The organism is Variovorax sp. RO1 (genome assembly GCF_002849325.1).
Classification (GTDB): Bacteria; Pseudomonadota; Gammaproteobacteria; order Burkholderiales; family Burkholderiaceae_C; genus Variovorax.
Genome location: NZ_PKMT01000001.1, coordinates 679334 through 792618, shown reverse-complemented (window position 1 = coordinate 792618; position 113285 = coordinate 679334). Strand labels below are relative to the sequence as shown.

Sequence of the window (113285 nt, the reverse complement as noted above, 5' to 3'; positions counted from 1 at the left end):
TAGGTGCGGCCGCTGGCGTCCACCGAGATCACGACGGTCTCGGGCTTGCTCTCGCGCACCTCGTTGCGCTCTTTCGGCACCGCGACGGGCACCGAGTAATTGACCACCGGAATGGTGATGAGGAAGATGATCAGCAGCACCAGCATCACGTCGACCAGCGGCGTGGTGTTGATGGCCGCAATGGCCTGTTCCTCGTCTCCCCCGGAAGCCGGGATGTTCATCGCCATGGCGCCGTCCGCTTGTGTGCGCGGGGCGTCAGGCAGCGGCGCTGCCGGCCAGGATCACGGAGTGCAGCTCGCCGCTGAACTCGCGCACGTCGTCCATCACGGTGATGTTGCGGCGCAGGAGCCAGTTGTAGCCCAGCACCGCGGGCACGGCCACGGCCAGGCCGATGGCGGTCATGATGAGCGCCTCGCCCACCGGGCCGGCCACCTTGTCGATCGACGCCTGCCCCGCCACGCCGATGGCGGTGAGCGCGTGGTAGATGCCCCAGACCGTGCCGAACAGGCCGACGAACGGCGCCGTCGAACCCACGGTGGCCAGCAGCGACATGCCGTTGCTCAGGCGACGCTGCACGCGCTCGGTGGCGCGGTGGATGCACAGGTCGACGAAGTCGGCGAAGTCAACCTTGCCGCGCAGGCCGTCGTGCTTCTGCGTGGCCTGCATGCCGGCGTCGGCAATGAAGCGGAACGGGCTGCCCTCGGCCAGCCGCGAGGTGCCGGCCTGTACGGTGCCCGCGTTCCAGAACTCGTTGTCGACCGCGCGCGCCTGGCGGCCCATGCGCATCTGCTCGAGCAGCTTGGTGACGATCACGTACCAGCTGCCCATCGACATGATCGCCAGGATGGCGAGCACGGCCTTGGCGACCGCATCGCTCTGCGACCAGAGCGCGCCCACGCCGTAGGGGTTGTCGACCTTGGCGGTGGCGGCATGTGCGGCAGCAGGTGCGGCGGGCTTCTCGGGCACCGCCACCGGCGCCGGTGCGGCGGCAGCACTCGCTGCAGCCTGCGGTGCGGCTGGGGTCTGGGCGCCCGCCAGTTGCGGCGCGCTGCCCAGGCCGAAGGCCAGAACGAAAGGCGCGGCCACCGCCGCCAGCCGTGCAAGGAATGTCTTCGTCATCGTTGTCTTCTCCGAAAAAAATAGGTTCTCTTCAGGCTGCGGCAAGCCAGCCGCGCGCCTTGTCCCAGACCGCCTGCACGCCGCTGCCGGCGCCTTCCACCACGTGGTAGCGGTCGTAGGGCGCGGCCGTCATGCAGGCGTGGTGCGGCAGCACGCGCACGCGGGCGCCGATGGGCAGCGCGCGGAACATGGCTTCTGCGTCGGCATCACCCTCGCAGGCGATGAGGCCGTGCTCCTGGTGCAGCTCGGCCACGCACAGGCCGGGCAGCGGCACGGTGCCGTCGGCCTGGCACACCAGCCCGAAGCCCAGGCCGCTGCGGAACTCGGCCGCCGACTGGTCTTTCGACAGCGCGAGCGCGCCGGCGTCGACGAGCACGCGGCGCGAGCGCGGGTTGTGGCCGATCACGGTGGCCAGCACCGACAGCGCGATGTCTTCCACGCCGCAGATGCCGCGCGCCACCTGGTCGAGGTCGCAGAAGGTGTAGACGCCGGGGCGCATCTCGGTGACGCCTTCGAGCGTCTGCGCGCACACGGCCGTGGGCGTGGACCCCACGCTCACCACCTCGACCGGGATGCCGACCGCGCGCAGCCGCTCGGCCGCATGCACGGCGCCGGCGCGCTCGGCCTCGGCGATGGCGCGGATCGCCGTGCCGCCCTGCACGTGGTAGCTGTGGCCCGCATGCGTGAGCACGCCGGCGAGCAGCAGCGATTCGCTGCGCTGCACTTCGCGCGCGAGCGAGAGCAGTTCGTCGTCGTGCGGACCGATGCCGCCGCGGCCGCCGCCCGTGTCGATCTCAAGCAGCACGCGAAAGCTGGCGCCCAGCGTTCGTGCGCGCGCACCGGCCGCCTGCACCGCTTCGATGGAATCGGCCAGCAGCGTCACGCGCGCGCCGTGCGTGCGCTGGATGTCGTGCAGCGCCTCGATCTTGTTGGCGTCGATGCCGACGGCGTAGGTCAGGTCGGTGAAACCGTGGCGCGCGAAGTAGGCGACCTCGGCCACGGTCGACACCGTGAGCCCGCCGGCCTGCCCGCGCGTGGCGCGCCGCGCCACTTCGACCGACTTGGCGGTTTTCAGGTGCGGGCGCAGCGCCACGCCGTGGCGCGCCGCGCGCTGCGCCATCGCGTCGCAGTTGCGTTCGAGCACGCCGACGTCGAGCAGCAGCGCGGGCGTGGTGAGTTCGGCCAGGGGCGTCATCGGCCGGTTCCGGACGCGACCCGCGCCATCACGCCGTCGATTTCCTCGGCCACGCGCTGCACCAGCGGCGGCAGCAGCACCAGCGTCATGTGCGCCGCGCCTTCGATGCACGCCAGGCGGCGTTGCGTCGACAGCGCCGCATGCGCCTCCTGGAACGCGGGCCAGCGCGCCTGCACCGCGGCGATCGCCGGGTCGGCGCCGGCCGGCAGCGGCTGCTGCTGGGCCCACAGCACGGCGAGCGGACGCGAACCGAAATCAGGCGAGGCAGCCGCCTGGCGCGCGACGTGCGGCAGGCCGCGCACCTCGGCCAGCATGGCGTCGAGCGCTTCGGGCGTGTAGGTTGCCTTCATCTGGCGCAGCACCTGCGGCATGTCGGCGAACAGGGCCTCGACGGGCGCCTGCTCCGGCGGCGGCGGGCCGCCGGCCTGGAAGTTCGCGCGCTTGTCGCGCTCGGCCGCGAACTGCGATTCGGGCGGGTGCTCGTACATCGCGAACTGGTCAGGGTGGCTCGCATCGAGCATCACCACACCGGCCACCTGCTGCGGATACAGGCCCGCGTAGACCCGGTTCAGCAGGCCGCCGAGCGAATGGCCGACGAGCACGATCGGGCCCGTCACGCCGGCCGCTGCCAGCAGCGCATGCAGGCGGTGCGCAGTGCGCTCGCCGTCGAAGGGCGCGTCGTCGGCCTCGCTCCAGCCCATGCCGGCGCGGTCGTAGCTGATCACCGGGTGCTTCGCGGCCAGTGCCTGCTGCAGCCGCGCGTAGGTCGGCGAGGCACAGCCGCCGCCGGCCTCGATCACGAGCGTGGGTTGTGCGGCGCTAGCGGGCACGGGGCCGCTGCGCTGCAGGTGCATCGCACGGCCGTCGATGGTGTAGAGCTCGCCGGGCGCGGCCATGTGGTACGGGCGACCGGGCTGTTCCACGCGCGGCCAGTAGTCGAGGTCGCGCACGCGGTACGGCAGGTTGGCGAAGTCGGTGCTCAGCGAGGCCGGTGTCGACACGTACAGCACCGACTTGGCGATCGGGCCGAACTCCGCATGGAAGTGCTGCGCCGACTTCACGATGACCAGCTTCTTGGCCGCAAGGTCGATGCCCAGGCCCGTGAAGAGATCGGCGCCGATGACCTGGTTGCGCTTGCTGATGAGGACGATGTCCACGCCGTCCGCGGCCTGCACCCACACGCACGGGCCCATGGGCGTGCGCACGCCCGAGAGGCCGCCCTGCGAATGCGCCTCCACCACGCGCTTGACGGTCACGTGCAGGTCGATCGGATCGCCCGAGGCCGGGCCGCACTTGCCGCCCAGGCGCAGCTCGAAGCTCGCGCCCTCGCCCGCGTCGCGGCACAGCTGCACCGCGCCCAGGTCCCACACGCCGCCGAAGGCCACGTCGCCGATGCCGCGCTCGACCACCGCGCGCAGCATGAAGGTGCTGTCGCTGGTGGCGCCGCCGCCGGGGTTGTCGGCGGTGTCGGCAATGACGACGGGGCCGTCGGGCGTGGCCATGGCGCGGGCGAGCGTTTCTTCGATCGAGAGCGAGGGCACGCCGGTTTCATGGCGCAGGTCCCAGAAGCCGCGGCCCAGTTCTTCGGCGAGCTTGGCGGCCAGCGCGGGGTCGTTGTCCGTCACCACCCACATCTTGGCGCCCGACTCGGGCACGTCAGCCCACGGGAAGCCATGGCCCAGCGACACCGAGAGCACGCCCGGCTGCTTTTCGGCCTCTTGCATGCGGCGCACGAAGCCGGCCATCGGCTCGCGCGTGGTGTGCCACTTGCCAACCATGCGGCAGTCGTGCACGGCCGTCACGGGCCGCACGCGGCCCTGCGCGGTGTCGACCACGATGCGGATCAGCTCGGTCAGGCGATCGAAGGCGTCGGTGTGCGGATATTCCTTGTAGCAAATGATCGCGTCGGCCGCGTTCAGCATCTTCTGCGTGAAGTGGCAGTGCAGGTCGAGCGAGACGCCGATGGGCACGTTCGGCCCGACGATCTCGCGCACGCGCGAGATCACGTCGCCTTCGCAGTCGTCGTAGCCGTCGGCCACCATCGCGCCGTGCAGCACGAGGATCACGCCGTCGACCGGGCCGGCCTTGCGCAGGTCGTCCAGAATTTCGTCGCGCAGGCGCTCATACACGCTGCGCACGGTGCGGCCCAGCGGCTGCGCAAAGGCCAGCAGGCTCTCGACCGTTTCATGGCCTTCGGCGGCGAGCTGCCGGCGCACTTCCACCGCGTACAGGCCGTAGCCGGCCGCATCGCGCGTGCTGGCATCGCCGCGGAAGATGCCGTATTCCTCGTAGCTGCCCAGACCGGTGGGGGCCGAGACGAAGGTGTTGGTCTCGGTGGCGAACAGGGTGGTGAAGAACTTCATGCGCGGGGCTCCTGGCGGGCAAGGTGAATGTTTCGCGAGCGCGTCGTGGCGAACAGCAGTCCCACGACCCGGCCGCCCTTGCGCTCCACGTTGAGAACCGATTTGCCCATCTGGGACAGCACCGGGTCGACCGAGACGAGCGTCATCACGTCGGCCGACAGCGGCGTCAGCACGCACACGTGCTGGCCGTGGCGGCCCTGCACGGTGAGCCGCAGCTTGCCGTCCACCAGCGCCATCTGCGCGGTCGCATCGAGGTCGGGGCTGGTGTAGTCGCCGCACAGTTCGTCGGCGAGCGACACGGCATCGGGCGCGGTCTCGGGCAGGCGCTCGAAGCGGCGCGGCTGGCCGCCTTCGTGCAGCACGAAGGCATCGGGAGCGCGTTGCGGGTCGATGTCGGCGGTGTCGAGCACGAGGTCGTTCGTCGGCAGGTCCTGCAGGCTCAGCCACAGCTTGCCGTCGCCCTGGTTCAGGGGCCTGGCCTCGCCGGCCTGCCACGACATCGCCAGCTTGCCGCCCACGTCCGCAAAGGCCAGCAAGCCGCCCGTGGAGGGTGCGTGGTAGCGCTGGCCGGGCAGCGCGGGGAAGGCGCTGGCCAGCGGGCGCACGTCGGGCGGCGCGAGCGCGTCGCCCAGCAGCAGCTCGATCACCTTGAGGGTCAGCGACCCCGGCGACACGGGCGCGCCGTTCACCATGGCGATGATGTCCAGCCCGTGGCTGGGCACGCTGATCATCTGCGACTGCGCGCCAAGCACGGCGCCCGCGTGGTGGACGATCTCGACGCCGCGGTACGGGTGGCGCGCCAGCCCGAAGCCGTAGTTCACCTGGGAGCCCGACGACAGCGTGGTGGGCGCCGACAGCAGCGCCCAGCTCTTCGCGCTGCCCACGATCTTTTCGCTGCCGTGCATGTGCGCGAGCCAGCGCAGCATGTCGTCCGCCGTCGACACCAGCGAGCCGCCGCCGTCGAGTTCGCACGGGTACAGGCCGCGGCGCCAGCCACCGCCGGGCGCGGGCATGTACAGGCCGGCCATGTGCGGCACCACGTCGAGGTCGGTCTGCACCGACGAGGTGTCGGGCATGCCCAGCGGGCCGAAGAGGCGCGCCTTCAGGAAGTCGTTGAAGCTCTGGCCGCTCACGCGCTCGACGATCTTCGCCAGCAGGAAGTAGCCGCCGTTGCTGTAGACCATGTGCGTGCCGGGCTCGAAGTTCAGCTCGCTCTGGCGCGCCATGGCCGGCAGGCCCGGGCCGGGCAAGGTGAACGTGAGGCCGTGCGCAATGGCCCACAGCTCGTCGTGGCCGCGCCAGCCGCTGGTGTGCGTGAGCAGGTGGCGCAGCGTGGGGCCGTTGGCGCTCAGTTGCGGCAGCTCGGGCAGGTATTTCTGCACCGGGTCTTCCACGTCGAGCAGGCCGTCTTCGGCCAGCAGCAGCACGGCCATGGCCGTGAAGTGCTTGCTGGTGGAGGCGATGCGCATGCGCGTGGTCGGCGTGAGGGCCACGCCCATCTCCAGGCTGGCCATGCCGACGGCGCGGCGGTACAGCAGGCGGCCGTGCTGCGCGATGGCCAGCACCAGGCCGGGCGCGTCGCTGCGGTTCAGGGGCGCCACCAGCGCGTCGATGGCGGCCAGTGCGGAAGCAGTGTCAGGAAGAGAGGCTGAAGGGTGTGGTTGTGACATGGAGGAACAACGAACGATGAAAGGGAGGAGCGGAATCGCGAAGCAGCAGGCTCGGTTCAGTTCGGCTTCGCTTCGCGCATCAGGCGAACGAAGGGGCCTTCGGTGGCGCGCAGCACCATGGCGCCCAGGCTGCCGCCGACCAGCGTGGTCGCGACGATGGACACCGCCAACCCGTTGGGCATCGACTTGAGGGCGTCCGACAACATGCCGACCATCAACGGACCCACCACGCCGAAGGGCAGGCTGGCCATCGTGAGCAGCGCGATGGTGCGCGAGCGCAGGTGCGGCGGCGCCGCGTCCTGCAGCACGTTGGGCAGCAGCACGGCACTGCCGATGAGCGGCACCACCAGCAGCCCCAGCAGCGCGAAGTTGTGGTTGGCCGAACTCGTGAACAGCAGCAGCGTCGACATCAACGCCGCCGAGAGATTGCCCAGCATGATCAGGCGCAGTGCCGCGGCCGGCCCCATGCGCGGCTGCACGTAGCGCATCGACAGCACGCCCAGCAGGCCGCCGGCCACCGTGCCGCACAGGAAGGCCAGGCCCATGCCCTGCCCCATCTGCACCGGCGTGACGCCGTAGGTGCGCGCCGTGACGATCGGCAGCCAGGTGCCCAGCGAGCTCAGGCCCACGCTGGTCAGGCCCACGCCGACCACCAGGCCCGCGAAAGTGCGCCAGTGCCGGCGCAGGTGCTCGTGAAGGGTCGTGGCACCGGGCGCATCGGCGCTCGCAGCGGCCGGCGCACCGGGCTTGGCTTCCTGCACGCCGCCGCGCGGCGTGCGCCGGATCGACAGCACCAGCAGCGTCACCGGAATGCCGGCGGAGGCCAGCACGAAGAAGGTCAGGCGCCAGGCTTCGAGCTGCTGCATCGCGACCGGCAGCCAGGGCCGCAGGTCGTCGGTGAGGTGCACGATGGTGCCGCCCAGCAGCGCGCCCAGCGCACTGCCAAAGATGGCCGACAGCGCGAACACCGCATTCGCCAGCACCCGCTGCGCGCGCGGGAACAGGTCGGGGATCATGCTGTTGGTGATGGGCGTGAGGCCCGCCTCGCCCACGCCCAGGCCGACGGAGGCGACAAACAGCACGCCGTAGTCCATGGCCGTGCCGCGCATGGCGGTGGCCGCGCTCCACAGCACCACGCAGGCGGCCAGCACCACGCGCCGGTCGTAGCGGTCGCTGAGCCAGCCCAGCGGCAAGGTGGCGATGCCGGTGAACAGCACGATGCCCGCGCCCTGCAGCAGCCCGAGCTGCGTGTCGGACAGCGACAGCGTCTGGCGGATCGGCTCCGTCAGCAGCGTGAGGATGACCTTGTCGATCGAGCCCAGCACCGTCGCGATGATGAGCACCACCAGCGCATACCAGGCGCTGGTGGGCGCCTTGCGGGTCGTTTCCAGGGCCGCAGGGGCGGCCGCATCCAGCGGCATCGGTGCCGCGAACGGTGGGAGGCCCGACATGTCAGAACGGAACGTTGACGTTCACGCCGATGGTGCGCGCCGGCACGAGCGCCGCAGTCACCAGGTTCGGGTTCGCGTTGAGTCCGGTTTCGATCGACACGATGCCGCGCTTGTTCGTCAGGTTGCGCACGTAGGCCGAGACGCTGAAGGTCTTGAAGTCGATGCCCGCCTGCAGGTCGACCAGCGTGTAGGCCGGCATGGTGATGCTCGGCAGGGCCGTGCTGCCGCGGTAGCCCGCATCGCGCTTGCCGGTGTAGCGCGCGCTGATGCCGACATAGGCCGGGTGGTCGGCCAGGCTGAAGTTGCGCGTCACGCCCAGCGTGGTGGCAAAGCGCGGCGTGTGCGGCAGGCGCGTGCCGGCCTTGGCGCCAATGCCCTTGGCGTCTTCGGTCAGGCGCGCGTCGATGGCGGCGGCGTTAGCGGTGAAGCGCCATTCCTTGCTGGGCTTCCAGTTGAGCGTGAGCTCGCTGCCCTTGATGCGGGCCGCCCCCGCGTTGGTGATGAAATTGAAGGCGCCGCTGCGCGTGGGCTGCTGCACGCCGCTCCATTCGATGTCGTACAGCGCCGCTTCCAGCGACAGCGTGCGGTCCAGCAGGTCGGCTTTGTAGCCCAGCTCGTAGCTCCACAGCGAGTCGGAGTTGTACGCCGGCTGCACGACGCGGCGGTCGGTGTCGGGCTTCAGCACGTTGGGACCGCCGGGGCGATAGCCGCTGGCCGCGCGGAAATACACGGTGCTCGTGTCCGACAGCGTGTACTTGGCGGCGGCGAGGTAGGTGGTCGGGCTTTCCGACGAGGTGCCGGCGGCATTGGCGGCGACCGACCCGACGAGCTGCCCGCTCTGGCGGCTGGCGTACGCCTGGTTGTTGCGCGCCAGGCGCAGGCCACCGGTGAGCGAAAACTTGGGCGTCACGTTCCAGGTGACGTCGCCATAGAGCGCCTCTTCGCGGTAGCGCGAGGACTGCGTCGACGTCAACAGGCCGAGGCTGCGACCCCCGATCAGGTTGGCGTCCATGCCGCCGTTGTTGCTGCCGCGCTCGCGGTTCAGGTACAGGCCCGCCAGCCACTCGATGGTGGTGCCCGAGCGCGAGGTCAGGCGGAACTCCTGGCTGACGCGGTGCTGCTCCACGGCACTGTTGACCGGCACCGAGGCCACCGGCACGCGCAGCGCACTCAACAGCGGCCCGTACAGGCCGGTGACGTCGGCGGTGGTGTTGATCTTCACGTCCTGCGCGGAGGTGATCGAGTTCAGGCGGGCCCAGCCGAAGTCGTACTCCACGTCCAGCCCGAACAGCTGCGTGAGGTTGCGGACCGATTCGTTGGCCGACAGCTGGCGCGTGCGCTCCCGCGTCCAGGGGCGCAGCGTGCGCTTGTCCATCTCTTCAAAGCCCAGGCCCTTGCGATGCACGTCCTGCACCGTGCCCGTGAGGCGCACCGTGAGTTCGCGCGTGGGCGTGAGCAGCAGCGAGACGCGGCCGCCGTCGGTGTGGCCGCGGTCGACATTGCGCCCGCGCGCCAGGCCCGTGGCGTCGTAGCTGCCGCCGACCTGGTCGGTGAAGGCGGCGAAGCGGATGGCCGCCACGTCTTCCTTGATCGGCACGTTGAGCACGGCGCCGGTCGTGAAGCCGGGGCCGCCGCCCTGCGTCCACGAGGTGCCGAGACGCACCGAACCCGCGAACTCCATGGTGTCGGGCTGGTTGGTCACGTACTTGAGCACGCCGCTCATGGCGCCAGCGCCGTACAGCGTGCCCTGCGGGCCGCGCAGCACCTCGATGTGGCTCAGGTCGAGCATGCCCATGTCCAGCGGCGTGTTGCCGCCGTTCGCGCCCGCCGAGCTCAGGCCGGTGGCCACGTCGTCCACGTACACGCCCACGGTCGCGATGCCCTGCACCGGGCCCATGGTCAGCCCGCGCATGGTGAGCGTGCCGCCCACGCTGCCGCTGCTGGTGAGGTTCACGCCCGGCTGCTCGGCCACGTAGTCGGCCAGGTTCTTGGCGCCCGCGCGTTCCAGCGCCTGTGCCTTCATCACGTTGACCTGCATCGGGATCTCGCGCACCGGCTCGCGGCGGCGCGTGGCGGTGATGGTGACGCTGTCGAGCGACTGCGGTGCTTCGTCGGCCATCGGCTTCACTGCCGCGGCGGCCGTGTAGATCACGATGGCGCCGTCGTCACCGCGGCGCGTGCGCAGCGGCGTGCCTTCGAGCAGCTGCGCCAGCGCGTCCTGCGGCGAGAGCGCACCCTTCACGCCGCGTGTCGCCACGCCCTTCACGTCGTCGACCTTGTAGAGCAGCTGCACGCCGCCCTGCGCGATGTAGGCGTCGAGTGCGGTCTTGAGATCGCCGCCGCTCACATCGAAACCTTGCGTCGGAGCCTGCGTCTGCGCGTGCGCGGCCATGCCGCTCGCCAGCGCCCATGCGCCGCCGATGACCCATGGGCGCAGCGCCCCATACGTTCGCTTCTTCTTGGACGGCAGACCGGTGCGGGGCGCGATGCGATTCATGGGTGTCTCTCCAGCGTGGTTATTTGTTTGGGTACCCACTGAGACGAATGCCCCGTCACATTCCGGTAATTTTCTAATTCGAAATTCTGATTTCGTTGCCGTTCTCTTGCGCAGCAAGGCCGAAGCCCTGCTTGAGAAGGGCCACGAAGCCGCTCATGTTGTTCGCATCGAAGCTGCCGCCGATGCGCACCTGTGCGACGACCGGGTCGGCGATCACGAGCTTGCGCAGGTTGTAGCGGTTGAACTGCGCCGCCGCGTCGCCCAGCGTGGTCTGGTCGAACACGAGCTTGCCTTCGCGCCAGCGCAGTTCGTCGTCGACCTGCTTGGGTGCCTTCGACATCACGAGCACGTTGTCGGCATGCGTGACGGCCGCCTGGTTGCGCGTGAGCACGGTGGGCTCGGTGCTCTTGGCATCAGGCTTGGCGGCGGCGATCTGCACGCGCCCTTCTTCCACCGTCACGTTCACCTGGTCGCCCTGCCGCCGCACGAGAAAGCGCGTGCCCAGCACGGTGATGCGCCGGTCGCCGGCCATGACGACAAAGGGATGGTTCTTGTCGTGCGCGATGTCGAAGTAGGCCTCGCCCGCGTCGAGCCACACCTTGCGCCCGCTGTCGTTCACCGCCGTGCGCAGCTGCGTGGCGGTGTTCAGCGTGAGCTTCGATCCGTCGGACAGCGCCACCGACTGGCGCGCGCCCACGGCCGTGGCGTAGTGCTGGCCGCGTTCTTCCTGCGTGTACTGCCAGCCGAGCCAGGCGGTGCCCGCGGCGGCCACGAGCACGCCGGCGGCGATGCGTTGCAGCGAGAAGCGCGACAGGCGTTGAGGCGGACGTGCGGCCTGCGGTGCGGGTGCGGGCGCCGGTGCGGGAATCGGAATAGGGATCTCCGGCGTGCGCAGCGCGCCCAGCCGGTCGCCGCGCTCCCACGCGCTGGACAGCCGAAGCCAGGCCACACGGTGGGCGATCGACGCGGCGATCCAGGCGTCCAGCTGCTGCTGGTCGGTGTCGGTCCAGGCGCCGCTGTCGCGGCGGGCCAGCCAGTCGGCGGCCACGGATTCAATGCGCTGGGCGTCGCTCATGTGGAAAGCCTCCGCTCGTTCTGCGCTCGCCCGAAGGCCTTGGTGTCCAGCTGCACACCGCCCGACAGCAGGGCGTCGGCCAGGGCGCGCACGCCGCGCGACACCTGCCGCTCCACCGTGTCCTCGGTGATGCCCAGCTGCGTGGCGACCTCGCGCTGCGAGAGGCCGTCGATCTTGCGCATCTCGATCACGCGGCGGCACTTGGACGGCAGCGCGTCGAGGGCGGTCTGCAGCAACCGCAGCTCGCCGCGGCCGGCGGCATGGCGTTCGGGCGTGAGCTCGTCGGCGGAGAAATCGAGCGCGTCGAGGTCGGCAATGATCTCGATGGAAACGATCTGCGCGCGCCGGGCGCGGTCGATCAGCAGGTTGCGCGCGGTGGCAAAAACGAAGGGCTTGACCTGGTCGGGCATGGATTTGGAGGCGGACTCATAAATGCGCACGTAGACGTCCTGCCGCAGGTCGGGCACTTCGGCGTCGTCGCGCCAGTTGCGGCGAAGGAAACGCGTGAGCGCGGCTTCCATCGGCAGCACCTCGCTGACGAACCAGGCATCCAAGTCACTGAGAACCACGAAGCGCTCCTGGAAATTGAAGGGCCGAAAGGAGAACGGCAGGCCGCCGGGATTGGCGACAGACAGTGAGACGAACGGCCCGAAGATTTCCGGTAACGCGCACAGGCCCGCCGGCGAAATTTCTTCCAATTTCCGTGCCCGGCGGTGGTTCCCCAAATTCTAGAAGGCCGGGTCCAAGGGCTTTTCCCCCTTGCCCCGTTACCGGAAAGTGCCCGCGAACTCGTCTCACCGGGGGCAGAAGAAAAACCAATACGCGGAAAACAGACCGACATGATTCGAATCCGGAGGCAGACCCCCACCCTCCTTGCCCTCTTCATCAGACGCCCTCGCCTTGCCCTCGTTGCCGCCGCCGGCCTGCTGGCGACGGGGCTGGCCTTCGCCCACGCGCGCGAGTTCGACGTGAAGGGCGGCGAGCTGCGGCCCGCGCTCGACGCCTACATCGCGCAGTCGGGCGTGCAGCTCATCTACAAGATGGAAGACGTCAAGGACCTCTCGACCCGGGGCATCAAGGGAAAGATCGCCGCCGACGCGGCCCTGGACCGCCTGCTCGACGGCACGCGCCTGCGCGTGCGGCGCGGACAGGACGGCGCGATGGTGCTCATTGCGCCGACCCGCTCGCCCGCGGCCGCGCGTTCGGAGACGCCGCCGCGCACGGTCGAGTAATACGATCGGCCTCACCCGTCGCGCGCGGGACAACACCGGCGCCGTTCGGCCCTGCGAGACGCACCGGAATGGCGCGCATTTCTCGCACTTTCTGACACACTACCTGCGCAACAAGCGAGCGGTGTGAGCTGTGCCTCGACGGCCGGCCGGTGGTCCCTCCGCTTCGCCGCGCTGCCTGCACGACGCCCATGAAATTTTTCGCGACCGGGAAACCCCGCATCAGCCTGAACACGCGCCTCAGCGTCGGCGTCGCAGCCGTCGTGCTGGCCACCACCTTCATCATCGCCACGGTGGCGCTGCACCTGGTCAAGGACCGCATGCAGGCCTCGATCGCCAACGAGGAGTTCGCGCGGCTGTCGGCCATCGCGAGCGCGGTCGACCAGAAGTTCGCCAGCCGGCGCATCCTGCTGAAATCGATCGCCGAGAGCGTGGGGTCGCATGGCTTCACCACCGCCGCACCGCTGCAGGTCTTTCTCGAAAAGCACCAGTCCTTGCGCGGGGCGTTCGACAACGTCGCCTTCCTCGACATGGACGGCGACCTGGTCGCCAACCTGAACGGCGCGCAGCAGATCGGCAAGGTGAACATCAAGGACCGCGCGTATTTCAAGGACACGGTCGCCTCGCGCACGGGCGTGATCTCCGAGCCCTATCGCAACCGGCTCAACGGCCTGGCGCAGGTCGCCATCACCGAGCCCGTGCTCGATGCAGCCGGCCGGGTGCTGTTCGTGATCTCGGGTTCCATCAACCTGAAGGAGCGCAACATCCTGGGCGAGCTGGCCGACGTGCGCTTCGGCCAGACCGGCTATGTGTTCATCACCACCGCCGACGGCATCGTGATCGACCACCCGCTGGCCGACCGCGTGCTCAAGCAGGCCAACGCGTCCATGGCCGACGACGCGCCCGACATCCACCGCGCGCTCGCCGGCTTCGAAGGCACCATCGAAGGCGTCAACCACGCAGGCGTGCGCGGCCTGTACGCCTTCAAGCGCATCCGCCAGGCCGACTGGATCATGGGTTCCATGTACCCGCGCCACGAGGCCTTCGCCCGCATCGACACCATCGAGCGCACCGCCTGGATCGGCGCCTTCGTGCTGGCGCTGCTGGCCGGCGCGCTGGCGCTGGCCGTGGCGCAGCGGCTGCTGCGCCCGCTCACCGGGCTGCACCGCCGCATGCTCGACGCCCAGGCAGCGCCCGAGCGGGCGGCGGTGGCGCGCACCTACCCGCACGACGAGATCGGCGACCTCTCGCGCACCTTCGACCGGCTCATGCAGCAGCACCAGGCCAGCGAGAAGTTCCTGCGCGACATCACCGACAACCTGCCGGCCATGATCTCGCACGCCGACGCGCAGGGCCGCTACACCTTCGTGAATGCGCGGCTGTGCGAAGAGCTGGGCTACAGCGCCGAAGAACTGGTGGGCCAGCCCGTGCAGAGCATGAGCGGCCTGCACGACGATCCGACGCTCGAGCACAACCTGCGGCGCGTGCGGGCCGGCGAGGCCGTGTCCTTCGAGCGCCGCGGCGCCGCGCACCGCGACGAGGAAGAGCACTTCTTCCAGACCGACTTCATCCCCGAGCTCGACCCGCAGGGGCAGGTGTGCGGCTACTACGCGATGACCTTCGACATCACGCAGCGCAAACACATCGAGCTCGAGCTGGCGCACAGCGAGGCGCAGATCCGCACCATTGCCGACAACATCCCCGCGCTGGTCTCGCACGTCGATGCCGGGCTGTACTACACCTTCGTCAACGCCAAGGTGCAGGCGCTGCACCGCGACACCGCGCTGGTCGGCCGCTGGATGCCGGCCGTGCGGGGCGAGGCCGATTTCGCGGTGGTGCGCCCCCACATCGAGCGCGCGTTGGCAGGCGAGACGGTGATCATCGAGAAGGCCGGCGACGCGGCACTGGGCATCGGCGAGCGCACCTTCAAGGCCCACTACATCCCCGACCAGGACGCCGAGGGCATGGTGCACGGCGTGTTCGCGATGACCTTCGACATCACCGACGAAGTGAACATCCGCCGCGCGCTCACGCAGCAGGAAAAGCGCCTGCGCGACGTGACCGACAACATCCCCGCGCTGGTGGCCTACTTCGACCGCGACCAGAACTGCCTGTACGGCAACAGCCGCGCGCGGCGCATGGCCGGCCTGGACGAACGCGCGCCACTCGACGGCGTGACGCTGCGCTCGGCCGTCGGCGAGATGGTGTATGCGCAGCACACGCCCCACCTGCCCGTGGTGCTCACCGGCAAGGCGACGCAGTACCCGGTGCAGGTGCCGGTCCAGGACGGGGAGGCGCACTTCCAGGTGAACCTGATCCCCGACCGCGACCTGGCGGGCGGCGTGCTGGGCTTCTACCTCATGACCTTCAACGTCACGGCGCTGAAGGAGGCCGAGCGCAAGCTCATCGAGCTGGCGCGCATGGACGTGCTGACCGGCCTGCCGAACCGGCTGGCCTTCAACGAACAACTGCCCGCGGCGATGTCGCGCGCGCGCCGCACCGACGGCGGCATGGCGCTGATGTTCCTGGACATCGACCACTTCAAATCGATCAACGACACGCTCGGCCACGCCATCGGCGACGGCGTGCTGACCGAATATGCCCGGCGCCTGCGCACCAGCGTGCGCGAGACCGACACCGTGGTGCGCCTGGCGGGCGACGAGTTCGTGATCGTGCTCGAGAACGTGTACTCGAAGGACGCGGTGGCGGGCGTGGCGCAGAAGATCGTCGCGCACATCGAGGCGCCGGTGTTCCATGTGGACGGCCGGCGGCTGGACGTCACGACCAGCATCGGCGTCGTGTTCCTCGAGACGGTCGATGCCAGCGTCGGCGCCGGCGAATTGCTCGCGCGGGCCGACACGGCGCTCTACGATGCCAAGTCGCAGGGCCGCAACCGTTTCGCGTTTTTCCGTTAGCGTCGCCCCACCCGCCGCGCCCCCACAACCATCAGGAGATCGATCCATGGCAGCCACTGAAGTCGTCATGCCCGAACAGCTCGTGCAGGAGCTCGAACTGCAAAGCCGCATGCCGATCGCGCGCATCGGCCAGGCGCTGATGTCGCTGGGCATGGTCACGCAGGCGCAGCTCGATGCGGCGCTCCAGCAGCAGCAGCGCGAGCCCACCGTGCCGCTGGGCGAAACGCTGGTGCGCATGGGCGTCGTGAGCCGCGGCCAATTGCAGACCGCGCTGGTGCGCAAGATGGGCTACCCGCTCGTGAACCTGCATGTGTTTCCGGCCGCGGCCGATGCGCTGCGCAAGGTGGGCCACGAGGCCGCGCGGCGCCTGCAGGTGATGCCGCTCATGCTGCACGGCGGGCGCCTGGTGCTGGCGCTCGACGACCCCGTCAACCAGCACACGGTGATCGACGAGGTGGAGTTCATCGCGCAGATGAAGGTGCTCCCCGTGCTGGGCCAGTGCCTGGACCTGGACGGCGTGCTGCACAAGGCCTACGAGAAACTCGGCCAGGTGGCGGCCGAACGCCCGGTGATCGACATGAACGACCCGGCGCGTCCGCTCGAGTTCGACATGACGGGCACCAGCACGCTGCTGAAGACGCTCGAGAAGGAAGAATCGGCCGCCGCACCCGCCGCCGGCGAGGCGCCCGTCGAGCAGTCGGACAACTCGCTGGTGCGCATGATCAACAGCATGATCCTCGAGGCCCACCGCGAGGGCGCCTCCGACATCCACATCGAGAGCGACCCGGGGCAGGAAAAAACGCGCATCCGCTTTCGCCGCGACGGCCGGCTCTACACCTACCTGGAGCTGCCGCCCAGCTATCGCAACGCGGTGGTCGCGCGCGTGAAGATCATGTGCGACCTGGACATCAGCGAAAAGCGCAAGCCGCAGGACGGGAAGATCAACTTCTCGAAGTACTCGCCGCAGCACCGCATCGAGCTGCGCGTGGCCACCATCCCGACCAACAACGGCCTGGAAGACGTGGTGATGCGCATCCTGGCCTCGGCCAAGCCCATTGCGCTCGATGCGCTGGGCCTGTCGGAGCGCAACCTGGCGCAGCTGTCGCAGGCGGTCGACCGGCCCTACGGCATGGTGCTGTGCGTGGGCCCCACCGGCTCGGGCAAGACCACCACCTTGCACTCGGCGCTCATGCGCATCAACACGCCCGAGCGCAAGATCTGGACGGCCGAAGACCCGATCGAAATCACGCAGCCGGGCCTGCGCCAGGTGCAGGTCAACCCGCGCATCGACTGGACCTTTGCCAAGGCGCTGCGCGCCTTCGTGCGCGCCGACCCCGACGTGATCATGGTCGGCGAGATCCGCGACGCCGAAACCGCGAAGACCGCCATCGAGGCCTCGCTCACCGGCCACCTCGTGCTGTCGACGCTGCACACCAACAGCGCGCCCGAAACCGTGACGCGCCTGCTCGACATGGGCATGGACCCGTTCAACTTCGCCGACTCGCTGCTGGCCGTGCTGGCGCAGCGGCTGGTGCGCTGCCTGTGCCCGCAGTGCGTGCAGAGCCGCCCCGCGACCAGCGAGGCGGTCGAGGAGCTGCTGGCCGACTACATGCACGCCTTCGGCGCGCAGGACACGCCGGCCGCGCGCGACGCCGTGCGCGCCGAGTGGGTGCAGCGCTACGGGCGCGATGGGCAGCTACAGACCTACAGCAGCACCGGCTGCAAGCACTGCAACGACACGGGCTTCAAGGGCCGCGTGGGCATCCACGAACTCATGGTGATGTCGAAGGGGCTGCGCCGGCTGGTGCAGGGCGGCGCGCGCGCCGAGGAACTGCAGGACGCGGCCATGCGCGAAGGCATGCGCACGCTGCGTCAGGACGGCATCGAAAAGGTGCTGGCGGGCCGGACCACGCTCGAGGAAGTGCGCGCGACCAGCAACGTCTGACGCGGGAGGCGGCTCAGCTCAGGCGGCGGCGTCCCACGCCACCGCCGGCAGCGTGGCAATGGCCGGGCGTGCGAACAGGTAGCCCTGGAACAGCTCCACGCCGATCTCGCGCAAGGCGCGCACCTCTTCGGCCGCCTCGACGCCTTCGGCGATCACGCGGATCTGCAGCTCGTCGCAGGTGGCGACAAAGCCCCGCACGATCGTGAGCCGCACCGGGTCGGCATGGATGCCGCGGATCAGGCTCAGGTCGATCTTCACCACGTCGGGCTGGAACGCGGCCAGCAGCTCGAAGCCCGCGTAGGCGGCGCCAAAGTCGTCGATGGCCGAGGTGAAACCGTGGCGCTTGAAGGCGCGGAAGGTCTCGGCCAGGCCGTGCAGGTCGCGCACGCGCTCGCCCTCGGTGATCTCGAACATCAGCTGGCGCACCGGAAACTTGCAGCGCTTGGCCGCGGCCATGGCGGTGCGGAAGCACTCGGCCTGCCCCGCGACATCGTTGGGCATGACGTTGAGGCTGAGGCGGGATTTCATGCCCAGGCGCGAGGCGATCTCGATGGCCTTCACGCGGCAGGCTTCGTGGAAGGCGAAGCGGTCGACCGGATCGACGCGCCCGAGCACCTCGGCGGCGCCTTCGCCCGACAGGCCGCGCACCAGCGCCTCGTGGGCATAGATCTCGCGGCGGCCCAGATCCACGATGGGCTGGAACGCCATGGTGAACCCCGAGGCGAGGCTCGCAGGCGCGGCGTCAGCATGTGTTTCGGCGATCACGGTTCGTGGACCTCGCGGGCAAGGTTGCAATGGCGACGGCGGGCGCCTTCCAGGGCGTAAATGTAAACCCTTCTATACACAGCGCGCACAACCGCACGCAGACAACAAATCGCAGACAACAGATGGCGTCGCGTGCCGGCACGCGGTCTGTAGGCCGAAATCATTCGTGGGTTTTCCCGGTATCAGAAAAATCTGTAGCCACTTTGGGACGCTGATGTATGTCCCCTGTCCCACCGGGGGGAGATTGGTTAGAAAGGGATTGCCCGCTACCGAAACCGGTGGGTGGATTTTCGTTGTCGCTCCTGGGTTTCCAGTCCACCGATGAAAGGTCCCGTCCGATGCGCCACCTGTCTCGCCCTCTCCTTCGCGCCTTGGCCCGCACCGTGCTGCCCGTCGGCGCCTTGCTCGCACTGGCACCGTCCGCGCAAGCAGCCAGCGCAACCACGAGCTTCCAGGTCACGGCCACCGTGCTCAAGGCCTGCCTGATGAGCACGCCGGCCACGCTGGCGTTCGGACCGTACGACCCGGCCTCGGCCACCGCGCTGGCCGGCACCACCAGCCTCAATGTCACCTGCACCTTCGGCACGCCCTACTCGATCGGCCTGAGCGCGGGCGGCGGGACGGTGACGAACCGCCTGATGACCAGCACCTTGGCGGCCGCCGGCAACAACACGCTGAACTATGGCCTGTTCAAGGACAGCGCACACCTGAACAACTGGGACAACAGCGTCGCCGGCACCGGCTACGTCGGCAACGGGGTGATCCAGCCGCAGACGATCTACGGTTTGATTCCCACGGCGCAGTACACCGCGGCGCCGGCCACCGACTACAGCGACACGATCACGGTCACGCTGACCTACTGACCGGCTTGACTCCCAGCCTCCACGGCATGCGCCGTACCTTCCTGCTGGGGTCCGCCCTGTGGGCGGGCCTGCTGCTGGCGCCTCTCCCCGCTGCCGCGACCAGCCTCAGCGTGGCGCCGCTGCGCATCGTGCTCACGCCGCAGCGGCCCGTCGCCTCGCTCACCATGGGCAACGCCGAAGACACCGAGGTCGCTGTGCAGGCCGAGGTGGTGGCGTGGTCGCAGCAGGACGGACGCGATGCCTACGAACCCACGCGCGATGTGCTGGTCAACCCGGCCATCTTCCGCCTCCCCCCGGGCGGGCGCCAGATCGTGCGCCTCGGGCTGCGGGTGCCGGCCGACGCCACCGAGCGCAGCTACCGCGTCTTTTTGCGCCAGCTGCCGCGCGACCAAGCCTTGCCGGCGGACGGCGCCGAGGGCGCGAAGGTGCAGACCCTGCTGCGCATCGGCGTGCCGGTGTTCGTGCCGCCGCTGCAGCCGCGCCGCGCGCTGCAATGGTCGCTGCAGGCCGACCGCGGCGGACGCTACAAGCTGGTGTTCGACAACCAGGGCAGCGAGCACATCCAGGTCACGCAGCTCGTGGTGCGCCGCGAGGACGGCACCGAGCTGTTGCGCAAGAGCCTGTCGCAGTATGCGCTGGCGGGGCAGTCGGCCGCCATCGACATCGAGCTGCCCGCCCTGCCCCCCGACACCCGTCTGCAGATCGAGGCCGCCACCGATGCACCCGAGGCGTCGTCCAGTGCCACCGTGCGCGTGCCCCGTGCGCCTGCCACGCCGCGCTAGCCTCTGGGTCTGCTGCGGCTGGCTGGGCCTGCGCGTGGCCTGCGCACAGACCGGGGCCCCCGATGCGGCGGGCGAGGTGCAGCCCGCCATCCTCGACGTGCGCATCAACGGCCTGACCCAGCCCGCGCCGCGCCCGCTGCTGCGGCGCGGCACGCAGTTGCTGGCCGCCGAGCCCGACTTCGCGGCCTGGCGCCTCGTGCGGCCCGCCACCCCGGCGCTGCGGCGCGAGGGCACCGACTACTACGACCTGCGCGCACTGCCCGGCGCCCAGTTGCAGCTCGACGAAGGCGCGCAGAGCGTCGACCTGAGCGTGCCCGCCGAGGCGTTCACGATCGGCACCGTGCATGCGCATGCGGGCGACCGCCCGCCGCTGTCGCCCTCGGCCTTCGGGGCTTTTCTCAACTACGACCTGGCCTTGCAGCACGACCGCGAAGGCACGCGCGCCTCGGGCTATTTCGATGCGGCGGCGTCGGCCGACTGGGGCATGGTGGGCACGAGCGTCGTCGCCGGCCAGTCGGCGTTCGGCGGGCGCGGCACGACGCGGCTCGACAGCTACTTCCGCCGCGACGACCCCGCGCGGCTCACGCGCCTCACCGTGGGCGACGCGGTCACGCAGGCCGCCGCGTGGTCCACGCCGTTCCGCTTCGGCGGCGTGCAGTTCGGCACCCGCTTCGGGCTGCAGCCCGGCTTCATCAGCTACCCCATGCCCAGCCTGCGCGGCGGCGCGGCCGTGCCGTCGGCGGTGGAGGTCTACGTGAACGACACGCTGCGCTACCAGCGCCGCGTCGATGCCGGCCCGTTCGCGATCAGCGACGTGCCCGTGCTCACCGGCGCGGGCGAGATGCGCTTTGCCGTCACCGACGCGCTGGGCGTGCAACGCATGGTGACCACGCCCTACTACGTGAGCTCGAACCTGCTGCGCGCCGGGCTGTCCGACTATTCATTGGAGGCCGGCTGGACGCGCCTGCGCTACGGCGAGCGCAGCTTCGACTACGGCCCGCCCTTCGTCGCCGGCACCTGGCGCCACGGCGTGAACGACAGCGTCACCGTCGAAGCGCGCGGCGAAGCCAGCGCACGCAGCCAGACCGCGGGCGCCGGTGTGACCTGGGTCTGGGGCACGCTGGGCGAGCTGTCGCTGCACGGCGCCGCCAGCCGCAGCAAGGACGGCGACAGCGGCCGGCTCTGGCGCGCGGCCTACACGCGCACCAGCGACGAATGGAACTTCTCGGTGAGCCGGCAGGTGGCGAGCCGCGGCTTCACGCAGATCGCCTGGCACGACAGCCCGGTGCACACCGACGCACAGACCCAACTGTTCGCGGGCCGCTCGCTGGGCCGCTACGGCACGCTCGGCGCGAGCCACACGCGGCTGCGCTACAACACCGGCGAGCACATCGGCGTGACCACCGCCAGCTGGTCGATCGGGATCGGCGGCAATGCGTGGCTCGGCACCTCGGTGGCCCACACGCGCCAGGACGGCAAACCTTCCATCACCTCGGTGAGCGTGAGCCTCACCTTCACGCCCGGCGAGCGCCAGCACGCCACGCTCTCGGTGCAGCAGCAGAAACCGGGCGGCCACTCGGCCGTGGCCGAGTGGGTGCAGCAGCCGCCCGGCGACACGGGCTGGGGCTACCGGCTGCGCGCCGCCGACGGCGAGAACGCGCGCAGCGAAGCCGGTGTCGACCTGCGCGGGCGCTACGGCCTGCTCGCGGCCGAGGTGGCGCGCGCCCAGGGCCAGACCGCAGCGCGCGTGCGCGCCAGCGGCGCGGTCGGCCTCGCGGGCGGCGTGCCCTTTGCCACGCGCCCCTCGGACGACGCCTTTGCGCTCGTGACCGTGCCCGGCGCGGCCGGCGTGAAGGTCTACCGCGAGAACCAGCCCTGGACCACCACCAACAGCGAAGGCCGCGCCGTCGTCTCGGGCCTGCGCGCCTACGAACCGAACCACATCAGCATCGACAACGGCGACCTGCCGATCGAGGCCCAGGTGCGCAGCGACGTGCTGCGCGTGGTGCCGCGCTACAAGGGCGTGGCGCAGGCGAGCTTCGACATCGCACGCGACGTGGTGGCGAACGTGACGGTGCTGCTGCCCGACGGCACGCTGCTGCCGCCGGGCATCGACGTGATGCGGCCGGCGCGCGGCACGTCGTTGCTGTCGGGCTTCAACGGGCTGGTGTCGGTGGACGACCCGCAGCCGAACGAGCGCTTGGAGGCGCGATGGAAGAGCGGGCATTGCCGCTTCACGCTGGGCGCGCCCGACCGCGCTGCCGGTGCACTGCCTTCAATGGGACCGTACCGATGCGAACCCGTGTCGTCGTCTCCGCGCTGACGGCCGCGTTAGCGCTGGCCCCGGGCGCGTCGCTGGCCGGATGCACGGGCGTGGGCGCGTTCACCTGCTCCGCCACCGTCAGCGTGGCAGCGCCGCTGGCATTCGGCAACTACGACCCCGCCGTCGCAACGCCCAAGGACAACACCACGACCATCACCGTCGTCGGCAAGGTCACCGCCCTGGTCGCTCTGTTGGTGACCCTGTCCTACACGGTCAGCCTCGACGCGGGCCCGACCGGCTCCATCGCCAACCGGCAGATGACGGGCCCGGTCGGCGGCACGCTGGGCTACAACCTCTACACCGACAACGCGCGAACCACCGTCTGGGGACTCAACAGCGTCTCGGACAGCTACAACATCACCGCCTCCGTGATAGGCACGACGGTGACGCGCAACTACACCGCCTACGGCCGCATTCCCGCGGCTCAGTACGTGGCGCCGGGCGGCTACGCCAGCACGATCACGGTGACGGTGACCTACTGAAGCAACAGCACGTTCAGATCGACCGCCCGCCGTCCACCGGCATCTCGACCCCGGTCAGGAAGTGCGCCTGCGGGCTCCCCAGGAACACCGCCACGTTCGCCACGTCTTCCGGGTCGCACATGCGCCCCAGCGGGATCGTCGCGACGAAACGCGCGCGGTTGTCTGCGGTGTCGGCCACGCCCATGAAATCCTGCAGCAGGCCCGTGGCGGCCATCACGGGCGCGATGAGGTTCACGCGAATGCCGTCGGGCGCGAGCTCGACCGCCATCGACTTCGTCATGACCCGCACCGCGCCCTTCGAACTGTTGTACCAGGTGAGGCCGGGCCGTGGCCGGATGGCGCCGACCGAGCCGATGTTGAGGATCACGCCGCCCCCGTTCTGCTTCATCACCGGCACCACGGCGCGCGCCATGTGATAAATCGACTTCACGTTCACCGAGAACACGCGGTCGAAGGTGGCCTCGTCGACGTCGAGCATCGACTGGTTGCGGTGCGTGGTGCCTGCGTTGTTGATGACGATGTCGGGCCCGCCGAAGCGCGCCGTGGCTTGCGCCACCAGCGCCTGCACCTGGTCGAAGCGCGTCACGTCGCAGGCCACGGGCATGGCGTTGTCGCCCAGCGCCGAGGCCACCGCCTGCGCGGCCTCCAGGTTGATATCGGCCAGCACGACCTTCGCGCCCGCCGCGACGTACGCGCGGGCGATGGCGGCGCCGAAGCCGCTCCCCGCCCCGGTGACGATCGCCGTCTTCTGGTTGAGCATCGACATGGTGTGAGTCTCCTTATTCGTAGTGATGGACCACGGTCTTGGTGGTGCTCATTTCATCGAGCGCCAGCAGACCCTTCTCGCGGCCGTAGCCGCTCTTCTTCACGCCGCCGAAGGGCAGCTCGACACCGCCTCCCGCGCCGTAGCAGTTGATGAACACCTGGCCGCTCGCCAGCCGCCGCGCCATGCGCGCCTGCCGGTTGCCGTTCTCGGTCCACACGCCGGCCACCAGGCCGTACTCGGTGGCGTTGGCCAGCTGCACCGCATCGTCCTCGTCGTCGAAGGGCATCGCCGCGAGCACGGGGCCGAAGATCTCCTGGCTTGCCAGCCGGTGCGTGCGCGGCACCGGGCCGAAGAGCACGGGCGCGACAAAAAAACCTCCGGGCGGCAGGCCGTCGGCGAGCTTGCCTTCGGCCAGGCGCGGCACGCCTTCGGCCACCGCGTCGCGCACGATGGCCTGCACGCGCGCCTGGTGCCGCGCGTTGATCATCGGCCCGCAATCGAGGTCCTGCTCCGGGGTGCCGACCTTCAGCGCCGCGAAGTGCGTCGCGATGGTGTCGACGAAGCGGTCGTAGATGCCCTTGTGCACCAACAGGCGGCTGCCGGCCGAACAGGTCTGGCCCGCGTTCTGCACGATGGCACGCACGATGATCGGCGCGGCCTTGGCCAGGTCGGCGTCGTCGAACACGATCTGCGGCGACTTGCCGCCCAGCTCCAGCACGCAGGGCACGTGGTGGCGCGCGGTGGCCTGCTGCACCTGCATGCCGACCTCGGGCGAGCCGGTGAAGGTCGCGAAGTCGATGCCCGGGTGCGCGGTGAGCGCCGCGCCGGCTTCGGTGCCCAGGCCGGTCACGATGTTCAGCGCGCCCGGCGGCAGGCCGGCTTCCATCGCCAGCTCGGCGAGCTTCAGCGCGCTGAGGCACGCGTCTTCCGACGGCTTGACCACCGCCGCGTTGCCCATCGCCAGCGCGGGTGCGAGCGTGCGGCCCATCATCTGCGCGGGGTAGTTCCACGGAATGATGTGCGCCGTCACGCCATGCGGGATGCGCTGCACGCTCACGTTGTAGCCGTTGAGGTACGGAATGGTCTGGCCGTGCACCTTGTCGGCCGCGCCGCCGTAGAACTCGAAGTAGCGCGCCACCGCCGCCGCGTCGGCGCGCGCCACGGCCATCGGCTTGCCGGTGTCGCGCGCTTCGAGCTGCGCCAGCGCCTCGCCGTTGGCCAAGATGAGCTGCGCGAGCCGCTGCAGGATGCGCCCGCGCTCGGTGGCTGTCATGCGGCCCCAGGCGCCGTCGAGCGCGCGGCGCGCGGCGGCCACCGCCAGGTCCACGTCTTCGGCCCGCCCGCGGGCCAGGGTGCCGAAGGGCTGTGCGCTGCACGGGTCGACCACCGGCAGGGTCTCGCCCGAGAGCGCATCGACCCAGCGGCCGTCGATCAACATCTGGCGTTTCATCTCAGGCCTGTGCGGTCACGCCGGCGGGCTCGACTTCCTTCATGAAGTTGGGGTCGTTGTAGTGGTACAGGTCGTCCAGGTAGGGCACGAAGAAGTCGTAGAACGAACGCGTGTCGTAGCGCGCCTGCTCGCCCGGCGCAATGCACTCGGGAATGGGTGCGACGCTGGCGTCGTCGTCGGGGTAGAAGAAGAAGGTCAGCGCATAGCGCTTCATCGGCGGGTTGACGACGCGGTGCGGCGTGGCGATGAAGTGGTCGTTCGACAGCCGGTTGAGCACCTGCCCGGTGTTGACGATGAGCGCGTCCTTCACGTAGCTGACCTTGAGCCATTCCTTGGCCGGCGTCATCACCTGCAGGCCCGGCACCGGCGTCATCGGCAGCAGCGTGAGAAAGCTGCCGTCGGAGTGCGGCGCGAGCGCGTACTGGCCTTCGTCCATGTGTTCCTCGGGGTGGTAGTAGGCGCAGCGCTGGTAGTACTCGGGCGCCTTGAACATCGGATCGAAGTGCTCGGCGCGCAGGCCGAGCGCGCGTGCGTAGATGGGCAGCAGCTTGAGCGACAGTTTCTCCATCGCGGTCTGGTAGGCATGCAGCGCGGTCTTGAAGGCCGGCAGGCTCTCGGGCCACTGGTTCAGGCCGCGGTGGCGCACGTTGGCGCGCACCTTCGGGTCGTCGGCGTCGCGGTTGCGCATGAAGAGCCAGGCGGCGTTGGTGTCCTTCTTGGTGTTGACCGCGATCTTTTCCATGATGGCGGTCGACTTCAAAATCGACGACTTCGGCGGCAGGTAGCCCTGGTGGTGGTGGCCGACGCGGTGGCGCAGCTTTTCTTCCATCGACAGCTCGAACAGCTTGGCGGTCTGCGCGAACGATTCGTCGATGAGCGACTGCGGAATGCCGTGGTTCACGATGGCGAAGAAGCCCAGGTTCTCCTGAATGAGCTTCACGTCGGCGGCCAGCTGCTCCAGCGCGCCGGGCTCGCCGGCGAGGTAGGGACCGACATCGAGCAGCGGCAGTTCCTTTGCGGCGGCGATGGCGGCCTTCACCTGCTCGGACGGTGCGACGGTGGGAGGAATGGCACGGGGGTTGGCTGTCATGGTCTTGTCTCCTGTGGTGGGGTCGTGAGGTTGGAAAGGGTCGTCTTGCAAAGCAGCATCGCGCCGCTTCAACTCCAGTTCTTGCACTTCGATTCCGCCTTGGACGCGAAGGCCTGTTCGCCCGGAATGCGCTGCACCGGCTTGTAGTAGTCCCACGGGCGCTTCGATTCGGCCGGGCTCTTGATCTCCATGAGCTGCAGGTCGTGCACCATGCGCCCGTCGCCGCGGATGTGACCGCTGGACGTGTACATGTCGTCGATCTTCAGCGTGCGCAGCTGCGTCATTACCGCATCGGCGCCGTCGGAACGGGCCGCGCCCACGGCCTTCAGGTACTGCAGCGCGGCCGAGTAGCTGGCGGCCTGCATGCTGGTAGGCATCTTCTTCATCTTCTCGAAGAAGCGGGCCGACCACTTACGCGAGCGCTCGTCGGTGTCCCAGTACCAGGCCTCGGTCAGGTTGATGCCGCTCGTGAGCTTCAGGCCGAGCGCGTGCACGTCGGTGATGAAGAGCATGAGGCCCGCGATCTTCATCGTCTTGGTGACGCCGAACTGCTGCGCGGCCTTGATGGCGCCGATGGTGTCGCCGCCGCCGTTGGCCAGGCCCAGCACCTGCGCCTTCGAGGCCTGCGCCTGCAGCAGGAACGACGAGAAGTCGGTGGCCGACAGCGGGTGCCGCACGCTGCCGACGACCTTTCCGCCGTTGGCCAGGACGACCTGCGTGGTCTCCTTCTCGAGCGAATCGCCGAAGGCGTAGTCCACCGTCAGGAAGTACCAGCTCTTGCCGCCCTGGCGCGTCATGGCGGCGCCGGTGCCGCGCGCCAGCGCCACGGTGTCGTACAGGTAGTGCACGGTGTAGGGCGAGCACTCTTCGTTGGTGAGCTGCGCCGCCACGCCGCCGGTCACCATCACGACCTTCTTCTTCTCGGCCGCGATCTTGGCAATGGCCAGGCTGGTGCCCGAGCTGGGCCCGCTGATGATCATGTCCACGCCCTGCGTGTCGAACCACTCGCGCGCCTTGGTCGCGGCGATGTCGGGCTTGGCCGAATGGTTGGCCGTGATCACCTCGATCTTCTTGCCGTTCACGCTGCCGCCTGCGTCGGCGACGGCCATCTTCACAGCCTCCACCAGACCCGCGCCGCCCATGTCGGAGTAGAGACCGCTCATGTCGGCCATCACGCCGATGCGAACGACGTCGTCGTTGCCTTGCGCAAAGGCCGGTGCGGCGATGGCAGCCAGCACGGCCGCCGCGAGGCGTCGGCGCAGTGGCTGAGTGAACGGGAACTCTCGTGTCGTCGTCTTCTTCGAATGCTTTTGCATTTTTTTGTCTCCTTCTTCTGTCGTAGGTTTCGAACGCTATCGGTCCGCTGCGGGGCTCCCATGGCTGGCGTGCTGCGCCGACTGGTGGCGCAGCAGTTGCAACATCTGAGGCCGCACAGGCCCCGGCAGGCGCGCCGCGGCGGCCTCGCAGTGCGCCCAGAGCGCCGGTGCGACAGGGGCGCGCAGGCGCACGGCATCGAGCAGCCGCTGGATCGCCAGCCGGTCGTGCCGCATGGCGACGCTGCGCTCCAGCAGCGCGAGCGCCGCCGCGCGCGCGTCCTGCGCCTGCTGCGGGGATGCGTGCGCTTCGCCGCCGGTACGCAGCGACTTCTTGAGCGTGCGGATGGCTTCGCGCTTCACGGCGTTCTCAATCCACGCGTGCGCCGGAGCGACGCACCACCGCACTCCACGTCACCGCATCGGTGCGCAGGCGCTGGCCGAAGGCTTCGGGCGAGGTCGGCGCAGGCTCGGCGCCCTGCGCCGAGAAGCTGGCCACGATCTCGCGGTTGCGCAGCACCTCGTTCACGTCGGCGTTGAGGCGGCGCACGGTCTCGGCCGGTGTGCGCTTCGGTGCCATCAGGCCGAACCACGGGTTCACATCGAAATCGCGAAGGCCCGCTTCGGCGACCGTGGCGATCTCGGGGAAGGCCGCCGCGCGGCGCGCACTCGTGACGGCCACGGCGCGCAAGGTTCCGGCACGCAGCATCGCGGCCACCGATGGCAGGCTCGCGAACACCAGGTCGATCTGCCCGCCCATCAACCCCTGCAGGGCCGGCGCCGCACCCCGATAGGGAATGTGGACCAGTTGGCGATGGGCCGCGGTGTTGAACATCTCGCCCAGCAGGTGGTTCACCGAGCCATTGCCCGCCGAGCCGTAGGTGACCCGCTCGCGCCCCGCAACCTCGATGAGCTCGGGAACGCTGCGCCAGGGCGCATCGGCACGCGTCACCAGCACGAAGGGCAGCGTGGCAAGAATGGCCACGGGGGCGAAGTCGGCCACCGGATCGAAGGGCAGCTTGGGGTACAGCGCGCCGTTGATGGCCTGGGTGCCCACGTAGCTCATCAGCAGCACGTGCCCGTCGGCCGGCGCGGTGGCCACGGCTTCCATGCCCACGTTGCCGCCCGCGCCCGCACGGTTCTCGATGATCACCGGCTGGCCCCACTTCTCGCCGAGCTTCTGGCCGACGATGCGCGCCAGCACGTCGGACGCGCCGCCCGGCGTCTGCGGCACGACGATGCGCACGGGCTTGGACGGAAAGGCGGTCTCGGTCGCCACGGCGGCGGGCGCCGACAGCAGGCCGCAGGGCAGCGCACCGGCCGCAAGCATCAGGTCACGTCTCAGCATGGGGTCTCCTCTGCGTGCAGCAACGCAGCCACGGCCTGCGCCAACTGATCGGCGATGGGCGTGTCGAAAAAAGCACCATCCTGTTGCGCGATGAACTGCCCGATGCGCAGCTCCAGCAGCCGGCGCAGCCGGTAGCGCGCACGCCGCGCGCGGGCGAGCGCGCGTACCTCAAGCGCTTGCGCGTGCCAGGCCTGGTGGCGGTCGATGGTGTCCGACAGCGCCTGCAGCGATGCCGGGTCGCCGGCCGCGCTCAGCAGGATGGGCGGCACCCAGTCGCCCGGCGCGTGGCGCGCCATCGTGGCGATGCGGCGGATGTCGGTCGCCATGCGCTGCGCGCCCGGCAGGTCCGCCTTGTGGACCACGAAGATATCGGCCATTTCCATGATGCCGGCCTTCATGGCCTGCACGATGTCGCCGCTGTCGGGCAGCAGCACCAGCGCCAGGGTGTCGACCTGCGCGCGCACCGCGTGCTCGGCCTGGCCGACGCCGACGGTTTCGAGCAGCACCTCGTCGAAGCCGAAGCGGTCCATCAGTTCCAGCATCTCGGGCAGGTTGTCGGCCAGGCCGTCGCCGGTGCGCCGCGAGCCGAGCGATCGGATGTACAGCTGCGCATTGCCCGCGAGTTCGTCCATGCGCACGCGGTCGCCGAGGATGGCGCCGCCGCTCTTCGGGCTGCTCGGGTCCACGGCCAGCACGCCGAGGCGCCCGCGCGGCGCCCGTAACTGCGCGAGGTGGCCGACCAGCGTGCTCTTGCCTGCGCCGGGGGCGCCGGTGATGCCGACGCGCCGCGCCGCATGTGCCGGCGGATCGCGCAGCGGCTCGCGCGCCAGCGCCATCGGGTCGGCGTTCGCCAGCCGCGTGAGTTCGCGGCTCAAGGCCCACCGGTCGAGCGGCGCAACATGCATGCTCATGCCACCACCTTCCCCAGCACTTCGTCCGCATGCTCGTTGAGCAGCGGCGGCAGGCCGTAGCGCGGCGTGAAACCGTCGAAGCGGATCGGGCTGGCCACGGCCTGCAGCGGCAGGCTGCCGTCGCCCAGCGACACCACCAGCCGCCGCGCGGTGGCGATGTCGCCGCACAGCGCATCGTTCAGCGTGCCGACCTCGGCCGCCACCACGCCCAGCGGCACCAGCCGCCGCACCCACTCGGCCGCCGGCGCGCCGCGCAACAGCTGCGCGATGGCGGCGATGACCTCGGTTCGGTGCGCGCGCCGGCCGGCCATGGTGCAAAAGCGCGCGTCGGTGGTCCATTCGGAATGGCCGACCTCGTCGCAGAAGATCTTCCAGAACTTGTCGTGCGTGATGAACAGCGTGAGCCAGCCGTCGGCGGTCGGGAAGATCTGCGCCGGCACCACGTAGGGGTGCGACGAGTCGGCTTGGCGCGCCACGGTCTCGCCCGCGTTGAGCACGGCACCGGCCAGGTAGTTGAGCTGCGAGAGCATCACGTCATACATCGCGACATCGACCTGCCCGCCCTGCCCCTGCACGATCTTGGCCAGCAAGCCGACCGCGGCCACAAGCCCCGCCGAGTTGTCGACGGCCGAATAGCCGGCCTTGGTGGGCGGTGCGTCGGGGTCGCCGGTGAGCGCCATCACGCCGGTCAGCGCCTGGATCACGTAGTCGTAGGCGGGGCTGTCGGCGTGCGGTCCGTCCAGGCCGTAGCCGGTGAGCGCGACGCAGACGATGCGCTCGTTCCACTGCCGCATCGCGTCGTACGTGAGGCCGAGCTTGCGGATCGCCGAGGGCCGCAGGTTGGTGATGACCGCGTGCGAGGTCTCGGCGATGCGGCCCAGCGCCTCCTGCCCGTCGGCACTGGCCAGGTCGAGCACCACGCTCTTCTTGCTGCGGTTGAGGCTGGCGAAGTAGGCGTTGTGCGGGCCGATGAAATGCGGGCTGACGCTGCGGGCGATGTCGCCTTCGGGCGTCTCGATCTTGATGACCTCAGCGCCCATGTCGGCCAGCATCAGGCCGCAGTAAGGTCCAGCCAGCATGTGGCCGACTTCGATGATGCGGATGCCATCGAGCGGCCCGGCCGTGCTCATGCGAGGCACTCCGCCAGCAACGCCACCACCTGCTCCAGCGGCATGTCCGCCGTGAAGACCGCGCTCACGCCGAGCGCGCGCAGGTGGGCATGGTCTTCGGCCGGGATGGTGCCGCCGACGAACACCTTCACGTCGTGCGCCTTCAGCTCGCGCAGCTGCGCGATCACTTCCGACACCAGCTCCTTGTGGCTGCCCGACAGGATGCTCAGGCCCACCGCATCGACGCCTTCGTCGACCGCCACCTGCGCGATCTGCAGCGGGCTGCGGCGCAGGCCGGTGTAGATCACCTCGGCGCCGGCGTTGCGCAGGGTCAGGGCGATGATCTTGGCGCCGATGTCGTGGCCGTCGAGGCCGGGCTTGCCGATCAGGATGCGCCGGGCCGCGAGCGCGGCGGTGCCTGGTTGCTGCGTGCTCATAGGTTCACCGGCTCCTTGAATTCGCCCCACTGGGCTTTGAGACAGGCCACCATCTCGCCGACGGTGGCGTAGGCGTGGCAGCACTCCACGAGGTAGGGCATGACGTTCTCGCGGTCCTTGGCCGACGCGGCCGACAACCGCGCGAGCGAGCGCGCCACGGCCGCGTTGTCGCGCGTGTCGAGCGTGCGCTGGAACTTCTCCAGCGCGCGTTGCGCCACGGTGGGGTCGAGCGTGAAGACCTCGCCGACCTTGACCTCTTCGTTCTGCTTCTTGAAGTGGTTCTGCCCCACCACCACGGTGCGCCCGGCGTCGTTGTCGAGCTTGCGCTCCAGGCCGCGCTCGGCCAGGCGCATCTGGATCCAACCTTCCTCGATGGCGCGCACCACGCCGCCGTAGGCGTCGATCTCGTCCATCACGCGCACGATCTGTTCCTCGATGCGGTCGGTGTGCTGCTCCAGGAAGTAGCTGCCGCCCAGCGGATCGACGGTGCGACCGATGCCGCTTTCATAGGCCAGGATCTGCTGCGTGCGCACCGCCAGCTCGGCCGAGAACTCGGTCGGAATCTGGAAGGCTTCGTCAAACGCGCAGGTGAAGATCGACTGCGCGCCGCCGAACACGGCGGCCATGGTTTCCACCGCCACGCGCACCACGTTGTTGTAGGGCTGCGGCGCCACCAGCGACGAGCCGCCGCACACCACGCCGAAGCGGAAGTGCTGGGCCTTCGGGTCCTGCACACCGTAGCGCTCCTTCATGAGGCGCGCCCACAGCCGGCGGCCGGCGCGGAACTTCGCGATCTCGTCGAAGAAGTCCATGTGCACGTAGAAGAAGAACGACAGCCGCTTGGCGAACTTCTCGACGTCGCCGCCGCGCGCGCGCAGCTCGTCCACATAGGCCAGGCCGTTGGCCAGCGTGTAGGCCATTTCTTCGGCGGCGGTGGCGCCCGCGTCGCGCACATGCGCCCCGGCAATGCTGATCGGGTTGAAGCGCGGCGAGACCTCGTTCGAATACAGGATGGTGTCGGCAATGAGCCGCATCGACGGGCGCACCGGAAAGATCCAGGTACCGCGCGCCACGTACTCCTTGAGGATGTCGTTCTGGATGGTGCCGGTGAGCTGGTCGCGCCGCACGCCCTGCTTGTCGGCCACCGCCAGGTACATCGCATAGATGATCGCGGCCGTGCCGTTGATGGTGAACGAGGTCGAGATGCGCGACAGGTCGAGGTCCTTGAACAGGATCTCCGCCTCGCTGAGGTTCGACAGCGACACGCCGACCTTGCCGATCTCGGGGCGCGCCATCGGGTGCGTGGGGTCGAGCCCGCACTGGGTCGGCAGGTCCAGCGCCACCGACAGGCCCGTTTGCCCCTTGGCCAGCAGGAACTTGTAGCGCTCGTTCGATTCCTCGGCGGTGCCGAAGCCGGAGTACTGGCGGATGGTCCACAGCCGACCTTGATAACCGTCCGGGAAGATGCCGCGCGTGAAGGGGTACGCACCCGGCTCGCCGATGTGGTCAGGCCGCACGGCGCCGGCACCGACGCTGGCGGGCACCTCGATGCCGGTCGGGCTCGTGGGGTACAGGCGCGGCTCGTTGGCGGCGCTGGGCATGAGGTCGTCGCGCTTCATCGGGCGGCCTTCGCAAGAAAGCGGTCGGAGGCCTGCCAGTGGTCGTCGTGCAGCCAGGTGGCCAACACCTGCGCATGCTCGACCTCGCGGCGCGCGCTGTACGACGCCCCTTCGCGCCACGCGATGAGCTGCGCCTTCATGCCGCGCAGCACCTGCGGCGGATGCGCCCGCAGCGGCGCGAGGAAGGCGCGCAGGTCTTCGCCGTCGGCGCCGTCTGCAATCGATGCATCGGCCAGGCCCCACTGCAGGGCCTGCGCGGCATCGACCATTTCGCAGCGACCCATCATGCGCAGCGCGCGCGCACCGCCCACCAGCCGGCACAGGTCGGGCCCGCCGCCCCAGGCCGTGCTGATCGCGAGCTTGGCCTGGATGAAACCGATGCGTGCATGCGCGGCCTGCAGGCGCATGTCGCAGGCCAGTGCCAGCTCGGCCCCGCCGCCGATGGCGTCGCCGTTGAGGTACGCCAGCACCGGCACCGGGCAGCGCCGCACGGCGTCGAGCGCGCCGCGCGAGCGCTCGACCATCGCGTGGGTGGCGGCCTCGTCGCGCACCTCCGACAGCTCCACCAGGTCGCCCCCGGCGGCGAAGAAGCGCTCGCCGGCGCCGCGCAGCACGAGCAGCCGCGTGTCGGGCCGGGCCCCGTGCGCGGCGACCGCCTGGGCCAGCGCCGTGAGCACGCGGCCCGCGAGGGCGTTGTGCTTGGCGGCGCGGTCGATGGTGATCCACACCACGCCGTCGGCGTGTGCGTCCACTGTGATGTCCTGGCTGGCTTGCTGCACCTTGGTATGTCTCCGTCGAACGTGTCGTGGACCGATCGTAGGAACCGACTTGTTCGAGAACAAGAACCTATGTTCAGCATTACGAACGAATGACAGAATGACCGCGCGGATCGTGCTCGCCGATCCCGTTTGTTCAGGCGGCTGAATTTCGCCGCCCGGTCCGTTCCACCGTTCAGGAGAAGCGCCCATGACTGGCGTCACCGTGACCGCGATCGCGCGGGTGATCGACATCTTCGAAGCCTTCCAGGCGAGCCAGCGCCCGCTGTCGCTCACCGAACTGGCCGAGGCCGTGGGCGTGCCCAAGAGCACCTGCCACGCCATCGTCTCGACGCTGACCGCGCGCGGCTACCTGTACACGCTGAGCCGCCCGCGCGCGCTCTATCCGACGCGGCGCATGTTCGACGTGATGCACGACATCAGCGCCAAAGACCCGTTCATCGAGCGCGCCACACCGGTGCTCGAGCGGCTGCGCGACGCCACGCGCGAGACCGTGATCCTCGGCAAGCGCCAGGGCGACTCGGTGATCTACCTGCAGGTGGTCGAGGGCCTGCACCCCATCCGCTACTCGGCCAAGCCCGGCGAGTTCAAGCCGCTGCACTCCAGCTCGATCGGCAAGGCGCTGCTGGGCAGCCTGAAGGAGCCCGAGCTGCGCACCTGGCTCAAGGAGCGCACGCTGCCCGCGGTGACCGCCACCACCAAGACCGCGCACGAGGCACTGGTGGCCGACGTGCTCGACAGCCGCAAGCTCGGCTACTTCGTGACGCGCGGCGAGAACGTGAGCGACGTGTGGGCCGTGGCGGCCTTCCTGCAGCTGCACAACGACACGGTGGCGGTGGCCGTGGCCGGGCCGCAGCACCGCATCGAATCCAGCGTGGCCGAAGTGGCGCGGCTGCTGGTGGCCAGCTGCAGCTTTCTGGCGCGGCAGGTCGAGCGGGGTTGACCGGTCAGCCGCGCAGCATGCCTGCGAGGCGCTTGGCGATGAGTTCGTCGGCCTGCGCCATGATGCGGGCGATGAGCTCGGCGCAGCTGGGCACGTCGTGGATCAGGCCGGCCACCATGCCGCAGCTCCAGGCGCCGGCGTCCATGTCGCCCTCGGTCATCACCTTCGGGTAGATGCCCGCGACCTGGTCCATGATGTCGTCGATCTTCAGCGCGTCGCCCTTGATGCGTTCGATCTCGATGAGGCGCTCGACGCCCGCGTTGTTGATCACGCGCTCGGTGTTGCGCAGCGACCGCATGATGAGGCGCGTGTCGAGTTCCGAGGCGTTGACGATGGCCTGCTTCACGTTGGCGTGCACCGGCGCTTCCTTGGTCGCGATGAAGCGCGTGCCCATGTTCATGCCTTCGGCGCCCAGCGCGAGTGCGGCCACGAGGCTGCGGCCGTCGGCCATGCCGCCCGAGGCGACGAACGGGATCTTCAGTTCTTCGGCCGCGCGCGGCAGCAGGATCATGTTGGGCACGTCGTCTTCGCCGGGGTGGCCGCCGCACTCGAAGCCGTCGACGCTCACCGCGTCGCAGCCGATGCGCTCGGCCTTGAGCGCGTGGCGCACCGAGGTGCACTTGTGGATCACCTTGATGCCCGCGGCCTTCAGCGCGGGCATGTAGGCCTCGGGGCTGCGGCCCGCGGTTTCCACGGCCTTGATGCCGCCTTCGACGATGGCCGCGATGTACTCGGGGTACGGCGGCGAGGCAAAGGTCGGCAGGAAGGTGAGGTTCACGCCGAAGGGCTTGTCGGTCATCTCGTGGCAGCGCGCGATCTCGCGGGCCAGCAGCTCGGGCGTCTTCTGCGTGAGGCCCGTGATGATCCCCAGGCCGCCGGCGTTGGAGACGGCCGCGGCCAGCTCGGCAAAGCCGACGTAGTGCATGCCGCCCTGGATGATCGGGTGGCGGATGCCGAAGAGTTCGGTGATGCGGGTTTTCAAGGGAACGTCCTTTGGTCGGGGTTGCTGGAAAGAGAGGAAGAAAAAATCAGGGCGGCGAGATGACGCGCAACACATCGCGCGCCATCGCCTTCATCCAGGCCGCGTCGCTCTTCAGCGCGGGCTCGGAAAAGGTCTTCGCGAACGTGGGCCGTGCCATCTTTGCGTAGTTCAGCGTGCCGAAGATGAGCGTGAGCGCCACCACGGCCGACAGGTCGTTACGCACGAGGCCGGCCTTCTGCGCCGCGGCCACCAAGGCCAGGCTGGCCTGCAGAAAACCTTCGAGCGGCCGCGTCTGCGCATGCTGGATGCGCTCGGCGTTGTCGAGCAGTTCGCGCGTGACGAGCTTGAAGCCCGTGGGCCGCGCGTGCATCCATTCGACCTGCAGCGCGACAAACGCCTGCAGCCGCGCGGGCAGGTCGGGCGCCGCCTCGACGCGCTTGCAGATGCGCGCCGTCAGGTCCTCGGCCTGCTTCTCGAGCACGGCGCGGTACAGCACTTCCTTGCTCGGAAAGTGATGCAGCAGCCCCGGGTTGCCGACCTCGCAATCGCGCGCAATGGCCGACAGCGACGCGCCCTGGAAGCCATGGTCGGCAAAGTGCTGCTCCGCGCGCGCGAGGATCGTTTCTTTACGGGAAAGGGCAAGGGTGGCCATCGGTCGGTGCTGGAGAGCGTCACGCTGAAGAGCGCATGCCGCGACAACGCGACCGGCGATCAGACGCGAGGCGCGCCATTCTTTCTTGTGTCTTGTGGTCTGGTTGTTGCACGCGCGACACCCGCCCGCGTCAGCGTGCGGCCGGCATCGCCGCCACCTGTTGCGCGAGCTGCGCATGGAAGCGCGGCGCGCTGTACTCGAAGGTGCCGAAGCTCAGCGCGTCGTTCGCGCCCGATGCGAGCCCGGCCTGGATCGATTCGGCCAGCGCGTAATCTTCTGCGAGCGTGCGGCGGTACAGCGCGACGTTGGCGTCCCAGTGCGCCGTCGCTTTCTCCGACGCTGGCGCTTCAGGAATCAGCGTGAGCTCGTGCACCCGCGTGCGCGTGGCGCCCAGCGGCTCCAGCATGCTGAGTTGCGCATGGTCGGGCTGCACGAGGATGGTCGTGTTCGGAAAGAAGAAGTAGGTCAGGTTGCCGTAGCGACGCGGATCGAAACCGGCGACATCGGGCGCGTGTTCCTGGAACTTCGCCTTGAGCAGGTACAGGCGCCGGTTCAGGTCGAACTCGTCGATCACCTGCAGGTTGTGCAGGAACATGTGGGCGATGGTCTCGCGGTGCGCCACCTTGAAGTGGTAGGCCTCGAAGGAGCCGTCGACCAGCAGCTTCCAGTTGGCTTCGACCTCGTAGCTGCGCGGCGCATAGGCCACGGGCGTGCGCAGCCCGGCCAGCGATTCGAGGTTGTCCATGAGCACGCCCAGGTGCGCGCCGGGGTCGCTGCCCGCCAGCGACGGATCGCACACGACCCAGACCACGCCCGCGCGCTCGACCGTGGCGAGCCGGCGCAGGCCCGACTCTTCCTGCTTCAGGCACGGAAAGCCGAAGGACTCGGGCACGCCGCGCAAGGCGCCGTCGGGTTTGTAGGTCCACGCGTGGTACGGGCAGACAAACGCACGCGCCTCGCTGCCGCTGCCCTCGGGCACCACGCGCGCACCGCGGTGGCGGCACACGTTCAGGAAGGCTTGCACCTGCCCGCTCTCCTGGCGCACCAGCAGCAGCGGCACGCCGGTGTGCGTGAGCGACAGCCACGCGCCCGGCGACGCGAGCGCCGCGCTGGAAGCCACCGGCTGCGGATGCCGCTGCAGCAGCCGCCGCTCGTCACGCGCAATGGCTTCGTCGGTGTACTGGCCGACCGGCACGCGCTCGCCCTCCCCTTGCGCGTCGGCGCGCCCGGCCTGCAGGGCCGTGGTGGCGCGGCGATGGAGTTCGGCTGCGAAGTTCTCGCTCATCGGGGGGCTTTCTGTGCGATGCCTGCAGCCCGGTGAAGCCCGGTGAGCTGCGCGATCGGCCCCAGTCTACCGACTGACCAGTCGGTATGTCAATCGCCCCCGCGACAGCGGTATCAGGCCGGCTTGCGCAGGAAGCCCTGCTGGGCACCGTTGCGGTTGGGTGCGAAGCCGTTGGCCTGCAGCGTCTCTTCGGTGGTTTCGTAGAACACGCCGATCTTCATGATCTCGCGCGCCTGCTGCGCGGTGGCGATGGGGCGGCCGAACTCGGTCGAGATGCGCACCAGCTGCTTGATCTGCTCGACCGAGCTCATCTTGCCGGTGCGGGTCTGGTTCCAGAGCACGTCCTCGATGCCGCAACGCACGTGCAGGCCCAGGGCGATGCCGATCATGTTCACGGGCAGCACGTTGAGCACCGAGCTCTCGACCGTGACCACCGAGCCGTCGGGTGCGGCGCGCAAGAAGTTGGCCAGGCTGTAGATGTTCGCCTGGTCCATGCCGCCGCTGATCGCCACCCAGTTCATCACCAACGGGCCCTTGTAGACGCCGCGGCGGATCATCCGCTCGATGGTCTCGAAGCTGTTGATGTTGTAGCACTGGAACTCGCTCTGGATGCCCGCGGCCGTGAGGCGGCGAATGTGCTCCTCGACCCAGCTGGGGTTCGAGGGCACGATCATGTCCTTGTAGGTCGAGTACAGCCGCGGGTCGCCGCGCGACAGGCCCTTGAAGTCGTCCAGGCCGGCGTGTTCGGTCACGTTCATCTGCGTGGTGTTGACGGTCACGGTCACCTGGTCGGGCTTGGGCGTGAGCTCGGCCAGCATGTGGCGCGTGTCGTCGCTGAGCCACTTGGCGGCCGAACCGTCGTCCTCCGGCGCGAAGCTGATCGAGCCGCCCACCTGGATGACCATCTCGGGCACGCGGGCACGCACGCCGGCGATCAGCTCGTTGAACATCGACAGGCGCTTGCTGCCCTTGCCGTTGGCTTCGCGCACATGCAGGTGCAGCACGGTGGCGCCAGCTTCGTAGCAGTCGACCGCCTTCTGGATCTGCTCTTCCATCGTGACCGGAATGTCTTCCGGGAAGTCGGCGGGAATCCACCCCGGCGCATAGGGCGCGGCCGTGATGATCAGGGGTTGCTGGTTCTCTGGATAGAGGTGGCCGTCGAGGAAGTTCATGAGGGGTTGTCTCCGGTGGGAAGGTGGTTCTGACGCCAAAAGTGTCTGGCGCACCCGCAAAAACTTCTTGCTCATCTGGGGCGATGTTTTGTCTTTTTGGGGCATTGAAACGGCCGCTGCAAAAACAGGTTTTTCTGTCGCGATTGGGTAAGTGAGCGGCGCCTGGCGCCAAGCATCCGAAGGGAGGTGGCGCCCAGAATCCGCTCGCCTTTGTCTCTTCAACCTGAGGACGAACTTCATGTGTCTGCATCTGCTGCGAGCTCCCCTTCTCTTTCTGGCCGCGCTGTGCTGCGGCATGGGCACGGCGTCGGCCCAGGCCTGGCCCGACAAGCCCATCCGGCTGATCGTTCCCGCGCCGCCCGGCGGCATCTCCGACGCGTCGGCGCGGCTGCTCGCCGAGCATCTGCGCACGAACCTCGGCCAGACCGTGCTGGTCGACAACAAGCCGGGCGGCTCCACGGTCATCGCCCAGCGCGCCTTGATGAGCGCGCCCGCCGACGGCTACACCCTGATGGTGGCGCCGTCGAGCGTGCTGTCCGACATTCCGCTCACCGTGAAGACGCCCTATGACCCGCTGAAGACCTTCACCTACGTCGGCGAAGTGACCGGCATGGTCCATGTGCTGGTGGCCAACACCGGCTTTGCACCGAACACGGTGAAAGATCTGCTGGCGCATGCCAGGCAGCACCCGCGCACGCTCAGCGTGGCCAACCTGAGCACGGGCACGCGCTCCAACCTGCTGGGCGAGATGCTGCGCGAACGCAGCGGCAACGACATCCTCGTGGTGCCGTACAAGGGCTCGGCGCCGGCGCTGGTCGACCTCATGGGCAACCAGGTGCAGCTCACGTTCGAGGTGGTGAGCAACGTCACGCCGCTGATCCGCAGCGGCAAGATCAAGGCGCTGGCCGTGGCGTCGTCCAAGCGCTCGCGCTTCCTGCCCGACGTGCCCACCTTCGGCGAGCTGGGCCTGCCCGACTTCGTGATGCCCGATGCGAGCGTGGGCGTGTTCGTGCTCAGCAGCATGCCGCCGGCGCTGCAGGAGAAGATCCACGCCGAAGTGGCCCGGGCCGCGCAGTCGCCGAAGTTCCGCGAGGCCCTGCTCGCGCAGAATTACGATCCGCCCCGCGACATGTCGCTGCCGCAGCTGCGCCAGACGCTGGACGCCACGACCGCCCACAATCGGGCCATCATCGAGAAACTGAAACTCAAGATCAGCCCCGAGTGAGCACCACGGGGCCCTTCCCACAGCCACCATGAAACACCTCGGTCGACTGATGCGCAGCGCGAGCCTCAGCGGCTACGTGGAGCTGGTGCAGTCGCTCGGCCGGGACCCGCATGCCTTCATGCGCACCGTGGGGCTGAAGGCCCAGCTGCTCGAGCACCCCGAGACGCTGATCCCCGGCGACGCGGTGCGCGAGCTGCTCGAGATCACCGCCCGCGCCACGCGCACCGAAGATTTCGCGCTGCGGCTCGCGGCGCAGCGCAAGCTCTCTGCCCTGGGCCCCATCAGCGTCGTGCTGAAGGAAGAGCCCACGCCGCGCGACGCGCTCGACACGCTGGGCCGCTACCTCAAGCTGGTGAACGCCTCGCTGAGCTTTCGCCTCGAGGACACGGGCGACATGGTCATCATCCAGGAAGACCTGCTGCCCAGCCCCGGGCTGCCGATGCGCCAGTCGATGGAGCTGGCCGTGGGCATCATGTTCCGCATCCTCAGCGAACTCATCGATCCGCAGTGGCGACCACAGCAGGTGTGCTTCACGCACCGCCCGCCGGCCGACGTGTCGGCGCACCGCGCCTTCTTCGGGCGCCACGTCAAGTTCAACCAGGATTTCAACGGCCTCGTGTGCCTGGCGGCCGACCTGCGCAAGCCGCGCGAATCGGGCGACCAGGGCGCGGCGCGTTTCGCGCGCGAGTACCTCGATGCGGCGCTGAAAGACCGCGGCGAGAGCACGCGCGAAGCCTGCCGCGAACTCATCCTGGCGCTGATGCCCGGTGGCGGCTGCACGGCGCAGGAAGTGGCGCGGCACCTGCGCGTGGACCGCCGCACGCTGCACCGCAGGCTCGAGGCCGAAGGCTTCACCTTCAGCAGCCTGCTCGACCATGTGCGCTCCGACCTCGTCAAGCGCCACCTGCGCGACAGCGACCTGCCGCTGAGCGAGGTGGCCGAGCTGCTGGGTTTTTCAGGGCCCAGCAGCTTCAGCCACTGGTTCCGCCATCACTTCGGCTGCAGCGCCTCGCAGTGGAGCAAGCAGACGGCCGGCGCGGTGGCTCAGGGCGCGGTGCGCGCGTTCTGAACCAGGTCTTCGAGGCGCAGGGCATGCGAGAGGCCCTCCAGCAGACGCCAGAAGCTGTGAGTGAAACGCGCCTTCATCACCACAGTCTCAAGCCGCCTTGCGCAGGAAGCCCTGGTTGCCTCCGTTGCGATTGGGCGCGAAGCCATTGGCTGCAAGCGACTCTTCGGCCGTCTCGTAGAACACGCCGATCTTCGAGATCTCGCGCGCCTGCTGCGCCGTGGCGATCGGCCGGCCGAACTGGCGCGAGATTTCCACCAGCTGCTCGATCTGCGCCACGGTGCCGATCTTGGCCGAGCGCGTCTGGTTCCACAGCACGTCCTCGGTGCCGCAGCGCACGTGCAGGCCCATCGCAATGCCCATCATGTTCACGGGCAGCACATTGCGCACCGAGCTTTCGACGGTGAGCACCGCGCCGTCGGGCACCGCGCGCACGAAGTTCGCGAGGTTGTAGATGTTCGGCGCGTCCATGCCGCCGCTGATCGCCACCCAGTTCATCACCAGCGGGCCCTTGTAGACGCCGCGGCGCATGAGCCGTTCGACCGACTCGAAGCTGTTGATGTTGTAGCACTGGAAGGCGCTCTGGATACCAGCCTTCGTGAGGCGGCGGATGTGCTCCTCGACCCAACCCGGCTGCGCCGGCACCGTCATCTCCTTGTAGGCCTCGTAGATGGCGGGGATCTCGCGCGAGGTGCCCTTGAAGTCCGCCAGCTCGGCATGCTCCGTGACGTTCATCTGCGAGGTGTTGACGGTCACCGTCACCTGGTCGGGCGTGGGCTCCAGCTCGGCCAGCATGTGGCGCGTGTCGTCGCTGAGCCACTTGGCCGCGGCACCTTCGCTCTCGGGCGCGAAGCTGATCGAGCCGCCGACCTGGATGATCATCTCGGGCACGCGCGCACGCACGCCGGCGATCAGCTCGTTGAACTTCGACAGCCGCTTGCTGCCCTTGCCGTCGAGTTCGCGCACATGCAGGTGCAGCACCGTGGCGCCGGCGTTGTAGCAATCGACCGCCTTCTGGATCTGCTCTTCCATCGTGACCGGGATCTCGCCCGGGAAGTCGGAAGGCAGCCAGCCCGGTGCATACGGCGCGGCGGTGATGATCAGCGGCTGCTGGTTTTCGGGAAAGAGATGGCCGTCGAGGAAGTTCATGGCGTGCGTCTGTCAGGTTGCGAGGCGAAGGTCGGATGCGGCGGCGGCGGTGCTCAGTACGGCACGTCGCCGACGATGCCAGCGCGTTCCATCTTGCGCGGCGCGGGCCAGTAGTCGTTCAGCGCGTAGTGCTGCGTGCTGCGGTTGTCCCAGACGACCACGTCGCCCGGCTGCCACGACCAGCGCACCTGGTACTCGGGAATGGTGGCGCGGCTGAGCAGGTAGTTCAGCAGCAGCGCCGCACCCGGCGTCTTGTCGATGCCGTGGCGCACGTTCTCGGGGGTGCTGTAGTTCACGAAGTGCGTGGTGAAGCTGCCCACGTAGAGCACCTTCTCGCCGGTCTCGGGGTGCGTGCGCACCACGGGGTGCTCCACAGGCGGGTTGTCCTGGCCCAGCTTGAGGCGGGCTTCCATGGGCATCACGGCGCCGAACGAATGCTCGATGCTGGCCTTGGCGCGCAACTTGGCGATCTTCTGCTTGATCTCTTCGGGCAGCTCGTCGTGCGCCTGCACCATGTTCACCCAGATGGTGTCGCCGCCGATCTCGGGGCATTCGATGCAGCGCAGCACCGAGCCCAGCGGCGGGGTCGTGCGCCACAGGCCGTCGCAGTGGTAGGTGTTCTCGTAGCTGTGCTTGTTGTCGCTGCGATGGATGAGCACCAGCCCCGGATGGTCGGGGTCGGAGCCGAGCACCGGGTGGTCTTCCAGCGCGCCGAAGCGTTTCGCAAACGCCACGTGCTCGGCGCGCGTGATGTCCTGGCCGCGAAAGAACAGCACCTTGTGCTTGAGCAGCGCGGCGCGGATCGGTGCAAAGCGCTCGGCATCGCGCGCGGCCTCGCCCAGGTGGACGTCGGTGATTTCTGCGCCGATCGACGGCGTGATGGGTCTGATCTTCATGAGAGGTCTCCGGTGGAATGGCGGGTGCGGGTCAGTTCGCCTGGATGCGGTACTTCTTGACGATGGCGGCGTTGCGCTCGGACAGCGCCCGGGTTTCGACCATCAGCGCGGGCGTGTCGATGCTCAGCTCGGGCTCCAGGCCCACGTCGTTCAGCTTCTGCAGCACCGAAGGCACCTGCGCGGCCTTCTCGATCGTGGCCTGCAGCTTGGCGAGCACGTCGGCCGGCAGCTTGGCGGAGCCGATGAAGCCGACCCAGCCGCGGAACTGCAGGTCGGGGTAGCCGAGCTCGGTGGTGGTCGGCAGGTCGGGCAGGAAGCGCGAACGGGTCTTGCCGGTGAAGGCATAGGGGCGCAGCTTGCCGGCCTTGATGAGCGGCATCGAAGTGAGCATGCCGTCGAACATGACGTCGACCTGGCCGCCCAGCAGGTCCTGCAGCGCGGGCGGCGAGCCGGCGTAGCCCACGTGCTGCATGTCGAGCCCGGCGCGGTCGCTGAGGATCAGGCCGGCGTACTGCGACACCGTGCCGGGGCTGTAGCTGGCGAAGCTGCTCTTGCCCTTGCGCTTCTTCAGCTCGGCGACCAGCCCCTGGAAGTCCTTGGCCGGAAAGTTCGCCGCCGTGACGAGCACCACGCCCGAGCGCGCCACCGAGGCGATGGGCACCACGTCCTTCAGCGGATCGAAGGGCATCTTCACGAGCTGCGGCGTTTCGGCCAGAACGTTGCTCGCGGCCATCACGATGGTGTTGCCGTCGGCCGGTGCCTGCAGCATCGCCTGCAGGCCGATCGAGCCGCCCGCGCCGGGGCGGTTCTCGATGATCACGGGACGGCCGATGTCCAGCGCCATCTGCTGCCCGACGACGCGGGCGACGATGTCCATCGTGCCACCCGGCGGCGCGGGAACGATGAGCTTGAGGGGCTTGTCGCCCAGCGCCCAGGCCCCGAGGGCCATCGAGCATCCAACCAGCGCCACGGCGGCGGTGCGTACAAAGTGAAGCAGTTTCATGGGGTGTCTCCGGTTCTTGTGTCACGCAGGCCTCGGTGGGCCAACGCCGCCAGTATCCGGCGCACCCTGCCCTCGGCTCTTGCTTTATTGGGGCGTCCGTTTGTCGATTTGGGACATCCCTTCGACCGCACTTCCGGTCGCTGCGGTGCGCCGCAAGAATGGGCGCTTCCATGCACCCAGACACTCCAGGAGACGCACCATGAACCAGGCCATCCGCTTTCACGAAACCGGCGGCGCCGACGTGCTCAAGCTCGAACACGTCGAGGTCGGCGAGCCCGGCCCGGGCCAGGCGCGTGTGCGCCACAGCCTCATCGCGGTCAACTTCATCGACATCTACTTTCGCACCGGGCGCTATCCGCTGGCGCTGCCCAATGGCCTCGGTTCCGATGCCGTGGGCGTGGTCGAGGCCGTGGGCCCGGGTGTCACCGACATCCGCGTGGGCGATCGCGTGGGCTACCTCCTCGGGCCGCAGGGTGCGTACTCGCAAGTGCGTGTGATGCCTGCTGATGTGCTGATCCCGCTACCTGACGGCATTTCCGAAAGCACGGCGGCCACACTGATGATGAAGGGCATGACGGCGCAGTACCTGTTCCGCCAGGTCTATCCGTTGAAGGGTGGCGAGACGATCCTGTACCACGCGGCTGCGGGTGGTGTCGGCCTCATCGCCTGCCAGTGGGCCCGCGCGATGGGCGTCACGATGATCGGCACCGTGAGCACCGACGAGAAGGCAGCCGTCGCCAAGGCCAACGGCTGCACGCACACCATCGTGACCTCGCGCGAGAACATCGCCCAGCGCGTGCGCGAGATCACCGACGGCAAGGGCGTGCCTGTTGTGTACGACTCGGTAGGCAAGGACACGCTGGAAGCTTCGCTCGACTGCCTGCAGCCGCGCGGCACGCTGGTGAGCAACGGCACGTCGTCGGGGTCCGTGGTCCTCGACACCAAGGTGCTCGCGGGCAAGGGCTCGATCTGGCTCACGCGGCCGGCGATGGTGCACTACATCCATCCGCGCCCGCACATGCTGAGCATGGCCGACGAGCTGTTCGACCACGTGCTGGCCGGGCGCATCGTGAGCGAGCCGCAGCAGAGCTTCGCACTGGCCGACGCAGCCGAGGCGCACCGTGCACTCGAAGGCCGCAAGACCACCGGCGCCACCGTGCTCGTGCCCTGAGCACAAAAAAGGGGGCGAGGCCGATGGCCTCGCCCCCTTTTTTCGCAGACGCTCAGAACGCGTGCCGGATGCCCACGTCGTAGCCCATCGCGCCGCGCGGCTGGAACCCGCCCGTGTTCGTGTAGCTCGCCTGCGGAAAGATCGCGGGCAGGCTCACGACCAGCGGCGTCACGCCCATCACGGTCGGGTTGTTGTGGCCGTCGCGGATACGGATGCGCGCCACCGACGCGTACAGCGCCGTGCGCTTCGACAGGTGGTGCACATAGCCGACCGCGAGCTTGTTGGTGCTGGCGTCGCCGTTCGGCACCGGCGAGCCGTTGTCGAACTTCACCTTCGCGTACGAGACGCGAATCAGGCCGGGGCCGACCGGCACCGTGAGGCCGAGCAAGGCGCCGTCGTAGCGGTCGCTGATGCGCGCGAACAGCGGGCCTTCGCGCACGTCCTTCACGCGCGAGAGTTCGCCGAACAGCTTGGCCGCGCCGAAGTCGTACGACGCGCCGACGTTGAAGCTCTTGATCCGCTCCTTGTGGAGCGCCGTGTCGGCCACCGTGCTTTCGCCGTAGGCCATCGCCACGTCGACGGGGCCGCGGGTCCACCCGGCCCGGGCGCCGGCATAGCGTCCGCGCTGGCCGGTGCCCGCCGGGGCGCCGGCGCCTTCGACCTTGATGTTTTCCGGGAACGCGTACTGCACCTGGCCGTAGAAACCGCCGAGGTTCGGCGGCAGGAAGTAGCTGATGGCGTTGCTCGTGCGCAGGTAGCTGTCGGTCCCCGCAGAGAGGCCACCGTTCAGCAGCCCGCCGGTCGCCAGTGCGCGCGAGGCCGCGATGTTGCTGTTGACCACGGCGATGAGGTTCGTGCCCACGCCGTTGACGGTCATCGGGTCGAACACCGCATCGTTCCAGAACGAGGCCGTGTAGTCGCGGCCCAGGCGCACTTCGCCGAAGGGGCCGCTGAGGCTCAACGTGGAGCGGCGTCCGAAATTCGCGATGCCGCCGCCCGTGTCGTTGCTCAGCGGCGCCTCGAGCCAGAAGCTCGCGGCCAGGCCGCCGCCCAGGTCTTCGGTGCCGCGAAAGCCCAGGCGGCTGGAGCTCAGGCCCGAGGGCGACAGCACCGTCTGGCGCTGGCCCGCCGTGCGCGAACCGAGCAGCGCAGCGGCGCCGTAGGTCTCGCTCTTCGTCGTGTAGCGGCTGATGCCCGCGTCGATGACGCCGAACACGGTGAGTGAGGACTGGGCACTGGCGCCGACGGCGCCCAGCGTTCCCGCGACAAGGATGAAAGGTCTGATGCGCATGCCCGGTGTCTCCGATGGCTGTGGATGAAATTCTTGTTTTGTTGAGAAGCGCGACCCGCTCAGGCGAGTTCGCGAATCAACGCGTCGGCGCCGGGCCAGTCGCCGAAGCCCGCCTGCGGGTTCAGGTGCCCAACCGCGCCGAGTTCGACAAAGCGGCTGCCCCAGGCCTGCGCGAGGTCGCGTGTGCGATCGAGCTGCGCGAGCGGGTCGTTGCTGCTCGCAGCCACGATGCTGGGAAACGGCAGCGGCAGGCGCGGAAGGGGCAGCCAGCCGTTGGCCTGCAGTGCGTCGTGCGTGGGGTAGCCCGCGGGCAGCGGCGTCTCGAGGTCCGCGGGCGTCGCGAGCAGCGCGCCGCGGATGCGGTCCGCGCGATGCGATTGCGCCCAGTGCGCGACCATGACCGCGCCCGCGCTGTGCGCCACGAAGACCACGGGCCCGTCGATGTCCTGCAATGCTTGCGTGATCGCGTCGACGCGCGCCGCGCAACTGAGCTTGTCGTGTTCGAGCGGCGGCACGCTGCGCACACGCGGCAGCCGCGCCGCGAGCAGCGTCTGCCAGTGGTCGGCGACATGGTCGCGCAGGCCGGGCACGATGAGAACGGTGGTGGGTATCGGGGTGGTCATGGGCACGTTTCAGCAAGGGCGTTGGCGCGCGATGGCGGTGCATCGCGTTGCCCCGGATTCTGGTGACGGCGGTGTTCCCCCGATTGACATTGCGCGCCAGCCACTTACCCTTCGATGCCACTCCAGTGCTCAGGTTTTCGATGTCTTCCTTGGTCCGCGCCGCCAGTCTCACCAACTACAGCGATGTCGCCCGTGCCAGTGGACTGGACCCGGTGCGCATGCTGCTCGATGCCGGCCTGAACCCGAGCGTGCTCGACGAACCCGATCTCATGATTCCCGTCGAGGCCGTCGCCTCGCTGCTGCAGTCGTCGGCCGAGCGTTCGGGCAACGAGAGCTTCGGCCTGTGCATGGCCGAGTCGCGGCGCCTGTCCAACCTCGGCGCCGTCGGCCTGCTGGTGCGCGAACAACCCACGCTGCGCGATTCGCTCGATGTGCTGATGCGCTACCTGCCGCTGCTCAACGGCTCGCTGTCGCTGATGGTCGAGGCCTTCGACCAGGTGGTGGTCATCCGCGAAGAGGTAAAGCCCGGCAAGGCCAACCGCGCCACACGCCAGCGCATCGAACTCGCACTGGGCGTGATGCTGCGCCTCATGCGGCAGTTCCTCGGCCCCGACTGGCAGCCGCGCCGCGTGTGCCTCGCGCACCCGGCGCCGCGCGACCTGCGCACGCACCGCCGCGTGATGGGTGCGGCCCTCGCGTTCGACCACGACTTCAACTGCATCGTCTGCGCGCGGGAAGACCTGGCCGCACCCAATCCGTCGGCCGACCCGGCCATGGCGCGCTATGCGCAGCAGCTGCTCGACGCCGCGGCCCGGCCGACCGGCGATGCGCTGCATGACGACGTGCGCCGCGCAGTGCTGCTGCTGTTGCCCAGCGGGCGCTGCACCATCGAGCAGGTGTCGGACCACGTGGGCGTGGTGTGCCGCACGGTCCAGCGCCGGCTCGCCGACGAAGGCCAGACCTTCTCATCGATCGTCAACGACGTGCGCAAGGAACTCGCCACGCGCCACGTGCTCGAGAGCGACCGTCCGCTGGCCGAGGTGGCGACGCTGCTCGGCTTCTCCGCGCCCAGCGGGCTGTCGCGCTGGTTCCACGCGCAGTTCGGCTGCAGCGCGAAAGAAAGCCGCGCCCAACGCAGCGCGGGGCGCCGTCGCACGGCCGCGCGGCAGGCGCGCGATTGACGCGCAGAATCGGCGCCGCCCTCCTCCCCGCAGACACCACGGACACGAACGACTTGGCCACCTTCCCGACGACCGGTGCGACCGGCGCCCCCCGCGACCTGCTGCTCAAGGTGACACCGCCGCGCGTGCCGCGCCACCTCGTGTCGCGCGCCCGGCTTCTGGCCAACGCCGACGCGCTGCGCGACCACGCGGTGTTCGTGGTGCAGGCGCCGTCGGGCTTCGGCAAGACCTCGCTGCTGGCGCAGTGGCGGCTGGAGTACCTGGCGATGGGCATGCCGGTGGCCTGGGTCTCGGCGCAGACCCACGACGACCCGGGCCGGCTGGTGCAGAGCCTGGCGCTCGCGCTGCGCGTGGCCATGGGCCGCCCCGCGTTCGGGCGCAGCGTGCTCGAAGACGACCGGCCCGGCAACCTCGGCAGCGTCACGGCCCTGCTGTCCGAACTGACGCAGGCGGCCCTCGACGTGGTGCTGGTCATCGACGAAGCCGAGCGGCTGCCACCGGCCTCGCGCGAGGCGCTGGCCTACCTGCTGCGCAACGCGCCGCCCAACGTGCGCACGCTCATCGCCACGCGGCCCGACGGCCGGCTCGACATCGAAGACCTCGTGGCCTACGGGCAGTGCGTGGAGATCGGCCCGGCGCTGCTGAAGTTCAGCCTCGACGAAACACTGCAGCTCGTGCATGCGCGCTTCGGCGCACGCGTCGACCGCAACATGGCGGCGCGGCTGCACGAGCTGACCGAAGGCTGGCCGCTGGGCCTGCAGCTGGCGACGACGATCATCTCGCGCGGCGCCGATGCACACGCCGCACTGTCCGACATGACGGCTGCGGCCGGCGAGCTGCAGGGCGAGCTGGTGCGGCTGCTGCTGGTCAACCTCGACCCCCAGGATCGCGACTTCCTGGTCCGCATCGCCGTGCTCGACCTGCTGCACCCCGAGCTGTGCCAGGCCGTGTCCGGCGCCGACGACGCCGCGGCGCGGCTGGCGCGGCTGAGCAACGACACGCCGGTGTTCGCCGCCGCCGAAGGGGGCGAGTGGCTGCGCATGCATGCGCTGGCGCGCGATGTGCTGCGCCAGCGCTTCGGCGCGCTCGACGCCGCCGAGCAGGTGGCGGTGCATGCGCGCGCGGCGCAGTGGCTGGCCGCGCACGACCTGATCGACGAAGCCGCGCACCATGCACTGAGCGCGGGCCAGCACCAGACCGCCTACGAACTCGCGGAGCGCAGCGTGTACGAATCGCTGATGCGGCGCGGCCGGCAGGCCGCCGTGCTCGAATGGCTCGCGCAGCTGCCCGCCGACGAACTCGACCGCCGACCGCGCCTGCTGCTGGCCGCGGCATGGACGCTGGCATCGAGCGAGCGCCACGACGAAGCCGGCCGCTTCGTGGCACGCCTGCTCGCGCAGCCCGATGTGAGCGATGCGCTGCGCTGCGAATGCGCGCTGATCCTCGGCGGCGCCGCCGTGTTCGCGGACGACCCCGACCACTTCGTCGAACTGCACGTGCCGTGGACCGAGTCCGTGCCGATCACCGACCCGCTGCTGCTGCAGTCGCACGCCAACCGCATGGCCTACCGCGCGCTGCTCGAAGGCGAGCCCGCGCTCGCGCGCCTGCGCCAGCAGCAGGTCGCGCGCGGACAGGCGGGCCCCGGCATCGACTACATCCGGCGCTGGAGCGAACTGGTCATCGGCCTGAGCTATGCGTGGGAAGGCCAGGTGCTGCTGGCCGAACAGCTGCTGCGGCCCGCCGTGGCCGGTGCCGAGACCGAGCTGGGCCGGCGCCACCGCCTCAGCTGCAACCTCGCCGCGCTGCTCGCGGCGGTGGCCTGGGAGCGCGACCTGCCGGGCGACGCCGCCATGCTGCTGGCCGACCGCCTCGACGTGCTGGAGCACAGCGGCCTGCCGGAGTCGCTGCTGCTGGCCTACCGCACGGCGGCGCGCATCGCGGCGGCCGAAGGCGCCGAGCACCGCGCGCTGGAATTGCTGAACGCACTCGACGCGGCCGGTGCCGCGCGGCGCCTGCCGCGGCTGCGCATCGCCAGCCTGGCCGAGCAGGTGCGGCTGCACGCGCAGCGCCACCGCGCCCAGACCTGCCGCGAGCTGTGCGAGCGCATCGACGCGCAACTGGCCGACCCCGCGCTGCCGCAGGGCCCGCTGTGGCGGCGCAGCGTGCAGGTGCTGCGCGATGTGGCGCACGCCCACGCGGCCATTGCCGCGCGCGACTGGCCCGGCGCGCTCGCGCAGCTGGCGCGCGCCGACGAACAGGCACGCCAGCGCAAGCAGGGCGGCCTGCACATCGAGCTGCTGGGCTTGCGCGCGCTGGCGCTGGAGCGCTGCGGCCAGCCCGCGCAGGCACTGCTGCGCGAGGCGATGGACCTGGCGCGCGCCTACGGGCTGCAGCGCGTGTTTTCCGACGCGCACCCCGACCTCGGCGCCTGGGTCGGCACGCTCGCGGCGGAGGGCGCGCAGCCCGAGACCTCGTTCGCCCCCACCACAGCCACGGCGCCGCCCGCGCCCGTGCCGCCCGTGACGACGCACGGCGCCGTGCTCACGCCCAAGGAGGGCGAGGTGCTGACGCTGCTGGCGCGCAACCTGTCGAACAAGGAGATCGGGCGCGCCATGCAGGTGGGCGAAACCACCATCAAGTGGCACGTCAAGAACCTGTTCGCCAAGCTGGACGCGGGCACGCGCACGCAGGTGGTCCAGCGCGCGCGCATCCTCGGACTGTTCGGCCCCGAACGCTGAAAAAGCGGGAGCGGGCGAGGGTTTGTCCCTCCCCTCCTGGGGTGGTTCCCCCTCCCGCGAGGAGGGGGCGCGCGCAGGGGCCCCGACCTATTCTTGCGCCCAGCACGGTCACCGCCGCACAGCGACACAGCGGCACTCCTCGACCGGCACAGGAGACAAGACACATGGGTTCCACGATCCAGCCAGGCCTCTCGAACGGGGCCGCCCCCGCCGTGCACACGCGCGGCATCCAGGTCCACCCCGTGACCTGCGCCATCGGCGCCGAACTGCGCCACGTGTCGCTGGCCGAGGCCTCGCGCGACGCGGGCCTGGCCGCCGAGATTCGCGCGCTGCTGGTACAGCACAAGGTGCTGTTCTTCCGCCAGCAGGAACTCACGCGCGGCGAGCACGTCAGCTTCGCCCGCCACTTCGGCGAGCTCGAGGACCACCCCGTGATCGGCAGCGACCCTGAGCACCCGGGCCTCGTGCGCATCTACAAGAACCCCGAGACGCCGGTCGATCGCTACGAGAACAGCTGGCACACCGACGCCACCTGGCGCGAGAAGCCGCCCTTCGGCTGCGTGCTGCGTTGCGTGGAGTGCCCACCGGTCGGCGGCGACACGATGTGGGCCAACATGGTGCTGGCCTTCGAAAAGCTGCCCGCGCACATCCAGCAGCAGATTGCCGGGCTGCGCGCGCGCCACAGCATCGAGGCCACCTTCGGCGCCGCGATGCCGACCGAGAAGCGCCTCGCGCTGAAGGCCCAGTTCCCCGATGCCGAGCATCCCGTGGTGCGCACGCACCCCGACACGGGCGAGAAGATCCTGTTCGTCAACGGCTTCACGACGCACTTCACCAATTTCCACACGCCGGCCAACGTGCGCTACGGGCAGGACTACACCCAGGGCCACTCGGCGCTGCTGCAGTACCTGATCAGCCAGGCCGCCATCCCCGAGTACCAGGTGCGCTGGCGCTGGCAGCCGGGCGACGTGGCCATGTGGGACAACCGTTCGACCCAGCACTACGCGGTCATGGACTACCCGCCCTGCCATCGAAAGATGGAACGCGCCGGCATCGTCGGCGAAGCGGTCTTCTGAGCGGGCGCTGCGCCCCTTCTTCTTCTTCCCTCTCTTCCCTTCTTCTACCGAGGTTCCTGCCATGAATTTTCTCGACGGCCATCTGTTCCCCGAAAACCAGCAGCCGCTGATCATCACCGCCGCGCCCTACGCGCCGTCGTGGGTGCCGTCCGACTTCCCCGAGGACATCGCGGTCACGATGGAGGACCAGATCCAGAAAGCGGTCGACTGCTACAACGCAGGCGCCACCGTGCTGCACCTGCATGTGCGTGAACTCGACGGCAAGGGCAGCAAGCGCCTCTCCAAGTTCAACGAACTGATCGCCGGCGTGCGTGCGCGCGTGCCCGAAATGATCATCCAGGTGGGCGGCTCCATCAGCTTCGCGCCCGAGACCGACGGTGCGGCGGCCAAGTGGCTGTCGGACGACACGCGCCACATGCTGGCCGACCTCGACCCCAAGCCCGACCAGGTCACGGTGACGATCAACACGTCGCAGATGAATGTGCTGGAACAGTTCGACATCCGGGACATCCAGGGCACCTCGATGGAAGACCCCGCCGTGTTCAACGCCTACAAGGAGATGACGGTGCCGGCCCAACCCGGCTGGGCCGAGGAGCACATCCGCCGTCTCACGAAGGCCGGCATCCAGAGCGCCTTCCAGTGCTACAACATCAACAGCTTCGAGTCGGTCGAGCGACTCATGCGCCGCGGCATCTACAAGGGCCCGCTGGTCATGAACTGGGTGGCCATCGGCGGCGGCATGGACGCGCCCAACATCTACAACCTGGCCAACATGACGCGCGCCGTGCCCGACGGCGCGGTGCTCACGGTGGAAAGCTCGGTGCTCAACGTGCTGCCTGTGAACATGATCGGCATTGCCATGGGCCTGCACGTGCGCACCGGCACCGAGGACAACCTCTGGAACCAGTCGCGCACCGCCAAGATCGGCACCGTGGCGCAGATCGAGCAGCTGGTGGCCATCTCGCGCCAGTTCGGCCGCCCGATCGCGACGGCGCAACAGGCGCGCGAGATTTCCAAGATCGGCGTCTTCTACGACACGGTGGAAGAGACGCTGCTCGCCAACGGCTTTGCGCCCAATCGCAACGGCGCGCAGCAGGGCTTCCTGCGCAAGGCGGCCTGAGCCCCACGCACCGCCGGCACAAGAACACCTGGAGACATCGCGATGAAAAAGACTCAAAACATCCTTCGCCGCCTGAGGCCATGGGCGGTTGCCCTGGCTGCCGCGCCCCTGCTCGCCCATGCCTGGACCACCAAGCCGGTACGCATCGTGGTGCCGGCGCCCGCCGGCGGCACCATGGACGTCGTGGCCCGCGTGTTGTCCGAAGCGATCTCGGCCGAGATCGGGCAGCCGGTGATCGTCGACAACAAGCCAGGCGCCGGTGGCGCCATCGGCGTGCAGGCGCTCAACAGCGCGCCGCCCGACGGGCAGACCATCATGTTCATGGTCAGCAACATCCTGACCGAGATTCCGCTGGTGATGAAGACCAGTTTCGACCCGGTCAAGGACGTGAAACCGGTGACCATGGTGGCGCGCTCGGCGATGGTGCTGGTGAGCGCACCGACGGTGCCGGCCAACGATCTGAAAGGACTCGTCGCCTACCTGAAGACCGGCAAGGGCAGCCCGGGCAGCTACGCCTCGTACTCCGCCGGAACCAGCTCGCACTACGCCGGCGCCATCTTTGCCAGGAAGGCGGGGCTCGACCTGCAGCACGTGCCGTTCCCGGGCTCGCCGCCGGCGCTGCAGAACCTGATGGGCAGCCAGGTCGACATCCTGTTCGACGGCATCGTCACGTCGCTGCCGCTGATCAAGGCCGGCAAGGTGAAGGTCTTCGGGGTCGGGGCCAAGACCCGGCTGGCGCAGCTGCCAGACGTGCCCACGATGGCCGAGCAGGGCTTCGACGAGATCGACTTCTCGAACTGGGCCGGCGCCATCGTGTCGGCCAAGATGCCCGACGACCTCGTCAAGCGGATCAATGCGGTCCTCACGAAGGCCGCCTCCTCGCCGAAGGTGCGGGAGCGGCTCATCGCGCAGAACTTTGTGCCGATGACCAGCGAGAGCCCCGAGCAGCTCGCGAAGATCACGCACGACGAGTACGAGCGCAACGCGCGGATCGTCAAGACCTACAACATCCAGCTCAACCAGTGAGCGAGTGGCGTGGCTGACGCCTGATCTGCGTCGCGCGCCCGATACAGACCCCCTCAAGGAACAAGACATGTCCAAAGCCATCCGCTTTCACGAAACCGGCGGCGCCGACGTGCTCAAGCTCGAACACGTCGAGGTCGGCGAGCCCGGCCCAGGCCAGGCGCGCGTGCGCCACAGCCTCATCGCGGTCAACTTCATCGACATCTACTTTCGCACCGGGCGTTATCCGCTCGCACTGCCCAACGGCCTCGGTTCCGATGCCGTGGGCGTGGTCGAGGCCGTAGGGCCCGGCGTGACCGACATCCGCGTGGGTGACCGCGTGGGCTACCTCCTCGGGCCGCAGGGTGCGTACTCGCAAGTGCGTGTGATGCCTGCTGACGTGCTCATTCCGCTGCCCGATGGCATCTCCGACAGCACCGCCGCCACATTGATGATGAAGGGCATGACGGCGCAGTACCTGTTCCGCCAGGTCTATCCATTGAAGGGTGGCGAGACGATCCTGTACCACGCAGCCGCCGGTGGCGTCGGCCTCATCGCGTGCCAGTGGGCACGTGCGATGGGCGTCACGATGATCGGCACCGTCAGCACCGACGAGAAGGCCGCGGTTGCCAAGGCCAACGGCTGCACGCACACCATCGTGACCTCGCGCGAGAACATCGCCCAGCGCGTGCGCGAGATCACCGACGGAAAGGGCGTGCCTGTGGTGTACGACTCGGTGGGCAAGGACACGCTGGAGGCTTCGCTCGATTGCCTGCAGCCGCGCGGAACGCTGGTGAGCAACGGCACGTCGTCGGGCGCCGTGGTCGTCGATTCGCAGGTGCTGGCCGCCAAGGGTTCGCTCTGGCTCACGCGGCCCGCGATGGTTCACTACATCCACCCGCGCCCGCACATGCTGAGCATGGCCGACGAGCTGTTCGGCCACGTGCTGGCGGGTCGCATCGTGAGCGAACCGCAGCAGAGTTTTGCGCTCGCCGATGCAGCCGATGCGCACCGCGCGCTCGAAGGCCGCAAGACCACCGGCGCCACCGTGCTCGTGCCCTGAACACCCCCACGAATAAACACAACGAGCAGGAGACAAGACCATGAAGAAGAACAAGACCCTCATCGCCGCCGCAGCCATCCTCGCCGCCGGCCCCGCCCTCGCCCAGTCCTCGCTCACGCTGTTCGGCGTGGTCGACGCGGGCGTCAGCCACTACCGCACCACCAGCAGTTCGTACAACCCGCTGCGCCCGGCCGAGCTGCGCCAGAGCCAGACCGCGCTGTCGCCCTCGGGCAATGCGTCGAGCCGCATCGGCTTTCGCGGCACCGAAGACCTGGGCGGCGGGCTGGCCGCGAGCTTCTGGCTCGAGGCGCCGCTGAGCAACGACACGGGCGGCGGCATCACGAACTTCGGGCGCCGCTCCACGCTCAGCCTGAGCGGCCCCTTCGGCGAAGTGCGCCTGGGCCGCGACTACACGGCTTCGTTCTGGAACGACGCCGTGTTCGACCCCTTCAGCGTCAACGGCGTGGGCACGAACCTGATCGCGGTGGTCAACAGCAACATTGCGGCTTCGCGCGCACTGGCGACGGGCGGGCTGCTGAACGGTGGCCTCTCGGCGGGCACCGACAGCTACCTGCGCACGAGCAACGCCATCAGCTACTTCCTGCCGCCGAACCTGGGCGGCTTCTACGGCCAGGTGCAGTACGCGCTGCACGAGAACACCAAGATCAGCAACGTGCCCGGCAGCCCCTCGCAGCGCGGGCGCTACGTGGGCGGGCGCATCGGCTGGGCCAGCGGTCCGGCCGATGTGGCGCTGGGCTACGGCGAGAGCACGCTGGCCAGCGCCGCCGCGCAGAGCGAGAAGATCAAGAGCATGAACGTCGGGGCCTCGTACGACTTCGGCGTGGTGAAGGTGTTCGGCGAATGGTCGCGCGTGCGTGATGTGCGCAACAGCGCCACGCCGTTTGCCAGCGGCTCGCTGCGCCTGAGCGACCGCTACGACGGCCTCATGGCCGGCGTGAACGTGCCGCTGGGCGCGGGCGTGGTGCGCGCTTCGTATGCGCGCGTGCGCTTCGTCAACGGCCTGGGCCTGCCGGACGGCAACTCGTCGGTGAACAAGCTGGCGCTGGGCTACGTGCACAACCTCTCCAAGCGCACGGCGCTGTATGCCTCGGTGGCGCGCATCCACATCGCCAACGGCCGCAACAACCCGACCGTGATGGGCGTGACGCCGCTGGTGCTGAGCCTGCCGGCGATCTTTCCGCAGCCGGCCTACGCGACCACCAACGGCATGCAGCCGCACCGCGCGCTGGGCTACGACGTGGGTATTCGCATGGCGTTCTGACGGCCTGACAACCGCGGCGGCGCCCTCGCGCCGTCGCTTCGGTGTGGCACGATCCACGGATGCTTCAACCGTCCCGCCGCATCCCGTACCGCACCTGGCCGGGCGCGCTCGCGATCCTCCTGACCATTGCCGCGTATGTCGGCGGCCTCACCTTCTGGAACAACCACACGCCCGGCAGCCGGCCGCTGCCCGCGGGCGAAACCGTGTCGGTCGGCCACGCGCGCTTCGAGCCCGCACCGGGCTGGCAGATGGACGTGTCGCGCTCGAAGGCCGGCCAGTCGCTCATGCTCTTCAAGGGCGGCCACAAGTTCCTCGTGACCACGCGCCTGTGGATGGGCGGACCCGACGGCCCCATGGTGCGCCAGCAGCGGCTCATGGAGCGCGGCCAGGGCCTGACGGTCGAAGGCGACGTGTCCGACTTCGTCACCGGCTGGGGCCTGCAGGGCAAGACCTTCGCCTACTACGGCGCCAAGCTCGCCGGCCGCTTCTGGCAGGTGGTCGACACGCAGCGCCGCTCGCTGGTGCAGATCGACGTGTACGGCCCCACCGACGGCTTCAACGAAGCGCTGGCCGACGCCCGCAAGATGCTCGACTCGATGGACCTGGAGGCACCGCTGTGAGCACAAACACCGAAGTCCCCACCGAAGCCATCGCCACGCAGGAAGACGCCGACTGGCCGATCGGCACCGACTCGTTCTTCCAGCCGCAGCGCGCCGCGTTCTGGCTGCTCGCGGCGTTGATCCTCAACGGCCTGTTCTACACGGTGTCGATGTTCTCGCTGGGCTTTCGCGTGGTGCCCGTCACCGCGCTGCTCGGCCTCCTGGTGTGGGGCGGCTACACGGCGGCGTTCGTGCTGTTCTTCCGCACGCTCGACCTGCTGGAGCAACACCCGCCCGAGGCCTACGTGCTGGCCTTTGCATGGGGCGGGCTGGGCGCGGTGTACTTCGCGGCGCCGGCCAACATCGCCATCCAGAGCCTGTGCGCCAAGCTGGTCTCGCCGGAGTTCGTCGCGGTCTGGGGGCCGGCCATCGCGGGGCCGATCACCGAAGAGTTCCTGAAGCTTGCGGGCGTGATCCTGCTGGTGCTCATTGCGCGCAACCAGTTCGAAACCTACCTGTCGGTGCTGATCGTCGGCGCCATGGCCGGGCTTGGCTTCCAGGTGATCGAGAACCTGAGCTACACGGTGAACAGCGCCGTGAACTTCCCGCTCGAGAACCAGGTGTACCCGGTGCTCTACCACCTGCTGATGCGCGGGCTGCTGAGCGGGCTGTGGAGCCATGCGGCCTACACGACCATCGCCTCGTTCGGCGTCGCGTGGTTCCTGCTCAACCCGCAGCGTTCGATGGCGGCGCGCATCGGCTGCGCGCTCTTCTACTTCGCGCTGGCGTGGGCCATGCACTTCATCTGGAATTCGCCGCTGCTCGAAGACCGCTTCGATGACGGCTTTGTCGGCATCGCGCTGCTGCTCATCGTCAAGGGCATCCCGGTGGTGATCGCCGCCGCCTTCGTGTGGCGCGCCGCCGCGCGCGAGAACGGCACCTACCTGCACGCGCTGGCCGCGTACTTCGTGCCCGAGCGCGAACTGATCCGCGACGACGAATGGGTGCGCCTGGGCGCGCCGCTGCTGCGCTACCGCGTGCGGCGCGACATGGGCAAGGAGTTCGGCAAGCGCGCGCGGCGGTTGAAGGCACAGCTGCAGCGCGAGCAGCTGCGGCTCATCCTGAAAGCCGGCACGCACGGGCGCGGGCCGCAGACACGGCGCCATGAAGTGGCGGTGCGTCGCCTGCGGGCCGAGCTCGATTTGCTCACGCGGCCGCAGGGCTGACGGCTTACTTCGCCGGCAGGTACAGCCGCGGATCGACCGCCTTGCCGCGGTAGCGGATCTCGAAATGCAGCTTGGCGCGCCCGCCTTCCGCCGGGCCGATCTCGGCGATCTTCTGGCCGCGCTGCACGCGCTGGCCCTGTTTCACGCCCACGGTGCCCACGTTGGTGTAGATCGACATGTACGAGCCGCCGTGGTCGACCATGATCACGCTGCCGTAGCCGCGCATGGTTTCGGTCGCGGCCACCGAACCGGCGCCGATCGAATGCACGGGCTCACCGCTGCTGCCGCCGATGTCCAGGCCCTTGTTGCTGTTGCCGTTGAAGCCGGCGATGACCGCGCCCTGCGACGGCCAGCTCCAATCGGCGCGCCGCGACGCGGGCGGCACGACAGGGTCGCGCTCGCGAGGGACGGGCGCAGGCTTGGCCTTGTCGGTGCTGCTGCCGCCGCTGCTGCGCGGCGGGGGCGTGGCACCCGCCGACGCGGCCCCGCCCGGCGGCACCACGCGCAACACCTGGCCGGCCTCAAGCTGGTCGGGGTCCTTGATCTGGTTCCAGCGGGCAATCTCGGCCGTCGTCCGGCCATGCCGCTGCGCGATGCGGTAGAGCGTGTCGCCCGTCTGCACGACGTATTCGCCGGGGCCGGCCACCGGCGTGCTCGGCGTGGTGGAACATGCGCCCACCAGCAATGCCGCCATCAACGCGGCGCATGCGCCCCATCTTCTCCCTGTCACAACCACGCGCTGAGTCCTTTCTGAATCATCCGGATCACGCGACCTCGCAGGTCGAGGCGCGCCTGAACAATCCGGCAAGGCTACCAGCAGTCGTTGCGCGGACATTGCGCCCGCAGGAATGGCCTGGGCAGGCCGCCCTCAGCGCTCCTTGCGCAGGATGGCTTCCAGCGCCTCCATGGCTTGCGTTGCCGCGGGGCTGAGGTAGCCGCCGGCGCGCCGCACGATGCCCACCCGGCGCGTCGACCGCCACCCGCCGACGGGGCTGACCGCCACGAACTGCGCCGCGACATGGGGCTCTTTCAGGACCGAACGCGGCACGGGCATCAACGCGCCCAGCGCGCGCAGCAGCGCCAGCTCGCGCTGGGCCGAACGCGAGGTGCCCACGGGCTCGGGCGGGTCGAGCTTGTGCGCGTGGAAGTTCGCTTCGAACTCGGTGTGTGTCGACGTGCCGGGCGCCATGACGATCCACCGCGCCTGCGCCAACTGCTCCCATCCGACCTCGCGTTTCGTGCGCGCCAGCGGATGGCCGATCGGCGCCATGGGCACCAGGGGGTCGTCCCGCAGGCCTTCCCACGCCAGGGGCGCCGCCGGCTTCTTGTGCAGGCCGGTCAAGGCGAACTCCAGCTCGCCCATGGCCACGCCGCGCGTGAGCGAGTCGGAGTTGCCGCCCGACAGGTCCACGCTGATGCCGCGCTCGATGAGCGCGGTCACGACCGGCAGCACCCAGCGGTCGGGGATGCCGTTGCCGACACCACAGCGCAGCACGCCGGTGCGCACCTGCCGCAGGTCGCGCAGCTCTGCATAGAGATCGGTAGCGTCCAGGTCGATGCGCTGCGCGCGCTTCAGGAAGGCCTGGCCCAGCTCGGTGGGGCGCATGCCGCGGGCCAGCCGTTCGAACAGCTTGACCTTGGTGGCGCGCTCGAGCCGGGTCACGGCCTTGCTCAGGGTGCCCGGCGAAATGCCGAGGCAGGCCGAGGCGCTGCTCAGGCCGCCTTCGCGTGCGATCACCACAGCCAGATGGAGGTCGTTCAAGTTCATGGTTTTCCAAAGTGGAAAAGGTCACCATGAAATGTAGGTTGCTGCGTGCCGGACAGCAACCTATCGTTCAGCCCACAAGACCAGGAGACAACACCATGCTTCGCAGTTCCTTCCTCCTCGGCGCGCTGTGCGCCTTGGGGACCGCTTCCGCCTGGGCGCAGGCGCCCTACCCCTCGCGCCCCCTCACGCTGGTGGTGCCGTTCGCCGCGGGCAGCGGCACCGACATCGGCGCGCGCGTGCTGGCCAAGGACCTGACGGAGTTGCTGAAAACGCCCGTCGTCATCGACAACAAGCAGGGGGCCAACGGTGCGCTGGGCGCGGCAGCGGTCGCACGCGCCAAACCCGATGGCTACACGCTGCTGATCGGCTCGGCCACGACCAACGCCGTCAACTTTTCGTTCTTCCCGTCCAAGCTGGGCTATGAGCCCGGGTCGTTCGACATGGTGGCGGGCCTGGGCACCAGCCCGATCTCGCTGTACGTCGCGGGCAACGCCAAGTGGCGCAACCTGGCCGACCTGCGGGCCTACGCCAAGGCCCATCCGAACGAGCTGCGGTGCGGAAGCGGCAACGCCGTGACGCAGGTGGCCTGCGAGATCTTCCGCAAGACGACGGGCATCGATGCCGTCACCGTCCCCTACAAGTCCAACCCGCAATCGCTGACGGACTTGGCGGGCGGACACATCGACTTCGCGTTTTCCGACGCGTCGGTGGCCAAGGTCTTCATCGACGGCAACAAGCTGAAGCCGCTGGCCGTGGCCGCCGCACAGCGCTATCCGGCCACCCCGGACGTGGCGACGTTCCGCGAACAAGGCATGGCCGATTTCGAGCTCGCCGGATGGACCGCCGTGTTCGTGCCCGCCGGCACGCCGGCGCCTGTCGCCGAGATGCTGAATGCCGCGGTCCGCAAATCGCTGGCGTCGCCGGAGTCGGTGCAGCTGCGCGCCAGCAACGGAACGCAGCCGCTGGCCTTCACGCTGGAAGAAAGCCGCCGCTTCGCCAAGGAAGAGATCGCCCGCTGGGCGCGCTACGTGAAGAACAGCGGCGTCAAGCCGGAGTGACGTCATGACATCGAACACCACCACACCCCTCGCAGGCCTGCGCGTCATCGACTGGACCCACGTGCTGGCCGGGCCCTTCGCCGGCTACCAGCTCGGCCTGCTCGGCGCCGAGGTGATCCGCATCGAGCGCGCCGACAGCGACGACATGATCCGCGCCAAGGGTCTGGACGCCGAACTGACCGCCCTCGGGCTGGGCGAGACCTTCGTGACGCAGGGCGCGGGCAAGCGATCGCTGGCCATCGATGCGCGCGACCCGCGGGCCAAGGAAGCGCTGGCAGCGCTGATCGGCAGCGCGGACGTGCTGCTGGAGAACTTCCGGCCCGGCAAGCTGGCGGCGCTCGGCTTCGATCCGCAGCAACTGATCGAACGCCATCCACAGCTGGTCGTCTGCTCGATCACCGGCTTCGGGCCTGCCTCGGACCGGCGCGCCTACGACCACGTCATCCAGGCCGCCAGCGGCCTGATGGTGGCCAACGCCGGCAGTGACGGCAAGCCGCAGCGGGTGGGCTTCCCCCTGGTCGACTACGCCGTGGGCCAGCAGGCCGCGCTGGCGGTGATGAGCGCGCTCTACCGGCGCGACCGCAGCACGAGCGGCGAGGCACGCACACGCGGCGAATGGCTCCAGGTGTCGATGATGGGCGCGGCGCTCACGCTGATGGCGCCCACCTACGCGGGGCCGCTGGTCAGCGGCATGGAGATGCCGCGCAGTGCGTCGACCGCGTTTTCCGGCAGCCCCTTGTCGGGCACGTTCGAGGCGACCGACGGCCAGCTGGCCATCGTCTGCAATGCGGCCAACCAGGCGCTGGGACTGCGGAACGCGTTGCGCGAGGTCGGCACGGACGCAGCGCTGCTGTCGCAACTGCACGAGGCCGCCGAGCAGCGCGATGTGACGCGCGCGCAGGCCTTGCTGGGCCAGGCGCTGGGCGGACAGACCGTGGCCGAATGGGATGCGCTGCTGACCCGCCATGAGGTGCCCGCCACGCCGGTGATGCGCCCGGCACAGGCGGCGGCACAGATGGCGCGCGACTGGCCGCATGTGGAACTGTCACTGTCCCACACCTCGCGACGGGTGCCCGTGCCGGGCATCGGCTTCACGTCCAGCGAGCCGCTGACGCCTTCGCTGCGCGCACCGGTGCGTCGCGGCGCGGACACCCGCCGCATCCTGGCCGAAGCCGGGCTGGAGGCGTCGACCATCGCGGCCATGTTCGCCGACGGCGCGGCGAGCGAACCCGCGGCCTGAGCGCCCACGGCGCGCCCTGACGCGCGCCTACCCCACCGCACCGAAGTCACTGAAAGGCGCACGCCCTTCGGCACACCCGAGCCCTGGAACGCAGCGATGCGCACCAGCGGCCTCGTTCATCCCTGAAGAAGCACGCAACGCAAGACCTGCCATGAAGCAACATCACGCCCTGTCCGCCCTCGCCCTCCTCGCCGCCGGCACCGCATCGGCCCAATCGTCCGTCACGGTGTTCGGCATCGTCGACGTCGGCATCAGCCGCTACACGTCGAAGAGCACGTACCACAGCCCCAACCCCTTCGCGGTGCCTTCGGCCAGTGCAGCAGGCGGCGCGAAGAAGAGCCAGACCGCGATGTCGAACTCGGGCTATGCGGGCAGCCGCATCGGCTTTCGCGGCACGGAAGACCTGGGCGGTGGCCTGGCGGCCAGCTTCTGGCTCGAGTCGGGCATCTCGAACGACGACGGTGCCAAGGGCATCGACAACTTCAACCGCCGCTCGACCGTGAGCCTGTCGGGCCCCTTCGGCGAAGTGCGGCTGGGCCGCGACTACGCCGCGACCTTCTGGAACGACACGGTGTTCAGCCCCTTCGGCACGCAGGGCGTCGGCACCAACCTGATGGCCAACATCAACAGCCGCCTGGCCGCCGCCGCCGGGCCGCGCTCCGTGGTGGGCGCGACCGACAACTACGTGCGCACCGGCAATTCGATCGGCTACTTCCTGCCGCCGAACCTGGGCGGCGTCTACGGCCAGCTGCAGTACGCGCTGCACGAGAACACGAAGCGCAGCGACCAGGCCGGCACGCCGTCGGCCAAGGGCCGCTTCGTGGGCGGGCGCGTCGGCTACGCCCAGGGCCCGCTCGACATGGCCGTGGCCTACAGCCAGAGCACGGCCGCCGACAGCACGACGCTCAACGCGCTGGGCCTCGTGACTGCCACGCAGGCGCGCAAGATCAACTCGCTGAACCTGGGTGCGTCGTACGACTTCGGCCCCGCCAAGCTGTTCGGCGAACTGTCGCGTGTGCAGGACCAGAACGAGACCGGTGCGCTGCAGAACCTGCCGGGCCTGGCCGCTCCGCTCATGACCACCACGACGCGCAAGGACCGGTACGACGGCTACCTGCTGGGCGTGAGCGTGCCCGTGGGCCCCGGCCTCATCCGCGCGTCGTACGCTTCGGTGAAATACAAGAACGGCGCGCCGGCCACGACCGATCTGAACAGCAACCGCGACACCACGGCCAACCAGATCGCACTGGGCTACGTGCACAACCTGTCCAAGCGCACCGCGCTGTATGCCTCGGTGTCCCGCATTCGCATCAAGAACGGCTGGAACAACCCCGGTGTGATGGGCGCCATCACCGGCGGTTCGGTGAGCTACCTCACAGGTGGCACGGCGCAGGCCGCGGGCTGGGCGCCGCGCTCGTCGATGGGTTACGACGTCGGCATTCGCCACGCCTTCTGAACGGACGCCACGCAGACATCCTGCGTGGCGTTCTGGCGTTTACTTCTTCGGCTGCAGCAGTTGCTGCAGGTTGGCCATGTTCTCGTTCAGCCGGTCCTGCACCACCTTCCAGCTGTTGGTGCGCGCCTGCGCTTCGAGCTGCGCGAGTTCGCGGAAGTTGTCGACGGCCTGCTGCACACCACGCTGCGCAGCCTCGGTCTGCTTGGAGAGGGCGTCCTTGCCGGTGGCGTCCTTCAGTGCGTCTTGCCACTGGGCCAGCGTTTCGCGCAGGATCTCGCCGCGCCGCTGCGCCAGCGACTGGATGCCTTCGTAGGCCTGCCGGTTGGCCTCGGCCAGCGCTTCCATGTCCTTGCGCTGCCATTCCACGAGCGCGCCGACGTCCACGCCGGGCAGCTTGAGCTGTTCGATCAGCTTGCCGAAGTCTTCCATCGACGGCAGCGCCGTGGGGAAGAGAGGGCTGGTGTTGGCTGCGGTCTTGCGGGTTGCCATGAATCGAATCTCCTTGGGTGAATGAAATATCGGGTAACGAAAAAATCAGGCCGTCGCGAGCTGCGAGCGGCGCGCGGCGGCGGGCCGCATGACGAGCATCAGGACCACGCCTGACGACAGCCACAGCCCGATCGCAAGGAACATGCTGTTGTCCGAGCTGCCCGAGGCCGTGGTGATCCATGCGGTGATCACCGGCATCACCGCGGGCCCGAGGTTGCCCAGGCTGCTGATCAGCGCAATGCCGCCGGCCGCCGACTTGCGCGGCAGGTACTCGCTGATGGCCGCGAAGAAGATCGGCGTGTTGGCCGACTGGCCGATGCTCATCACCGCCAGGCCCGCCAGCGCCAGCACCAGGTTGCCGCCGCTGAAGACGGCTACCAGCAGGCCGGCCGAAGCCAGCGCCACGCAGAAGAAGAAGTGCTTGCGCCGCTCCAGGTGCTTGTCGGAACTGCGGCCGACGAACACCATGCCGATGGCGCCGAAGACCGCGGGTATCGCGGACAACAAGCCGACCATGAACACGTCACCCACGCCCCAGTTCTTGATGAGCGTGGGCACCAGGAACACCAGCGTGTAATTGGCGCCCAGGAACAGGAAGTACACGAAGGCCATCGTGAACACCTTGGGGTCGCGCAGCAGCGCCCAGAACGAACCGTGCGAGGCGGTCTCCACCGCATGCGGCTCGTTGTCCAGGTGGTTGCGCAGCGCGAGCTTCTCGGAAGGCGTGAGCCAGTGGGCCTGCTCGGGCTTGTCCTTCAGGTAGAAGAACGCAACGATGCCCAGCAGCGACGCCGGCAGGCCCTGCACCACGAACAGCCACTGCCAGCCGTGGTGGCCGCCCAGGCCGTTCATGTACTTCATGATCCAGCCCGACAGCGGTCCGGCCAGCAGGTAGCCGATGGCGGTGGCCGTCATGAAGATCGAGATCACGTTGCAGCGCCGCGCCGAGGGGTACCAGTAGGTGAGGTACAGGATGATCCCCGGGAAGAAGCCCGCCTCGAACGCGCCGAGCAGGAAGCGCAGCACGTAGAACTGCGTGGTGGTCTCCACGAACATCATGGCCGAGGCCACGAGCCCCCAGCAGAACATGATGCGCAGCAGCGTCTTGCGTGCGCCGATCTTCTCGAGCATGAGGTTGCTCGGCACCTCGAAGAGAAAGTAGCCGATGAAGAAGATGCCCGCGCCCAGCGCATAGGCCTCGTTGCTGAAGGCCAGCGTCTGCTTCATCTGCAGCTGCGCGAAACCGATGTTGATGCGGTCGATGAACGCGACGATGTAGCAGAGGATCAGCAGCGGCAGCAGGTGCCAGCTGACTTTCGAAAACAAAGCCTCGTCCGCCGCGTTGTACGGCGCGCGGGCGGGGGCCTGCGCAGAAGTGGGGGTCATGGTCTTGCTTCCTTGGGGGGTCGGTCGATGAAGGGATCGTCGGGAAGGCTAGGCAGCAGCAGCGGTGGCGCGCTTGCCCTTGGCGGCTGCGGCCGGCTTGCGCGGCGCGCGGGGCTTCTTGGTGGCGGGCGCTGCAGTCGCAGCGACTGCACGTGGCTTGGACGCAGCGGGCGCCTTCGCGCGGCGCGGAGCCTTGGCGGGCACGACCTCGGCTTCAGCCTCCTTCGCGACCGCTGGCTTGGCCGCGGCCTCGATGCTCGGCAGCCGCTCGATCTGCCGCAGCGCCGCGCGCAGGTGGCCGATCAGCTCGTACGACTCCTCCTGCGACAGGATGCGACGGCAGGCCGTGAGGCCGAAGTCGAGCGAGCCCGCATAGCTCTGCACGGTGATGTTCAGCGCACTGCCGTGGTACGGAATGGAGACCGGGTAGAAGTGCATCATCCGCGCGCCCGCCACATAGAGCGTGGCGCCCGGGCCCGGCACGTTCGAGATCAGCACGTTGGCCGCGGGCGGCACGCGGCGCGCCAGGTTGGAGCGGCCGTACAGCGAGGCCAGGCTGGTCATGAGCCAGGGCGAGCCGGTGATCGGCATGTCCACGCCGAGCACCGGCTTGAGCTCGCGCACCACGGCCTTGGCGGCTTCCGACGAGGCATGGATCGCCTTGAAGCGCTCGGCCACATCGCCGATGTCGGTCGCCAGGTCGACGCGCACCATCGACACCTGGTTGTTCATCGAATCGTCGCCCTCCGCGCGCAGGCTCACGGGCACGCCGGCGATCAGCGCTTCTTTCGGCAGCAGGTTGCGCTCTTTCAGGAAGCGGGCCAGCGCCTCGCTGCACATCGCCATCACGATCGTGTTGACGGTGCCGCCCACGCGCTTGCCCAGCGCCTTCAGTTCGTCGAAGGGCAGCGACATCGTGCTGTACGAACGCTGGTTGGTGATGGCGTCGTTGAACATGCTCTTGGGCGCCATGCCCAGGCTCAGGCGGCGCTGGCCCTTGCCGGTCTGCTGGCTCGCGAGCACGCTGCCGGCCGCCGTGAGGGCGCGCGCGGCTGAAGGCAGCAGCTCGGCGAGCTTGCGGTACTGGCGCGCCGAGTTGGACACCGCCGCCTGCAACAGCTCGGCCACGCCGAGCTGGTAGTGGCTGCCGCCGCCGCGCTTGCGGCGCGCGGGCCGCACCTCGCGCATCTGCGCCGTGGTGTCGTAGAGCACCTTGGCCAGCTCGGTGCCGGCCTTGCCGTCGACGCCGCTGTGGTGGGCCTTGGTATAGAAGGCCACCTGGCCGTTTTCCAGGCCTTCGATGACGTACATCTCCCACAGCGGGCGGCTGCGGTCGAGCAGGCTCGAATGCAGCCGCGCGACCAGGTGGTGCAGCTGCTCCATGGTGCCGGGGCGGCGCAGCGTGAGGCTGCGCACGTGGTAGTCGAGGTCGATGTCGTCGTCGTCGATCCACACCGGTTCGGCCAGCTCGAAAGGCATCTGCGCGAGCTTGCGCGTCAGCACCGACGCCAGGTGCAGCCGCTTGCCCAGCATGCCCTTCACGTCTTCGTAGTAGTCGCCCCGGTAGCCCTCGGGCAGGTCCAGGAGCATGAGGCTGCCGACGTGCATCGGCGTCTCGGGGGTTTCAAGGTGCAGGAACGACGCGTCCATGCTGCTCAGGTGGTCCATGGCGGGCCTCTTTCGTCGGTTGGATTGGGGGTGGTGCCGTTCAGGCGGTGGCCGCGGCGACGGCCTGAGCGCGCAGCTCTTCGTCCACGAGGTCTTTCTTCGAGAGCTTGCCGACCGCCGTCTTGGGCAGCGCGGCGCGGATCTCCAGGGCCTGCACCATCTCGTGCTTGCCCACGCGCTCCTTGAGGAAGGCCTGCAGCTGCGCCAGCGTGAAGGGCTCGGCGCCGGCCTTGAGCATCACGAAGGCCTTGGGCGACTGGCCGCGGTAGTCGTCGGGCACGCCGATCACCGCCACCTCGTTCACCGCCGGGTGCTGGTAGATGGCTTCTTCGAGCACGCGCGGATAGACGTTGTAGCCGCTGCACAGCAGCATGTCCTTGCAGCGGTCGACGATGAAGACGAAGCCGTCGTCGTCCATGTAGCCCACGTCGCCGGTGCGAAAGAAGCCGTCGAAGGTGGTGCTTTCGGCCGTGGCCTCGGGCTTGTTCCAGTAGCCCTTCATCACGTTCGGGCCCTGGATGCACAGCTCGCCCTTCTCGCCCAGCGGCACGTAGCGCGACGGGTCTTCGAGGTCGAGCATCTTGATGACGACGCCCGGGTGCGGAATGCCGCACGAGCCGGCCTTGCGCTGGCCGTGCGCGGGCGAGAAGGTGCCGGTGGGCGAGGTCTCGGTCATGCCCCAGCCTTCGGCCAGCCAGGTGCCGGTGATGGCGCGGAAGCGCTCGCCGACCTCCATCGGCAGCGGCGCGCCGCCCGAGTTGCACAGCTTGAGCGAGTGCAGGTCGTACTGCGGCGTGTCGGGGTCGCCGATCACCGCGGTGAACATGGTGGGCACGCCGCAGAAGGTGGTGAGTTCTTTCTCGGCGATGTCGCGCAGCGCGGCCTTGGGGTCGAAGCGCAGGTGCTGCACGATCTCGGCGGCCAGGCGCACGCCCAGCAGCAGGTTGACCGTGAGCGCGTAGATGTGAAACGGCGGCAGCACCGCGAGCAGTCGTTCGGTGCCCATCTGCAGCACGGGCGGCGTGCCCGACTGCGTGATCACCACCTGTTCGCAGGCCGACGACAGGTTGGCGTGCGTGAGCATCGCGCCCTTGGGCAGGCCGGTGGTGCCGCCCGTGTACTGCAGGATGGCCAGGGCCTCGCGCGGATCGCCGAGGGGGTGCGGCGTGTAGCGGCCGTCGTTGTCGAGCAGCTCGGAAAAACGCAGGTGGTGCTCGTCGCCGGAGATCTCGACGGTTTCGTTCTTCGCCTTCATCTGCGCGGCCACCTGCTCGGGTGCGCCGGTCATCTCGGCGAGGTTGCCGACGATGAGCTTCTTCAGGCGTGTCTTGCCGAGCATCGCGGCCATCTGCGGGTACAGCGACGCCAGGTCGAGCGTGATGAGAAAGTCGGTCTGGCTGTCCTCGATCTTGTGCTCGAGCACCTTCGCCGCATCAAGCGGCGAGTAGTTGACCACCGTGCCGCCCGCCTGCAGCACGCCGAACAGCGCGACCAGGTAGTGCGGCGTGTTGGGCAAAAACAGGCCCACGTGCACGCCGGGGCGCACGCCCAGGGCCTGCAGGCCCTTGGCGGCGCGGTCGACCAGCGCGCCGAGCTCGCGGTAGTTCAGGCGCTTGCCCATGAAGTCGATGGCCGGCCGGTCGGGAAAGCCGGCCACGGCGTCGATCAATATCTGCTGGACCGAGGTGGGCGTGATCTCGTGGTCCCACGCCACGCCTTCGGGGTAGGAAGCCAGCCAGGGCTTGCTGTTCATGTGCGTCTCCAGGAAGTGAGTGAGTGACTGATGAAGCGGGTCAGGCGGCCTTGCGCACGTCGCGGTGCGGGTCGAGGTAGAGCAGGCGGCGCAGGCCTTCGCGGCGGAAGGGCTTCCATTCGCCCTCGGGCTGTGCGAGCCGGTCGGCAATGGCGTAGAGCACCACGGGGTTGTGGCCGAGGCCGCAGTGGCTGCCCTCGACCTCGATGTTTTCCGAGGTCGCGGTCTCGCGTTCGCGGCAGCCCTGCCAGGCCACGATGCCGTCGCTGCGGCTGTAGATGGCGCTGGCCGGCACGGGCGGCGGCGTGCGCATGCGTTCGCGCTCGGGCCAGTCGTCGACCTTGCGCTCGCTCACCCTCTCGTACAGCCGCCACGCGTTGCTCGCACGCGGCTCGCCCGCGAACGGACTGCCGAGCGTGATGACGCTGCGCACCTGCGACGGTGCGCGCCGTGCCAGCTCTCGTGCGAACACGCCGCCCAGGCTCCAGCCGACGATGCTCACCTTGCGCTGGTAGCGCTCGTGCAGCTCGGCCAGGCGCGCCTGCATCTGGTCTTCCACGCCAGGGCGCGGGCCGAAGTTGGGGCCGAGCTTCCATCCGTGCGCGCGGTAGCCGCGGTCGCGCAGGAAGGCACGCAGCGGTTGCGTCGATGCATCGCTCGCCGAGAGGCCCGGCAGCACGAGCACGGGATGCCCGTCGCCCGCGGACGCCATGCGCAGCATCGGGGCCATGGTGAAGAACGCGGACAGCTCCGCCACGGCGCGCCACTCGAGCATCAGCAGGCGACGGGACGGCGGGGCCATCGAAGAGGATTCGGTCATGGTCATCTCGGGAGTGGAGGGAAAGGGAAAAGGGAAAAAAGAAGAGAGGAAGAAAAAGCCCGACGTGCAGTCGCGATGCACACGGCTACCCGGTCGGGCGGTCGTTCGAGAAAGGATCGAGGTCGGGAAAAAGGAAAAGCAGCGACGCGCAACGGCGGCGCCCTGCCAGTGAGTCGGCTCGCATGCATGGGGTGAACCCGCCGCGTACGTCCAGTCCGTGCCGAGCATGCCGGCACGCGCGAGGTGCATCCATGTGTTGTCTGTCTCCTGTCGGCCTCGTCCGTGCCTTCAGCGAGGCTCGGATCGGGCACTTTGTTCTGGTTGCTCCGGGCGCCATCTTTTCGCTGCGACGTCGACAAGAAAAGGTGCGATGCGACCACTTCGCGGTGATTTCGGGACGCGTGTGGAAACGACGCGCAGGGGCGGCTCACAACTGCGAACAGAGATGTGGATCGACGGCCACATGCGCGACACGCGAACGCCGCACGAAGGCGCTCGCGTGTGAATCAGCAGTGACGTTCGCGATGCCCGATGCGGCATCGCTCGAAGAAGCTCAGGCCTTGGCCGCGCGGTAGTCCTGCGGGCTGCGGCCGGTCCAGCGCACGAAGGCGTGGCGGAAGTTCGAGGCGTCGCTGTAGCCCAGTCGCTCGGCGATTTCCTCGGTGGTCATGCGCGTGGTGCGCAGGTATTCGATGGCCAGCACGCGACGCACATCGGCCAGGATGCCGCGGTAGGTGGTGCCTTCGGTTTCGAGCCGGCGGCGCAAGGTGCGCGGATGGATCGACAGCTCCGAGGCCATCGGCTCGATGGTCGGAAAGCGCCATGGCATGTGGTCGATCAGCGTGCGCCGCACCACCGACGAGACGCCGCCAGAGCGCGGCAGGTCGGCCAGCACCTGCTGGCACATCTCGCTCACCATCGCATGCGTGACCGAGTCGGGCAGCCGCGGCGGATGGTCGACCCACGGCGAGCCGATGCGCAGTTCATCGCGCGGCTGGCCGAAGGCCACGGGGCAGCCGAACAGCGTGCGGTAGGCGCTCAGGTCTTCGGGCTCGGCAAAGCGCACGTGCAATGCAGAGAGCCCGAACGAAGGGCCGAAGAGATCGCGCCCCAGCCGCAGGTGCACCGCAAAGGCGAACTCGAGCGCGAAGCGGTACAGCGGATCTTGCGGATCGGACGACAGCAGCACCTCGTAGGGCAGCACCGCGGTGCCACCGCTGCACGTGTACGACACCGGCCCGGCCACGGGGCCCATGACGCGGTTGTACTTGATGCTGAAGTCCATCAGGTCGGCATGCGTGGGACTGCTCAGCAACCCGTAGCCGTACATGCCGTAGGCCGTGAGGTGCATGCGGATGCCCGCGCGGAAGGCGATGGTGGGACCGGGCGCAAGACGCACCGCGTTGCGGAAGACGATGGCCGCTTGTTCGTAGGAAATCCGCGTCGCAGGTGCGCGCAGTTGTTCTTCCGTCAGGCCGCTTCCGCTCAGGGTGTGTCCCGGTGTGATGCCTTCTTCGACCAGGGTGGCGACGATGGCTGCGACGCGCTGGGGTCCGTAGACGCGTGACGCGAAGTCGGGTGGCGAACGATGCACGGCGATTCAATCCCTTCAGAACACGTGCCTTCGATTGCAAAGCCGCCACTGGCTTCGCACTCCAAGGTCGTCGCAGGATATCGAAGCGTTCTGCGCGTGCAGACTCGGAGTTTCCCGATGGTGCGAAATTGTCCCGAAGTCACTCGCGGATGGTCTGAACGAACCTTTCTCGCTGCAACACGCCACGGAAAGATCGTCGGCGAACCACCGGCCCGGCCGCAGGGCAAAAAAGCGCAACGCGCGACGGTTGCCTTTCGCTTCTCTTCCTTTCTCTCCCCTTCCTTTTCACAGCCACGCCCCATGCAACGCGCCCCTTCTTCCCCTTTGTTCGCTTCGTCCAACGGCATCGAGCTGGCGTATGACTGCTTCGGCGATCCGGCCGCACCACCGCTGCTGTTGATCATGGGCCTGGGCACGCAGATGATTGCGTGGGACGAGGCCTTTTGCGAACGCCTCGCCGCGCGCGGCTACCGCGTCATCCGTTTCGACAACCGCGACATCGGGCTGTCCACGCGCCTGACCATCGCGGGTATTCCCGACGTGGCGAAACTGCTGGGGCAAGCCCTCGCGGGTGTGCCCGTGAACGCATCGCAGGTGCCGTACACGCTGGCCCACATGGCGGACGATGCCGTGGGCCTGCTCGATGCGCTCGACATCGAAAGCGCCCACATCGTCGGCGCCTCGATGGGCGGCGCCATCGGCCAGGAGATCGCGCTGCGCCATCCGGCGCGCGTGCGCACGCTGGTGTCGATCATGGCGACGAGCGGCGCCCCCGATTTGCCACCGCCTCAACCCCAGGCGCTGCAGGTGCTGCTCACGCCCACACCGCTGGACCGTGCCGGCTACATCGCGCGCCAGCAGCAGGTGATGAAGGTGCTGCGCGCCGGTTCGCATCCCGAGGAAGAAGCACTCGACGCCGCACGCGCGGAACGCACGTTTGAACGCGGCCTGCACCCGGCCGGCTATGCGCGCCAGCTCGCGGCGATCATCGCCTCAGGCAGCCGCAGGGAGCGGCTGGCGTCGCTGAAGGTGCCGACGCTGGTGATTCATGGCGATGTCGATCCGCTGGTGCCGATCGAGTGCGGGAAGGATGTGGCGCGGCACGTGCCCGGTGCAAAGATGGTGACCATCGAAGGCATGGGGCACGCGCTGCCGAAGGTGACGTGGGCGCCGGTGATCGATGCGATTGCGGGGCACGCGGTCGCGACGCGCTGAATCGATCCATCGATCAGTCGGGCGCGCGCTCTCTGCCGCGGGCCTGCGCATGGCCCAGGAAGGCACGCAGCTGCGAGGGCCGCACCGGCTTGACGAGCACCGGCAGGCCGGCTTCGCGTGCCGCCGCCAGGTAGTCGCCTCCCACGTCACCGGTCACGATCAACGCGGGCAGCTCCACCTCGTTCAATGCGAGGCGCAGGTCTGCGATGGCCTGGATGCCGCTCACCTGCACGCCGAGCCGCAGGTCGACCACGAGTGCATCGGGTCGGAAGCCCGTCTGCAGGCAACCGAGCGCGCCCGCCATGTCGCCCGCGGCGCGGACCTCCGCGCCCCACGACGCCAGCAGCCCTTGCAGCGCCTGCAACGAACTCTGGTCGTCATCGACCACGAGCACGCGCGCTGCCAATGCGGTGGTCGATGACGCAGCGAGCCGTTCGGCATCGTCCGCCCGTCCGCTCTCGGCCACATCGGCCAACGGCACCTGCACTTCGAACACGCTGCCCTGCCCCGGCTGCGAGCGCACGGTCACGCCCAGGTCGAGCAATTCGCTCAATCGCTTGACGGTCGCGAGGCCGAGGCCGTAGCCCAGGCGGCGGTCGCGCGCCGGGTTATCGATTTGATAGAACTCGTCGAAGATGTGCGGCAGATGCTCGGGCGTGATGCCGATGCCCGTGTCTTCGATGGCCAGCCGCAGCCGGCCGTTGTCGACCGAGCCGACGATCCGCACCGCGCCCTTGCGCGTGTAGCGGATGGCGTTCGCCAGCAGGTTGGTGAGCACGCGCGTGAGCAAGGCGCGGTCGCTGCGGATGGTGGCGGCGTCGATCGCCATTTCGAACTTCAAGCCCTTGGCCGCGGCCACCGCCTGGTGCGGCCGGCAGCAGTCGCGCAGCAGCGCGTCGATGGCGAAGAGCGACCACTGCGGGCTGATCGATCCGGCATCGGCGCGCGTGATGTCGAGCAGGTCATCGACCACGTCGGTCATGCCGTCGGCGCAGGCCACGAGCTGCTCCGAAAGCTGTTGCACCTGCGGTTGCGTGCTGACCGTGTGCAGGGTCTGCGCGAGCAGCGCCATCGCGTTGAGCGGCTGGCGAAGGTCGTGGTTGGCCGAGGCGAAGAAACGCATGCGCGCGGCCACGGCTTCTTCGGCGGTCTGGCGGGCCGAGCGGCTGCGTTCGTTTTCGGCGCTCAGCGCGGTCACGAGTTCGGCATTGCGCCGGCGCTGCGCCTGGATCTCGTGCAGCGCGCGAGAGAGCTCCCTGGAACTCAGCAGCGTGTAGACGCCAATCAAGGTCACGATCATCGCCATGCCCAGGTGGTAGCTGCCACCGAACCAGATGTCGCGCAGCACCAGCGGCCCGAGGATGAGGCCCACATAGACGATGGCCGACCGCTCCATCGTCGAGAGCCGGATCGCGCCGCCGAGCGAGACGGTGACCATCGTGATGTGAAGGATGGCCTCGGCCTGTGCCGGCCCGTCGCTCTGCAGCAGGACGCACAGGACACCCCACGACAAGGCCAGGCTCTGGCTGCTGGCCATGAGGGGCAGCGCCATCGCCGCGAGATTCGACCGAAGGCCGGGCCGCAGCGCCCATGCGACCCAGATGCCGCCCCGCACGGCGACGAGAAAGCAGTAGACGGCGAACCACGCCTGCATGCGCGCACCGTCCGCGCCCGTCGCGTACTCGCGATAGCACAGGTACCCGCCGAGCGCGGCCAGCATCCACGCCCAGGGCGTGGTGCGGATCATCTGCTCGACCTGCTGGAGCTGGAGGTCCGAGAAGCGCAGGCACGCGGCGATGAGGCCGCGCGCACCGGGGTCGCGTTGCGCTTTCAGCGGCGGTGCGAGAGCGGCAGGCACCGACGGCTTCATCGCGGCTCCAGCAGCAGCCCCGCGCGCCGCGCCTGGACCAGCAGGTGGGTGCGATTGCGCGCGTCCATCGTGTCGAGCAAGGCCGTGATGTGGAGCTTGACCGTGCGCTCCGCGATCGCCAGCTCGGCGGCGATCTGTTTGTTCTGGCGGCCTTGCGCCACCAGCAGCAGCACTTCGAGCTGGCGCGGCGTGAGGCTCGCCACCGGCAGGCCGGTGCGCGAGACCAGCACATCGAAAGACTCGCCGCCGGCGGCCACCTCGTCCAGCGCCGCCGCGATGTGCGCCACCGAGCGCGACTTGCCGATGAAGCCGGCCGCACCCGCGGCCCGTGCGCGGTCGGCGAGTGCCGGTTCTTCGTCGCCCGAGATCATCAGGCGCGACACGAGGGGATGCCGGGCACCGAAGAGACGCAGGCCCTCGAGGCCGTCTTCACCGCCCAGACGGTAGTCGATCAGCACGATGTCGGGCGCGCATTGCGAGGCAAGCGCCACGCCCTCGGCCAGCGAGAGCGCGGTCTGCACTTCGAAGTCGGGACGGGCGTGCGTCAGCGCATGCGCAAAGCCGACACCGAACAGCGGGTGATCGTCGACAAGCAGGAGTTTCATGGTGCCGTGATCCTTGGGTGCGGGCCCGGCCCGCGCCCTCTCCTCGTAGGGCGCCATTGTTGTCTACGCCGGCGCATCGGTGCCGCGCCGGCTGTCGCGACGCCTCAGTTGCAACGGCCGGCCGCGCGCAGCAGCGCATTGCAGGCCGGTGCGGGACCGGTAGCCGGCCGCGTGGCGGAGCGGCGCGCGGACGCGGGGGCGTCGCTCTGGCGCATCTCCTGGCAGATGGCATCGCTGACCACCCGACCCACCACCGACACCGAACCCTCCACGTAGCAGCTGTAGACCCGTCCGCCGTCGGTGCGGGCCTGGAAGGTCGTCTGCACGCCGCTGTCGGCCCGGTTCGAGATGGTGAACGCCTGCGGCGGCAGGCCCAGCGCGCGCGAGGTGTTCGTGACGATGGCGTCGTCGGTCACGGCATGCGAAGCACATCCGCCTGCCAGAACGGCAGCCATGAGAAGCAAGGGCGAGCACAGGCGCGTTCGTGAAGAGGTCATGCAGGGAGCCTATCGGGACACCTTGCAACGGCCCATAGCACCTTAGGGCAGGTGCCCGAAGGTGCTATGGGCCGCACGCGACACCGTCCCTACGATCCGGCCCTCTTGAACGAACAAGCACAGAAGGCACCGGGCCCCGGCGCCAGCGGACGCGGAGGAACACAGACATGACGAAGACGAGCAGCTACAGACGGTGGATGGTGTGCGCAGGCGCGCTGGCCCTGCTGGCGGCCTGCGGCGGCGGTGGCGGTGGATCGGGTGGCGGCGCGCTGCCGCCCCTCGGCCTCTTTCCACCCGCGCCCCCGCCGGCGGCAGTGACCCATCGACTGGAGGTCGGCATCACCGGCAACGGCCGCGTCGGATCGCAGCCCGCGGGCATCGACTGCACCGATCGCTGCAGTGCGGATTTCAGCGCGGGCACCGAGGTCGTCCTCGCAGCCACACCAACCGCGGGACAGGTGCTCGGCAATTGGGGCGGCGCATGCAGCGGCAACGCCAGCACCTGCACCGTGCGGATGGACGCAGCGCTCGTCGTGACGGCCACCTTCGTGGCGGCTCCGCCGGTGATCGGCTGGGGCGATGCGTCGGCGCTGTCGGCCGGCGGCGCCAGCCTGCCGAAGACCGCGATCGACGCGCAAGGGCGCGCGCTCGTCGTGTGGCGCCAGATCGAAGGCAATCCCCAGGTGGATCGGTTGTGGGGCAGCCGCTACCTGCCCGGCAGCGGCTGGACCGCGCCGCAGCGCCTCGAGGCCAACGCCGGCGGCGTGCGCGACATCCGCGTCGCCATCGACAAGCCCAGCGGCCGCGCCGTCGTGCTGTGGACCCAGCTGAGCTCCGTGACCGGCTACGACCTGTGGGCGCTGCCCGTCGACCCTGCAGGCGGCTGGGGCAGCCCCGCGCTGCTGGAGACCGGCACCGGCATCGTCGGCAACGCCAGCGTGGGCATCGACGCCAACGGCAACGCCGTCGCCGTGTGGTCGCAGATCGGACCGGCCACGCGCTTCAGCATCTATGCCAACCGCTACACCCCGGCCGGCGGCTGGGGCACCGCTGCGCTCATCGAGACCAACGAAGTCGTGGGCAGCGTGGACGGCGACCCAGCCGTCGTGGTCGCGGGGTCCGGCGAATCGGTCGCGGTGTGGAAGCGCTCCGACGGCAGCAGCGCCTCGCTCTGGACCAACCGCGCCAACGCAAGCGGCACCTGGACCACCGCCACCGAACTCGTGCCCGACACCGGCACCGGCCACTCCATCGGCGCCCACGACCTGGCGATCGACGCCGCCGGCAACGCCCTGCTCGCCTGGGGCCAGGTCGACCTGCCCGGCGGCAGCAACCAGTGGGAGAGCGCCGTGTGGTTCAAGCGCTTCTCGGCGGGCGCGTGGCAGAGCAGCACCACACGGGTAGGCGCACCTTTCGTCGCCACGCAGGCCTTGCTGAGCACGCCCGTGCTGCGCATGAATGCAGCGGGTGCGGCGGTCGTGAGCTGGGGGCGGCTGGACAACGCGCTCATGGCAGCAACGGCAGCGCCGGGGGCGGCCTTCGGCGCGGACCGTGCGGTGCGGGCGGCGGCTTCACAGGCGTTGGCGAGCTTGCCTGCTGTGGGTGTCGACGATGCGACGAACGCGCTGGTGGCATGGGCGCAGGGCAATGGGGTGGGGACGAGCGATCTCTATGCGGCTCGGCACACGCTGGCGGATGGCTGGGGGACGCCGGTGGCTCAGGAGGGCACGGACGAGATTGCGACTGCGCCGGATCTGGCGATGAATGAAGTGGGGAATGCGGTGCTGGCTTGGCAGCAGTTTGAGGCTGCGAGTGGGACGCGCATCTTGGTGCGGCAGTACGGGTCGGGAAGGTAGTTGCGTGAGGGGGCAAATGGCTGCCCCCTATCGCAGCCATGGCGACCACTCGCCCAAAGTGCGCGGGCTCGACGCCGAGGTCCACGAGCCCTGATCACACGCCTATCGGCGTGACGGTGCAATCAGGCGCGGCGGCCCGGCCACGTCGCCAAGGCCTGGTCGACGACTTCGTACAGGGCGATCCGCGTTGCCCCGGCTTTCGCCTGGACCGCCATTCCCTGCGTCAAGGCCATGATGAAGCGCGTGAGTCCGCCTGCATTCGCGGAATCTGGCAGGTCTCCTTCGGCCTTCGCCCGCTCCAGCCGCTTGTGCAAGGCGGTTTCCGTCTCTGCCTGCCAGCGTGCCAATGCGCGGCTGACGGGTTCAACTTCTTCCGAAGAGCCTACGGCACTGTTGGTGCTCATGCAGCCTTGAGCGGATGAATCCAGGGTCTGGATATCAGCCGAACCGCGAAGGATGCGCTCGACAACCTGAAGAGAGGTGGGTTCGTCCATGGCCTCGGTCACGAAGCCCATGTACCTTGTGATGTAGCGGTCGAATGCGCGAAGAAACAGGGCTTCTTTGTTGCCGAATGCAGCGTAGATCCCCGGCCTGGCGACTTTCATGGCCTCTGAGAGGTCGGAAAAAGACGCGCCTTTGTAGCCCTTCTGCCAAAACACGGCCATGGCGGCGTCAAGCGCCTCCTCGGTATCAAACTCGCGGTGACGGCCCATCTCAGTGCTCCCACCTGGCTTTTCATTGATTCAATACCGATCATTATAAATCGCTTGACGCCTTGCGCTTCGATGGATAACGTTCGGTACTGTAATGATCGGTACAGAAAATAAGGCCAGATGGCCGGGTGCCCGATCAAGGAATAACCAGGCAAGGGGCTGACCTGGAACATTCAGCCCAGAGAACACAAGGGAATAGACAAAAATGACAAAAACTCTCGATGGCAAAGTGGCCGTCATCACGGGCGGTAGCTCCGGAATCGGACTCGGTATCGCCAAGCGCTTTGCGTCCGAGGGCGCCTCCGTCGTGATCGCGGGCCGCCGTCAAACTGAACTGGATGTGGCAGTCGCAAGCATTGGCGGCGAAGTCAGTGCCGTTCGGGTAGATATCTCGAAACTCGCCGATCTGGACGCGCTCTATGAGTTCGTCCGGAGTCGCTATGGCCGTGTGGACATCGTGGTTGCAAATGCAGGCAGCGGAACGTACGCACCACTCGGAGAAATTAGCGAAGAGCAGTTCGACCAGGCGTTCGGCATCAACGTAAAGGGCACGCTCTTCACTGTGCAAAAAGCGCTACCGCTCCTGTCGCCAGGATCGGCGGTGATCCTGACCGGCTCGGGGATGTCGATCAAGGGAATGGCCTCCCTCAGCGTCTACGGCGCAACAAAGGCCGCAATCCGCAATCTCGCCCGCAGCTGGATCCTGGACCTGAAGGGCAAGGGCATCCGGGTCAATGTGCTGAGCCCTGGACCGATCAGAACGCCCGCGCTTGTGGGGATGGTCCCTCCTGAACAAGAGCAGGCCTTTCTCGATAGCTTCGCCCCCAACATTCCGCTGGGCCGCGTCGGCGAGCCCGACGAAATCGCCAAGGCGGCGGTCTTCCTCGCATCGGATGCGTCAAGTTTCGTCAATGGCGTGGAGCTGTTTGTCGACGGCGGCATGGCGCAGATCTGACGAGCGCCGAGGTCCGCGACCTCGTGCAGGCCCGTAGAGCCGCCTCATCGTTGGCCTCAGGATTTCCGCGGGAGAGAAAGTTGCACGGCAAGTACTTTGCGTACTTGCTGTGCACTCGCGCAATGTCTTGGCCCACAGCAGCAGCGTGGTCGAGCTTCGTGCGAAATGCCTCGATCGTCGGGGTCCTGTCGCAGCATCCGGGACGCAACGGTCGCATTGCCGACGGATGGGTAAGGATGTCGAACTGGCCGAGCGTCGATGAGAGACATCGATGGCTGGCGGAGAGTGTGGCCACTAGGCGGATACTCGCAAGTAGTGTCACCAAGCCCCGCAGCAAACGCGCTCATCAACGCTTCGCATGAAGGTCAAGCCTCAGGGGCCATCTCTGCGGCTCATCTAGTCGCAATTGTTCTGATGGGTGCATGGATGGGTGTCCCCGAAGAATGAGCCGAGCGATTCGGATGCGCCCGACGGCCACGGCACCGACAGCGATGGCCAGCGCCAAATCAGCCCTGTGCATTCGACAGTCTGCAAGACCGCTACTTCAACGCTCTTAGTTCCACGGCGACTTCGCGCCGGAGTTGCCTCATTCGCCGATCACTAGTGCGCACCTTGAGTTCTGCCTCCAACCAAGTTGCAGCAGACTCAAGATAGGTGACAGCTGCGGCAGATTCAGGCAGCTTCTTCGCGTACCTGATCGCTTGGTCGGCGAAGACCTTTGCGTGATAGGCCTTGCGGTGATCCTCTGTGTAGCACCTTTTCAGGATCCTCATTGACTCGTCCAATGAGTCAATCACCTCAGCTTTCAACGGCTTCTGTGCGTTGGCGCTAAACAGGATGACTGCATATGAATTTCGGATGGCCGAGTTATTCTTACTCATGCCTCGCGCCTCGTCGATCCACGAGAAGGCAAGCTCGTACTTATGCTTGCGCGCGAGATACAAGGCGCCGTGCTGCTTCAACGAATGGGAAGAATCACGACCAAAGGCACGTTCGTAGAACGCTAGGCCTTCTTCCCATTTCGAAAACGCTCGGCCTGTTAATTGCGAGTCGTAGGCTCCCCGCCGGAATACGTCGTATCGGCCGATTTTTGTCGTCGACACTTCGGCATGGAAGATTTCGAGCATCCTCTTCAACTCAAAGGGGGGAATCTTACGAAGGACGAGTTCAGACACTTCTCGTGAGCGCGGGACATAGTAGTCCTGCGAAGTGTCTGCAAGTACTCCTTCATACGGCGAAAGCACTGAGCCCATCGCCAGGAGATTGGCCGCAGTCTCCTCTGCACTCAAGCCGTGAACTCGACAGAATGCCGCCCCAATGTCTACTGAGATTGGAACGCGACATGCGTAACAGTAGCAAGCGACGAGGAGCAAATCGTGTTGCGGCAGATTTGAAGATCTCAGCTCTTTTACCGCCTGCATAAACCGATCAGCAAGAGAATTCTTGAGGATGGTCGACGTGATAACTTCGAAGAAGGTAGGGTCTGCATCCCCGGACAACTCGTCTTGAGATCTGTCGTACTGTCGCCGAATGACGTCGTTGGGCACACGGTCCTGAACCGCCTGGACGTCGACGCCGTTTAGTCCAGATACATCGAGTTCGATGAATTGGTGTTGGGGGAATCTGTGTGCGACGCTTTCGAAAACATAGTCCCGTTCGGCAGCTACAACTTTGATCAGGCTGCTCTTGGTTAGGATCTGTATTGCTTCGGAAGCGTCGGCAGCGTTATCGATGAAAAGCAGCACGGGCTGACCCTCCGCATCGATGTCCCGGGCTAGAAGTGTTGCCTTCTCAGGCGTGATTTCGTCGATGTAGAGGCACTGGCCAAAACCCGTTGTGCGAGTCGCGAGCTGTCGGAGCAGAGTGGTCTTACCGCTGACAGCTCCGCCGATTAGCGCTACATGCTTAGGTCCGGCGATAGCATTCTTGGCGGCGGTGAAGTGCTCCGTCTCGTGAATTTTCCCCGAATAAACGTCATACCAAGTCGGCTCGCCCCCCAAATAGAACTCGCTAATCGATCGAACAGGAACCTTTGCGAGTGGCGGTATTTGAAACTCGCCAAAGTGCTTTCCCACGAGCGATTTCGCCGCTCCGGCAACTTTCTTTACTTGCAACTGCCCCAGATACCTCAGCAGTTCAACCGTATCGGCGATGATTGTTTGAAAGCCGAGCGATGTGTAGTACTCAATAGCCTCAGCGTCTTTGGAGCGCAGCACGATCCAAGCTTCAGCTTTGCTTCGGCCTGCGGCGGTCTCCCTAGACAGGGACTGCAACACACCAGCATCCTCAACTCTGTAACCCCAATACAAAGTAGGTGTCTGTTGAATTCGACTCACGTAACCGAACCACTTGTCTCGATCTCGGTCAAAGCTCGAAGCAATCTCCAACGGCGAGAAGTCATACTTTCCGTCGCCGTGAAGCACGCTTCCATGCAGAGGTATGTAGTCGATTGCGCTGCCGCCCGAGATAACTGGCCCCCTCATGGCAACATCGTTGATGTAGTACTTTTGACTACTTTCAAATATCTTCGGAATGAGATCGTCGATGTTGGTTGTGAAGATTGCCTTGAGATTGATGCGCTCCAAATGGGAGTACTCAGGCGCAAACTCCTCTACGGTGAACCGTTGCTTGAAGAAGTCATTCAGCTCTTCTCGCCGCGTGCTAGAGATAATCTGGCAGAGTTGTGACAGCGTAAGTCCAGACGGTTTCGGCCGCTGGAAATAGTCGAGAAGCTCAGTTTTCAGACCGTCGCCAACTGGGAGATTCTTGCCGCCGGACTTCGCGGCTACCGAGAAGCCGGCGCCAAGGAAAAAGTTCATCCCTTCGCCGAGGGCGTGGCGAAACAATTGTTCATTTTGAATTTGCGGCATGCAGATTGAATCTCCTCATCGCCACGTTAGCACGCGCCGCCGGCACTCTCAAGATTGCGCACTACGCACCTACCTCATCTGAGGGACGATGAGCGAGGAAGAGCGAAGAGAACGCGCAAGGGCCTGGAGGTCCATGCCGTTCTCAATAATTGGCGGGAGTATGACCACCCCGCGTGAGCACCAAATCATGTCGCGCAGACTCATCGCGCGCCACTAGCCGCCCCCCCGAGTGACCGCATCCCAGGTGGAGCTTGGCATTTGACAGACTTCCGAGGCGCACAGCCCCACCCGCGCCCACGCCCACGTGCGACAGGCCTAGAGGCTAGACGCGCCTCTGACACCGTTCGCACAGCCGCAGCGTCACGCACGCAAGGCGACCATGGCTCGCGACGCCCCCAAAGCAGTCCACACCTCCGAAGCCAGCACCCCTCTGTCGGGTCCGACCAGATGGATACGGGAATGGGGAGAGCGTCAAGGAGTGCTGATCGGCCAACTCGACCTTAGGCTCGAACGTGGTTAGCTGCATCCGTCGTCCTGTCTGATGCAGAGTTGCCCGTCGTGATCATCCGAGCATCGCAGGTCACATCCTCGTGCCCCCGCCTTCGAGCTCTCGGGCTGCGCGAATCCAGGCTTACCCAGCATCCCGCGCGGTTGTCCTTCGATCCAGCTCACAAACCGACCGAGGAGAGGCGCATTCAACTTCCACTTGTGCCCTTGCGTCCGATGCACCAGAGAGCGCAAGCCCCGCGGCAATTCAATCGCATCCTCACCGAAGTATGTGTACTCACGGCCGATCAACACGTTCTTGCCGCCAAGATCCACATCCCTATTTCCGGGCCCGTGCACGCCTTGCCGCTGCCGAGGCCATGGTGGCACTGAGTAGTCGTAGAGGCAATCGCCCCGTCTTCTGGCTCGACTCCGACTGGACATGTCCGGGATACGATGCTTCCACTCCAAAGGCGCACGCCTATCGTATTCTTCCAACGTGATCGCTTCATCGACCCGCATCGCATAGATCATGCGACCGTCCAGCCCCGCAGCCGCCGAGCCTGTGCCCAGAATCCAATCACCAGCACGAGCGGTCCGGCGAATAGCCGGCTTGCAGATCGCCAGCGTGCACATGCCGTTGTAGGGGTTGGGAGCCGCTCCGTCATCGACTCGAACAATGTACGAATAGAGCCTGGGGGCTCTGTGAGCTTCCGACGCCGCCATACTTCCGCCACTCCAGAGAAGAAATGGCGTTGATGCTACCTCTACTGCCCCCTCCCGTCGGGTTGTAGTGAAGACACGACAACAGAGTTCGACGGATAATTTCACGTCATCTCATACCAAGTCACGCTCGTGACTGCCTCTGTACTTACCTCGGAAACCTCGTGAAACTCGCTGGATCTAAGGCGGTTTTCATTGATGGGGACATAGATGGGTAAGGCTAAAGAGATGGGTGCACTGGAGGTGTCTCGGATCACCCGGCGCGGGATGAACTTCGTGGGCGGTGTGGCCGGCCTCGGTATGAACGTGAACGCCGGCGGCTCGCGTAGCTGGGTCCTGCGGGCCCGGGTCGGGGGCATCCGGCGGGACATGGGGCTGGGCGGCTACCCCGACGTGACGCTCGCTCAGGCCCGCGAGTCAGCCCGCGCGGCGCGCGAGCAGATGCGGCACGGTCTCGACCCAATCGAGGAAGGCAAGGCAATGCGCAGCGCACTCATCGCGTCGCGAGCCGCGGCCATCACCTTCTCCAAGGCCGCGACCCTCTACATCGAGGCGCACGAGGCCTCGTGGAAGAACGCGAAGCACCGGCAGCAGTGGGAGAACACCCTGAACACCTACGCGAAGCCGGAGATCGGTTCGCTGCTGGTGCGCGACGTGGAGCTGCCGCAGGTGCTCAACGTGCTGGAACCAATCTGGAAGGAGAAGACGGAGACGGCGTCGCGGCTGCGCGGACGGGTCGAGTCGGTGCTGGACTGGGCGACGGCGAGCGGCTACCGCACGGGGCCGAACCCGGCGCGCTGGAAGGGACACCTCGACAAGCTGCTGCCGGCACCGGGGAAGATCGCGAAGACGGATCACCACCGCGCTCTGCCCTACCGGCAGATCGGCGAGTTCATGACCCGGCTGCGGCAAGCGGAGGGCGTCGGCGCCCGGGCGCTGGAGTTCACGATCCTTACGGCGGCGCGCTCGGGCGAGGTGCGTGGGGCGACGTGGGGGGAGTTCGACCTGGACGGTGCGCTGTGGGTGGTGCCAGCCGAGCGGATGAAGGCGAAGAAGGAACATCGCGTGCCGCTGTCGGATCGAGCGGTGGAACTGCTGCGGGCTCAACTAGAGATCAGCCACAGCGACTTCGCATTCCCGGCGCCCAAGGGCGGGATGCTCAGCGACATGACGCTGACGGCGGTGCTGCGCCGGATGGAGGTGGACGCGGTGCCACACGGATTTCGCTCAACCTTCAGAGATTGGTGTGCAGAGCAGACGCAGTATCCGAACGAGGTCGCGGAGATGGCGCTCGCCCACGCAGTGGGGAACAAGGTTGAGGCGGCCTATCGGCGCGGCGATCTGCTGGAGAAGCGAATACAGCTGATGAAGGACTGGGCGGCGTATGCCACCGCCGCACAAGAGGCGGGTTAGGGGCCCGACCCTGTCTTGCGAATGGCCACAGTCAACACCCGCCTGGCAACGATCACCGGAGCTCGAAGGGCTCGCGCGAATGAGCACCAGAGGCTACGCGATAGAAGCTTTCCCTATCGCCGCCCCCAACAGCCGCTTCGTGCTCCACCAGCTAGCCCGCGAAAGTGCTACATCCGCGAAGAGTTGGTGGCACCAGCAAGGTCAGCCAAATTTTCTGCCCCCATCGGTTTCCCGCCCATCAGCGGCGCAGAATTCGACTTTCCTCAGCACGGCCCCCTAGGGGCGGAAAAAATGGACAAGGAAGACGTAATGGTACTTCTCGAAGCGAACCTGCAGCCCCTATGGGACGAGCAGTTCGAGCAGTCGGCCCGCATCACCACGGTGCGCTTCTTGCTCGAAGATTTGTTCGCAGACAAGTACTCCGACCGGCTGCCAGAGTTCACCGCCCGGATGGAACGGCTTTTGGAGATGACACGTACCGCTCCAGTGAAAGGTGGTCCCGTAGGTACGGAGCAATTGAGAGAGATGCAGGTGCGCGTTGCAACCCATCTCGAGCGATTCCGAGGCGAGACTGAGCGAAAGATCGTGGCGCGCTCCTCGAAGTAGTGGCGCTCTCCACGCTCAGCTCTGGAACGGCTACAACGCCAGCTCATCCTTCTCAGCGAAAATTTGTCGTTGCATCGTAGTGTTCAGCCATGAGGAATCCTCACAAGCCCGTCGCAATCCCCAGCTGCGCGTTGACCAACCAGGAAGCGTGGCGGGAAGAATTCAAGGCCGCATTCCGTGAATTTGCAAACGGCAAGCTCGACGAAAAATGGCTTGACGATGTCTGCCGCACCATCTATTCGTGCTCGCTTGGTCAGAATCCGCGGTATATGGCGAACCTGATGAACGCGATCACGATGTTTGAAGTGCCCGCTCCCCCGAAGGCCAGACGTGGACCACGTTGCCGAGCATATCGGCGGAGCAAGAAATGCGGCCGCGGTGACTGAACGCCAAGACGGTAGCTCCGAAGTCCTCGGCGTTAATCAGTGCAGATGGAGCGACCCTCTATGCTCGGCTATTGCAAGGGCAGCTCCCTAATGTCTGCGATCCGTTGCAGCTGCTGCAGGTACTCGGGCTGTTGCCTAGCTAGCCATCGAACGACCGCAGCGTTCTCCAGCAACGAGGTACCGATGTAGGTTTTGATGATCTCCAGCTGAAGGCTTGCAGGTCCATAGTCCTCTTCAAGCAACCTTGTATCGGCTTGCATGGCCGACAGTTCTCGCTCTAGACGTACGATCGCTTCGACAGGACCTCCTCGCTGTGTTTTGGTTGCAGATCCCTTCAGGAGTTGATCCGAAGGCGTGTTCTGCAGCATCGCGGCCGCCAGCTTTATGGAGTAGTTCCCGAGATTGATCATTGCCTGCGCGACGTCGATCTGCCGGAAGGGTTTCATCTGCTTGAGAATATGAAACATGCCATAGGTAGCGGGCTTATCGGCCAACAGCGCCACGGCTTCGCTACAGATGCCGTCAAGCAAACGGAATTTTTCTCGGATAGCACCTGGCGACACATCGAGTGCTTCCGCCAACTGCTGCACTGAGACCCCTCGCTCGGCCGCTCGCACAATCATGCGATGCGCCTGCACCACAGAGAGGCGGTTTACCCGCTTGTTGTAGGTATAGCCTTCATCGTCAGTGGAAACTAGGCAAAGCACGCGCCGAACCCCAAATTCGCGCAACACTTCTATCCGAACTCGGCCGTCGAGCACGATAAAAGAGCTTCCTTGCGAACGATCAAGCGAAACAACAACAGGCTCAACTAGCCCAATCGCATGTATCGAACTACGGATCTGCCGGTACTTTGTGGACTCCTTGATCCCAGCCGGCAATGGGACTAGACAACGGATTTGGTCCAGAGGGACATCCATGCAGTCCCGCTCGAATCCGAGGCGAACCGGTTTCGGCGACGCCTTCGTCATCGCCTTGGGCCTCCGTACAACAACAGATCAGCAAGAGGTTGCGGAACGGTTGCTAGCCTCTCAGCTTCAAGGGTTTCGCAAAACTCCTTGTCGGAAAATAGCTCCTTGAAGATCTGTCGGACCAAGAGTAGCGACTGCTGCACGTACTCGGATTTTTTCCGGATTCTCCGATGTATCTCTACATCCTTCTTATAGAGCTTCCCCAAGTCTTCCGGCGTCATGGGCTGACGGTTCAGAGGCTTGGAAAACGCGTCGAATCCGCTCTTTCCGCTGCGGGCACGCTGCCCCAGTATCTTGCGAGCGATTGTCACTTTTTGGCCTTTTAACTCCCCGCATTCATAGGCGTCCAGCAGCAGTTTTTGCGCCTCGCTGTCGCTGGCTCGCGAGATACTGACGGCTAGGTTTAGCGGAATTTGGCCGGCCTCCGCCGCCGTCAGCAGTCGCTTTTCTCCACGCTCCAGAAGGTGGGTCACGTTGTTCACCCAAGAGGAGGTGCAACCCAACTTGGTCGCGATGTCTGCGTCGCTATACCCGCGCTGTCTGAGAACTCGAACCTGTTCCATCGTCTCAACTGCACTCGGTGTGCGCCGAGCAATGTTCTCCACGATGCTCATGACGTGGCCGGCCTCATCGCTAACGTTCAGGACAAGCGCTGCGATTTCGGTTTCGCCCAGAGATTTGCAGGATTCCAACCGTCCCTGTCCGCAGATCAGCGCGTAAGGCATTTCACCTTCGCCTGCTGGGACACGGCGGACGGTGATAGGCCGCTTGAGACCAACCCTTTCAATGCTCTCGGTGATGGTCTTATGAATTTTGGGATTGCGCACGCGTGGGTTGACGACGGCGATCTCAGCGATCGGAATCATTTCGATGCGAGATGGATGATTTGTCATCCGGCCTCCGGAAGCGGTACTCGTCCTGCCATCTGATAGATGATTTCCAACGAGTCAGTGCGATAGGCGTCTAACGTGAATCCATTGTCTTCAAGGATTGGCAACGTGTCATTCGAGAAGTCAATCGCCGGGAAAACGTAGTAGTCGTGAGCACCGCGATTGGACGGGTCCATACGCGCCACAACCGTTAAGTCGGGATGAAGGCTTGCATCGAACCGGATGCGCCATCGATAGGTTCCCGCTGCTGTCGGCTTGCATCGTGCAATTACCAGCGCCATGGTGAATTCGCCATTGATTGTGAGTAGATCGGTAGCACCGTTTCGCACAGCCCACCCCCCAACTTTCTCAATGCCGGAGGTAATCTCGTTGATCAATTCTGGGTGACGCCTGCGTAGAGCCTTGTTGATCTCTAGATAGGCATAGTCACGTCGAGGGGTGTAGCCGATCAGGCTGTAGGCTCGAAGCAAGCTGCCAAAGCGGCTCCGGTAAGCGGAACTAGAAGGCGCGTCGCCGTCTTCATCGATCAAGATTCCAGATAGCGCGCCATGTTTTTCCAACGTCTGTCGCAGCATCGCAAGCATCTGACTATCGTCCAAATGAAGCGACCGTTCTGTGATGATGGCTTGCGCCTTTGCAAATATCTCAATTGGAACGATCGCTTCGAAAGCTCCATCTCGTCGAATCCACTGCTCCGGTGGATTTCGCACATGCTGGACCTTCAGCTTGAAAGACGATCGGTTGTAGACGTTGTGACCTATGTATTTTTCGTTGGTGAGAATTTGATGAATGGTGCCTCTCGTCCATTGAATTCCGGCATCGGAGGTCAAGCCTTCGCGATTGAGAACGGACGCGATAAGCCGCTCTGACATGTTCTCTTGGAGGAAAAGTCGATAGATGCGGTGCACCAGCGCAATCTCTTCTGGGGGCCCCGGCACCAACACTACGCGGTCTGTCTGGATGCTCTTCCTCTCTCCGCGCGGAAGTAGTCCCTTGGCGTTATGCTGTTCATCAATAAGTTGCCGCCGAAGGCCGAAGCCGGGCGCACCCCCTTGGCGATATCCGTGTCTGACGATGTTGCATGCGCCAGCGAAAACTTTGACAGACAGTTCGCGACTGTATTCAGCGGCCATGCTGCGCTTGATACCGATGAAGACAGTCGATGGCAGCGACCCATCGTTGTTGAAGGGCTCCGCGCAGTAAATCACTCTAATGCCGCGGCTTTTGCACGCATGCACGTAGGCCGCGGCTTCGTCCGGATCTGGAAACCGCCCCCAGCGGCTGATGTCGTAGACCAGAACTGCCTGAAAGCCTGGGAGCGGCGTCTCCACGTCATGCAGCAGCGTCTGCAATCCGTTGCGCCCCTTGAGGTTCAGTCCGCTCTTGCCGGCGTCCTCGTAGGTCTTGACGATCCGCATGCCATGCAAGCTTGCGTACTCGGATATTGCCGCCGTCTGGTTCTCAGTGGAGTACTTCTGATGCTCGGTGGACATGCGAACGTACTGGGCCACCGGTATTCCGGCTTCCCTCAAATGCTCGTCAATGAACGCTGCGCTTTGGTCCGGCATCCAGCAACTCCACCTCGACGATGTTTACGGAGACCTCGGGAAGATATGTCGAAGACGTGACGTTCTCGTGAATCTCTAGTCGAACCCTACCCAAACGCGATGGACGTGGCCTCCCGGCCGACTCCAGCGATTTTCAAGGTGGTCGGTCGCCTCTCAAGACGGGTGGCGGACGGGCCCACTACCGCGATGTGATGACCGGCAAGACGCACCTACCACCGGCAATTTCACACCCATCTTCTTACCCAACTGAAGGTAATCAACCAGTCTTCCGCCCCGTCCAGCTGGCTGGTGGGGCGTGCCGCATGTGGGGCGGTGGCGCGGCTGCGCCAAGCACGCGCGACTACGCCAAGCCCCCCGCCCGCACTACCGTCCCTCTCCCTCCTGGAGCGCCAGCGGTGCGTCGACCCTGTACCTGACGCCACGACCCTGCGCCAAAAGCCAGCTAGGCTCGGGCATGCCCAGACCGTTCTCCTCTTCAGACCGAAGCCTCGCAGACGAGCGCACAGCCTTCCCGACACATCTTCGGAAGATCTGGGACCAGCATCTCAACGCCGCAGCCAGAACCTCGTCGGAAGCTTCCATACCCTCATCGTTTGGAACTTTGATGCTCAAGCAGGCCCGAGGAAACCAGGTCACCGACAGTATTCTTAAGACCGGGTGCTACGAGGCCGTAATCGGTCTCGCTGCGTCAGACCCGGCGTTGCTCGAACTGGCGCGAAAGTACAACGTTCGCAAAGATGACCTCGTCGACTTTCGAGACACCCCAAAAGCCGCGCCGCAGGACATCCCGTGCAACCGGCCAATCGAAGCTCACGACAGCTCATTCGATCAGGTAGCTCCGCCGACGGAAACATCGCAGCTGTTCGGGGCAGCGGTTCAAAAGTACGCGGAAAACGGCCTGAGCGCCGCTGTCATGCTGACGTGGACACGCTGGAGAATTCAAGTGGCTTCCACGATATACGAGAGCCGAAGAATCTACGACGCAAGCATTGCCAAACCTTCCGACCAGCGCAAAGAGTTCACTACCTTTCAGACTGCTCTACATCGCGTCATGCGGGGGCTTGAGGCCGATGTTCTCGCGCCGCGACTCGACAACGATTCGCCATTGACGTTCGGGTCCTTAACAGCTGCCGACCGGTCGCCCTCAACACGAGATCGCGCGTCCCGAGAAGCACTCTACAACGCGCACATCGCAGTTTCCAAGCACGTGATCGAACACCTGCTTCGGGAATCTGCCAAGGTCGAAAAAAAGCTGCGCGCTGCACGAGCGCCGTCAGGTGCGCCGAAACAACCGGAACGTCAGACGCTGGTGACGGAAATAGTTACTCGACTTGGCAAGTTTGGCAAAACTTCCAAGCAGACCAGGGAGAAGGACGCGAATGCAATCTGCTCTATGTTGGGCGTCCAAGGCAGGTTCAATGCCGTGGACGAACGCTTGGATTCAGACCCGAAGGTCAAGGTCCAATCGACCGCAAAACGCCGCACCCGCTCCCCACCGAAGCAGCCGACCGCGGAGAGGTAATCGAGAATTTTTTCCGCGATTGTTGGTCGAGAACTGATCGTTCGCGGCACAACTTCACCGAGAAACTGGGGACTTCAAAACAACTGAAGCTCCTCCATGAAATCCGACCAGATCCAGCCCCTGCCCACCGCGAACGCGACGCGCAGCACGGGGCAGTCCAAAACGGGCTCGACTGCCTTCTGCGATCCGCGCATTGCAGCCCACAACCGCTACGTGCGCCTTCCCGAACTGCGCAAGATGGTCCCGTGGTCCGCCGCGACGATCTGGCGCCAGTCGAAGAACCCTGCAAGCAAGTTCCCTAAGCCCGTCAAGCTGAGTGAGCGCGTGACCGCCTGGAACGTCGCGGCAGTCGAAGCCTTCTTGGCCGAACGGGAGGCCGCATGAGCAAGGTAGCACACCGGGACGCCACGCGGGTGATGGCCGTCGGCAAGACCACTGTGGACTACGACGCGCGCAAGTCGCGGGCCCGCAGCCGCGCTCCCATGGGAAAGCTGCAGTTCGAGCTTTGGAAGGGTTATGAATGGGCCGACGTGCCCCACTTCTACCTCACCATGGAGGAGCATCTCGCCGAGATCGCGCAGTTGCACAACGCCAAGCTCGAGCACAAGCGTCGCTCCCCCGAGCACGCGGCACTCCGGATACGCATGCACGACGCTGTGCGGCTCGTCATCGGCGACGCTCCCTTCGCGCGCTTCGTCCCTGGCCGCGTAGGCAACGAGATGCTGTCCATCAACAGCGAAGACATCTTCGCGCGTGATGTGGCGTGGGCCAGCTACTGGCCCGTGGACGCCATCGACCAGTTGGCGCGGGAGCTTTATCACGACGCGGCCATGCTGATCGGCAATTACCACCAGGCCCTCTTCAACTGGCAGCAGTTGGTTAAGGCGCACGGGGTCGAGGCGGTCAACGCCTTGCTGGCCGCACGGGAGGCAGCATGAGCAAGCCCGGTCAGGTGCCTGTCCGAATGCTGTGCATCGGCCTATCGGTCTTTGCCCTGGACACGCGCAAGCTGCCGCCGCGCGATCTCTCGCGCATCGGAAACATGCGCTTCGATCTGGAGGAAGAGGAGCCCTATGCTCTCGCGCGCTTCTACGACGCGACGGAGTCCCACTTGGCGCGAATCGCAGAGCTGCACAACGCGAAGCTCGCCCGCGAGCGCGGCTCCTCCCACCACGTGGCACTCCAGCAGCAGATGCGCGACGAGGCGCGGCTCGTCATTGGCGACACCGCCTTCGAACGCTTCACGCCTGGGTGGGTCGATGAGGAAATGTCGCCGTTGAACGGAGACGACAGCCTGAGAAACAAGGCTATGTGGGCCTGCTACCAGGTCGTTGACGCCATCGACGTGCTAGCGCAGGAACTCTGCAACGACACCGGAATGCTGATGGGCAACTACCACCAAGCCCTCTTCCGCTGGTGGCAATTGGTCGAAGAGAACGGGCTCGACGCTGTCACCGAAGCCATCGGCGCGCGCCGGCCGCTCCTGAACTGACGCTCGGCAGCAAGCAGGGGCGGCGAAATCGATACGCGTTCGCGCTGTCGTCCCACCGCCCCGCTGGCCCCACCGCCCCTCTTGCCTCTCGCCGCGCACGACGAGGGGCACTCCCAACTGGAAAGAATTGATCGAACCAACGCCATGGACAAGAACCATCATTCGCCCGACAGCCCTCGCGATGGCGAGGGTCACCTCCTCGAGCAGTCGGGGCAACCCCAACGCAGTCAACATATCGACAACCCGCAAGGCACCGCTGTCGTCCAGGCGCTCGCCGAGCCTCCGCGCAAGCTGGCCCCTCAGCGTTTCCACAACACGGAAGATGGCCTCTTTGCCCTGAACACACCGGGCGAGGTGACCGGCGCGCGCAACCGCGTCGGCGACGCGATCTACGTGGACGCCCTCGTGCGCAGCGGCGAGGGCATGGAGTGGGGCAAGCTCGCGCGCTGGTATGACCCCGACGGCAACGAGCACCGGCAAGTGATCCAACTCGCTGCGTTGCAAGGCGACGGCCTGGAGGTCTCCCGGGCCTTGGCCAGCGGCGGCCTCATGACCGAACCCGGCCCGCGTGCGCGCAATCAGTTGTTCGACTACCTCGCGTCCGAGCGACCTGCAAGACGAATCACCATCGTGCCGTGCACTGGCTGGCATGGCCCGGAGGGCGCGATGGCGTATGTCATGCCCCACGTGACTATCGGAAGCACCCCCGACGAATCGGAGATGGTGCTGTCGCTGGAGCGTGTTCCCGGATCCCGTGCCAGTGCCGGCACGGTGGAGGACTGGAAGGTGCGCGTCGGTCGGTACTGCTCTGGCAATTCCCGACTGCTACTGGTGTGCTCGATGGCATTCGCGGCGACCCTGCTACCGTTCAGCCGAGTCGATGGCGGTGGGCTGCACCTCACCGGCCGTTCGAGCACTGGCAAGACCCGGGCGGCGAAGACGGCCGGCTCGGCCTGCGGTGGCCCCGATTACATGCAACCGTGGCGCTCGACCCTCAACGGGCTGGAGGCCATCGCCGCGCGGCACAACTGTGCCCTGCTGATCTTGGACGAGATAGGGCAGGTCGATCCGCGCGAGGTTGGGGAAAGTAGCTACATGCTGGGCAACGGCCAAGGCAAGCAGCGCGCGATAAAGTCTGGCGCCGCTGCACGCCGCCAGAGCTGGCGACTTCTCTATCTGAGCACTGGTGAAGTCGGGCTGAGCCAGCATATGGCGGTAGCGGGTAAGTCGGTCCGGGCTGGACAGGAGGTGCGCCTCGCCGAACTGCAGGCCGACGCAGGCCAGGGCCACGGCATCTTCGACGTGCTGCACGGCCACGCTAGCGGCGCGGCACTGTCCGACACGATCGCGGCGGGCTGCACCGAGGCATATGGCGAGGTCGGGGTCGAGTTCATCCGCCGCTGCGCCGCCAATCAGAGCGGGCTGCGCGATCTTGTGGCCTCGGGCACCCAGGAATTCCTGGCCGAGTGCGTGCGGGTCTTCGGCGATGGCCGGGCGTTGGGCGGGCAGGCCCATCGCGTCTGCGAGCGCTTCGCCCTGAAAGCCCTGGCCGGGGAACTTGCTACGTCGTGGGGGCTGACGGGCTGGCAGCCTGGCGAGGCGCGCGCTGCGATCGTGCGCTGCTTCGGCGAATGGCTGAACGCGCGTGGCACGTCGGGGGATACTGAGCCGAAGGTGGTCTTGGACAAGCTGCGCGAGTTCATCTCCCGCCACGAGGACGGCCGCTTCGTGGACCTCGACGCGCGGGAGGTCGTGTTCGACGCGCCACAGCGCCCGAAGCTTGTTCACAACCGCGCCGGCTGGCGCAAACGCTTCGAAGGTGACGAACGCGAATACCTCATCGACCCGCAGGTGTTCCGGTGCGAGATCTTCGCGGGGTTCGACACGACGTTGGTCTGCCGTGTCCTTGTCGCGGCGGGTTGCATGCAAACCGGGGAAGAAGGCGGGAAGATGCGCTACACCCTGTACCGTCACCTCGGCGGCCTGCACGAGCGCCGCCGCGTGTACGTGATCACCAGCAAGCTGTGGGCTGACGAAGCGGACGACGCGCTGGCGTAGTCATCAGGGCGGTGGTGACGGTGGGGCGGGTGGTGACGGCGACGTCCTAGGACCGCCCCACCATCCCCACGCCCCACCGCTTTGCGTATCGGCACCGTGCAACAAGCTGTGAAACGACTTCCCAACGCACCGTTCGGGAACAGGCGAATCCTCGCCCTCGGGTCTGATGGGTAGCACGCTGGCCCGACAAACTAACGGCTCTTGTCAGACAGCCTCGCGCAGATGCAACGCGACGCGCCGTCGGCACCCACCGCCCCCAGTGGGGCATGGCCACCTGTGCGAGAACTACCTCGGTAAGAATTGGGACACAGCTCAAGCCTCCTCCCCATGCGCCTTCTATTCACTCTCCCCCTACTACTGGCCGCCCTCTCCGCGTCGGCCGCACCACCTGTGTACCGGTGTGAGACCGCAGGCAAGGTCAGCTACTCGGACTCTCCATGCGTCGGCGCGAAAGTGATCGACGCCACGCCGAACCAAGGCGTTGACCAGATGTCGGGCAAGTCGCGGAAGGGCCGCGACGTGCAGCGCACGGAACTCAACCATGCCTTCGACGACGCGCTCCGCCCCCTGACTGGAAAGTCACGCGATCAGATGGACGTGATGCGCCAGAGAGTCAAGCTGCCAGCACGGGATCAAGGGGAGTGCCGACAACTGGATGCCCGACTGCCCGAACTGGAAGCGGCGACGCAGCGCGAGACCGGCGCGTCGAAGGCCAAGGCCGACGTAGACCTGTACCAGACGCGCAAGCGCTACTTCGACCTCAAGTGCTAACGGGCCTGTCGTAAGGGGAACTCCGACCGTGCGTCAGATCTTCGCAGTTCCTGCTCCCGGCGCAGTGCATAGGCCGATCCACTGGGGCGAGAATCGCGCAACAGGGTCAATCCTCGAAGTCGTAGGGGGCGAACGACCAGTCGTAGTCCAGGCGGCTCGCGTGCCGCGGGTGCCCAGTCGCCGTCAGCTCACCGAATCGCAACCACCTCGGATCGAATCTGGCGAGGCGCCGATACAGCTCATCCCGCGCCCGCAGGAAATAGGCGTGATGCACCACCGGCTGCCCCCATGCCGCCCAGATCACGGGCCCGGCCTGCGCGGCGACAACCTCCTCGATAGCGGCGAGGTTCCGCTCGAACGCCACCCTGTTCACCTTGGCCGGCAGGGTGCGGTAGTCCGTCGCCCTGACCGGGTAGAGGTTCGTCATCACGAATCCGTCGAAGCCGTTCCGTCGCGCGACCTCGTCAACGCGCGCCACCGTCGGGTCGCTGCGCTCCTGCGTCGCGGTTGATGGATTCAGCCCGACCGTCACCAGCGTGCGCCGGCCGGCACGACCCAGCAGGTAGCGCCACCGGTCGCACTCGTCGCACGAGTAGATGTCGTACATCATGGGCGGACTCGGTCAGCCCTTGCCCGCGAGCTGCTTCGCGCGGGCCTCGGTCAGCTTCGCCTTGCAGCCGGCCACTTCGAGCGCCATGGCCGAACCGCCGGCAACGTCACCGCCACTTTCGGTCGCGATCTTGGCCTCGCTGCAACTCGTGTCGCGGGTCTTGATCCACGCGCGCTGCTCGTCGCGCAGGGCCGTCTTGCCTGCGTCGTCCAGCCGGACGCGCGCGGCGGCGTAGGCAGCGTTCAGCGCCTTATCGGCCGCCGCGTATCGGTCTTCGGTGCTGGCCTGCTGCTCGGGAGCCGTGGCGCCTTCCGGCGCGCCAGCATCGGACGGTGCGGGGACGGCGGGAGGCTCCGCCGTGCCGCCGCCCTTCGCCGCCTTCTCGGTCTCGCGTCGGGCGTATAGCTCGCTGTTGCTGAACCCGACGCTGAAGCCGGCAAGCGCGAGAGCGAAGGGGTCGATACCGGAGACCGACACGCGGATGCTCTGGCCGTCGTCCGAGGGCTGCACGGCGTACTGCACGCTGCTCTGCAGGTTCGGCCCCTGCACCCTGACGCTCGCGTCCGTCCGAGCCGCGCTCTGCAGCCAGCCGTCGTTCGGATCGAGGTCGTGCGCATCCGTGGCCACGATGGTCGCTTCGCAGGTCGGGCGGGCGCCGTTCTGACCTGGGACGGTGGCGACACCCTGCAGGGTGATCCTGAAATGAGCCTTACCTGCCGCAGTCACGTCCGGCACGCGGTCTGGGAAGACCTTCCACGCGACAGTCTTCCCAACGCCCTCCCATACGAGCTGTTCGATGAGTTCCTTCGCGTTGGCGGATGAGCAACTGGAGCGGTCGCTCGGAGCGACCGATGCTGCCGATATCGGGGCCGGGGGAGAACCGGACGTAGCCCCCTCCGGCGAACAGGCGCCGAGCGCCAAAACTGCGACGGCGCCAAAGCACCCTGCCAAAGCTCGGATCATCTTTTCCCCGCTCCATTCGTTGCCGCCGCATAACCTTGGCAACCGAAATATACGAATTAGTGTTTATGCGAAATAAAGCATAACACCGAGAGTCAGCCGGGTGAAAACCTTGGCTCAGAAGTTCGGTGAGTGCGTGCGCGAGATGCGGCTCGAGATGGGCCTGAGCCAAGTCGAGTTCGGCGAGCGCTGCGGGTTCTACCAGACCTACCTGAGCCGAATCGAGAATGGTCAAGCGAATCCCACGCTGAACGCAGTAGAGGTGATCGCGAATGCGCTGGGACTCACCGTCTTCGAACTGTTCGACAAGATTCGAGGTGACGCGCACAACAGACAGAAGAGCTCGGCAGCCAAGCGCTCGCGATAACAGGCATCAAAATCCTGAGTTCCGACGACCGAAGCAGGCATCACACTCCTGAAGCATGACCGCTACGATCACGCCCCGACTCATAGAACTCACCTACGAAGCGACACTGAAGTCGTTCTGGCGAAAAGAAGCCCTCCGCAAATTCCTACGCGCCTGCCGCGTCTCGGATGGTCACCTCGCGAAATGGGCAACGGAGGAGACCAAGCGCGACTTTCTGGATCGGACATTCCAGAGCCTTCAGCGATCAGATGCCGGCAAGGCCGTAGTCCATGAAATGGCTCACTCGCTATCCGAGCAGACAACTTTTCCGGACCTTCGTAACTGGGAAGACTCGGCGCTGAAAATCGCCGACGCAACGAAAGCAGTCGCCGAGCTCAAGGCATACCTGCGGGCTCAAGATGAAGAGGTCCGCACTGCTCAGGAGCGTGAAGAAATCAAGGCAAGGGCGCGGGCTGATCGCGAACGAATCCAGCGCAGTGCCACCGACAAGGAAAAGTTAAGGGAGCGCTTCGAGCAGCTCCATCCTGCCATCGGCACTCAACAGGGAGGCTATGACTTCCAAGCGTGGTTCTACGATGTGCTGGACTTCTGCGAGATTCAGAACCGCCGCCCTTATGTAACCGCTGGACGTCAGATAGACGGCTCAGTAACGATCGAAGGCACGACCTATCTGGTTGAGCTGAAGTTCACGGCTTCACAAGCTGCTGCAACCGACATTGATTCACTTCGCGTGAAAGTCGATGACAAAGCCGACAACACGATGGGGATCATGGTCTCCGTCTCTGGGTATTCCAGCGTGGCCGTCGCACAAGCGTCAGGACGCAAGACGGCGCTCCTTCTACTCGACGCGATGCACTTGTACCTATTCCTGACTGGTACGCTGTCCCTGCGTGACGTGATCTCCCGAATTCGACGCCATGCCTCACAAACAGGCGAGGCCTATCTCCCCACGTCAAACTTCAGCGGCTAATCGGTCTTGCACAGTCGATCACAGAGACTCACCCAGTCGCACTGCCGACGGATGGGTACATGGATGGGTAAGGGTATCGAACTGGCCGAGCGTCGATGAGAGACATCGATGACTGGCGGAGAGTGTGAGATTCGAACTCACGGACGCTTTCACGTCGGCAGTTTTCAAGACTGCTGGTTTAAACCACTCACCCAACTCTCCGGAACCGTCGATTTTATGCTGACGGCGCAGCCTTACTCGTCATCGGGCAGGAACAGCGTCTGCAGGTCGCTCAGGAAGTCGAGTCCGCGCTCGGTGGGCCACACGCGGAACAGGTCGCGTGCGACGAGCCCCTTGCGCTCGGCCTCTTCCATGCCGCGCTGGATCGACGTCATCGCCAGGCCGGTGCGCTCGCTGAACTGGGGCAGCGTGAAGCCCTGCTTCAACCGCAGCGCGTTGAGCATGAACTCGAAGGGCAGGTCGGCCAGCGCCACTTCGTCGCTCTGCGACACAGCCATGCCGGCGCGTGCGTTCTCCATGTACAGGCGCGGTTCGCGGTAACGCACCTGCCGCACGATGCGGTGCGCAAAGCTCAGCTTGCTGTGCGCGCCGGCGCCAATGCCGAGGTAGTCGCCAAACTGCCAGTAGTTGAGGTTGTGCGCGCACTGGTGCCCGTCGCGCGCATAGGCCGAGACCTCGTAGCGCGACATGCCGCTCGCGCCCGTGCGCTCGGTGATGCGGTCGAGCATGGCGTAGGCGATGTCGTCCTCGGGCAGCGTGGGCGGGAACTTGGCGAACCAGGTGTTGGGCTCGATGGTGAGGTGGTAGATCGAGATGTGCGGCGGCGCGAGCGCCAGGGCCTGGGTCAGGTCGGCGTCGAGGCCTTCCATGGTCTGGCCCGGCAGGGCGTACATCAGGTCGAGGTTGAAGGTGTCGAAGGCGCTTGCGGCCTCTTCCACCGCGGCGATGGCCTGGGCGCGGTCGTGCACGCGGCCCAGCGCCGTCAGGTGCTCGTCGTTGAAGCTCTGCACGCCCACCGACAGGCGCGTGACGCCGGCCGCGCGGTAGGCGCGGAAGCGGTTGCGCTCGAAGGTGCCGGGGTTGGCTTCGAGCGTGATCTCGCACTCGGGCGCGAGCTTGAGGCGCGCGCGCACGTCGCCGAGCAACCGGTCGATGGCCTGCGGCGAGAACAGGCTGGGCGTGCCGCCGCCAATGAAGATGGTGTGGACGGTGCGGCCCCAGATCAACGGCAGCGCGGCGTCGAGGTCGGCGATCAGCGCGTCGATGTAGGCGGCTTCGGGAAGACCGTCGATGTCGGCCTCGCTCGTGGCGCGCCACTCGTGCGAATTGAAATCGCAATAAGGGCACTTGCGCAGGCACCACGGCAGGTGGATGTACAGCGACAGCGGCGGCAGCGCAGCGAGTTGCAGCGGGCCGGGGCGCATCCAGTGCAGCACGTCATTGGCCTGGGGGGCGCCGCCGGGTTGGGCGGGCTGGATCGGGAAGACGGTGGCCATGGGTCAGAACCAGCGCTCGCGCATCAGGGCGAGCATGGCCTGCGCGGCGCGGCCGCGGTGGCTGTTGGCGTTCTTCACGTCAGGCGGCAGCTGGGCGAAGGTCTTACCGAAGGTCGGCAGGTACATGACGGGGTCGAAGCCGAAGCCGTTGTCGCCGATGGGCGCAGGCGCGATCTCGCCGACCACGCGGCCGACGGCAATGAGCGGCTCGGGGTCGTCGTGGCGGCGCAGCGCGACCAGCGTGCTCACGAGCGCGGCGCGGCGGTTGACGACGCCGTCGAGCTGTTCGAGCAGCGCCTTCACGTTGTTGGCGTCGCCCTTGGGGTAGCCGAACTGCGTGGCGTAGTAGGCGGTGTCGACACCCGGCAGGCCACCGAAGGCATCGACGCACAGGCCGGCGTCGTCGGCAATGGCCGGCAGGCCGGTGGCGGCGCTGGCGTGGCGCGCCTTGGTGAGCGCGTTCTCGACGAAGGTGCGGAAGGGTTCTTCAGCCTCGCCCACACCCAGCGCCGACTGCGGCACCAGGGTGACGGACAGCTCGGCAAACAGCTGCTGGAGTTCGGCGAGCTTACCCGCGTTGTTGGAAGCCAGAACCAGTTTCATGGAAAGTCAAAGATGGCTGTGGCGCCCGATGGAGGGCGGGCGCCAGTAGCTGGTGGTTGTGGTCGTCAGTCGGTCAGTTCGAAAGCAGGGCTTGCTGCTGCAGGCTCACGAGTTCGCCGATGCCCTTTTCGGCCAGGCCGAGCAGGAGGTTCATTTCTTCACGCGTGAAGGCCACGCCTTCGGCCGTGCCCTGCACTTCGACGAAGTGGCCGGCGCCGGTCATGACGACGTTCATGTCGGTGTCGCAGGCCGAGTCTTCGGTGTATTCGAGGTCGAGCAGCGGCGTGCCGCCGACGATGCCCACCGAGATGGCGGCCACGTGGCCCTTGATGGGCGAGGTCTTGATCGCGCCCGAGGCCAGCAGCTTGTCGACCGCGTCCTGTGCGGCCACGAAGGCGCCGGTGATGGCCGCGGTGCGCGTGCCGCCGTCGGCCTGCAGCACGTCGCAGTCGAGGTGGATGGTGCGTTCGCCGAGCGCGGCGAGGTCGAACACGGCGCGCATCGAGCGGCCGATGAGGCGCTGGATTTCCTGCGTGCGACCGGTCTGCTTGCCCTTGGCGGCTTCGCGGCTGCTGCGGGTGTGGGTGGCGCGCGGCAGCATGCCGTATTCGGCCGTCACCCAGCCTTCGCCGCTGCCCTTCTTGTGCGGCGGCACTTTTTCTTCGACCGAGGCGGTGCACAGCACGCGGGTCTGGCCGAACTCGATGAGCACGGAGCCTTCGGCGTGGATGGTGAAGCCGCGGGTGATGCGCACGGGGCGCAGCTGGTCGGCGGCACGGCCGCCGCTTCGTGTGAAAGCAGTCATTTTCAAAACCCAAAAAAGGAAAAAAGTCAGCCGCTCTTCAGCGGCATGTTCGGGGAACACCGCGGAACCGGCTTTGCCGGGCCGCTGGTGTTGCCCCCCTGGAAGGGGGTTGGCGTAGCGACACGAAGTGCGCGAAGACTGGGGGTCATCTAACTTTTGCGCGCAGCGGAGCGGCGGATGGCTTCGTTGATCTCGGCGATGGAGCGCTCGATGGCGTCTTCATCGAGGTCGTCGATCTCGCTGTCGGACGGCATGCCGGCCTGGATGGTCGAGGCGAACACGCCGTCGTCGATGGTTTCGGTGGACACGCCGCGGTCGTCGCCGGGCGTCTCGGGCATTTCCCACTCGAGCGCGATGAGCGTCACGTTGTCGCTGTGGGTGCCGCCCTTGCGCAGCGCCATCTCGGCGAGGTCGGGCGCGGCGTCGGACACGGGCTTGCCGGACGAGAGGGTGTGCACGATGACGGCGTCGTCGAGCACGCCCCAGACGCCGTCGGAGCACAGCATGAGGCGGTCGCCGCGCTGCAGCGGCAGCGGCGCCGACACGTCGAACAGCGGCGTGGTCGGCGAGCCCAGGCAGGTCAGCAGCAGGTTGCGGTTGACGGGTGCATCGGTGGCGCCGTGGGGCTTGGGGCGCTCGGCGTGCGAGTGGTCCCGCGTGCGGGTCAGCAGGCGGCCGTCGCGCACGACGTACAGGCGCGAGTCGCCGCAATGCAGCCAGGTGGCGGTGGCGTTCTGCAGCACGGCCGCGACGACGGTGGTGCGGGGCGTGTCGAGCATCGCCTTGTGGCTCGCGTACCGCATGATCTGCTGGTGCGCCGACATGGCCGATTCGGCCAGGAACGCCTTCACGTCCTTCACGGTGGGGCGGGCCTCGCGCTGGTACAGCGCGGCGATGGTCTGCAGCGCCAGCTGGGCCGCCACTTCGCCTTCGGGGTGGCCGCCCATGCCGTCGGCGAGCACGAACAGGCCCGACTCCCGCGTGTAGCAGTAGCCCATGCGGTCTTCGTTCTTGACGCGGCCGCCCTTGCGGCTGACCTGGAACACGGAGAACTTCATGTCGATCAGGCCGGACGAGTGGTGGGCGCGGCGGCGCGCGGAAGGCTCTTCTTGTCGAAGGAGCGGATGTTGTCGAGCGACAGGCGCACCTTTTCGCCGACCGTGAGCTTGGTGTAGCGGCGCTCGCCTTCGCGGCTGAGTTCTTTTTGCAGCGCAAAGACCGACTGCGGGCGCGAGAGCGGGTCGAGCGACATGCACCACTCGACCACCTCGATGAGGTTGTCGGAGTACACGCCGCGCAGCCGCGAGAGCGACAGGCTCAGGCGGTCTTTCTCGATGCGGCGCGGCGCGTCGTTGGGCGGGTAGCCCTGCATGCAAGCGTAGATGCAGGCGCCGATGGCGTAGATGTCGGTCCAGGGGCCCATCGACGAATCGCGCCGGTACATCTCGGGCGCGGCGAAGCCGGGCGTGTACATCGGGCGAATGAAGATGCCCTCTTTGCTGAGCACTTCGCGCGCGGCGCCGAAGTCGATCAGCACGGCGCGGTCGTCGTCGGTGACGAAGATATTGGCAGGCTTGATGTCCAGGTGCAGCATCTTGTACTGGTGGACGATGCGCAGGCCGCGCAGGATTTCGTCGAACAGCGAACGGATGGTCGACTCGCGGAACACCTTTTGCCGCTTCAGGTCGCGCGCCGTGACCACGAAATCCTGCAGGGTCGCGCCCTCCAGGTAGTTCATGACCATGTAGACGGTTTCGTTCTCGCGGAAGAAATTGAGCACGCTGACCACCGACGCATGCGAGATTTGCGCGAGCGAGCGGCCTTCTTCGAAGAAGCTCTTGAGCCCCAGGCGGTACAGCGACAGTTTCTCGGGCGGCACCTGCGGCGCCAGCTCGCCGGGGCCCCGGGTGGCAAGCGACGAAGGCAGGTATTCCTTGACGGCCACCTGCTGGCCGTTCGGGTCGATCGCGAGGTAGACCACGCCGAAACCGCCTGCTGAAAGCCGGCGAACAACGCGATATCCGCCAATGACCGTATCGGGCAACAGGGGCGTAGGCTTGACCTTTGACATAATCCGGGAGTTTCGCCCGAAGGCGATGGTGCGGCAAGCGAACGCTGTACCGACGCCTCGGTGCTTGCAAGCAAAACCACAGTGAGGCGCAATGCCAGTTTACAGCATGACCGGCTATGCCAGCGGCCAGAACGGCCCCGCAGGCAGCCACTCCGAAGCCGATGCACGGCCCTCCGCCGCGGGCCGACTCGGGGTCGAAATCCGCTCGGTCAACAGCCGCTTTCTCGACCTCACCTTCAAGCTCCCCGAGGAGCTGCGCCAGCATGAGACCGCGCTGCGCGAGCTGCTCACGGCCAAGCTCAAACGCGGCAAGGTCGAGGTGCGCGCGGCCATCGAAAACACGTCCCAGGCGGGCGTGGTCGAGCCTTCCGTCAAGCTGCTTCAGCGGCTGAACGGCGTGCAGGACGGCATCCGTGCCTGGCTGCCCGGCGCCCGCGAGCTCAGCGTGGCCGACGTGCTGCGGCTGGCCGGCGGCGACGGCGCCACGCGCGGCGACTGGGGCCCCGACCTGCTCGACGTGGCAGGCAAGGCGCTCGAGGCCCTGATGTCGGCCCGCCAGCGCGAAGGCGCCCGGCTGGCCAAGATGCTCGAGGCCCACCTGGCCCAGCTGCGCACCCTGGTGCAGCAGGCCGGCCCGCTGGTGCCCCAGCTGGTCGAACAGCAGCGCAACCGCTTCCTGGAGCGCTGGCAGGAGGCCATGGGCCTGACCACCGGCACGGGCGGCACGCTGCCCGAAGCCGCCCAGGACCGCGCCCTGACCGAAGCGACCGCCTTCGCGATCCGCATCGACGTGGCGGAAGAGCTCACCCGACTGAATTCGCACCTCGACGAGATCGAGCGGCTGCTCAAGAAGGGCGGCGACATCGGCAAGCGGCTGGATTTCCTGATCCAGGAACTGCACCGCGAAGCCAACACCCTGGGCTCCAAATCGGCCGCCCTGGAACTCACGCGCATCGGCGTGGACATGAAGGTCCTCATCGAACAGATGCGCGAGCAGGTGCAGAACATCGAATGACGACGACGAGCCCCCCCATGGACTATCCCGGCAATATCTTCGTGGTCGCCGCGCCCAGCGGCGCCGGCAAATCGAGCCTGGTCAAGGCGCTCATGGAGCTCGACTCGGCCGTTCAGCCCTCGGTGTCCCACACCACGCGCCCGCCGCGTGGGCAGGAAAAGCACGGCCGGGAGTACTTTTTCGCCTCCCCGACCGAGTTCGACGCCCTGATCGCGGCCGACGGCTTCGTGGAATGGGCCCACGTGCACGGCCACCGCTACGGCACGTCGAAGAAGGCGGTCGAGGAGCGGGTGGCCCTGGGCACCGACGTGATCCTCGAAATCGACTTCCAGGGCGCGCTGCAGATCCGCAAGACCTTTGCCAACGCGGTCATGATCTTCATCCTCCCGCCCAGCTGGGAAGAGCTGCGCTCCCGCCTCGAGCGGCGCGGCGAAGACAGCGCGGCGGTGATCGAACTGCGCCTGAAGAACGCGGCCGAAGAGATGGCCCAGGCCGGAAAATTCGATTTCGTTATAATCAACGAGTTATTTGAGCGCGCACTTTTCGATCTCAAGGCGATCGTCCACGCGCAGAGGCTCCGGTATTCCGCACAGCGCAGAGCACGTGCCGATACGTTCGCCGCACTGAACATCCCTTGAAATCCCCGCTCACCGACCGAAAGAATTCATCATGGCCCGCATCACCGTCGAAGATTGTCTCGTTCAGATTCCGAACCGCTTCCAGCTCGTTCTCGCCGCCACGTACCGTGCGCGCATGCTGAGCCAAGGCCACGCGCCCAAGATCGAGAGCAAGAACAAGCCCGCCGTCACGGCCCTGCGCGAAATCGCCGAAGGCAAGATCGGCATCGAAATGCTCAAGAAAGTGCCAGGCTGATCTGACGCAGCCCCGCAACGAAAAGGCACCGCATTGCGGTGCTTTTTTTACGTCTGGACGCGTCCATAGAGCGGTCACGCTAAAGTGATAGCCATGAGTGCGGTCGCCAAACCTACGTCCCCTACGCCGAAACCGAGTCCGGCGGCGTTGAACGCGGCCGCCGCGAGTTTTGCCGCACTGACCGCCCGCCTCGACTACCTGAGCCCCGAAGACACCGAGCTGGTGCGCCGGGCCTACCGCTTCGCCGACGAGGCCCACCTCGGGCAGCTGCGCAACAGCGGCGAGCCGTACATCACCCACCCCATCGCCGTGGCGGCGCAGTGCGCCGAGTGGAAGCTCGACGCGCAGGCGCTCATGGCCGCGCTGCTGCATGACGCCATCGAAGACTGCGGCGTCACCAAGCCGGAACTCATCGAGCGCTTCGGCGCCCCGGTTGCCGAGCTGGTCGACGGACTCACCAAGCTCGACAAGCTGCAGTTCAACACGCGCGAAGAAAACCAGGCCGAGTCCTTCCGCAAGATGCTGCTGGCCATGGCGCGCGATGTGCGCGTCATCCTGGTCAAGCTGGCCGACCGCACGCACAACATGCGCACGCTGGCCGATGCGCCGCGCGAAAAGTGGGCCCGCATCTCGCGCGAAACGCTCGAGATCTACGCCCCCATCGCGCACCGGCTGGGCCTGAACCAGACCTACCGCGAGCTGCAGGACCTGTCGTTCCGGCACCTCAAGCCCTGGCGCTACGCCACGCTGGCCAAGGCCGTCGCCAAGGCCCGCGGACGACGACGCGACCTGATCCAGAAGGTGCAGAAGGAGGTCGAGACGGCCTTCTCCGCCGCCAGCATGACGCTGCGCATCGCGGGCCGCGAGAAAACGCTCTATTCCATCTACCGCAAGATGGAAGAAAAGCACCTGAGCTTCGCGCAGGTGACCGACATCTACGGCTTCCGGCTCATCGTGCCGAACGTGATCGCCTGCTACACGGGCCTGGGCATCCTGCACCAGATGTACAAGCCGCTGCCCGGCAAGTTCAAGGACCACATCGCGATCGCCAAGCTCAACGGCTACCAGTCGCTGCACACCACGCTGGTGGGACCGGCCGGCGTGAGCGTGGAGTTCCAGCTGCGCACCGAGGCCATGCACGTCGTGGCCGAATCGGGCGTGGCGGCGCACTGGCTCTACAAGGCCGCCGAACCCAATGCCGCGAGCAACGACCGGCTGGGCACCAAGTGGCTGCAGTCGCTCCTCGACATCCAGGACGAGACACGCGACGCCGCCGAGTTCTGGGACCACGTCAAGGTCGACCTGTTCCCCGACGCCGTCTACGTCTTCACGCCCAAGAGCCAGATCATGGCGCTGCCGCGCGGCGCCACGGTGGTAGACTTCGCATACGCGATCCACAGCAACATCGGCGACCACACCTCGGCCGCGCGCATCAACGGCGACCAGGTCCCGCTGCGCACCGAGCTGAAGAACGGCGACGTGGTCGAAGTGATCACGGCCCCGGTGTCCACGCCCAACCCTGCGTGGCTGGGCTTCGTGCGCACCGGCCGGGCACGCTCCAAGATCCGCCACTACCTGAAGACCCTGGCGCATGCCGAGTCCGAAGGCCTGGGCGAGAAGCTGCTGGCCCAGGCACTGCGTGCCGAAGGCCTCGGCAAGCTGCCCGAAGAAGACGAACAACACCAGGCGCTGTGGGAGAAGCTGCTGCGCTTCACCGGCAACCGCACCCGCGCCGAATTGCTGACCGACATCGGCCTGGGCAAGCGCATCGCGAGCATCGTCGCCAAGCGGCTCATGGCGCTGATGGCCGAGATCGGTGAGCGGCCCGACGCCCTCCTCCTGAGCCGCGAGCGCTTCACGTCGCACGAAGCCGTGTCGCAAGGCGCGGTGACGCTCGATGGCAGCGAGAACTCTTCCGTGCGCTTTGCCCAGTGCTGCCGTCCCATTCCCGGCGACCAGATCGTCGGCTACCTCGGGCACGGCGAGGGGCTGGTGGTGCATACCGACGACTGCGGCGTCGGCCAGCGCTTGCGCAACAAGGACAGCGAACGCTTCTTCGCGGTCGAATGGGCCGATGAGCCCACGCGTGCCTTCGAGACCGGCGTAGTCATCACCGTGCGCAACGACAAGGGCGTGCTGGCGCGCGTGGCGGCCACCCTGGCCGATGCCGAAGCTGACATCACGCACGTGGAAATGGCCGACGAGACCCCGCAGGACTCGACCGACCTGCGCTTCGTGATTGCGGTGCGCGACCGTTCGCACCTCGATGCCGTGCTGCGCGCCGCGCGCCGGACCGCGTCGGTACTGACCGCAGCGCGGACGATTCCGGCGCCCTGACCTTCTTCGTCAGTTCGCCGGCGTGCGCGGCGCCGGGTAGCTCACAGACAGGATCTCCACCTCGTGCGCCCCGCCAGGCGTGATGAGCTTCACCACGTCGCCCTCGCGCGCTTTCAGCAACGCACGTGCGATCGGGGCAATCCAGCTGACCTCCGACTTGGCGCTCTCGGCCTCGTCGATGCCGAGAATGGTGACGCTGCGCTCCTCGCCGGTCTCGTCGGCATAGCGAACCGTAGCGCCGAAGAAGACCTGGTCGCGTCCGTGATGCACCGACGGGTCGGTGATTTCCGCAATCTCTAGCCGCTTGCCGAGGAAGCGGATGCGCCGGTCGATCTCGCGCAGGCGCTTCTTGCCGTAGAGGTAGTCGCCGTTCTCGGACCGGTCGCCGTTCTTCGCGGCCCAGTGCACGGCCTCGACGACCTTGGGACGCTCTTCGTCCATCAGCTGCAGCAGCTCGTCGCGCAGGCGCGCGTAGCCCTCGGGCGTGATGTAGTTCTTGCTGCCGGCCGGCAGCGGGGGCATCGCGCCACCTGCGCCGTCATCGTCGTCGTCCGCATCGGCGTCCGACTCCTTGGTGAATGCCTTGTTCAATGCAGAGTCCTTCAAATCGGAAATACTGGGCGCCCTTGCCGCGCCGTACAAGCGGTTGAGTTTGCCGCAACCGCAATGTCCAAGAGACAGGAGCCCTTGTGATCGCCACCAGACACTTCTCACGCCGCTGCAGCACCTCGGCGAGGCTTCATTTTGGCGTTCTCGCGGCCCTTGCCGGCGTTCTGTTCGCCCTTCCCTTCAGCACGCACGCCAGAACGCAGACCTGCTTCGTCGTCAGCATCCACAGCGGCGACACCGTGACCGCCCGCTGCGGCGACGCGGCCAGTGCCAACGCGTGGCGTCTCGTGCGCCTGCAGGGCATCGAAGCACCAAAGCCCGGGCAACCCTTCGCGGACCAGGCTCGGCAGAAGATGCACGACATGGTCCGTCTCAAGCCGGCGGATGTCGACTGCGACGATCCCACATCCCATGCTCGCGAACGCATCTGCCGTGTGATGGTGACGCCAGACTCGGCGCCCAATGGCCCGAGGACGCTCGACGCAGGCTTGGCATTGCTGACCGTCGGATTGGCACGCTGGCAGCCAGCGCAGGCGCAGCGCCTGTCGCCCCAGGAGCGCGGGCAGTACGAATTCGCGGAGGAAGAAGCGAGAGCCAAGCGGGCCGGCCTCTGGAAGGACTCGCGACCGGCGCGACCTTGATGCAGGCGTGGCGCAATGACCGGCCAAAGAAAAAGGGTTAGCTCGAAAAACGAGCTAACCCTTGAAGAGTGGTGCGGCTGGCAGGAATTGAACCCACGACCCCTTGGTTCGTAGCCAAGTACTCTATCCAACTGAGCTACAGCCGCACAGCTTTCGATTATAGCGTGTTTTTTCGCGCGCCCAAACCTTTGTGATCGAAAGCTGAAAATGCCAACGAAAGCAGCCCGCAATGAGGCCTGTTGTGACACATCTCGCCCACGCTGCGCCAAAGAGGCCCATCCGACCCGGTACACTCCGCCCCGCCCGGAATAGCCTGGGCCGCCGTAGGCAACACGGCGCCATACCATCCAAGGAATACTGAATGAACCGCATCGAACTGGTCGAGAAGATCGCCACCACCCACAACCTGAGCAAGGCCGAGGCCGCACGCGTCCTCGAAACGATCACCAGCAGCGTCGTCGCTGCCGTGAAGAAGGGCGACTCGGTCCAGCTGGTCGGCTTCGGTACTTTCAAGCAAGTCGCACGCGCTGCACGTTCGGGCTTCAACCCCCAAGCTGGCACCAAGATCAAGATCGCCGCCACCAAGGTGCCGAAGTTCGTCGCCGGCGCTGCCTTCAAGGCCGCCATCGACCCCAAGGCCGCCAAGCGCAAGGCTGAAAAGGCCGCTGCTGCACCCGCTGCCAAGAAGGCCGCCGCTCCCAAGAAGGCAGTTGTCACGAAGGCTGCTGTTACGAAGGCAGCTGTCACCAAGGCAGTCGTCACCAAGGCTCCCGCCAAGAAGGCCGTCGCCAAGAAGAAGTAAGACCGACGGTGCGACGACAGTTGCGCAGGCCTGGCCTGACAGTTGTCCGTATCGACATCAAAAAGCCGCCCTCGGGCGGCTTTTTTGTGGGCGCTTGCCGCGCAGCGAATGCGGGCAGCGAAACCCTCTCTGTGAGGGCCCCAAACGAAAATAGCCTGGAAGAGAAACCCTTCCAGGCTATTCGAGAGATGGTGCGGCTGGCAGGAATTGAACCCACGACCCCTTGGTTCGTAGCCAAGTACTCTATCCAACTGAGCTACAGCCGCGCAGCCTTGAATTCTACCCCGCAGAAAGCGCTCTTCTGGCGAGGCCTTCAAAAAAGCTTCGCGGCACGGCGATGCGACAGCCTCAGGCCACTTGTTCGCCGCCCGCCTTGCGCCCCATCAACCTCGCGGCCATGCGCTTCACCAGCAGGTAGAACAGCGGCACGAAGAAGATGCCCAGCGCCGTCGCCGCCAGCACGCCACCGAACACACCAGTGCCGATCGCGGTCTGGCTGCCCGAACCCGCGCCGGTGGCAAGGGCCAGCGGAATCACGCCTGCGAGGAAGGCCAGCGACGTCATAAGGATCGGCCGCAAGCGCAGGCGTGCACCTTCGGCCACGGCTTCGAGCAGCGGCACGCCACGGCGCAGCGCGGCCTCCGCGAACTCGATGATCAGGATCGCGTTCTTGGCCGACAGGCCGATGGTCGCGAGCAGGCCGACCTGGAAGTAGATGTCGTTCGACAACCCGCGCAGCGCCGCCGCGATCACCGCGCCGAGCACGCCCAGCGGAATCACCAGCATCACCGAGACCGGCACCGACCAGCTTTCGTACAGCGCCGCCAGGCACAGGAACACCACCAGGATCGACAGCGCGAACAGCAGCGGCGCCTGTCCGCCCGACAGCCGCTCCTGGTACGACAGGCCGCTCCAGGCCTGGCCCGTGCCGCTCTGCTGCTTCGCGAGGCTCTCGATGGCCGCCATGGCCGTGCCCGAGCTGATGCCCTGCGCGGCCGCGCCCTGGATCTGCACCGCGGGCACGCCGTTGTAGCGCTCCAGCTGCGACGCGCCCTGCGACCAGTGCGTGGTCGCAAAGGCAGAGAACGGCGTCATCGCACCCGTGCTGCCGCGCACGAACCACTGGCTGATGTCGTCCGGTGCCGAGCGGTACGGTGCATCGGCCTGCACGTACACGCGCTTCACGCGGCCGCGATCGATGAAGTCGTTGACGTAGCTGCCGCCCCAGGCAATGCCCAGCGTGGTGTTCACATCGTCCAGCGACAGCCGCAGGGCCGAGGCCTTCAGCTGGTCGATGTCGACCTGCAGCTGCGGCGTGCCGGCCACGCTGTTGGCGCGCACCGACTGCAGGCGCTTGTCCTTGTTGGCCTCGCGCACCAGTTTTTCGCGCGCCTGCAACAGCCGCTCGGCGCCCATGCCCGAGGTGTCCTGCAGCCAGAACTCGAAGCCGTTCGATTCGCCAAGACCCTCGATGGGCGGCGGCACCATGCCGAAGACCTCGGCGTCGCGCTGCTGCCTGGCCAGCGCCTTGCCGGCGCGCTCGACGATGGCGTGCGCGCGCTTGTCCGCACTGGCGCGCTCGGACCAGTCCTTCAGCGAGACAAACGCCATGCCCATGTTCTGCCCCGAGCCGCTGTAGCTCCAGCCGGTGAGCGTGAAGATGGTGTCGGTCGTGTCCTTCTCGGTTTCGAGAAAGTGCTTTTCGATGGCGCGGTTCACTTCGTCCGTGCGGCCCGCGGTGGCACCGGCCGGCAGCGTCGCAATCACCATCACGCTGCCCTGGTCCTCTTCGGGCAGGAAGCCGCCGGGCAGGCTCAGGTACAGCAGGCCCATGCCAGCCACGATGGCGACGTACACCGCCGTGAAGCGCAGCGGCTTGCGCAGGATGCGGCCCAGCACGCTCACGTAGCGGCCCTGCGCAGCATCGAAGCGACGGTTGAACGCGCCCAGGAAGCCGCGCGTGCGCGGCGGCACGCCGGGCTTCAGGAAGCGCGCGCACAGCGCCGGAATGAGCACGATGGCCACCACCACCGACAGTGCCATCGACGCGATGATGGTCACCGAGAACTGCCGGTAGATCACGCCCACCGAGCCGCCGAAGAAGGCCATCGGCAGGAACACCGCCGACACCACGACCGCGATGCCCACCAGCGCACCTGTGATCTCTTGCATCGACTTGATCGTGGCCGCCTTCGCATCGAGCCCCTCTTCGTGCATAACGCGCTCGACGTTCTCCACCACCACGATCGCGTCGTCCACCAACAGGCCGATGGCCAGCACCATGCCGAACAGCGTGAGCACGTTGATCGAATAGCCGAAGGCCGCGAGCACGCCGAAAGTGCCCAGCAGCACCACCGGCACGGTGATCGCCGGGATCACCGTGGCACGCCAGTTCTGCAAGAAGAGGAACATCACGACCACCACCAGCGCGATGGCCTCCAGCAGCGTCCGGATGACCGACTGGATCGATATCTTGACGAAGCGCGTCGTGTCTTCCGCGTAGGCCACGCGCAGGCCGGCGGGCAGCGAGCGCTCCAGCTCGGCGATGCGCGCCTTCACCGCACTGGCGGTGGTCAGCGCGTTGGCGCCGGGTGCCAGCATCACAGCCGAGCCCGCGGCCGGGTGGCCGTTCAGGCGCGTGGTCTCGGCATACGACTCGCTGCCGATCTCCACGCGTGCCACGTCGCCCAGCCGCACCACGGCGCCATCGGCCTGCGTCTTGAGCACGATGCCCTTGAACTGATCGGGCGTCTGCAGCCGCGAGAGCGCGGTGACGGTGGCGTTCAGGTGCTGCGTTGGCGCCGACGGCCGCGCGCCGATCTCGCCCACCGACACCTGCGTGTTCTGCGCGGCAATCGCGGCCGTGACGTCGGACGGCATCAGCTGGTAGCTGGCCAGCCGGTGCGGATCAAGCCAGATGCGCATGGCGTACGCCGCGCCGAAGGCCTGCACCGAGCCCACGCCGTCGACGCGGCTGATCGGGTCGCGCAGGTTGCTGGCCATCCAGTCGGCGATGTCGGTGTCGGTGCGCTGGCCGGTCTCGTCGTAGAGCGCCACGATCAGCAAGAAGTTGTTCTGCGACTTGGCGACCGTCACGCCCTGCTGCTGCACCGCCTGCGGCAGCCGGCTGGTGGCCTGGCTGACCTTGTTCTGCACCTGTACCTGCGCGGTGTCGGGGTCGATGCCCTGGCGGAAGGTGACGTTGATCTCGGCCCAGCCGGCCGAGCTGCTCGTCGATTTGAAATACATCAGGCCGTCGATGCCTTTGAGCTGCTGCTCGAGCACCTGCGTCACGCTGTTTTCCACCGCCTGCGCCGAGGCGCCGGGGTAGTTGGCCGACACGACCACGGTGGGCGGCGCGATGTCCGGGTACTGCGACACCGGCAGCGTGCGAATGGCCACGCCGCCGGCCAGCATGATGAGGATAGCGATGACCCAGGCGAAGACGGGCCGCTGGATGAAGAAATTGGCGATCACGGGAGGTTCTGGTCGTTTCTTAGTCGGCGGGCGATGCGCCCGCCGTGGACACCGGCACCGGCTTCACTTTTTCGCCGGGGCGCGCGCGCTGCAGGCCGTCGACCACGAGGCGATCGCCCTCGCGCAGGCCCTGGGTCACGACCCAGTGCTCGCCCTCGGTGCTGCGCACTTCGAGCGCGCGCAGCTCGACCTTGTTGTCGGCCCCGACCACCAGCGCGGTCGGCTCGCCCTTCTCGTTGCGCGCCACGCCGCGCTGCGGTGCCAGGATGGCCTGGCGCTCCACGCCGGACTCGACCTGCGCACGCACGTACATGCCAGGCAGCAGCAGCCCCTGCGGGTTCGGAAACTCTGCGCGCAGCGTGACCGAACCGGTGGCCGCATCGACGCTCACTTCGGAGAACTTCAGCGTGCCGGCATGCGGGTACGGCAGACCGTCTTCCATGCGCAGGCTCACCTTGGTGCTGGCCGGCGCCATGTCACCCGAGATGAAGCGGCGCTTGAGCTTCGTCAGTTCCAGGCTCGACTGCACCACGTCGACGTAGATCGGGTCGAGCCGCTGGATCGTCGCCAATGCCATCGCCTGGCCCGGTGCCACGAGCGCGCCTTCGGTCACGCCGGAGCGGCCGATGCGTCCCGCGATGGGCGCGGTGATGCGCGTGAAATCGAGGTTGATGCGCGCCGCCTTCACAGCCGCCTGCGCGGCCTTCACGCC

General features: G+C 67.2%; 100 protein-coding genes, 3 tRNA genes and 1 pseudogene (2 of these 104 running past the window's edge). 44 read left to right on the top strand and 60 right to left on the bottom strand.

Features of this window, described 5'->3' with window-relative positions; all coding sequences use genetic code 11:
• From CY658_RS03655 to CY658_RS03615, 9 genes are all read right to left on the bottom strand, one after another.
• Window positions 1-227 carry the 5' portion of an ExbD/TolR family protein gene (locus CY658_RS03655; RefSeq protein ID WP_101488902.1) on the bottom strand. 202 nt of this gene lie to the left of the window's left edge, so only the first 227 of its 429 coding nucleotides appear in the window; the start codon lies at window positions 225-227; the stop codon falls past the left edge of the window.
• 28 nt (window positions 228-255) lie between these two features.
• Entirely contained in the window at window positions 256-1119 is an 864-nt protein-coding gene (locus CY658_RS03650; protein WP_101488901.1) for a MotA/TolQ/ExbB proton channel family protein, read from the bottom strand.
• A 31-nt stretch (window positions 1120-1150) separates the two neighbouring features.
• Window positions 1151-2314, bottom strand: a complete 1164-nt coding sequence (locus CY658_RS03645; protein ID WP_101488900.1) for an alanine racemase — start codon at window positions 2312-2314, stop codon at window positions 1151-1153.
• Window positions 2311-4677 carry an alpha/beta fold hydrolase gene (locus CY658_RS03640; protein WP_101488899.1) on the bottom strand — a complete coding sequence of 789 codons (2367 nt, stop codon included), beginning with the start codon at window positions 4675-4677 and terminating at the stop codon, window positions 2311-2313. The genes CY658_RS03645 and CY658_RS03640 overlap by 4 nt, the downstream gene beginning before the upstream one ends.
• Complete coding sequence (locus CY658_RS03635) at window positions 4674-6347, bottom strand: serine hydrolase domain-containing protein (RefSeq protein ID WP_101488898.1); 1674 nt, start codon at window positions 6345-6347, stop codon at window positions 4674-4676. Before CY658_RS03635 ends, CY658_RS03640 begins: the two co-directional genes overlap by 4 nt.
• A gap of 56 nt (window positions 6348-6403) precedes the next feature.
• Entirely contained in the window at window positions 6404-7798 is a 1395-nt protein-coding gene (locus CY658_RS03630) for an MFS transporter (RefSeq protein WP_101488897.1), read from the bottom strand.
• A 1-nt stretch (window position 7799) separates the two neighbouring features.
• Window positions 7800-10295 (bottom strand): TonB-dependent receptor domain-containing protein, encoded by a 2496-nt coding sequence (locus CY658_RS03625; RefSeq protein WP_101488896.1) that lies wholly within the window; start codon window positions 10293-10295, stop codon window positions 7800-7802.
• Between the two features lie 73 nt (window positions 10296-10368).
• Window positions 10369-11370 (bottom strand): FecR family protein, encoded by a 1002-nt coding sequence (locus tag CY658_RS03620; protein WP_101488895.1) that lies wholly within the window; start codon window positions 11368-11370, stop codon window positions 10369-10371.
• Window positions 11367-11939, bottom strand: coding sequence for an RNA polymerase sigma factor (locus CY658_RS03615; RefSeq protein WP_225616778.1), 573 nt, complete (start codon window positions 11937-11939; stop codon window positions 11367-11369). Before CY658_RS03615 ends, CY658_RS03620 begins: the two co-directional genes overlap by 4 nt.
• 270 nt (window positions 11940-12209) lie before the next feature.
• Between CY658_RS03615 and CY658_RS03610 the strand changes: the two genes are divergently transcribed.
• The 3 genes from CY658_RS03610 (at window position 12210) to CY658_RS03600 (ending at window position 17459) form a co-directional block, all read left to right on the top strand.
• Window positions 12210-12602 (top strand): STN domain-containing protein, encoded by a 393-nt coding sequence (locus CY658_RS03610; RefSeq protein WP_101488894.1) that lies wholly within the window; start codon window positions 12210-12212, stop codon window positions 12600-12602.
• A 188-nt stretch (window positions 12603-12790) separates the two neighbouring features.
• Window positions 12791-15514 (top strand): sensor domain-containing diguanylate cyclase, encoded by a 2724-nt coding sequence (locus CY658_RS03605; RefSeq protein WP_101488893.1) that lies wholly within the window; start codon window positions 12791-12793, stop codon window positions 15512-15514.
• Window positions 15515-15560: 46 nt separating this feature from the next.
• Window positions 15561-17459, top strand: a complete 1899-nt coding sequence (locus CY658_RS03600; protein ID WP_101488892.1) for a GspE/PulE family protein — start codon at window positions 15561-15563, stop codon at window positions 17457-17459.
• Window positions 17460-17477: 18 nt separating this feature from the next.
• On the opposite strand, the gene CY658_RS03595 is transcribed toward CY658_RS03600, so the two are convergent.
• Entirely contained in the window at window positions 17478-18224 is a 747-nt protein-coding gene (locus CY658_RS03595) for an EAL domain-containing protein (protein WP_257884662.1), read from the bottom strand.
• Between the two features lie 371 nt (window positions 18225-18595).
• On the opposite strand from CY658_RS03595, the gene CY658_RS03590 reads away from it, so the two are divergent.
• From CY658_RS03590 to CY658_RS03575, 4 genes are read left to right on the top strand one after another with little or no spacing between them, the layout of a single operon-like run.
• Window positions 18596-19087, top strand: a complete 492-nt coding sequence (locus CY658_RS03590) for a Csu type fimbrial protein (RefSeq protein WP_257884661.1) — start codon at window positions 18596-18598, stop codon at window positions 19085-19087.
• 5 nt (window positions 19088-19092) lie between these two features.
• On the top strand, window positions 19093-19869 hold the full coding sequence (locus CY658_RS03585) for a fimbrial biogenesis chaperone (RefSeq protein ID WP_143713583.1): 777 nt from the start codon (window positions 19093-19095) through the stop codon (window positions 19867-19869).
• Entirely contained in the window at window positions 19847-22192 is a 2346-nt protein-coding gene (locus CY658_RS03580; protein ID WP_101488889.1) for a fimbria/pilus outer membrane usher protein, read from the top strand. Before CY658_RS03585 ends, CY658_RS03580 begins: the two co-directional genes overlap by 23 nt.
• Window positions 22162-22674: a Csu type fimbrial protein gene (locus tag CY658_RS03575; RefSeq protein WP_180838857.1), complete on the top strand. Its 513-nt coding sequence runs from the start codon at window positions 22162-22164 to the stop codon at window positions 22672-22674. The genes CY658_RS03580 and CY658_RS03575 overlap by 31 nt, the downstream gene beginning before the upstream one ends.
• A 13-nt stretch (window positions 22675-22687) precedes the next feature.
• Here the strand turns inward: CY658_RS03575 and CY658_RS03570 are convergent, their stop codons facing one another.
• From CY658_RS03570 to CY658_RS03520, 11 genes are all read right to left on the bottom strand, one after another.
• A complete protein-coding gene (locus tag CY658_RS03570; protein ID WP_101488887.1) occupies window positions 22688-23440 on the bottom strand; it encodes an SDR family oxidoreductase in 753 nt (250 codons plus the stop codon).
• A 13-nt stretch (window positions 23441-23453) separates the two neighbouring features.
• On the bottom strand, window positions 23454-24890 hold the full coding sequence (locus CY658_RS03565) for an aldehyde dehydrogenase family protein (RefSeq protein ID WP_101488886.1): 1437 nt from the start codon (window positions 24888-24890) through the stop codon (window positions 23454-23456).
• A gap of 1 nt (window position 24891) precedes the next feature.
• A complete protein-coding gene (locus CY658_RS03560; RefSeq protein WP_101488885.1) occupies window positions 24892-25980 on the bottom strand; it encodes an isopenicillin N synthase family dioxygenase in 1089 nt (362 codons plus the stop codon).
• Window positions 25981-26048: 68 nt separating this feature from the next.
• Window positions 26049-27296, bottom strand: a complete 1248-nt coding sequence (locus CY658_RS03555; protein ID WP_101488884.1) for an ABC transporter substrate-binding protein — start codon at window positions 27294-27296, stop codon at window positions 26049-26051.
• Between the two features lie 36 nt (window positions 27297-27332).
• On the bottom strand, window positions 27333-27656 hold the full coding sequence (locus CY658_RS03550; RefSeq protein WP_101488883.1) for a hypothetical protein: 324 nt from the start codon (window positions 27654-27656) through the stop codon (window positions 27333-27335).
• A 7-nt stretch (window positions 27657-27663) separates the two neighbouring features.
• Window positions 27664-28641: a Bug family tripartite tricarboxylate transporter substrate binding protein gene (locus CY658_RS03545; protein WP_225616781.1), complete on the bottom strand. Its 978-nt coding sequence runs from the start codon at window positions 28639-28641 to the stop codon at window positions 27664-27666.
• Window positions 28635-29552, bottom strand: a complete 918-nt coding sequence (locus CY658_RS03540) for an ArgK/MeaB family GTPase (RefSeq protein ID WP_257884660.1) — start codon at window positions 29550-29552, stop codon at window positions 28635-28637. The genes CY658_RS03545 and CY658_RS03540 overlap by 7 nt, the downstream gene beginning before the upstream one ends.
• Complete coding sequence (locus CY658_RS03535; RefSeq protein WP_101488882.1) at window positions 29549-30682, bottom strand: CaiB/BaiF CoA transferase family protein; 1134 nt, start codon at window positions 30680-30682, stop codon at window positions 29549-29551. The genes CY658_RS03540 and CY658_RS03535 overlap by 4 nt, the downstream gene beginning before the upstream one ends.
• The gene (locus tag CY658_RS03530; RefSeq protein ID WP_101488881.1) at window positions 30679-31098 is read right to left on the bottom strand and encodes a cobalamin B12-binding domain-containing protein; all 420 of its coding nucleotides are present in this window, start codon (window positions 31096-31098) and stop codon (window positions 30679-30681) included. Before CY658_RS03530 ends, CY658_RS03535 begins: the two co-directional genes overlap by 4 nt.
• The gene (locus CY658_RS03525; RefSeq protein ID WP_180838856.1) at window positions 31095-32717 is read right to left on the bottom strand and encodes an acyl-CoA mutase large subunit family protein; all 1623 of its coding nucleotides are present in this window, start codon (window positions 32715-32717) and stop codon (window positions 31095-31097) included. Before CY658_RS03525 ends, CY658_RS03530 begins: the two co-directional genes overlap by 4 nt.
• Complete coding sequence (locus CY658_RS03520; RefSeq protein ID WP_257884659.1) at window positions 32714-33496, bottom strand: enoyl-CoA hydratase/isomerase family protein; 783 nt, start codon at window positions 33494-33496, stop codon at window positions 32714-32716. The genes CY658_RS03525 and CY658_RS03520 overlap by 4 nt, the downstream gene beginning before the upstream one ends.
• A gap of 187 nt (window positions 33497-33683) precedes the next feature.
• Here CY658_RS03520 and CY658_RS03515 point away from each other — a divergent pair, with 187 nt between their 5' ends.
• The gene (locus CY658_RS03515) at window positions 33684-34436 is read left to right on the top strand and encodes an IclR family transcriptional regulator (RefSeq protein ID WP_101488879.1); all 753 of its coding nucleotides are present in this window, start codon (window positions 33684-33686) and stop codon (window positions 34434-34436) included.
• A gap of 4 nt (window positions 34437-34440) precedes the next feature.
• On the opposite strand, the gene CY658_RS03510 is transcribed toward CY658_RS03515, so the two are convergent.
• From CY658_RS03510 to CY658_RS03495, 4 genes are all read right to left on the bottom strand, one after another.
• Window positions 34441-35418 carry an NAD(P)H-dependent flavin oxidoreductase gene (locus CY658_RS03510; RefSeq protein WP_101488878.1) on the bottom strand — a complete coding sequence of 326 codons (978 nt, stop codon included), beginning with the start codon at window positions 35416-35418 and terminating at the stop codon, window positions 34441-34443.
• A 46-nt stretch (window positions 35419-35464) separates the two neighbouring features.
• Window positions 35465-36070 (bottom strand): TetR/AcrR family transcriptional regulator, encoded by a 606-nt coding sequence (locus CY658_RS03505; RefSeq protein WP_180838855.1) that lies wholly within the window; start codon window positions 36068-36070, stop codon window positions 35465-35467.
• Window positions 36071-36200: 130 nt separating this feature from the next.
• Window positions 36201-37355, bottom strand: a complete 1155-nt coding sequence (locus tag CY658_RS03500; RefSeq protein ID WP_101488876.1) for an aromatic ring-hydroxylating oxygenase subunit alpha — start codon at window positions 37353-37355, stop codon at window positions 36201-36203.
• A gap of 113 nt (window positions 37356-37468) precedes the next feature.
• The gene (locus CY658_RS03495; RefSeq protein WP_101488875.1) at window positions 37469-38527 is read right to left on the bottom strand and encodes a 3-keto-5-aminohexanoate cleavage protein; all 1059 of its coding nucleotides are present in this window, start codon (window positions 38525-38527) and stop codon (window positions 37469-37471) included.
• Window positions 38528-38765: 238 nt separating this feature from the next.
• Between CY658_RS03495 and CY658_RS03490 the strand changes: the two genes are divergently transcribed.
• Complete coding sequence (locus CY658_RS03490) at window positions 38766-39752, top strand: Bug family tripartite tricarboxylate transporter substrate binding protein (RefSeq protein ID WP_257884658.1); 987 nt, start codon at window positions 38766-38768, stop codon at window positions 39750-39752.
• Window positions 39753-39780: 28 nt separating this feature from the next.
• Window positions 39781-40821: an AraC family transcriptional regulator gene (locus CY658_RS03485; RefSeq protein ID WP_101488873.1), complete on the top strand. Its 1041-nt coding sequence runs from the start codon at window positions 39781-39783 to the stop codon at window positions 40819-40821.
• Between the two features lie 87 nt (window positions 40822-40908).
• Here CY658_RS03485 and CY658_RS03480 read toward each other — a convergent pair whose 3' ends face one another.
• Genes CY658_RS03480 through CY658_RS03470 form a run of 3 tightly spaced genes read right to left on the bottom strand, consistent with a single transcriptional unit; the run spans window position 40909 to window position 43866 of the window.
• Entirely contained in the window at window positions 40909-41967 is a 1059-nt protein-coding gene (locus CY658_RS03480) for a 3-keto-5-aminohexanoate cleavage protein (RefSeq protein ID WP_101488872.1), read from the bottom strand.
• 53 nt (window positions 41968-42020) lie between these two features.
• Window positions 42021-42863 (bottom strand): TauD/TfdA dioxygenase family protein, encoded by an 843-nt coding sequence (locus tag CY658_RS03475; protein ID WP_101488871.1) that lies wholly within the window; start codon window positions 42861-42863, stop codon window positions 42021-42023.
• Between the two features lie 31 nt (window positions 42864-42894).
• The gene (locus tag CY658_RS03470) at window positions 42895-43866 is read right to left on the bottom strand and encodes a Bug family tripartite tricarboxylate transporter substrate binding protein (protein ID WP_101488870.1); all 972 of its coding nucleotides are present in this window, start codon (window positions 43864-43866) and stop codon (window positions 42895-42897) included.
• 199 nt (window positions 43867-44065) lie between these two features.
• On the opposite strand from CY658_RS03470, the gene CY658_RS03465 reads away from it, so the two are divergent.
• Window positions 44066-45037, top strand: a complete 972-nt coding sequence (locus CY658_RS03465; RefSeq protein WP_101488869.1) for a quinone oxidoreductase family protein — start codon at window positions 44066-44068, stop codon at window positions 45035-45037.
• Between the two features lie 52 nt (window positions 45038-45089).
• On the opposite strand, the gene CY658_RS03460 is transcribed toward CY658_RS03465, so the two are convergent.
• On the bottom strand, window positions 45090-46328 hold the full coding sequence (locus CY658_RS03460) for a porin (RefSeq protein WP_101488868.1): 1239 nt from the start codon (window positions 46326-46328) through the stop codon (window positions 45090-45092).
• 59 nt (window positions 46329-46387) lie between these two features.
• Window positions 46388-46951: an RBBP9/YdeN family alpha/beta hydrolase gene (locus CY658_RS03455; protein ID WP_101488867.1), complete on the bottom strand. Its 564-nt coding sequence runs from the start codon at window positions 46949-46951 to the stop codon at window positions 46388-46390.
• A 140-nt stretch (window positions 46952-47091) separates the two neighbouring features.
• Here CY658_RS03455 and CY658_RS03450 point away from each other — a divergent pair, with 140 nt between their 5' ends.
• The 9 genes from CY658_RS03450 to CY658_RS03410 all read left to right on the top strand — a co-directional run bounded on the left by CY658_RS03450 (window position 47092) and on the right by CY658_RS03410 (window position 58238).
• A complete protein-coding gene (locus CY658_RS03450) occupies window positions 47092-48132 on the top strand; it encodes an AraC family transcriptional regulator (protein ID WP_101488866.1) in 1041 nt (346 codons plus the stop codon).
• A gap of 53 nt (window positions 48133-48185) precedes the next feature.
• On the top strand, window positions 48186-50870 hold the full coding sequence (locus CY658_RS03445) for a LuxR C-terminal-related transcriptional regulator (protein WP_101490209.1): 2685 nt from the start codon (window positions 48186-48188) through the stop codon (window positions 50868-50870).
• A 227-nt stretch (window positions 50871-51097) separates the two neighbouring features.
• Complete coding sequence (locus CY658_RS03440) at window positions 51098-51946, top strand: TauD/TfdA dioxygenase family protein (protein WP_101490208.1); 849 nt, start codon at window positions 51098-51100, stop codon at window positions 51944-51946.
• Between the two features lie 61 nt (window positions 51947-52007).
• Window positions 52008-53066: a 3-keto-5-aminohexanoate cleavage protein gene (locus tag CY658_RS03435; protein WP_101488865.1), complete on the top strand. Its 1059-nt coding sequence runs from the start codon at window positions 52008-52010 to the stop codon at window positions 53064-53066.
• A gap of 42 nt (window positions 53067-53108) precedes the next feature.
• Window positions 53109-54092, top strand: a complete 984-nt coding sequence (locus tag CY658_RS03430; RefSeq protein ID WP_101488864.1) for a tripartite tricarboxylate transporter substrate binding protein — start codon at window positions 53109-53111, stop codon at window positions 54090-54092.
• Between the two features lie 67 nt (window positions 54093-54159).
• Complete coding sequence (locus CY658_RS03425; protein WP_101488863.1) at window positions 54160-55131, top strand: quinone oxidoreductase family protein; 972 nt, start codon at window positions 54160-54162, stop codon at window positions 55129-55131.
• 40 nt (window positions 55132-55171) lie between these two features.
• A complete protein-coding gene (locus CY658_RS03420) occupies window positions 55172-56413 on the top strand; it encodes a porin (RefSeq protein WP_101488862.1) in 1242 nt (413 codons plus the stop codon).
• A gap of 59 nt (window positions 56414-56472) precedes the next feature.
• Entirely contained in the window at window positions 56473-57033 is a 561-nt protein-coding gene (locus CY658_RS03415) for a hypothetical protein (RefSeq protein WP_101488861.1), read from the top strand.
• Window positions 57030-58238: a PrsW family intramembrane metalloprotease gene (locus CY658_RS03410; RefSeq protein WP_257884655.1), complete on the top strand. Its 1209-nt coding sequence runs from the start codon at window positions 57030-57032 to the stop codon at window positions 58236-58238. Before CY658_RS03415 ends, CY658_RS03410 begins: the two co-directional genes overlap by 4 nt.
• Before the next feature lie 4 nt (window positions 58239-58242).
• Here CY658_RS03410 and CY658_RS03405 read toward each other — a convergent pair whose 3' ends face one another.
• Complete coding sequence (locus CY658_RS03405) at window positions 58243-58932, bottom strand: peptidoglycan DD-metalloendopeptidase family protein (RefSeq protein WP_257884654.1); 690 nt, start codon at window positions 58930-58932, stop codon at window positions 58243-58245.
• Between the two features lie 174 nt (window positions 58933-59106).
• Window positions 59107-60006, bottom strand: a complete 900-nt coding sequence (locus tag CY658_RS03400) for a LysR family transcriptional regulator (RefSeq protein ID WP_101488859.1) — start codon at window positions 60004-60006, stop codon at window positions 59107-59109.
• A gap of 95 nt (window positions 60007-60101) precedes the next feature.
• Between CY658_RS03400 and CY658_RS03395 the strand changes: the two genes are divergently transcribed.
• The 3 genes from CY658_RS03395 (at window position 60102) to CY658_RS03385 (ending at window position 63760) form a co-directional block, all read left to right on the top strand.
• Window positions 60102-61064, top strand: coding sequence for a Bug family tripartite tricarboxylate transporter substrate binding protein (locus CY658_RS03395; protein WP_101488858.1), 963 nt, complete (start codon window positions 60102-60104; stop codon window positions 61062-61064).
• Between the two features lie 4 nt (window positions 61065-61068).
• Window positions 61069-62304 carry a CaiB/BaiF CoA transferase family protein gene (locus CY658_RS03390; RefSeq protein ID WP_101488857.1) on the top strand — a complete coding sequence of 412 codons (1236 nt, stop codon included), beginning with the start codon at window positions 61069-61071 and terminating at the stop codon, window positions 62302-62304.
• Window positions 62305-62455: 151 nt separating this feature from the next.
• Complete coding sequence (locus CY658_RS03385) at window positions 62456-63760, top strand: porin (RefSeq protein ID WP_101488856.1); 1305 nt, start codon at window positions 62456-62458, stop codon at window positions 63758-63760.
• A gap of 39 nt (window positions 63761-63799) precedes the next feature.
• On the opposite strand, the gene phaP is transcribed toward CY658_RS03385, so the two are convergent.
• The 6 genes from phaP to CY658_RS03355 all read right to left on the bottom strand — a co-directional run bounded on the left by phaP (window position 63800) and on the right by CY658_RS03355 (window position 71470).
• On the bottom strand, window positions 63800-64249 hold the full coding sequence (gene phaP / locus CY658_RS03380; protein WP_101488855.1) for a phasin family protein: 450 nt from the start codon (window positions 64247-64249) through the stop codon (window positions 63800-63802).
• 45 nt (window positions 64250-64294) lie between these two features.
• Window positions 64295-65635: an MFS transporter gene (locus tag CY658_RS03375; protein ID WP_101488854.1), complete on the bottom strand. Its 1341-nt coding sequence runs from the start codon at window positions 65633-65635 to the stop codon at window positions 64295-64297.
• A gap of 48 nt (window positions 65636-65683) precedes the next feature.
• Complete coding sequence (locus tag CY658_RS03370) at window positions 65684-67303, bottom strand: wax ester/triacylglycerol synthase family O-acyltransferase (protein WP_101488853.1); 1620 nt, start codon at window positions 67301-67303, stop codon at window positions 65684-65686.
• Between the two features lie 40 nt (window positions 67304-67343).
• Window positions 67344-69056: a long-chain-fatty-acid--CoA ligase gene (locus CY658_RS03365; RefSeq protein WP_101488852.1), complete on the bottom strand. Its 1713-nt coding sequence runs from the start codon at window positions 69054-69056 to the stop codon at window positions 67344-67346.
• A gap of 40 nt (window positions 69057-69096) precedes the next feature.
• A complete protein-coding gene (locus CY658_RS03360; RefSeq protein WP_101490206.1) occupies window positions 69097-69876 on the bottom strand; it encodes an esterase/lipase family protein in 780 nt (259 codons plus the stop codon).
• Window positions 69877-70429: 553 nt separating this feature from the next.
• Window positions 70430-71470, bottom strand: a complete 1041-nt coding sequence (locus CY658_RS03355) for an AraC family transcriptional regulator (RefSeq protein WP_101488851.1) — start codon at window positions 71468-71470, stop codon at window positions 70430-70432.
• A gap of 300 nt (window positions 71471-71770) precedes the next feature.
• Here CY658_RS03355 and CY658_RS03350 point away from each other — a divergent pair, with 300 nt between their 5' ends.
• Window positions 71771-72685 carry an alpha/beta fold hydrolase gene (locus CY658_RS03350; protein ID WP_101488850.1) on the top strand — a complete coding sequence of 305 codons (915 nt, stop codon included), beginning with the start codon at window positions 71771-71773 and terminating at the stop codon, window positions 72683-72685.
• A gap of 13 nt (window positions 72686-72698) precedes the next feature.
• Here CY658_RS03350 and CY658_RS03345 read toward each other — a convergent pair whose 3' ends face one another.
• The 3 genes from CY658_RS03345 to CY658_RS03335 form a co-directional block, all read right to left on the bottom strand.
• Window positions 72699-74555 carry an ATP-binding response regulator gene (locus tag CY658_RS03345; RefSeq protein WP_101488849.1) on the bottom strand — a complete coding sequence of 619 codons (1857 nt, stop codon included), beginning with the start codon at window positions 74553-74555 and terminating at the stop codon, window positions 72699-72701.
• The gene (locus tag CY658_RS03340) at window positions 74552-75160 is read right to left on the bottom strand and encodes a response regulator transcription factor (RefSeq protein ID WP_101488848.1); all 609 of its coding nucleotides are present in this window, start codon (window positions 75158-75160) and stop codon (window positions 74552-74554) included. The genes CY658_RS03345 and CY658_RS03340 overlap by 4 nt, the downstream gene beginning before the upstream one ends.
• Before the next feature lie 104 nt (window positions 75161-75264).
• Window positions 75265-75657, bottom strand: coding sequence for a hypothetical protein (locus tag CY658_RS03335; RefSeq protein ID WP_257884651.1), 393 nt, complete (start codon window positions 75655-75657; stop codon window positions 75265-75267).
• A gap of 167 nt (window positions 75658-75824) precedes the next feature.
• Here CY658_RS03335 and CY658_RS03330 point away from each other — a divergent pair, with 167 nt between their 5' ends.
• The gene (locus CY658_RS03330; RefSeq protein WP_101488846.1) at window positions 75825-77513 is read left to right on the top strand and encodes an InlB B-repeat-containing protein; all 1689 of its coding nucleotides are present in this window, start codon (window positions 75825-75827) and stop codon (window positions 77511-77513) included.
• Window positions 77514-77635: 122 nt separating this feature from the next.
• Here the strand turns inward: CY658_RS03330 and CY658_RS03325 are convergent, their stop codons facing one another.
• Window positions 77636-78226, bottom strand: a complete 591-nt coding sequence (locus CY658_RS03325; RefSeq protein ID WP_101488845.1) for a TetR/AcrR family transcriptional regulator — start codon at window positions 78224-78226, stop codon at window positions 77636-77638.
• Window positions 78227-78431: 205 nt separating this feature from the next.
• Between CY658_RS03325 and CY658_RS03320 the strand changes: the two genes are divergently transcribed.
• Window positions 78432-79181, top strand: coding sequence for an SDR family NAD(P)-dependent oxidoreductase (locus CY658_RS03320; protein WP_101488844.1), 750 nt, complete (start codon window positions 78432-78434; stop codon window positions 79179-79181).
• 539 nt (window positions 79182-79720) lie between these two features.
• Here the strand turns inward: CY658_RS03320 and CY658_RS03315 are convergent.
• Entirely contained in the window at window positions 79721-82051 is a 2331-nt protein-coding gene (locus CY658_RS03315) for a P-loop NTPase (protein ID WP_143713579.1), read from the bottom strand.
• Between the two features lie 516 nt (window positions 82052-82567).
• Complete coding sequence (locus CY658_RS33160) at window positions 82568-83263, bottom strand: hypothetical protein (RefSeq protein ID WP_180838852.1); 696 nt, start codon at window positions 83261-83263, stop codon at window positions 82568-82570.
• 225 nt (window positions 83264-83488) lie between these two features.
• Between CY658_RS33160 and CY658_RS03310 the strand changes: the two genes are divergently transcribed.
• From CY658_RS03310 to CY658_RS32370, 3 genes are all read left to right on the top strand, one after another.
• Entirely contained in the window at window positions 83489-84673 is a 1185-nt protein-coding gene (locus tag CY658_RS03310; RefSeq protein WP_257884650.1) for a tyrosine-type recombinase/integrase, read from the top strand.
• A 291-nt stretch (window positions 84674-84964) separates the two neighbouring features.
• Window positions 84965-85279 (top strand): hypothetical protein, encoded by a 315-nt coding sequence (locus CY658_RS03305; RefSeq protein WP_143713576.1) that lies wholly within the window; start codon window positions 84965-84967, stop codon window positions 85277-85279.
• A gap of 131 nt (window positions 85280-85410) precedes the next feature.
• The gene (locus CY658_RS32370) at window positions 85411-85665 is read left to right on the top strand and encodes a hypothetical protein (protein ID WP_143713574.1); all 255 of its coding nucleotides are present in this window, start codon (window positions 85411-85413) and stop codon (window positions 85663-85665) included.
• Between the two features lie 68 nt (window positions 85666-85733).
• On the opposite strand, the gene CY658_RS03300 is transcribed toward CY658_RS32370, so the two are convergent.
• The 3 genes from CY658_RS03300 to CY658_RS03290 are packed head-to-tail and all read right to left on the bottom strand — an operon-like array spanning window position 85734 to window position 89094.
• Window positions 85734-86636, bottom strand: a complete 903-nt coding sequence (locus CY658_RS03300) for a plasmid partitioning protein RepB C-terminal domain-containing protein (protein ID WP_101488840.1) — start codon at window positions 86634-86636, stop codon at window positions 85734-85736.
• Window positions 86633-87529, bottom strand: coding sequence for a plasmid partitioning protein RepB C-terminal domain-containing protein (locus CY658_RS03295; protein ID WP_101488839.1), 897 nt, complete (start codon window positions 87527-87529; stop codon window positions 86633-86635). Before CY658_RS03295 ends, CY658_RS03300 begins: the two co-directional genes overlap by 4 nt.
• The gene (locus tag CY658_RS03290; protein WP_257884649.1) at window positions 87526-89094 is read right to left on the bottom strand and encodes a recombinase family protein; all 1569 of its coding nucleotides are present in this window, start codon (window positions 89092-89094) and stop codon (window positions 87526-87528) included. Before CY658_RS03290 ends, CY658_RS03295 begins: the two co-directional genes overlap by 4 nt.
• 604 nt (window positions 89095-89698) lie before the next feature.
• Here CY658_RS03290 and CY658_RS03280 point away from each other — a divergent pair.
• From CY658_RS03280 to CY658_RS03255, 7 genes and pseudogenes are all read left to right on the top strand, one after another.
• Window positions 89699-90616 (top strand): hypothetical protein, encoded by a 918-nt coding sequence (locus CY658_RS03280; RefSeq protein ID WP_101488837.1) that lies wholly within the window; start codon window positions 89699-89701, stop codon window positions 90614-90616.
• 96 nt (window positions 90617-90712) lie between these two features.
• On the top strand, window positions 90713-91000 hold the full coding sequence (locus CY658_RS03275; protein ID WP_101488836.1) for a helix-turn-helix transcriptional regulator: 288 nt from the start codon (window positions 90713-90715) through the stop codon (window positions 90998-91000).
• A complete protein-coding gene (locus CY658_RS03270) occupies window positions 90997-91554 on the top strand; it encodes a hypothetical protein (protein ID WP_101488835.1) in 558 nt (185 codons plus the stop codon). Before CY658_RS03275 ends, CY658_RS03270 begins: the two co-directional genes overlap by 4 nt.
• A complete protein-coding gene (locus CY658_RS03265; RefSeq protein WP_143713572.1) occupies window positions 91551-92108 on the top strand; it encodes a hypothetical protein in 558 nt (185 codons plus the stop codon). The genes CY658_RS03270 and CY658_RS03265 overlap by 4 nt, the downstream gene beginning before the upstream one ends.
• A 144-nt stretch (window positions 92109-92252) precedes the next feature.
• A complete protein-coding gene (locus tag CY658_RS03260) occupies window positions 92253-94166 on the top strand; it encodes a DUF927 domain-containing protein (RefSeq protein WP_101488833.1) in 1914 nt (637 codons plus the stop codon).
• Window positions 94167-94493: 327 nt separating this feature from the next.
• Window positions 94494-94610 (top strand): annotated as a pseudogene (locus CY658_RS32935) (DUF4124 domain-containing protein); the annotation flags it as partial.
• 9 nt (window positions 94611-94619) lie between these two features.
• Window positions 94620-94937, top strand: a complete 318-nt coding sequence (locus CY658_RS03255) for a DUF4124 domain-containing protein (RefSeq protein ID WP_257884839.1) — start codon at window positions 94620-94622, stop codon at window positions 94935-94937.
• 106 nt (window positions 94938-95043) lie between these two features.
• Here CY658_RS03255 and CY658_RS03250 read toward each other — a convergent pair whose 3' ends face one another.
• Together CY658_RS03250 and CY658_RS32875 are read right to left on the bottom strand one after the other, a co-directional pair.
• Window positions 95044-95547 carry a DUF1643 domain-containing protein gene (locus tag CY658_RS03250; protein ID WP_101488831.1) on the bottom strand — a complete coding sequence of 168 codons (504 nt, stop codon included), beginning with the start codon at window positions 95545-95547 and terminating at the stop codon, window positions 95044-95046.
• A gap of 12 nt (window positions 95548-95559) precedes the next feature.
• Window positions 95560-96174, bottom strand: a complete 615-nt coding sequence (locus CY658_RS32875; RefSeq protein WP_219589574.1) for a lysozyme inhibitor LprI family protein — start codon at window positions 96172-96174, stop codon at window positions 95560-95562.
• A 436-nt stretch (window positions 96175-96610) separates the two neighbouring features.
• Between CY658_RS32875 and CY658_RS03240 the strand changes: the two genes are divergently transcribed.
• On the top strand, window positions 96611-96874 hold the full coding sequence (locus CY658_RS03240; RefSeq protein WP_257884648.1) for a helix-turn-helix domain-containing protein: 264 nt from the start codon (window positions 96611-96613) through the stop codon (window positions 96872-96874).
• A 55-nt stretch (window positions 96875-96929) separates the two neighbouring features.
• Window positions 96930-97844 carry a hypothetical protein gene (locus CY658_RS03235; RefSeq protein ID WP_219589573.1) on the top strand — a complete coding sequence of 305 codons (915 nt, stop codon included), beginning with the start codon at window positions 96930-96932 and terminating at the stop codon, window positions 97842-97844.
• Window positions 97845-97957: 113 nt separating this feature from the next.
• On the opposite strand, the gene CY658_RS03230 is transcribed toward CY658_RS03235, so the two are convergent.
• From CY658_RS03230 to CY658_RS03205, 6 genes are all read right to left on the bottom strand, one after another.
• Window positions 97958-98045, bottom strand: a tRNA-Ser gene (locus CY658_RS03230).
• 32 nt (window positions 98046-98077) lie between these two features.
• A complete protein-coding gene (hemW, locus tag CY658_RS03225; protein WP_101488829.1) occupies window positions 98078-99340 on the bottom strand; it encodes a radical SAM family heme chaperone HemW in 1263 nt (420 codons plus the stop codon).
• 3 nt (window positions 99341-99343) lie between these two features.
• On the bottom strand, window positions 99344-99943 hold the full coding sequence (locus CY658_RS03220) for a non-canonical purine NTP pyrophosphatase (protein WP_101488828.1): 600 nt from the start codon (window positions 99941-99943) through the stop codon (window positions 99344-99346).
• A gap of 73 nt (window positions 99944-100016) precedes the next feature.
• On the bottom strand, window positions 100017-100748 hold the full coding sequence (gene rph / locus CY658_RS03215) for a ribonuclease PH (RefSeq protein WP_101488827.1): 732 nt from the start codon (window positions 100746-100748) through the stop codon (window positions 100017-100019).
• Window positions 100749-100897: 149 nt separating this feature from the next.
• Window positions 100898-101806, bottom strand: a complete 909-nt coding sequence (locus tag CY658_RS03210) for a PP2C family protein-serine/threonine phosphatase (RefSeq protein ID WP_101488826.1) — start codon at window positions 101804-101806, stop codon at window positions 100898-100900.
• Between the two features lie 5 nt (window positions 101807-101811).
• Entirely contained in the window at window positions 101812-102819 is a 1008-nt protein-coding gene (locus CY658_RS03205) for a serine/threonine protein kinase (protein WP_101488825.1), read from the bottom strand.
• A 91-nt stretch (window positions 102820-102910) separates the two neighbouring features.
• On the opposite strand from CY658_RS03205, the gene CY658_RS03200 reads away from it, so the two are divergent.
• The 4 genes from CY658_RS03200 to CY658_RS03185 all read left to right on the top strand — a co-directional run bounded on the left by CY658_RS03200 (window position 102911) and on the right by CY658_RS03185 (window position 107044).
• A complete protein-coding gene (locus CY658_RS03200; RefSeq protein WP_101488824.1) occupies window positions 102911-103834 on the top strand; it encodes a YicC/YloC family endoribonuclease in 924 nt (307 codons plus the stop codon).
• Between the two features lie 17 nt (window positions 103835-103851).
• Window positions 103852-104472, top strand: a complete 621-nt coding sequence (gene gmk, locus CY658_RS03195; RefSeq protein ID WP_056573336.1) for a guanylate kinase — start codon at window positions 103852-103854, stop codon at window positions 104470-104472.
• A gap of 31 nt (window positions 104473-104503) precedes the next feature.
• The gene (rpoZ, locus tag CY658_RS03190; protein WP_013543330.1) at window positions 104504-104707 is read left to right on the top strand and encodes a DNA-directed RNA polymerase subunit omega; all 204 of its coding nucleotides are present in this window, start codon (window positions 104504-104506) and stop codon (window positions 104705-104707) included.
• A 93-nt stretch (window positions 104708-104800) separates the two neighbouring features.
• A complete protein-coding gene (locus tag CY658_RS03185) occupies window positions 104801-107044 on the top strand; it encodes a RelA/SpoT family protein (protein WP_101488823.1) in 2244 nt (747 codons plus the stop codon).
• Between the two features lie 9 nt (window positions 107045-107053).
• On the opposite strand, the gene greB is transcribed toward CY658_RS03185, so the two are convergent.
• A complete protein-coding gene (gene greB, locus CY658_RS03180) occupies window positions 107054-107635 on the bottom strand; it encodes a transcription elongation factor GreB (protein ID WP_101488822.1) in 582 nt (193 codons plus the stop codon).
• Window positions 107636-107733: 98 nt separating this feature from the next.
• On the opposite strand from greB, the gene CY658_RS03175 reads away from it, so the two are divergent.
• Window positions 107734-108294 (top strand): thermonuclease family protein, encoded by a 561-nt coding sequence (locus CY658_RS03175; protein WP_257884647.1) that lies wholly within the window; start codon window positions 107734-107736, stop codon window positions 108292-108294.
• A 69-nt stretch (window positions 108295-108363) separates the two neighbouring features.
• On the opposite strand, the gene CY658_RS03170 is transcribed toward CY658_RS03175, so the two are convergent.
• Window positions 108364-108440, bottom strand: a tRNA-Arg gene (locus CY658_RS03170).
• 215 nt (window positions 108441-108655) lie between these two features.
• Between CY658_RS03170 and CY658_RS03165 the strand changes: the two genes are divergently transcribed.
• Complete coding sequence (locus CY658_RS03165; protein ID WP_101488821.1) at window positions 108656-109096, top strand: HU family DNA-binding protein; 441 nt, start codon at window positions 108656-108658, stop codon at window positions 109094-109096.
• A gap of 189 nt (window positions 109097-109285) precedes the next feature.
• Here CY658_RS03165 and CY658_RS03160 read toward each other — a convergent pair.
• From CY658_RS03160 to CY658_RS03150, 3 genes are all read right to left on the bottom strand, one after another.
• Window positions 109286-109362: transfer RNA gene (locus CY658_RS03160), tRNA-Arg, on the bottom strand.
• A gap of 82 nt (window positions 109363-109444) precedes the next feature.
• The gene (locus CY658_RS03155) at window positions 109445-112573 is read right to left on the bottom strand and encodes an efflux RND transporter permease subunit (protein WP_101488820.1); all 3129 of its coding nucleotides are present in this window, start codon (window positions 112571-112573) and stop codon (window positions 109445-109447) included.
• Between the two features lie 19 nt (window positions 112574-112592).
• Window positions 112593-113285, bottom strand: partial view of an efflux RND transporter periplasmic adaptor subunit gene (locus CY658_RS03150; protein ID WP_101490201.1) — the 3' portion only. 447 nt of this gene lie beyond the right edge of the window; only the last 693 of its 1140 coding nucleotides appear in the window; its start codon lies off the right edge, out of view; it ends in the stop codon at window positions 112593-112595.

Coding starts and splice junctions, on each gene's coding strand:
- rph (WP_101488827.1), bottom strand. CDS start 100,748: ATGACTGCTTTCACACGAAGCGGCGGCCGTGCCGCCGACCAGCTGCGC.
- CY658_RS03635 (WP_101488898.1), bottom strand. CDS start 6,347: ATGTCACAACCACACCCTTCAGCCTCTCTTCCTGACACTGCTTCCGCA.
- CY658_RS03495 (WP_101488875.1), bottom strand. CDS start 38,527: ATGAACTTCCTCGACGGCCACCTCTATCCAGAGAACCAGCAACCCCTG.
- CY658_RS03475 (WP_101488871.1), bottom strand. CDS start 42,863: ATGAAGATCAGACCCATCACGCCGTCGATCGGCGCAGAAATCACCGAC.
- CY658_RS03420 (WP_101488862.1), top strand. CDS start 55,172: ATGAAGAAGAACAAGACCCTCATCGCCGCCGCAGCCATCCTCGCCGCC.
- CY658_RS03165 (WP_101488821.1), top strand. CDS start 108,656: ATGAACCGCATCGAACTGGTCGAGAAGATCGCCACCACCCACAACCTG.
- CY658_RS03630 (WP_101488897.1), bottom strand. CDS start 7,798: ATGTCGGGCCTCCCACCGTTCGCGGCACCGATGCCGCTGGATGCGGCC.
- CY658_RS03525 (WP_180838856.1), bottom strand. CDS start 32,717: ATGAAGCGCGACGACCTCATGCCCAGCGCCGCCAACGAGCCGCGCCTG.
- CY658_RS03205 (WP_101488825.1), bottom strand. CDS start 102,819: ATGTCAAAGGTCAAGCCTACGCCCCTGTTGCCCGATACGGTCATTGGC.
- CY658_RS03480 (WP_101488872.1), bottom strand. CDS start 41,967: ATGAACTTCCTCGACGGCCATCTCTTTCCCGAAAACCAGCAGCCGCTG.
- CY658_RS03425 (WP_101488863.1), top strand. CDS start 54,160: ATGTCCAAAGCCATCCGCTTTCACGAAACCGGCGGCGCCGACGTGCTC.
- CY658_RS03315 (WP_143713579.1), bottom strand. CDS start 82,051: ATGCCGCAAATTCAAAATGAACAATTGTTTCGCCACGCCCTCGGCGAA.
- CY658_RS03470 (WP_101488870.1), bottom strand. CDS start 43,866: ATGAAACTGCTTCACTTTGTACGCACCGCCGCCGTGGCGCTGGTTGGA.
- CY658_RS03605 (WP_101488893.1), top strand. CDS start 12,791: ATGAAATTTTTCGCGACCGGGAAACCCCGCATCAGCCTGAACACGCGC.
- CY658_RS03250 (WP_101488831.1), bottom strand. CDS start 95,547: ATGATGTACGACATCTACTCGTGCGACGAGTGCGACCGGTGGCGCTAC.
- CY658_RS03290 (WP_257884649.1), bottom strand. CDS start 89,094: ATGCCGGACCAAAGCGCAGCGTTCATTGACGAGCATTTGAGGGAAGCC.
- CY658_RS03375 (WP_101488854.1), bottom strand. CDS start 65,635: ATGACCCCCACTTCTGCGCAGGCCCCCGCCCGCGCGCCGTACAACGCG.
- CY658_RS03345 (WP_101488849.1), bottom strand. CDS start 74,555: ATGAAGCCGTCGGTGCCTGCCGCTCTCGCACCGCCGCTGAAAGCGCAA.
- CY658_RS03505 (WP_180838855.1), bottom strand. CDS start 36,070: ATGGCCACCCTTGCCCTTTCCCGTAAAGAAACGATCCTCGCGCGCGCG.
- CY658_RS03460 (WP_101488868.1), bottom strand. CDS start 46,328: ATGCGCATCAGACCTTTCATCCTTGTCGCGGGAACGCTGGGCGCCGTC.
- CY658_RS03370 (WP_101488853.1), bottom strand. CDS start 67,303: ATGGACCACCTGAGCAGCATGGACGCGTCGTTCCTGCACCTTGAAACC.
- CY658_RS03575 (WP_180838857.1), top strand. CDS start 22,162: ATGCGAACCCGTGTCGTCGTCTCCGCGCTGACGGCCGCGTTAGCGCTG.
- CY658_RS03185 (WP_101488823.1), top strand. CDS start 104,801: ATGAGTGCGGTCGCCAAACCTACGTCCCCTACGCCGAAACCGAGTCCG.
- CY658_RS03640 (WP_101488899.1), bottom strand. CDS start 4,677: ATGAAGTTCTTCACCACCCTGTTCGCCACCGAGACCAACACCTTCGTC.
- CY658_RS03500 (WP_101488876.1), bottom strand. CDS start 37,355: ATGAGCGAGAACTTCGCAGCCGAACTCCATCGCCGCGCCACCACGGCC.
- CY658_RS03300 (WP_101488840.1), bottom strand. CDS start 86,636: ATGACGAAGGCGTCGCCGAAACCGGTTCGCCTCGGATTCGAGCGGGAC.
- CY658_RS03515 (WP_101488879.1), top strand. CDS start 33,684: ATGACTGGCGTCACCGTGACCGCGATCGCGCGGGTGATCGACATCTTC.
- CY658_RS03400 (WP_101488859.1), bottom strand. CDS start 60,006: ATGAACTTGAACGACCTCCATCTGGCTGTGGTGATCGCACGCGAAGGC.
- phaP (WP_101488855.1), bottom strand. CDS start 64,249: ATGGCAACCCGCAAGACCGCAGCCAACACCAGCCCTCTCTTCCCCACG.
- CY658_RS03335 (WP_257884651.1), bottom strand. CDS start 75,657: ATGACCTCTTCACGAACGCGCCTGTGCTCGCCCTTGCTTCTCATGGCT.
- CY658_RS03450 (WP_101488866.1), top strand. CDS start 47,092: ATGTCTTCCTTGGTCCGCGCCGCCAGTCTCACCAACTACAGCGATGTC.
- CY658_RS03385 (WP_101488856.1), top strand. CDS start 62,456: ATGAAGCAACATCACGCCCTGTCCGCCCTCGCCCTCCTCGCCGCCGGC.
- CY658_RS03280 (WP_101488837.1), top strand. CDS start 89,699: ATGCTCAAGCAGGCCCGAGGAAACCAGGTCACCGACAGTATTCTTAAG.
- rpoZ (WP_013543330.1), top strand. CDS start 104,504: ATGGCCCGCATCACCGTCGAAGATTGTCTCGTTCAGATTCCGAACCGC.
- CY658_RS03610 (WP_101488894.1), top strand. CDS start 12,210: ATGATTCGAATCCGGAGGCAGACCCCCACCCTCCTTGCCCTCTTCATC.
- CY658_RS03235 (WP_219589573.1), top strand. CDS start 96,930: ATGACCGCTACGATCACGCCCCGACTCATAGAACTCACCTACGAAGCG.
- CY658_RS03600 (WP_101488892.1), top strand. CDS start 15,561: ATGGCAGCCACTGAAGTCGTCATGCCCGAACAGCTCGTGCAGGAGCTC.
- CY658_RS03455 (WP_101488867.1), bottom strand. CDS start 46,951: ATGACCACCCCGATACCCACCACCGTTCTCATCGTGCCCGGCCTGCGC.
- CY658_RS03645 (WP_101488900.1), bottom strand. CDS start 2,314: ATGACGCCCCTGGCCGAACTCACCACGCCCGCGCTGCTGCTCGACGTC.
- CY658_RS03325 (WP_101488845.1), bottom strand. CDS start 78,226: ATGGGCCGTCACCGCGAGTTTGATACCGAGGAGGCGCTTGACGCCGCC.
- CY658_RS03405 (WP_257884654.1), bottom strand. CDS start 58,932: ATGGCGGCATTGCTGGTGGGCGCATGTTCCACCACGCCGAGCACGCCG.
- CY658_RS03350 (WP_101488850.1), top strand. CDS start 71,771: ATGCAACGCGCCCCTTCTTCCCCTTTGTTCGCTTCGTCCAACGGCATC.
- CY658_RS03320 (WP_101488844.1), top strand. CDS start 78,432: ATGACAAAAACTCTCGATGGCAAAGTGGCCGTCATCACGGGCGGTAGC.
- CY658_RS03555 (WP_101488884.1), bottom strand. CDS start 27,296: ATGCAAAAGCATTCGAAGAAGACGACGACACGAGAGTTCCCGTTCACT.
- CY658_RS03565 (WP_101488886.1), bottom strand. CDS start 24,890: ATGAAACGCCAGATGTTGATCGACGGCCGCTGGGTCGATGCGCTCTCG.
- CY658_RS03535 (WP_101488882.1), bottom strand. CDS start 30,682: ATGAGCACGGCCGGGCCGCTCGATGGCATCCGCATCATCGAAGTCGGC.
- CY658_RS03265 (WP_143713572.1), top strand. CDS start 91,551: ATGAGCAAGCCCGGTCAGGTGCCTGTCCGAATGCTGTGCATCGGCCTA.
- CY658_RS03330 (WP_101488846.1), top strand. CDS start 75,825: ATGACGAAGACGAGCAGCTACAGACGGTGGATGGTGTGCGCAGGCGCG.
- CY658_RS03390 (WP_101488857.1), top strand. CDS start 61,069: ATGACATCGAACACCACCACACCCCTCGCAGGCCTGCGCGTCATCGAC.
- CY658_RS03540 (WP_257884660.1), bottom strand. CDS start 29,552: ATGAGCATGCATGTTGCGCCGCTCGACCGGTGGGCCTTGAGCCGCGAA.
- CY658_RS33160 (WP_180838852.1), bottom strand. CDS start 83,263: ATGGCGGCGTCGGAAGCTCACAGAGCCCCCAGGCTCTATTCGTACATT.
- CY658_RS03360 (WP_101490206.1), bottom strand. CDS start 69,876: ATGACCGAATCCTCTTCGATGGCCCCGCCGTCCCGTCGCCTGCTGATG.
- CY658_RS03220 (WP_101488828.1), bottom strand. CDS start 99,943: ATGAAACTGGTTCTGGCTTCCAACAACGCGGGTAAGCTCGCCGAACTC.
- CY658_RS03395 (WP_101488858.1), top strand. CDS start 60,102: ATGCTTCGCAGTTCCTTCCTCCTCGGCGCGCTGTGCGCCTTGGGGACC.
- CY658_RS03545 (WP_225616781.1), bottom strand. CDS start 28,641: ATGCTGAGACGTGACCTGATGCTTGCGGCCGGTGCGCTGCCCTGCGGC.
- CY658_RS03270 (WP_101488835.1), top strand. CDS start 90,997: ATGAGCAAGGTAGCACACCGGGACGCCACGCGGGTGATGGCCGTCGGC.
- CY658_RS03200 (WP_101488824.1), top strand. CDS start 102,911: ATGCCAGTTTACAGCATGACCGGCTATGCCAGCGGCCAGAACGGCCCC.
- CY658_RS03570 (WP_101488887.1), bottom strand. CDS start 23,440: ATGTCGATGCTCAACCAGAAGACGGCGATCGTCACCGGGGCGGGGAGC.
- CY658_RS03260 (WP_101488833.1), top strand. CDS start 92,253: ATGGACAAGAACCATCATTCGCCCGACAGCCCTCGCGATGGCGAGGGT.
- CY658_RS03430 (WP_101488864.1), top strand. CDS start 53,109: ATGAAAAAGACTCAAAACATCCTTCGCCGCCTGAGGCCATGGGCGGTT.
- CY658_RS03560 (WP_101488885.1), bottom strand. CDS start 25,980: ATGACAGCCAACCCCCGTGCCATTCCTCCCACCGTCGCACCGTCCGAG.
- CY658_RS03485 (WP_101488873.1), top strand. CDS start 39,781: ATGAAACACCTCGGTCGACTGATGCGCAGCGCGAGCCTCAGCGGCTAC.
- gmk (WP_056573336.1), top strand. CDS start 103,852: ATGGACTATCCCGGCAATATCTTCGTGGTCGCCGCGCCCAGCGGCGCC.
- CY658_RS03275 (WP_101488836.1), top strand. CDS start 90,713: ATGAAATCCGACCAGATCCAGCCCCTGCCCACCGCGAACGCGACGCGC.
- CY658_RS03465 (WP_101488869.1), top strand. CDS start 44,066: ATGAACCAGGCCATCCGCTTTCACGAAACCGGCGGCGCCGACGTGCTC.
- CY658_RS03210 (WP_101488826.1), bottom strand. CDS start 101,806: ATGAAGTTCTCCGTGTTCCAGGTCAGCCGCAAGGGCGGCCGCGTCAAG.
- CY658_RS03530 (WP_101488881.1), bottom strand. CDS start 31,098: ATGAGCACGCAGCAACCAGGCACCGCCGCGCTCGCGGCCCGGCGCATC.
- CY658_RS03625 (WP_101488896.1), bottom strand. CDS start 10,295: ATGAATCGCATCGCGCCCCGCACCGGTCTGCCGTCCAAGAAGAAGCGA.
- CY658_RS03650 (WP_101488901.1), bottom strand. CDS start 1,119: ATGACGAAGACATTCCTTGCACGGCTGGCGGCGGTGGCCGCGCCTTTC.
- CY658_RS03490 (WP_257884658.1), top strand. CDS start 38,766: ATGTGTCTGCATCTGCTGCGAGCTCCCCTTCTCTTTCTGGCCGCGCTG.
- CY658_RS03305 (WP_143713576.1), top strand. CDS start 84,965: ATGGACAAGGAAGACGTAATGGTACTTCTCGAAGCGAACCTGCAGCCC.
- CY658_RS03415 (WP_101488861.1), top strand. CDS start 56,473: ATGCTTCAACCGTCCCGCCGCATCCCGTACCGCACCTGGCCGGGCGCG.
- CY658_RS03295 (WP_101488839.1), bottom strand. CDS start 87,529: ATGACAAATCATCCATCTCGCATCGAAATGATTCCGATCGCTGAGATC.
- CY658_RS03620 (WP_101488895.1), bottom strand. CDS start 11,370: ATGAGCGACGCCCAGCGCATTGAATCCGTGGCCGCCGACTGGCTGGCC.
- CY658_RS03365 (WP_101488852.1), bottom strand. CDS start 69,056: ATGAACAGCAAGCCCTGGCTGGCTTCCTACCCCGAAGGCGTGGCGTGG.
- CY658_RS03435 (WP_101488865.1), top strand. CDS start 52,008: ATGAATTTTCTCGACGGCCATCTGTTCCCCGAAAACCAGCAGCCGCTG.
- hemW (WP_101488829.1), bottom strand. CDS start 99,340: ATGGCCACCGTCTTCCCGATCCAGCCCGCCCAACCCGGCGGCGCCCCC.
- CY658_RS03310 (WP_257884650.1), top strand. CDS start 83,489: ATGGGTGCACTGGAGGTGTCTCGGATCACCCGGCGCGGGATGAACTTC.
- CY658_RS03340 (WP_101488848.1), bottom strand. CDS start 75,160: ATGAAACTCCTGCTTGTCGACGATCACCCGCTGTTCGGTGTCGGCTTT.